This window comes from Mycolicibacterium arenosum, from assembly GCF_024320865.1.
GTDB classification, from domain to species: domain Bacteria; phylum Actinomycetota; class Actinomycetes; order Mycobacteriales; family Mycobacteriaceae; genus Mycobacterium; species Mycobacterium arenosum.
This window is the reverse complement of the sequence record NZ_JANDBD010000005.1, coordinates 226990-342332: the sequence shown is the minus strand read 5'-3', so window position 1 is coordinate 342332 and position 115343 is coordinate 226990. Positions and strand designations below refer to the sequence as shown.

The following is a 115343-nucleotide window of genomic DNA, read 5'->3' as shown; positions in this document are numbered from 1 at the left end:
CGGGTCCGTCGTCGCCCGCCACCTGAACGGCCCACTGCGCCGCCACTACGCCGGTTACACCGCCTGGCGCGGCGTCGCGGCACACGCGCTGGATCCCGACCTGTCCGGCGAAACCATGGGCAGCGGTACCGAGTTCGGCCACGTTCGGCTCGGACCGGACCACACCTACTGGTTCGCCACCGAACGCGGGCCGGAGGGCCGGACCTCACCCGAAGGTGAACTGGCCTACCTGCGGTCGAAGTACGGCGGCTGGGCCGACCCGGTGCCCGCCGTCCTCGCCTCGACCGATCCTGCCGACGTGCTTCGCAACGATCTCTACGACCGCGACGAGGCGCGCGTGTGGTCGCGCGGCCCCGTCGTGCTGACGGGCGACGCCGCCCACCCGATGCGGCCGCATCTCGGGCAGGGCGGCTGCCAGGGCATCGAGGACGCCGCAACGCTGGCGCACTGTCTCGACCGCATCGCCGACCCCGCAACCGCGTTCGCCCGGTTCGTCGCGGCGCGCAAACCGCGCACGCGCGCACTGGCGCGGGAGTCGAAGCTCATCGGTCAACTGGTCAACGTCCGCCCCGCGGTGCTGGGCGCGCTCGCGATACGGGCGTCGAGCCTCGTCCCCGAGGCCGTCCTCGTTCGACATCTGGCGTCCGTAGCCGCGGCGTCGGCCTTCGTCCTGCCCGACGTCACGTGACCCTCTCACTCGGTCCGCTGATCGTCGCCGCTGCAGATCCGGCTGCGGTGGAACGGTTCTGGCGTACGGCGCTGGGGCCGGATGCGTTTCGCGACCGCTTGCGAATCCGGCAGGACCGCGAGCCCAAGGTCGTCAAGAACCGCGTTCACCCGGACCTGTACGTCAACGAGATCGCACCCCTACTGGCTCTCGGGGCGACGGTACTCGCGGAGTATCCCGAGTGGACCACGCTCGCCGACGTCGAGGGCAACGAGTTCTGCGCGTTCCCGAGCGCCACCGACATCGACTCACCGGCACGGCTCTTCGCGGTGTGCACCGACAGCGATCGGCCCGAGGAACTGGCGTCGTGGTGGGCCGAGCGGGTGGGTGGGAATCTGCGGGCGGGACCGGATGGCACGCTGCGCTGGCTCTACGACACCGCGGGGTGGGATGGCGTGGTGTGGAAGTTCGTGAGGAACTCCGACGAGCGAGTGGCCCCGAACCGATGGCGATGGAGCGTGCTGGGTGCCGGGTTCGTCGACCCTCAGGGCAATGAGGTCAGCGCGGCGCGGTGAGGCTCGTCAGCGGGGATAGAAACGCCGAGCACATCTGCCGCGGGTTGATGAAGCCGAGCAGGCCGCGGGTCGGCATCGCGCCGCAGCCGGTGCCACCAGCGGAGGACGGGGCCGACGGGGTGGTCCACACGGCGGGCGAGCCCGCCATCGCGCCGCACTTCGGCCACGCCTTGATGCCCTGCGTCTGCAGCACGTTCTCCGCGACGCGAATCTGCTCTTCGCGGGATGCCGTCGACGGCGATCCGAAGCCGCCGTTCGAGGACCAGGTGGCCGGCTTGAACTGCAGGCCGCCGTAATGACCGTTGCCGGTGTTGGCGGCCCAGTTGCCACCCGATTCGCACTGTGCGACGGCGTCCCAGTTCAGTGAGTCGGCCTGCGCGGGCGCGGCGGCGAACAACGTGGACAGCCCGAGCGCGACGACGGCGAATGCGCCGGTCACCGCGATGATCTTGGCGGTCCTGCTGATGATGCGACGAACGGTCATCTCTACGGTCCTTCCCCGACCTTGACAAGAGGACCGCGACCCGGCGTGTCGTGCGCTGCCTGACGCGGTCGTGTGCTATGTCGTGTGATCGACCTCACCCGTTACAGGAGTGGTAAACGTTCTTTATCGGGGCGTGATGGAAAGCAGAGGTGCACGAGGTAGTTGGGGCGAGCGGAAACGCCGAAGGCGGCACCGGGCGCATTGCCCGGCACCGCCTTCGATGAGTCGTGTTACGCGTTACCCACGCTGACCGCACACCGGCCATGCGCCGATGCCCTGCGACTTCAGAACGTTGTTCGCAACGCGGATCTGCTCTTCCTTGCTCGCCGTGTGCGGCGAACCGGCACCGCCGTTGGACTTCCAGGTGCCCATGGCGAACTGCAGGCCGCCGTAGTAGCCGTTTCCGGTGTTGATGGACCAGTTGCCGCCCGACTCGCAGGCCGCGACCGCATCCCAGTTCACACCGTCCGCATTCGCAGTACCGGCACCAAGCGCCATCGGGGCAATCGCGAGGGCCCCGGCGATGGTGGCCAGACCGAACGTCTTGCGGATGTTCTTCAACTTCTATCCTTTCGCCAAGCGCGCGTGAACAACGCCCCGCGGGGGAACGCGGGACGGGCATGCCTGCCAGGCAGGCGGAGGAGTTCGAGTCGTGCCTTCTCGGTCGGGCACGACAGCGGGAGGCGGGGAATCGCCTCACCGGGCGAGACGCCCGGCAGCCTCGCGGACTCGGAGGCGATGCCTCAGGCCGACGGCGGCTCCACTCACACGCAGGTTCGTGGGTTTTGAATTATTTGCTCCATGTGGAGACCCTGAGGACCGTACAAATCTTTCTAAGCAAAGTCATATTCAGCGATCCGCGTGTCGCAGCCAGATAACGGTTGGATCACGATGGGTGGGTTCGGGCATTCCCGCTGGTCATCAAGATCTTTGACAGCGGCGCCGATTGCGCAGTTCGGCGCGTCGCCGTGACTCATGTCACGACGTTATTGTGAACTGGCGCACAATCGGAACGTCACATGCGCCCCACTGACCACTGAAATCAGCTGCAGCACAACTATTACTCCGACAACGAAGCCCTGGCGATCGCCAGGCGAGTTCGCTGTCCACTGTCCCGCAGTGCTTTTCGTGTGGGGCCACGACATCACTTGCAGTACAACTGTTTACGCAGCAGATCTACCCAACCATGTTGCAAGAAGCTCTTTTCCGCTGCCGCCACGGCTCTCGACGACGCTAGCCCACCATTCAGAACTTTCCACCGCAAACACCGACGCGTCAACGATTGCGGCAGAATCGATCCGCGGTCGCACGCAGACTGGAGGCGTTGCGTGACAACGTGTTCCGATTCGCAACGAACTGGGCACCGTAGTGGGCTGCACCGAATTATGACGGTAACATCACACCGCATTAGCGGTGCTAGCGCTTAATTAGCCCATCGAGATACAAATTCGGAGAAATCACCGACACAATTGACCATTTGCCACGGCAGGTCAGACGAAATCGGCCGCCGTGTTCACGTTGATCAGCGACCGCTGCTCGGGCAGCACCACCCGCTGGGTGTCGACCGCAGTGACGAGCGAGCGCATGCTGCGCTCCCCCGCGGCCACGAGTTCGTCGGCACGGGCCGCGAGCGAGGTTCGGTAGACGCCGGCAAGGTAGTGATCACGGCCGTCCCAAGGCAGCACCACGTCGGCACCGAGACGGACGGCCGGACCGACGAGCTCGTCGAGGAGATCCGCCTCGAGGTACGGCATGTCGACCGCGCAGAGGAACGCGAGTTCCCGGCCGGCATCGGCGGCGGCGCGCAGGCCGCGAGCCGTCGCGAGGAGCGGGCCGACTCCGCGCGCCTCATCGCGCAGCACGACGGCGTCGAGGTCGGGCAGCGGCTGGCCGGGCGCGGCGACCACGAACACCGGATCGCACCGCTGTCGAAGCGTGCTGACGGCCTGCTCGACCAGCGTCGTTTCACCGCCGGGCCCGGAGAACGGCATGGTCGCCTTGTCGCGGCCCATGCGCCGAGAGGCCCCACCCGCCAACACGATCGCGGCGAGCGGGGGCGTCAGGTCATCTCGAGAACTACTCGACGGTCCAGGTGTCTTTCCCACGCAGCAAGGATTGCAGAGCCGCGGTGTCGTGGGGCTTGGAATCCCGAGCCGAACTCACCTGATCTCGTGCCATCTCGTCGTACGTGGGCCGATTAACCTGACGGAAGATGCCCATCACGGTGTGCGCGAGGTTCTGCTCGCTCAGCCGCGACAGCGCGAACGCGTATGCGGGGTCGTCGACCTGTGCGTTGTGCACGACGATCTCGTCGGCGGCGACGTCGCCGGTCTTGGCGACCTCGAGCCCGTAGCCGGACTTCACCACGCAGTACTCGCCCTCGGCGCCGAACGTGATCGGCTGGCCGTGCGTCACGCCGATGAGGCGCTCCTCGGCCCCCTCCTTGCGGAGCGCATCGAAGGAGCCGTCGTTGAAGATCGGGCAGTCCTGCAGGATCTCGACGAGGGCTGCACCGCGGTGCTGGGCCGCGGCGCGGAGCACCTCGGTCAGGCCCTTGCGGTCGGAGTCCAGCGCGCGGCCGACGAACGTCGCTTCGGCGCCCAACGCCAGCGACACCGGGTTGAACGGGTAGTCCAGCGAGCCCATCGGCGTCGACTTGGTGACCTTGCCGGTCTCGGACGTCGGCGAGTACTGACCCTTGGTGAGGCCGTAGATCCGGTTGTTGAACAGCAGGATCGTCAGGTTGACGTTGCGTCGCAGCGCGTGGATCAGGTGGTTGCCGCCGATCGACAGTGCGTCGCCGTCACCGGTCACCACCCAGACCGAGAGGTCCTCGCGGGCCAGGGCGAGCCCGGTCGCGATCGTCGGCGCGCGGCCGTGGATCGAGTGCACACCGTAGGTCTCGAGGTAGTACGGAAAGCGGCTCGAGCAACCGATACCACTGACGAACACCATGTTCTCGCGCTTCAACCCCAGTTCGGGCAGGAAGTTGCGGATGGTGTTGAGGATGACGTAGTCACCGCAGCCGGGGCACCAGCGCACCTCCTGGTCCGAGGTGAAGTCTTTGGCCTTCTGCGGCTCGTCGGTGGTGGGCACCGAGCTCGTCTTCGTCAGGCCGGCGTCCGTCAGCCCGAGATCGGCTCCGATGAGGTCAGTCATGCTTTCACTCCCACGCCAGTGTCGATCGCGGCTGCGGCCAGCCGCGCGAATTTGGCCTTGTCAGTTTCCTTCTCGGCGAGCGTTCCGTCCAGCGCGGCGTCGATGATTCCCTCGACCTCGTCGGCGAGGAACGCCATGCCCTCGATCTTGGTCACCGACTGGACGTCGACCAGGTACTTGGCGCGCAGCAGCAGCGCCAGCTGGCCGAGGTTCATCTCCGGCAGCACGACCTTCGGGTAGCGCTTGAGCACCTCACCGAGGTTGGCGGGGAACGGGTTCAGGTAACGGATGTGCGCGTGGGCGACCTTGATGCCCTTGCGCCGCGCGCGCCTGCACGCCTCGCCGATGGGGCCGTAGGAGCTGCCCCAGCCCAGCAGCAGCAGTTCGGCTTCCCCGCTCGGATCGTCGACCTCGATGTCGGGCACCGTGATGCCGTCGACCTTCGCCTGCCGGAGACGCACCATCAGGTCGTGGTTCGCCGGCTCGTAGGAGATGTTGCCTGACCCGTTGGCCTTCTCCAAGCCACCGATGCGGTGCTCGAGACCCTTCGTGCCGGGGACCGCGAACTGGCGGGCCAGCGTCTCGGGATCGCGGGCGTAGGGCTCGAAGGGCTCGTCCGGCTTCGCGAAGGTGTGGTCGATCGGCTCGTACGAGGCGATGTCGGGGATGCGCCACGGCTCGGAACCGTTGGCGATCGCGCCGTCGGACAGCAGGATCACCGGCGTGCGGTAGGTCAGCGCGATGCGCGCGGCCTCGACGGCGATGTCGAAGCAGTCCGATGGCGTTGCGGGCGCGAGCACCGCGACCGGCGACTCGCCGTTGCGGCCGTAGAGGACCTGCAGGAGGTCCGACTGCTCGGTCTTGGTGGGCAGCCCGGTGGACGGTCCGCCGCGCTGCACGTCGACGACGACGAGCGGCAGTTCCATGATCACTCCGAGGCCGATCGCCTCCGACTTCAGCGCGATACCCGGCCCCGAGGTGCTGGTGATGCCCAGCGCGCCGCCGTAGGAGGCGCCGAGCGCCGCGCCGATGCCGGCGATCTCGTCCTCGGCCTGGAAGGTCAGCACGTTGAAGTGCTTGTACTTGGAGAGCTCGTGCAGGATGTCCGACGCGGGGGTGATCGGGTAGGTGCCGAGCACCACCTGGGTGTCGGCGAGTTGACCGGCGGCCACCAGGCCGTAGGCCAGCGCGGTGTTGCCCGAGATCTGCCGGTACTCGCCGGACTTCAGCTTGGCGGGTGCCACCTCGTAGGTGACGGCGAACGCCTCGGTGGTCTCGCCGTAGTTCCAGCCCGCCTTGAGCGCGAGCACGTTGGCCTCGGCCACCTCGGGCTTGCGCGCGAACTTCTCGCGGATGAAGACCTCGCTGGCCTCGAGTTCGCGGCCGTACATCCAGGACAGCAGCCCGAGGGCGAACATGTTCTTGGCGCGCTGGCCGTCCTTCTTGGTCGCGCCGATGGGCTCGACGGCGCCCAGCGTGAGGGTCGTCATCGCGACGGCCTGCACGACGTAGTCCGACAGCTCGTCGGTTTCGAGCGGATTGGCCTCGTACCCGACCTTGGCGAGGTTGCGCTTCGTGAACTCGTCGGAGTTGGCGATGATCAGCCCACCGTGGGGCAGGTCTGCCACGTTGGCCTTGAGCGCAGCGGGGTTCATCGCCACCAGCACGTCGGGCCGGTCGCCCGCGGTCAGGATGTCGTAGTCGGCGATCTGGATCTGGAACGACGAGACACCGGGCAGCGTGCCCTGTGGTGCACGGATCTCCGCGGGGTAATTCGGTTGCGTCGCAAGGTCGTTGCCGAACAGCGCGGCCTCGGAGGTGAACCGGTCACCCGTCAGCTGCATGCCGTCGCCGGAGTCTCCGGCGAACCGGATGACCACCTTCTCGAGCTTCTGCCGCGAGGCTGCGCCGTTCCCGGTCGCACTGCCGTTCGAAGCCACGCGCGCCCTGCCTTTCACGCTTGATTCGGATGGCCAACTCGCGTCGCGATCGCGGTAGCTGCCGCACGATGCGCCGCCGGGTTGACGTCACCCCGGTTTTTCTGTCACTGGCAGTACCGATTAAACCACTGGTCTTAGGCTGACCTTTGCGGGACTCGCCGGTTACCAGCAGGTAAAGATGCGCTGATCGTGCAGGTCAGGCACGTGAACTCGATGGACACCCGTTCGTTTTGTGGTTTTCGTCACGTTTTCGAGAACGTCGTTCTCTAAGATTCCGGTTACCGGTGAGTAGCGGCCAGCTAGCACTGTGTTGGCACCGAAAGCGCCCCACCGGGCTTCACACCCGGTCGGCGGTACCGATGTGCAGTCGCTTGTCGAGTTCGCGCGCGACGAGCTCGCTGGCGCGCACGACGGCGTCTCGCGTCGACCCACCCGCGGCGCGGTTGGCGGTGAAGCAGGCGGTGAACATGTCGCCGGCGCCCGTTGTCTGAACTCCCTCGACCCGCCATGCGGCCGGCACCCTGGTCACCGAGCCCGCGGCGTAGATGTCACAGCCCTCCGAGCCGAACGTCACCAGGATCTCGGGGACGCCGAGCCGCGCGGCCGTGGACTCGTCGAACTCCCCGTCCGCGACGATGACGGCCTCGTCTTCGGCGAGCTTGAGCACGGAGATGTGGGTGAGCAACTCTGGATTGAAGTGTCGATCGAGTACCAGCGGGCCGGTGCGGTCGGCGCGGACGAGCCCCTGACCGTCGTAGACGACGCGGTGGCCGCGCGCGTCGAGCGCGGCGAGGGCCGCCGCCGGAAAGTCGGTGCGCAGCAGCGGTGCGAGGTGGACCCACGTGGTGTCCGGGTCGGCGGCCGCGATCTCGGGCTCGCCCCACACCGGTCCGATCGCGTCGACGAACATCTGGCGGTGGTCGACGTCGACGTAGTCGAGGCGAAAGGAGCTCGTCCGGTCGGCAGGCAGGATCCGCAGTAGCGGACCGAGGCGCGCGCTGAGCGGATCGAACAGGGCGTGATCACGCTCCGCGGCCATCGCCACGATCCGGCCGGGGACCTCGGCGGCCTCGAGCGCGACGCCTGCGAACGACGCGCATCCGCCGGGGCTCTCCGGAGCGCCGTCGATGCGGTCGATCGCCAGGTTGCCGAGCACGGTCACCCCGCGCACGAGCTCTCGGTGCACCGATCGATCTCCTGAATTCCTCCGGTGACCGCTCGTCACCGTGCGGCGAAATGGTAGTCAACTCGGCTGGGAAATGACGACTCGGCGGTGTCGACGAGCACGTCAGGCGGGCAGGTTGTACGGCGTGACGACGTGAATCGGCGCCGCCCGCACCGGCTCGTGCGGCAGCGCGCCGTGCTCCTGCAGAATCGAGCGAATCGCCAGCCTGGCGTCGGCCCGCAGGTCGTTGTGCAGCACGACGGAGATGCGACCGTCGCGCAGGAGTCGGCGGTTGTCGGCGTCGAGATCGTGGGCGATGAACACCCGGCACACCCTTCCGATCTTCTCGAAGGCGGCGACGGTCGCCGTGTTGCCGCCCCCCACGGAGTACACCGCGGCGACGCCGGGATGCCGGTCGAGTGCGTCGAGCACCAGCCGCTCGTTGGTGGCGTCGATCCCGTCGCTGCCGCTGACCTCCACGATCGTGCGCCCGCTCCCCCGCAACCCCGCCCGGAACCCGACCTCGCGTTCCCCTTCGCCGCGGAAGACGTTGCGGCTCAGCGTGATCAGCACGTCCGACGGATCGTCCCCCAGCCACTGGTCGACGAGGTAGGCGGCCGTCACTCCGGCGCCGTGATTGTCGATCCCGACGTACGCACAGCGAGCGCTGACGGGGACGTCCGTCGCGTAGGTGACGACCGGAACGCCCGCGTCGACGAGACGATCGACGGCTTCCGCGACCTCCGGATCGTCCTGCGCTTTGAGCACCACGCCGTGACTCCCCCGGACACGCGCCAACTGGTCGACCATCTGAGCCGTCGAGCCGGACTCCCACACATGGAATCGGGCCCGCACCATCGCGGGCGCGAACGCGGGCAGTTCAGCCTCCACCGCGGCCCGGAAGGCGTCGGAGAAGCGCTGCGGGGTCTGCATCACCACGTCGATCAGGTAGCGGCGCCCATTGAGCCGGAGTTGGGCCCGCTGCTTGTCGAGGTCGGCGATCGCCTGCATCACCTCGGACCTGGTGTTCTCGCGGACTCCGGGCCGCTCGTTGAGCACCCGGTCGACGGTGGCCTCGCTGAGGCCGGACTGTTGGGCGATCTCGCGGACCTTGTACCGATGCGGCACTGCTCTCCCCTCCCGTCCCTCGCGGGAGAACTGTAGCCCGTGCTGAGGTGTTTTTGATGGGTTTCTGCTGTTGATTGCGGTGTGCGTCACAACCAGACTGGTGGACATGACCACCCCGCTTGGGACCGCGCACGGCGCCTGGATCGACGAGGCGGACTGCCGCCTCGACGACTTACACGCCGAGGTGTCGCGCCACACCGATCCGGCCGAGTATCCGCTGGCGAGCGACGTCCGGGCAGGCGTCCCGGTGTACACCCCCGCCGACCGTGCCCGCACCGATCGACAGGCGCTGCGCACCGAGCTGATCGCGGCACTGTCCGACGGTCCCGGTGTGGTGGTCTTCGAAGGCGCCCTCGCGGGCGACGTGGTCGACCGGGCCAGTGCGGCGTTCACCGCGCTCATCGACGACCAGCGGGCGGCGGGCGGGGCCGTCGGCGACCACTTCGGCGAGGCGGGAGCAAACGATCGCATCTGGAACGCGGCGCAGAAACTGGCACTGCACTCGCCCGACGTGTTCGCCGATTACTACGCGGCCGACGCGCTCGCTCTGATCTCCGAAGCGTGGCTGGGGCCGCGCTATCAGGTCACCTCGCAGGTGAACGTGGTGAATCCCGGAGGGAGGGCTCAGGTTCCGCACCGCGACTACCACCTCGGCTTCGTCGACGTGGACCAGCTGACCGCCTACCCCGCGCACATGCACGCGATGTCGGCGGCACTGACGCTGCAGGGTGCCGTCGCACACTGCGACATGCCGGTGGAGAGCGGGCCGACGATGCTGCTGCCGTACTCGCAGCGGTTCCGAGGCGGCTACGTCGCGTTCTACCAACCGGAGTTCATCGAGTACTTTGCGGCGCATCATGTTCAGCTTCCGCTGCGCAAGGGCGACGCGGTCTTCTTCAACCCCGCGCTCTACCACGGGGCCGGCACCAACCACTCGGCCGACATCCGCCGCATGGCGAACCTGCTGCAGATCTCGTCGCCGTTCGGCCGCGCCATGGAGTCCCTGGACCGCACGGCCATGGTCAACGCCGTGTATCCCGCGCTGCTGGCGATGAAGGCCGCGGGTCGCAGTGCGGCCGACCTCGCCAACGTCGTGAACGCCACGGCGGAGGGCTACCCCTTCCCCACCAATCTCGACAGTGACCAGCCGATCGGCACCCTGGCACCGCGCAGCCAGGTCGACACCGTGCTGGCGGGACTCCTCGCCGACCAATCCCCACAAGACCTCGCCAACGCGCTCGACGCGCAGAACGAACGGAGAATCCCATGACCACGCTCGGAGTGATCGGCCTCGGCCGCATCGGCGCGTTCCACACCGAAACCCTCAGCGGCATCGACGGTCTCGACGGCCTGATCATCACCGACGAGCGCACGGACGTCGCGGCGGCCGTCGCCGCCAAGCACGGCGCCAAGGCCGTCGACTCCGTCGCCGAGTTGCTGGCGTCCGGCGTGGACGGTGTGGTGGTCTCCGCCGCGACCCCGGCGCACGCGGAACTGACGCTCGCCGCTGTCGAACGCGGCATCCCCACGTTCTGCGAGAAGCCCATCGCCTCGACCGCCGCCGAAAGTGCGCGCGTCGCCGCGGCGATCGCGAAATCCGGTGTGCCCGTTCAGGTCGGCTACCAGCGTCGATTCGACGCCGCCTTCGCCGCGGCGAAGCGCGTCGTCGACGCGGGCGAGTTGGGGCTTCTGCACACCATCCGCAGCACCACGATGGATCCGGCGCCCCCGCCGATGGACTACATCAAGGGCTCCGGAGGCATCTTCCGCGACTGCGCCGTCCACGACTTCGACATCGTGCGGTGGGTCGTTGGGCGGGAGGCCGTCGAGGTCTATGCGACCGGCACCGTGCAGGGTGATCCGCTGTTCACCGAATACGGTGACGTCGACACCGCGGCGGTGGTGGTGACGTTCGACGGTGGCGCGCTGGGCGTGATCTCCAATGCCCGTTACAACGCGCGCGGTTACGACTGCCGCCTCGAGATCCACGGCTTCGACGACAGTGTCGTCGCCGGCTGGGATCAGGGCGCCCCGGTACGGAACACCGACCCGCGCAACGATTTCCCGGCCGGTCCGGCCCACCACTTCTTCATGGACCGCTTCACCGAGGCGTTCCGCACCGAGCTGGCGGCGTTCGTCGAGGTGACCAAGGGCGGGCCCATTCAGGGTGCGACCGTCGAGGACGCCGTCGAGGTCGCCTGGCTGGCCGAGGCCGCCACCGAGTCCCTGCGCCGGGGTGCCCCGGTGCGCATCGAGGAGGTACGCAACGCATGAGCGCGAACATCACAACCGCCGGGCAGGAGCGCAGCGACCGGGGGATCAAAGTCGCAGGGGCGCCGATCTCCTGGGGGGTGTGCGAGGTACCCGGCTGGGGCTACCAGCTGGACCGCGACCGCGTGTTGAGCGAGATGCGCGGCGTCGGCCTGACCGCCACCGAGCTGGGCCCCGACGGCTTCCTACCCACGGACAGCACCGAACTGCGGGCCACGTTGGCGGCGCAGGGCCTGGCCTGCGTCGGCGGCTTCGTCCCCGCCGTGATGTTCAGGGACGACCACGATCCCGCCGACGACCTGGCGGGCCCACTGGAGTCGCTGATCGCGGCGGGCGCGGGCGTCGTCGTGCTGGCGGCGGCCACGGGCTCCGACGGCTACGACTCGCGTCCCGTCCTCGACGACGCGCAGTGGGCGACGCTGCTGGCCAACCTCGACCGGTTGGCGGCCATCGTCGCCGAGCGCGGCCTGGTCGCGACGCTGCATCCGCACGTCGGCACGATGGTCGAAACGCGTGCCGACGTGGACCGCGTCCTCGCCGGGTCGACGATTCCGCTGTGTCTGGACACCGGGCACCTGCTCATCGGCGGGACCGACCCGTTGGAGCTGGCGAAGGCCGTGCCGCACCGCATCGCCCACACCCACCTCAAGGACGTCGACGCGGCGTTGGCCGGGCGGGTCCAGTCGGGTGAGCTCACCTACACCGAGGCCGTCAAGGCGGGCATGTACACACCGCTGGGCACCGGTGACGTCGACATCGCGGGCATCGTCTCGGTGTTGCGGGACAACGGTTTCGACGGTTGGTTCGTGCTCGAGCAGGACACCATCCTGAACGGCGAGCCCACCGGCGAGGGACCGGTCCGGGACGTCACGGCGAGCGTCGACTACCTGCGCGCCGTGACGTCGTGACCGCACTGCGCATCGGGGTTCTCGGGGCGTCGCGAATCGCCGAGTCGGCGATCGTCGGGCCCGCAGCCGAACTCGGGCACCGATTGGTGGCGGTCGCGGCGCGCGATCGCTCGCGAGCCGAAGTCTTCGCCGAGAGATACGGGGTCGAACGCGTGCTGACCTCGTATCAGGACGTCGTCGAAGATCCGGAGGTCGACGTCGTCTACAACCCGCTCGCGAACTCCCTGCACGCCCCGTGGAACCTCGCGGCGATCGCCGCGGGCAAGTCCGTGCTGAGCGAGAAGCCGTTCGCCGCCAACAGGATTCAGGCGGAGCAGGTCGCCGCGGCGGCGACCTCCGCCGGGGTCCGCGTCCTCGAGGGTTTCCACTACTTCTTCCATCCCGTGACGCAGCGGGCGTTCGAACTCGCCGGTGCCGGGACCGTCGGCGAGGTCACCCGTATCGAGGTGCGGATGGCCATGCCCGCGCCCGACGAGGGCGACCCGCGCTGGTCCTACGACCTCGCGGGCGGGGTGCTCATGGACCTGGGTTGCTACGGCCTACACATCCTGCGATCGCTCGGACGATTGGGCGTACCGGGCGTGGGTGGTCCGCCGTCGATCGTCGGCGCGCGTGCCGAGCAGCGCTCCCCCGACGTGGACGCCGTCTGCGATGTCGACGTGGCCTTCCCCGGCGGAGCGCTCGGCCTATCAGCCAATTCGATGCTGGCCGAGGACTTCTCGTTCACCATTCGCATCGCGGGCCGGGCTGGGGATCTGCTGGTGCACGACTTCATCCGGCCGAACCACGACGACGGGCTTACCGTTCGTACGGCTGCGGGCACCGTGGTCGAACGGCTCGGCACCCGGTCGTCGTACTCGTACCAACTCGCGGCGTTCGCCGCGCATGTACAGGACGGCTCGCCGCTTCCCTTCGGCCCGGAGGACGCTGTGGAGAACATGGCGCTTGTCGACGCCGCCTATCGCGCCGCCGGCCTCAGTCCGAGGTGACGCTCAGCGGTCGACGCGCCTGCGCTCGTGCCAGCGGAGCTTGAGCAGCAGCACCTGACGATGCGCGCGGAATCCGAGGGACAGCGGATCGCGCCACACCGGAGTGCCGGGCACTCCGTCACGGTCGATATCCATGCGTCAATTGTGCACGCAATCGCTGAACCGGCACGTCAACGCGCTGCGCTGTGACGATGTCGTGACGATGAACTGTTCGTGAGCAACGACTCACCGGCGGTGCTATCGCGCGTCGTACCGCTCGACGAGCCCGGTGAGAGTCGACTCGATGCCCTCGGCGTTCTTCTTGTGCATCCCGGTCAGTTCGATGACGAACGGCACCTTCGCCGTCGAGTAGTCGAAGGTCTCGGTCACCTTGGTGGTGCCGGGGCTGACCTCGGCGAGCTCCCAGCGCCAACGGTGTCCGAGCGGATGCTGCCATTCGACGACGCGGTTCTCCTCGACCTCGGTGGCCGTCGAGGTGATCTTGTACGGCAAGCCGTACTGCGTCATGCCGACGGTGAACTTGTCACCCTTCGCGAGCCGACGCGGCCCCTTCACGTCGATGTCGCGAACGGTTCCGGAGCCGTCGATCTCGGGATGCCGGTGCGGGTCGACGATCTGCTCGAAGATCGTCGCGACCGGCGCGGCGACCTGCACGCTGCGGCTCACGGTCTTGGGCCCGGCGTTCTCTGTCTTCAGCGTTGAGGTGGTCATGGTCTGCCGCATACCCCGAATTGCGATTCGTGCACGAGCAGGAGCGCTGACCGCTCCTTAACGTGCACGAATCGCGGGGTTACTTGCTGTTGCGGCTCAGCTCGTGCGAGAGGGCCTCGAGTTCGTCGCCGCCGGCCATCTGCTGCGTCAGGTGCTCCAGCGTGATGTCGTCGTACGCGCAGTCGAGCTTCTGACGGCCGCGGTTGAGCAGCACGAAGTGGTCACCGACCATGTGAGCGTGGTGCGGGTTGTGCGTGATGAACACGACGCCGAACCCGGCCTCCTTGGCGGCGGTGATGTATTTCAGCACGACACCCGACTGCTTGACGCCGAGCGCGGCCGTCGGCTCGTCGAGGATCAGCACCCGCGCACCGAAGAACACGGCTCGCGCGATCGCCACGCACTGGCGTTGCCCGCCGGACAGTGATCCGATCGGGGCGTCGACGTCGGGCAGTTCGATGCCCATCTTCGACAGCTCCGTCAGCGTGGTCGCCCGCATGGCGTTGGCGTCCAACGAGTACGGGAACGACTTCCTCCTGACCTCCTGACCGAGGAAGAAGTTGCGCCACACCGGCATCAGGGGCACGACGGCGAGGTTCTGGTAGACCGTCGCGATGCCCTTGTCCAATGCGTCTGCGGGCGAGGTGAATCGGGTGGACTCGCCGTCGACCAGGAGGTCACCTTCGGTCTGCTGGTGAAGTCCCGAGATGATCTTGATCAGCGTCGACTTGCCGGCACCGTTGTCACCGAGGATGCCGGTCACCTCACCGGCGTGCACCCGCAGGCTGATGTCCTTCAGGGCGGTGATGTTGCCGTACGACTTGCCGACGTTCTTCAGTTCCACCAGGGGCACCTTGCCGCCCGAAGGGGTTGTGCTGTCTGTCTTCTCGACTGAGATTGTCATCGGATCACTTCTTCGCTGCGTAGTTGCGGAAGGCGTTGTTGGCGATCACCGCGAACAGCAGCATCGCGCCCAGGAAGAACTTGAACCAGTCCGGATCCCAGCCGGCGTAGACGATGCCCTGGTTCGTCATGCCGAAGATGAAGGCACCGATCGCGGCGCCGATCGCGGTGCCGTAGCCACCGGTCAGCAGACATCCACCGATGACCGCGGCGATGATGTAGAAGAACTCGTTGCCGATGCCCTGGCCCGACTGGACGGTGTTGAACGCGAACAGCAGGTGCATGCCCACGAACCAGCCGCAGAACCCGACGAACATGAACAATCCGATCTTGACCTTCGTCACCGGAACACCAACGGCCCGTGCGCTGTCCGCGTCACCGCCGACGGCGAAGATCCAGTTGCCGATCTTGGTCTTGAACAGCACCCACGTCGCCACGATCGTGAACAGAATCCACCAGAGCACCGTGACGCGGATGCCGACACCGAGCACCGTGAAGCTCGACGAGAACACCTTCTGCGCCGAGTCCCAGCCCGCCATGTCGCTGACGCTCTGAGTGGCGACCTGTCCCGCAACGAGTTTCGTCACGGCGAGGTTGACGCCGGCGAGCATGAAGAACGTGCTGAGGGTGATCAGGAAGCTCGGGATCTTGGTCTTCATCACCAGGAAGCCGTTGAAGAAGCCGACGGCGAGCGCGAGCACCAGGGCGAGCGCCGCCCCGACCCAGAGGTTGAGGTGCAGGTTGTAGGCGAGCATCGACGCGGCGAGCGAACTGAACGTCACCGCCACGCCGGCGGAGAGGTCGAACTCTCCACCGATCATCAGCAGCGCCACACCGCACGCCATGATGCCGATGGTCGAACTCGCGTAGAGCACCGTCGCCAGCGAGGACGCCTCCCGGAACGGCGGAGCGACGACGAGGAAGAGGATAAAGATCCCGATCGCTCCGATGCCCGCGCCCATCTCGGGGCGGATCAGGATGCGCTGCATCCTGTTCCGTTCCTTCACGCGTTCGTCGCGAACCACCTTGTGTTCACCGACGTCGAGGTCTGCCTGAGTAACCATTTTTCGCTTCTTCCTGCAACGCTATCGAGTTCCGGCCTTGGCCAGTTCGGCCACGGCGTCGATGTTGGACTTGTCGATGAACGACGGACCCGTCAGCGTGGGCTGACCGCCACCGATCAGGTTCTTGTTGTTGAGGAACAGCCAGAGTGCGTCGATGGCGAGGTAGCCCTGCAGGTAGGGCTGCTGATCCACGGCCCACACCACGTCACCGTTCTGAATGGAGTCGACCAGTGCGGCGTTGGTGTCGAAGGTGACGATGTCGGCCTCGCTGCCCGCGTTCTTCTTGGACTGCACAGCCGTCAGCGCGATCGGCGCACCGAGCGCGACGAATGTGTCGACGGTCGGGTCCTGCTGCATCTTGGCGGTGATCGTCGCCTCGACCGACGGCATGTCCTTGCTGTTGACGTTGAGGATCTCGGTCGACCCCTTGAAGCCCTGTTTCACACCGGCGCAGCGCGATTCGAGCGCCACCTGGCCCTGCTCCTGGATGATGCAGACGACCTTCTGAGCGCCTTCCCCGTTGAGGCGCTCGCCGGCGGCGATACCGGCCAGCTTCTCGTCCTGGCCGAAGTACTCCTGAACTCCCATGCCCTTGTACTGATCGAAGCCGGAGTTGAACGCGACCACCGGGATGCCCGCGGCTTCGGCGGCCTTCACCGCGGGTGCCATGGCGTCCGGCTTCGCGAGCGTGACGGCGATCCCGTCCACGCCGCTGTCGATCGCGGCCTGAACCAGGTTGGCCTGGTTGGGCGCCTCCGGATCGTTGGAGTAGCGCAGCTCCACGTTGTCCTTCTTGGCCGCCGCCTCGGCGCCCTTGCGGATCAGATCCCAGAACGAGTCACCGGGCACCTCGTGGGTGATCATCGCGATGGTGATGCGCGGCGTGTCGACGGTCCCACCGCCCCCGCTGTCGCCGGACCCCTCGGGCGCGCCACCGGTGGACGAACACGCCACCAGCCCCAGTGCCATTACGCCCGCCCCGGCCAACGCCGCAAGCCGCTTCAACGCCATTGTCTCTCCTCGTCGTCAGTTCGCCGTGCCACTGCCCCCGGACCTCGGGCCGGTGCTCGTCGACACGCCTGCACCTAGATGTAATACGGCTCACACTCGAAAGTCAACACTTTGTCCTGACATTAGGACTGCAAGTCATTAGTCCGGCCCGGCGGACTCGTCGACCCGCGGACCACCAGCGCCGGTTCGCGCACCAGATCCAGTACGTCGGGGGTGGCAGGTGGTTCATCGAGGCGCCCCACCAGGCGGTGTATCGCGGCCCCGGCCAGGCCCGCGGAGTCCTGGCGAACAGTCGTCAGATCGACGTGGGCGAGGCCGGCCAGCGGGCTGTCGTCGAATCCGACAACCGAGACATGTTGCGGCACTTTCCTTCCCGACCGTATCAACACGTCGATGACGCCGAGCGCGCATCTGTCGTTGAACGCGAATACCGCTGTAGGCAAATCGGATTCAGCGAGCAGATCGGTCGCCGCGGCCGCCCCCTCGCGCTCGGTCAGACCGCCGGGACGGATCTGCTCGGGCAACCCGGCGGCGCGGACGGCCCGACGGTAACCGCGTAGCCGTTCGGCCGCACCGGGGGCTCGACCTCCGTCCAGATACACGATCCGGCGGTGCCCCAGTGCGATGAGATGGTCTGCTCCGAGTACCGCGCCCGCGGCATCGTCACTGCGCACGGCGTCGACCCCGCGCACCCGTCTGGCGAGCACGACGACGGGCACCCGCGCGGCCAACTCCAGGAGCCGGCGGGTCGGCGCCTCCGGCCCGACCAGCACGAGGCCCTCGCACCGGTCGTCGATGAGCGTGCGCAGGGCCCTGGGCTCGTCGCGGTGCGGCGTGATCCCGCTCAGCACCACGTCGTAGCCGAGGTCGTCGGCGGCCACGTAGAGGCCGTCGACCAGGTCCGCGTGAAACTCCTGACCCACGGTGAAGGTCACGCCGATGAGCTTCGTCCGGTGCTGTCGCAGTCGACGTGCGCGGGGGTCGGGACGGTAGCCGAGCTCGTCGGCGGCCCGACGCACCCGCTCGCGCGTCTGGACGCCGGCACCGGGCGCGTCGCGCATCACGATCGAGACGAGCGCTCGGGAGACGCCGGCACGCGCAGCCACATCCTCGAGCGTCGGCCTGCGTTGCACAGGACCGATCCTAGAACGTTCTAGCGACCCCGTTGACGAAACGCGCGATCTCGCCTTACCGTTACTAGAACCTTCTAGTCGATCGGAGACTTCCATGCCCACCTCGTTGGCCTTCGGCCTCATCGGAGCCGGATGGATCGGCAGCTTCCATGCCGAGACGCTGGCCTCGCGCCTGCCGAACACCCGGCTGGTCGCCGTCGCCGATCCCGTTCCCGATGCCGCCGAACGATTTCCGGGCCAGCGGGTGTATCGGGAACCACTGGAGTTGATCGCCGATCCCGACGTCGAAGCCGTGGCCATTTGCTCCCCAGCCACCAGCCACACCGACCTGGTGGTCGCCGCGGCGCAGGCGGGCAAGCACGTGTTCTGTGAGAAACCGATGGCCCTGACCCTGGCCGACGCCGATCGGGCAATCGCCGCGGCGCGGACCGCAGGGGTCGCGCTGCAGGTCGGCTTCAACCGACGGTTCGCCGAGGACTTCGCGGCCATGCGGGACGGTATCGACGCCGGAGCCGTCGGCACGCCGCAACTGCTGCGTTCGCTGACCCGCGACCCCGGCATCTCGGTCGACGTCGCGGCGCGCGTCAAGCCGTGGACGATCTTCAACGAGACGTTGATCCACGACTTCGACACGCTGTGCTGGCTGAACCCCGGCGCGCGAGTCACCGAGGTGTACGCGCAAGCCGACGCGCTCGTCCACCCGCAGTTCGCCGAACAGGGCTTCCTCGACACCTCGGTCGTCCAGATGCGCTTCGACAACGGCGCGTTCGCCGTTGCCGAAGCCAGCTTCCAGGCCGTCTACGGCTACGACATCCGCGGCGAGGTCTTCGGCTCCGGTGGCGTACTGCAGGCCGGTCTCGCCCCCGCGCAGGCCGGCCGCGTCAACACCGAACTGTTCGCCGACGCGTACACTGCGCAGTTCGCGGACTTCGCCGCTCGCGTGCTGGCGGGCTCCGAGCCCTCGGTCAGCGGATTCGACGCCCGCGTGGCCCTCGAGATCGCGCTGGCAGCAAGGGAATCCATCGAGACGAAGGCCCCCGTCATGTTGAATCGGGTGCCCGCGTGAGGCTCGCCGTGTGCTCGGAGATGGTGTTCACCGAGTTGCCGCTCCTCGACCGCGTCACGCGCATCGACGAACTCGGCTTCGACGTCGAGATCTGGAGTTGGCACGATAAGGATCTCAAGGCTCTCGCCGCTACAGGCGCACGGTTCTCATCCATGACCGGATACCTGAGCGGTGATCTCATCGACCGCGAGGGAGCCGACGAGGTGGTCCGCACCGCGGAGCTCAGCATCGAAGCCGCTGAGACACTGGGTGTTCCGCGCCTCAACCTGCACACTGCGGAGCTCGTCGACGGCCGGGCCGCGCGACCTCGGCAACGCGCCACCGGCGAGATGTGGCTGACCGCGGCGCGGGCCCTGCAACGCATCGGCGAGCGCGGCGCCGCTGCCGGCGTGACCTTCTGCGTCGAGAACCTCAACACGCTCGTCGACCATCCCGGCGTACCGCTGGCGCGCGCGAAGGACACGCTGGCACTCGTCGAAGGCGTCGGCCATCCGAACGTGAAGATGATGCTGGACCTCTATCACGCCCAGATCGGCGAGGGGAATCTCGTCGAGTTGGTCCGTCGGTGCGGCGACGCGATCGGCGAGATCCAGGTCGCCGACGTGCCCGGCCGCTGCGAGCCGGGTTCGGGCGAGATCCACTACCCGGCCATTGCGGCGGCGTTGCGCGACATCGGGTACGAGGGGACCGTCGGGCTGGAGGCGTACGCGTCCGGCGACAGCACCGCGGCCCTGGAGGCGTTCCGCTCGGCCTTCTCCTGAGTCCACCTGCTAGCGGTCGACGAGCGTCGTCTCGAAGTAGTACCGCGACGCGCGATAGCAGTGACTGCCGAACTCGACGGCCCGCCCGGAGTCGTCGAAGGCCGTCCGGCTCATGGTCAGCAGCGGAGCGCCCGCCTTCTCGTCGAGCAGTCGCGCCTCGTTGCGGTTCGCGGGCCGGGCACCGATGCGCTGCCGGGCCAGCCGGATGTGCACACCGCGTCCGCGCAGCGCCTGGTAGAGGCCACTGGCCTCGAGTTCCTCGGCGTCGGGCGCGATCTCGACGGGCAGGTAGTTGGTCATGACAGCGAGCGGCTCACCGTTCGCGCAGCGGAGCCGCTGGATGGTGACGATCTCGTGGTCCTTGGCGAGGTTGAGCTCAGCCGCGATCTCCTCGTCGGCGACGCCGGTGTGGTACTCGAGCAGCTGAGTCGTCGGCTCCTGACCGGACTTCGCCAGGTCGTCGAAGAGGCTGGTGAGCTCGACCCTGCGGTGCACGGGGTTCTGCACCACCTGGGTGCCGACGCCGCGCTTGCGCACCAGCATGCCCTTGTCGACGAGTTCCTGAATGGCCCTCCGCGTCGTCGGCCGCGACAGCGCGAGCCTGCTGGCGAGCGCGAGTTCGTTCTCGAATCGGTCACCGGGGGCGAGCTCACCGTTGCGGATCGCGGCCTCGATGGCCTGGGCGAGCTGATAGTAGAGAGGGACAGGGCTGGACCTGTCGAGCTCAACGGCTAGAGGCACGTCCACTCCGATCTCGGCCGGTTGCTCAGGAAGAGTAGCTGAAGCCTAGCACCGGCTTGACCGAAAGTTAGAATGTCAGGACAAACTATTGACAGCAGTGAGTGATGCGGGGCACAGTCTTAGGAGACAAGCCCGCCCACCTATTCGGGAGCCACTGTGTCCTTGGAAAGACCGACCAGCACGGAACCGTTCGACGTCATCGCCATCGGGCGCAGCGGCGTCGACGTCTACCCGCTGCAGACCGGCGTCGGGCTCGAAGACGTTGAGTCCTTTGGGAAGTTCCTCGGCGGCAGTGCGGCCAACGTCGCCGTCGCCGCAGCGCGGCTGGGGAACAGCACCGCGCTGATCACCGGCGTCGGCGCCGACCCGTTCGGCCGCTACGTCCGCGGCGAACTGGCCCGCCTCGGGGTGGACGACCGCTTCGTGGCGACACACGACGAGTACCCCACGCCCGTCACGTTCTGCGAGATCTTTCCGCCCGACCACTTCCCGCTGTACTTCTACCGCAAGCCGTCGGCGCCCGACCTGCAGATCGAGCCGAGCGAACTCGACACCGATGCGGTCCGCAACGCCCGTCTCTACTGGTCGACGGTTACCGGCCTGTCCGAGGAGCCGAGCCGCAGCGCGCATTTCGCGGCCTGGGAGGCACGCGCTCGGCAACCGCTGACGGTGCTCGACCTCGACTACCGGCCGATGTTCTGGGAGTCCCCCGCCGCGGCCACCGAGCAGGTACAGCGCGCGCTCGGCCACGTCACGGTCGCGGTCGGCAACCGCGAGGAGTGCGAGATCGCCGTCGGTGAGACGAGCCCGCACAGGGCGGCCGACGCGCTGCTCGACCTCGGTATCGAACTGGCGATCGTCAAGCAGGGTCCGCGCGGCGTGCTCGGGAAGACCAAGCACAGCTCGGTCACCGTCCCGCCGAACGAGATCGACGTGATCAACGGCCTCGGCGCGGGAGATGCGTTCGGCGGCAGCCTCATTCACGGACTGCTCCGCGGCTGGCCGCTGGAGAAGACGCTGCGCTACGCCAACGCCGCCGGCGCCATCGTCGCGTCGCGACTGGAGTGCTCGACGGCCATGCCCACCGCAGCCGAGGTCGCCGATCTCGCCGAGCAGACCGCCGTGGAGGCCGTCAATGTCTGAGCAGCACAAGGCCAACCAGCCCGCACTCTGCAAGACCTACGCCGACGTGACCGACCTGCGGGCGGGCGACCCCGCCGCGATCGCCCGCCGCTGGCACGTGCGCAAAACCCGTCCCACCGTGCGCGGCGACGGCCGGCTGATGATCGTCGCCGCCGACCACCCGGCACGTGGCGCCCTCGGCGTCGGCGACCGCCCCACCGCGATGAACAGCCGCAGTGACCTGCTCGACAGGTTGCGCGCCGCCCTCGCCGATCCCGGCGTCGACGGTGTGCTCGCCACCGCGGACATTCTGGACGATCTGCTACTGCTCGGGGCCCTTGAGGACAAGGTCGTGTTCTCGTCGTTCAACCGCGGCGGGCTGGCCGGAGCGGAGTTCGAGTTCGACGACCGCATGACGGGTGCCACCGCCGCGTCGACCGCCGCGATGAAGATGAACGGCGGAAAGATGCTGTGCCGCATCGCCCTCGACGACCCCGGCACCGTTGCCACGATGGCGGCGTGCGCCAAGGCCGTCGACGACCTCGCCTCGCGGGGCCTGATCGCGATGGTGGAGCCGTTCATGTCGTCGCGCGTCAACGGGAAGGTCCGCAACGACCTCTCCCCCGACGCCGTCATCAAGTCGATCCACATCGGCCAGGGCCTCGGCGCCTCGTCCGCCTACACGTGGATGAAGCTGCCCGTCGTCGACGAGATGGAGCGCGTGATGGAGGCGACGACGCTGCCGACGCTGCTCCTCGGCGGTGACCCCGCCGATCCCGACGAGGCGTTCGCCAGTTGGGAGAAGGCGCTCGCACTGCCCGCGGTGAAGGGCCTGATCGTCGGGCGCACGCTGCTCTATCCGCCCGACGACGACGTCGCCGGCGCGGTCGCCACCGCCGTTGCGATGGTGCGCTGATATGGGCGAGCGAAGCGACGGGGGGATCCTATGAAGTCGAAGCTCTACATCCCCGCCCGCAGCGCGACGCTGCCCCACACGGTGCACGTCACGCCCGAATCGGCGGGCTGGACCGAATCATCGCTGCAGGTAGTGGAATTGGATGACACTTCGCACCTGGAGCTGCACACCGGCGACACCGAGGTGATGATCCTGCCGCTGGCCGGTGGCGGCAGCGTCGAGTCCGGGGACGAGACGTTCGAACTCGCACCCCGCGCATCGGTCTTCGACGGCCCGTCGGACATGGTGTATCTGGGCATCGGCCAGGACTACGTGATCTCGGGTCGGGGCCGCTTCGCGATCTGCGGCGCCCGCGCGAAGAACTCCTTCCCGAACCGCCGCGTCGCCGCAGCCGACGTCTCCGTTGAGCTGCGCGGTACGGGCAACTGCAGCCGTCAGGTGCACAACTTCGGCACCGCAGGCGTTTTCGACGCCGACTCGTTGATCGCCTGCGAGGTCATCACCCCCGGCGGCAACTGGTCGAGCTACCCCGCTCACAAGCACGACGAGAACACGCCGACCGAAAGCGAACTCGAGGAGATCTACTACTTCGAGATCAAGGGCGGTCCTGACGGTTCGAGGGGCTTCGGTTACCACCGCGTCTACGGCACGCCGGACCGGCCGATCGAGGTGCTCGAGGAGGTGCGCACCGGCGACGTCGTCCTGGTGCCGCACGGCTACCACGGCCCGTCGGTCGCGGCTCCCGGCTACCACATGTACTACCTCAACGTCATGGCGGGACCGGGCGCCGAACGAGCCTGGAAGATCGTCGACGACCCGGAGCACGCGTGGCTGCGCGGCGCCTGGGACGACCAGGCGGTGGATCCCCGCCTCCCCCTTCACGAGACAGGAGCGTAAAAGTGGTCTCCACCGCACCGAAGCGGGCCGAGAAGCTGGCCGACACCGAGCCCACCGTCCGACTCACCGTGGCACAGGCCACCATTCGCTTCCTCGGCAACCAATACGTCGAGCGCGACGGGGAGCGCACCAAGTTCTTCGCAGGCTGCTTCGGCATCTTCGGCCACGGAAACGTCGCCGGCCTCGGCCAGGCGCTGCTTCAGGACGAGGTGACCGCGCACGAGGCGGGCACGGCACCCCTGCTCCCCTATGTGCTGGGCCGCAACGAGCAGGCCATGGTGCACAGCGCCGTCGCGTACGCGCGGCAGAAGGACCGACTGCAGGCCTGGGCCGTCACGGCGAGCGTCGGCCCCGGCGCCACCAACATGCTGACCGGCGCGGCGCTGGCGACCATCAACCGGCTGCCCGTCCTGCTGCTGCCCGCCGACACGTTCGCCACCCGCGCCAGTTCACCGGTGCTGCAGGAACTCGAGCTGCCGTCGTCCGGCGACGTCACCGTCAACGACGCGTTCAAGCCGCTGTCGCGGTACTTCGATCGAGTGTGGCGCCCCGAGCAGCTGCCCGCCGCGCTGCTCGGCGCGATGAGGGTGCTCACCGACCCGGTGGAAACGGGCGCGGCAACGGTGGCGATCCCGCAGGACGTCCAGGCGGAGGCCTTCGACTGGCCGGAATCGCTGTTCGCAGAGCGCACCTGGCACGTGGCCCGCCCGCTGCCGGAACGCTCGGTGATCGCCCGCGCCGCCGAGATCATCCGGACGGCACGCACGCCGCTGATCGTCGCAGGCGGCGGCGTCGTCTACTCGGGCGCCACACACGCGCTGGCCGAGTTCTGCGCGCAGACCGGCATTCCCGTCGGCATGAGCCAGGCGGGTAAGGGCGCGCTGCCCTACGACCACCCGCAGTGCATGGGTGCGATCGGCTCGACCGGAACCACCGCCGCCAACGCACTGGCGACCGAAGCCGACGTTGTCATCGGAATCGGCACCCGCTACAGCGATTTCACCAGCGCCTCGCGGACGGCCTTCAACAACCCCGACGTGAAGTTCGTCAACATCAACGTCGCGTCGCTCGACTCGGTCAAGCAGGGCGGGTTGTCCGTCGTGTCCGACGCGCGCGAGGCCATCGAAGCGCTGGGCACCGCACTCGACGGCCACACGGTCGACACCGACTACCTCGCCCGCACCGCCGCGCTGGCCACGGAGTGGGACGACACGGTGTCGGCGGCCTACGCGGTCGAGGACGGGGTCGCGCTCAATCAGAATCAGGTCATCGGCCTGGCCAACACGCTCAGCGACCCCCGCGACGTCGTCGTGTGCGCAGCGGGATCGATGCCCGGCGATCTGCACAAGCTCTGGCGGGTCAGGGATCCCAAGGGCTACCACGTCGAGTACGGCTACTCCTGCATGGGCTACGAGGTCGCGGGCGGCCTCGGGGTCCGGATGGCCGACGAGACCCGCGACGTCTTCGTCATGGTCGGCGACGGCTCCTACCTGATGATGGCCACCGAACTGGTGACCGCCGTCCAGGAGGGCGTGAAGGTCATCGTCGTACTGGTCCAGAACCACGGGTTCGCGTCGATCGGCGGCCTCTCGGAATCGCTTGGGTCACAACGGTTCGGCACCTCGTATCGTTACCGCAGCGCGGACGGCAGGCTCGACGGCGACACGCTGCCGGTGGACTTGGCGGCCAACGCGGCCAGCCTGGGAGCCGACGTCATCAGGGTCGCCACGGCGGCCGAGTTCGGCGATGCCGTCAAGGTGGCCAAGGCCAGCGACCGTACGACGGTCATCCACGTGGAGACCGACCCGATGATCTTCGCGCCGGACAGTGAGTCCTGGTGGGACGTTCCCGTCAGCCAGGAATCGACATTGGCCTCCACACAACAGGCCTACCGGCGCTACGCCGACTGGAAGTCCATCCAGCGGCCCCTCATCCGACCCACCGACAGCTGAAGGACACGAAGACCATGCCCGGCATTCTCGTTGGCAGTGCCCCCGATTCGTGGGGTGTGTGGTTCCCCGACGATCCGAATCAGACCCCGTACACCCGGTTCCTCGACGAGGTCGCCGCGTCGGGGTACGAGTGGATCGAGCTCGGACCGTTCGGCTACCTGCCGACCGACCCGGCCAAGCTGTCCGCCGAGTTGGCCGAGCGCAATCTGAAGCTGTCGGCGGGCACGGTCTTCGAGCACCTGCATCGGGACGGGGCTCCTGCGGCCGAGAATTGGAACTCAGTCTGGAGCCAGATCGAGGACGTCGCGAAGCTGACCGCGGCGGTCGGCGGCAAGCACGTCGTCGTCATCCCGGAGATGTGGCGCGACCCCGCGACCGGCGCGGTGCTCGAGGACCGCAACCTGACGCCCGAACAGTGGCGCAAGAAGACGCACGGGATGAACGAGCTGGGCAGGGCGATGTTCGAGAAGTACGGCGTGCGTGCGCAATACCACCCGCACGCCGACAGCCACGTCGACACCGAGGAGAACGTGTACCGCTTCCTCGACGGCACTGACGGCGAGTTCGTGAACCTGTGCCTGGACACCGGGCACATCAGCTACTGCGGTGGCGACAACATCGCGATCATCCGCCGCGCCCCCGAGCGCATCGGCTACCTGCACCTCAAGCAGGTCGATCCCGAGGTGCGCGCCAGGGTCGAGGCCGAGGACCTGCCGTTCGGTGAGGCCGTCAAGCTCGGTGCGATGATCGAACCACCGCTCGGCATTCCGGAGATGCCGCCGCTGCTGGCCGAGATCGAGAAGCTCGGTATCGACGTGTTCGCGATCGTCGAGCAGGACATGTACCCCTGCGAGGTCGACGCTCCCCTGCCCATCGCCCAGCGCACCCGGTCCTACCTGGGGTCGTGTGGCGTCCCGTCCGTCCGATTCACCTAGGGAGAACGAAAGCGATGTCTGATCTTCGGGTAGCCGTGCTGGGTGTCGGCGTCATGGGCGCCGACCACGTGGCCAGGCTGACCAGCCGGATCTCCGGTGCCCGCGTCACGGTCGTCAACGACTACGTCACCGAGAAGGCCGAGCAGATCGCGGCGGGCATCGACGGATGCCGCGCTATCGTCGATCCGCTCGATGCGATCGCCGACCCGGATGTCGACGCCGTCGTGCTGGCCACGCCGGGCCCCACGCACGAGAAGCAACTGCTGGCCTGCCTCGAGCACACCAAACCGGTGCTGTGCGAGAAGCCTTTGACCACAGATGTCGCCACGTCACTGGAGGTCGTCAAGCGCGAAGCCGAACTCGCGACCCGGTTGATCCAGGTCGGTTTCATGCGCCGCTTCGATCACGAATACGCCGCGCTGAAGACACTTCTCGACGGCGACGACCTCGGCCTTCCGCTCGTACTGCACTGCGTTCACCGCAATCCCGCCGTACCCGCATCGTTCGACAGCGCCATGATAGTGCGCGACTCGCTGGTCCACGAGGTCGACGTGACCAGGTTCCTCTTCGACGAGGAGATCGCCTCGATCCAGATCATCAAGCCGCAGCCGAATCCCGCTGCCCCGCATGGCCTGGCGGATCCGCAGATCGCGATCATGCGCACCACGTCGGGCAAGCACGTCGGCGTGGAACTGTTCGTCACCACCGGCGTCGCCTACGAGGTGCGCACCGAGGTCGTCGCCGAGAAGGGCAGCGCGATGATCGGTCTCGACGTCGGGCTGGTGCGCAAGCGCGGCGACGGCAGCTGGGGCGGGGACATCACGCCGGGCTTCCGCGAGCGGTTCGGGCAGGCCTACGACACCGAGTTCCAGCGCTGGGTCGACGCCGTGCACCGGGGCCGTTCGACGGGTGACTTCACCGACGGTCCGAGCGCGTGGGACGGCTACGCGGCGGCGGCGGTGTGCGAGGCCGGCGTCGAGTCGCTGCACAGCGGCCAGCCCGTGGACGTTCAGATGGTCGACCGCCGAACGATTCCGAGGGCTTGACGATGAAGATCGCGTTGGATCCCACCCCGTTCCACCACGACTACGAGCTGCTCGAGTTCCCGAAGCTGGTGGCCGAACTCGGCTACGAGCACCTGCAGTTGACTCCGCATCGGGACTTCATTCCGTTCTTCAACCACCCGCGCGCCGACGACGCTCTGGTGGCGAAGTTCCGCACGGCGTGCGCCGACGCGGGTGTCGGCATCGCGTCGGTGCTGCCGGTGCTGCGCTGGTCGGGTCCCGACGAGGACGCCCGCGAGGCCGCGGTCCGGAATTGGAAGCGCGTCGTGCAGATCACCGTCGACCTCGGGGTGAACGTCATCAACACCGAGTTCTCCGGTCGCCCGGAGAAGCCCGAGGAGTCCGAACGCGCGTTCTTCCGCTCCATGGAGGAACTCGTGCCGATCTTCGAGCGCGAGGGCATCGACGTCCGAATCGACCCGCACCCGGATGATTTCGTCGAAGACGGCATGGAGGCGCTGCGGATCATCCGCGGCGTCAACTCGCCCAACATCGGCATGGTGTACGTCGCCTGCCACAGCTTCCACATGGGCGGCAACATGTCCGAGATCATCGCCGCCGCGGGCGACACACTGCGCCTGGTGCACGTCGCCGACACCATGGACCACCACCGCAGCCACGGCCTGCGCTACATCACCAATCCGCCGGGCAACGCCGTACGGGTGCACCAGCACCTCAAGATCGGCGATGGCGACGTCAACTGGGACGAGTTCTTCTCCCGCCTGGCCGACATCGGCTTCTACGACCGCGACGACACCGTCATGGTGTCCTCGGTCTTCGCCGAAGACGAGACCGCGCACGACGTGTCCCGCTACCAACTGAAGACCATGACCGAGTACGTCTCGAAGTACGGAAAGTGATCGCACCATGAGCAATACGATTTCCCATTGGGTTGATAACGCCCCCTTCGACGGTTCGAGCAGCGCGACGGCGCCGGTGACCAACCCGGCCAGCGGCGAGGTGACCGGGCAGGTCGCCCTCGCCACCGTCGAGGACGCCCGCCACGTCATCGACGCCGCCGCCGCGGCGTTCCCCGCCTGGCGCGACACCTCGCTGGCCAAACGCACCCAGATCCTGTTCACCTTCCGCGAGTTGCTCAACACCCGCAAGGGCGAACTCGCCGAGATCATCACCAGCGAGCACGGCAAAGTCGTCTCCGACGCCCTCGGCGAAGTCGCCCGCGGCCAGGAAGTCGTCGAATTCGCCTGCGGTATCCCGCATCTGCTCAAAGGCGGCTACACCGAGAACGCCTCCACCAAAGTCGACGTCTACTCGATCCGCCAGCCGCTGGGACCGGTCGGCATCATCTCCCCGTTCAACTTCCCGGCCATGGTCCCCATGTGGTTCTTCCCCGTGGCGATCGCCTGCGGCAACACCGTGGTGCTCAAACCCTCGGAGAAGGACCCGACCGCGTCGTTGTGGATCGCGAACCTGTGGAAGGACGCCGGCCTGCCCGACGGGGTGTTCAACGTCCTGCAGGGCGACAAGACCGCCGTCGACGAACTGCTGACCAACCCCAAGATCAAGTCGATCAGCTTCGTGGGCTCGACCCCGATCGCGCAGTACGTCTACGCCACCGCCACCGCGGCGGGCAAACGCGTGCAAGCCCTCGGCGGGGCCAAGAACCACGCCGTGGTCCTGCCCGACGCCGACCTCGACCTGGCCGCCGACGCCATGGTCAACGCCGGCTTCGGCTCCGCCGGGGAACGCTGCATGGCCATCAGCGCCTGCGTGGCCGTCGGCCCCATCGCCGACGACCTCGTCGCCAAGATCGCCGAACGCACCACACCACTGAAAATCGGCGACGGCACCAAGGACTCCGACATGGGCCCCCTGGTCACCAAAGCCCACCGCGACAAGGTCGCCTCCTACATCGACGCCGGCGAAACCGACGGCGCCAAAGTCGTCGTCGACGGCCGCACCATCTCAGGAGACGGCGCCGACAGGGATTCCAGCGGCTTCTGGCTGGGCCCCACCCTGCTCGATCAGGTCACCCCCGACATGAGCGTCTACACCGACGAGATCTTCGGCCCCGTCCTCTCAGTGCTACGCGTCGAGACCTACGACCACGCCCTGGAACTGATCAACACCAACCCCTACGGCAACGGCACCGCCATCTTCACCAACGACGGCGGCGCCGCCCGACGCTTCCAGAACGAAGTCGAAGTCGGCATGGTCGGCATCAACGTCCCCATCCCCGTCCCCATGGCCTACTACAGCTTCGGCGGCTGGAAAGCCTCCCTGTTCGGCGACAGCCACGCCCACGGCATGGACGGCGTGCAGTTCTTCACCCGCCAGAAGGCCATCACACAGCGTTGGCTCGACCCCAGCCACGGCGGCATCAACCTCGGCTTCCCCGAAAGCCAGTGATCTGTGGAGTCTGATACGCGCACACCGCGACTCGGACTCCACAGATCGCCCGCTAGCGGAGAGGCCCGCAGGACGCAGGCGTAGATTCGGCGCCAGTGAGTGCCACCACGCCCGACACCGCAGTGGGATTTCGCTCCGAACGCGGGCCGGTCCTCATCTCGGTCATGCTGTGTACCGGCCTGGTCGCCGTCGACGCGACAGTGCTCGCGACGGCGGTGCCCTCCATAGTCGACGAGTTGGGTGGCTTCCAGCAGTTTCCCTGGCTGTTCTCGGCGTACCTGCTGGGTCAGGCCGTGACGACGCCGATCTACGCGAAACTGTCGGACGTCTTCGGCCGCAAGCCGATCCTGCTCCTCGGTATCGCCCTGTTCCTGCTGGGGTCCATCCTGTGCGCGGTGGCGTGGAACATGTTCGCCTTGATCGTCTTCCGGGCCGTCCAGGGGCTCGGCGCGGGCGCCGTCCAGCCGACGGCGATGACGATCGTCGGCGACATCTACACCTTGGCCGAACGGGCACGGGTGCAGGGCTACCTGGCGAGCGTGTGGGCGGTGTCGTCGGTGGTCGGACCGCTGCTCGGTGGGGTCTTCGCGCAACTCGGCATCTGGCGCGGCGTGTTCCTGATCAACATCCCGCTCTGCCTACTGGCCGCCTGGATGTTCAACAGGCACTTCGACGAGACGGTCACCCACGGTCACCGATCCGTCGACACGCTCGGAGCGGTGGTGCTGGGTGGCGCGCTGACCGCTCTCGTCCTCGGTGTGCTCGGCGGCGGCCAGAGCTGGGCGTGGGGTTCGGTTCCGAGCATCTCCTGTTTCGCCTCGGGCATCGTGCTGCTGGCGGTCTTCGTCGTCGTCGAGCGCAGAGCCGCCGAACCCGTCCTGCCGCTGTGGGTGTTCTCGCGCCGACTGTTGTGCGCAACGACTGTGGTCGGGTTCGGCGTCGGGGCGATTCTCATGGGGCTGACGTCCTACGTGCCCACGTATCTGGAAGGTGCGCTGCGCGTCAGCCCGATCACCGCGGGACTCGCACTGGCCGCGCTGACGCTCGGGTGGCCCGCGACCGCGGCGATCGCGGGGCGGCTGTACCTGCGCTGGGGATTCAGGAGCACCGCGCTTGCGGGGGCGGCGTTGGTGATCACGGGATCGTCGTTGCTGGTGGCCGTCGCGCACCGGCCCGACGTCGCCGTCGTGGCGTCGGCGTGCCTGGTGATCGGCGCCGGTATGGGATTGCTGGCCGTGCCGACGCTCATCGCCGCGCAATCGAGCGTCGAATGGGACGAACGCGGCGTCGTGACAGGCAACAACATGTTCGCCCGTTCGCTCGGCAGCGCGGTGGGGGTCGCGATCTTCGGCGCGATCGCCAACTCGATCTTCGGACCGGGCGACGTGCACTCCATCGGTCCAGCGGCCATCCAGGCCGGCAGCGCAGCCGTCTTCACCGGCGTGCTCGTCGTCGCGGTCGCCACCGCGATCGCGGTGGTCGCCATGCCGCGGACCCGCGTTCAGCCGGCGGACTGACCCCACGATCGCAGGCGAAACGGGGCCCAGGGCGAGCGAATGCCGGCCGAGAAAGCAGGTAATCCGCGTTATGCGCCTACACTGATCGCGCTGGCATCCGCCGATCCTCCGGACCTCTGGGATTTGCGCCTACCCCCGGAGGATCGTGTGAGCCGCTTTACCGACACCATGTATGCCAATGCTCGCCTGAGCCCGAACGGGCTGGTGACAGGCGAACCTCACCATCCGATCCGGCACACCTGGCGTGAAGTCCACGAACGAGCCAGGCGCATCGCTGGCGGTCTGGCGGCGGCGGGAATCGGCCCCGGAGACGCGATCGGCGTGCTCGCCGGCGCCCCGGTGGAGATCGCTCCGACTGCGCAGGGTTTGTGGATGCGTGGCGCGAGCATGACCATGCTCCATCAGCCGACACCGCGGACCGATTTGGTGTCCTGGGCGGTGGACACCATCGCGGTGATCGACATGATCGCCGCCAAGGCCGTCGTCGTGTCCGACCCGTTCCTCGCCGCCATTCCGGTGCTGAAGGAACACGGTGTCCTGGTGCTCACCGTGGTGGATCTGCTCGAGGCGACGCCGATCGATCCCGTCGACACGGCCGAGAGCGACGTCGCGCTGATGCAGTTGACCTCGGGATCGACGGGATCACCCAAGGCCGTCCAGATCACGTTCGACAACCTCGTCTCGAACGCCGAGGCGATGTTCACCGGCGCCGAAGTCAACACGGACACCGACGTGATCGTCAGCTGGCTTCCGCTCTTCCACGACATGGGAATGACCGGATTCCTCACGGTGCCCATGTATTTCGGCGCAGAGCTGGTGAAGATCACGCCGATGGACTTCCTCACCGACATCCTGCTGTGGCCGCGCCTCATCGACAAGTACGGGGGCACGATGACGGCTGCTCCGAACTTCGCCTACGTGCTGCTGGCCAAGCGGCTGCGAAGGAACGCCACTCCCGGCGAATTCGACCTCTCCTCGCTGAGGTGGGCGCTGTCGGGCGCCGAGCAGGTGGAACCCGCGGACGTGGAGGAGCTCATCGAGGCGGCCGCACCGTACGGCCTGCGCCCGAGCGCCATGCTGCCTGCCTACGGTATGGCCGAAACCACTGTGGCGGTGTCGTTCTCGAAGTGCGGCGGCGGACTGGTCGTGGACGAGGTCGACACCGATCTGCTGGCCGCACTGCGGCGGGCGATTCCTGCGAGCAAGGGCGGCGGCAAGACCACTCGGCTGGCGATCCTCGGCCCACTGCTGGCCGGACTCGAGGCACGGATCATCGACGAGGACGGCAACCTGCTCCCGGCCCGCGCGGTGGGCGTGATCGAACTGCGCGGTCAGCCCGTCACCGCGGGCTACATCACCAAGGGCGGGTTCATCGAGGCCCGGGACAACCAGGGCTGGTACGACACAGGCGATTTGGGCTACCTGACCGATGGCGGACAGATGGTGGTGTGCGGGCGGGTCAAGGACGTCATCATCATGGCCGGCCGCAACATCTATCCCACCGACATCGAACGGGCCGCAAGTCGGGTGCGCGGCGTTCGCCCCGGTTGCGCCGTCGCGGTGCGGCTCGATGCGGGCCACTCCCGCGAATCATTCGCCGTCGCCGTTGAATCCAACGCGTTCGAGGATGCCGGCGAGGTGCGCCGGATCAAGCACGACGTCGCCCACGAAGTGGTGACCGAGGTCGACATGCGGCCTCGCAACGTGGTGGTCCTCAGCCCGGGAACCATCCCCAAGACACCCTCGGGGAAGCTGCGCCGGTCCCACTCCGCGGCGCTGGTCGGCTGCTGAAGGCACGCGAGAGCGCCGGGGCGGGACGGCGGGGTTCCCGCACCCGGCGCTTGTCGACGGTGACTCAGAGGATGTAGAGCATCTCCTGGTAGGTGGGCAGCGGCCACAGGTCGTCGGCCACCACGCCCTCGAGCGTGTCGGCGGCGGAGCGAACCGCATCCATGAGCGGCAGCAGGCTCTGCGCGTGCGCGGCCTCCTCGGCGGCCGAATCGCCGCCGTGCTCATCCATCGCGGTCTTGAGCGCGGTCAGCGCACCCGTCAGCTCCTTGATCGGCGCCGACACCGTCTCCAGTAGCGTCATGTCCGGATCGATGCCGGCGGCCTTGAGCGTCGCCACGTTGGACGCGAGCTCGGTCTGGTAGCGGATCGCCGCAGGCAGGATCACCGTGGAGCCCACCTCCAACGTCAGCTTCGCTTCCACTGCGATGGTGAGCGCGTACATCTCGTACCGGACCTCGACGCGGCTCTCGAGCTCGCGGGCGTTGAACACGCCGTACTTCTCGAAGACCTCGACCGCCTCGGGCTTGACCAACTCCGGAATCGCATCGAGCGTCGTCTTGAGGTTCGGCAGTCCGCGCTCGGCGGCCTCGATCTGCCAGTTCTCCGAATACCCGTCACCGTTGAACACGACGGCGCCGTGCTCGGTGATGATCTCGGTGAGCAGTGTCTGCACGGCGACGTCGAAGTCCTCGCCCTCTCCGACGGCCTTCTCGAGCACGGTGGCCATGTAATCGAGCGAGTCGGCCATGATCGTGTTCAGGATGATCATCGGCACGTTGATCGTCTGCCCCGAGCCCGGTGCCCGGAACTCGAAGCGGTTGCCGGTGAACGCGAACGGGCTGGTGCGGTTGCGGTCGCCCGGATCGGTCGGCAGCACCGGCAGCGTGTCGACGCCGATGATCATGCTGCCCTTGCCCTTCGACGACGTCGCCGCGCCCTTGGCGATCTGTTCGAAGACGTCGGCCAGCTGATCGCCGAGGAAGATCGAGATGATCGCGGGCGGGGCCTCGTTGGCTCCGAGGCGGTGGTCGTTGGTGGCAGACGCGACGGATACCCGCAGCAGGCCGGAGAACTTGTGAACCGCACGGATGACCGCCGCACAGAACACCAGGAACTGAGCGTTCTCGTGCGGGGTGTCACCCGGCACTAGCAGACTCCCGAACTGCGCGTTGCCCATCGAGAAGTTGACGTGCTTGCCCGAACCGTTGACACCGGCGAACGGCTTCTCGTGGAACAGGCACTCCATGCCGTGCTTCTTGGCGATGGTCTTGAACGTCGTCATCAGCAACTGCTGGTGATCGGCGGCGATGTTGGCCCGCTCGAACATCGGCGCGATCTCGAACTGGCCCGGCGCGACCTCGTTGTGCCGGGTCTTGGCGGGGATGCCGAGCTTGAACAGTTCGCGCTCGGTGTCCATCATGAACGCGAGGACACGGTCCGGGATGGCGCCGAAGTAGTGGTCGTCGAATTCCTGGCCCTTCGGCGGCTTGGAGCCGAACAGGGTGCGGCCGGCGTTGATCAGGTCCGGCCGGGCCAGGAAGAAGTGACGGTCGACCAGGAAGTACTCCTGCTCGGGCCCGCAGAACGACACGATGTGGTCGAAGTTGCTGTGCCCGAACAGTTTCAGGATGCGCTCGGCCTGCGCGCCCATGGCCTGCTGGCTGCGCAGCAGCGGCGTCTTGTAGTCGAGCGCCTCACCGGTCATCGAGACGAACACGGTGGGGATGCACAGCGTGTTGCCGTTCGGGTTCTCCAGGATGTACGCCGGGCTGGTGACGTCCCACCCGGTGTAACCACGCGCCTCGAAGGTGCTGCGCAGACCGCCGGACGGGAAGCTGGACGCGTCCGGCTCACCCTGAATCAGCGTCTTGCCCGCGAACTCGGCCAGCGTCTGGCCATCCGAAACGGGCTCCAGGAAGCTGTCGTGCTTCTCGGCCGTCAGTCCGGTCATCGGGTAGAAGACGTGGGCGTAGTGGGTGGCGCCCTTGGACAGCGCCCAGTCCTTCATCACCGAGGCGACGGAGTCGGCGACGGCCGGGTCCAGCTTCGCGCCCTTCTCGATCGTCGCGACGACGGACTTGTAGACCGACTTCGGCAGCCGCAGCCGCATCTCGGCCAGGGTGAAGACGTTCGCGCCGAAGATCTCACCGGGCTCTTCGGCGGGGTCGAAGCTGATGGCCGGAGGCACATACGCCTCGACGCTGTTGATCGCCTGCAGACGGACTGCGTTTCCGCTCAATGGAGTTCCTATCACGACGTGAGCCCGCAACTGTTTCGCGGACTAGACCGGCCCACAGTAGGAACGCGGTGTTCCGGGACTGTTACGCACGCGTCAACGTGACAATTCGGGGTAATGGTGTAGGGGTGCGTTATTTCATAGCCCTTCTGGTGGCCGCTCTGATCGGCGGCTGTGGCGCTGCCGCCGAGGACCGGACCGCGCCACCGTCAACCCCGTCAACCCCGTCATCCCCTTCGGCCTCGCCGACCCCGACCACCACCGGACTGCTGCCGTCGGGCGTGCCGACCGAGGGCACGCGTCCGCCCGCCGACGGACTGCCACCACCGGCGGAACCGCAGCGCGCGCCCGCACCGGCGTCGCCGCCACCGGGGCGGCTGGTCGCGGTGGGTGACGCGCCCGAAGGCGTCGTCGTCGATGCAACGACTCGCACGGTGGCCGTCGCCAAGCGCAATCCCAATGAACTCGTCCTCATCAACGCCGACACGGGCGCCGTCACCAAGCGGGTGCCGCTCCCCGGCTTCGTCCGCCACCTCCAGCTCGCCCGACCCGGTGGGCCCGTTCTGGTCCCAGTCGAAAGCGCGAACGCCCTCGTTCGGGTCGACCTCCCCGGCGGCGCTGCCGAACCCCAGGTCATCACCGGCACCGTGCCGCACGACGCGTCCGAGACACCGAACGGCACGGTGTTCGTCGCGAACGAACTCGGCGGAACGACCACGGTGCTGCGCGGCGACGACATCGTCAAGGTGTTCACCGACAGTGTGCAGCCCGCGGGCATGGCGCCGGTGGGCGAACTGATGGGCATGCTCGACGTGCGCAAGAACGATCTGACCGTGTACGACGCCGATCGGCTGGTCATCAAGGGCTCGACCCCCGCCGGCGCCGGCCCGACGCACCTGGTCGCGGACAAACACGGACGCCTCATCGCCACGGACACGAGGGGGGACGCGATCCGGGTGTTCACCACGGACCCCCGCGAGATAGCCAGTGTCCCGCAGCCCGGCGGCCCGTACGGCATCACCTACGACCCGACGCGCGACGAGGTGTGGGTCGCGTCGTCGGGCACCAACGAGGTGGTCGGGTACTCGATGGCCTCTGAGACGCCCCGTGAGATCCGGCGGATCGCGACCGTGCAGAACCCGTACACGCTGGGGGTCGACGCGACGACCGGCAGGCTGTTCATCGCGGGCGTGACCGGCGGCGTGATCCAGATCGTCGAACCGGGGTGACGTGTCAGTGGTCGAATGTATGTTCGACTCATGTCCGGTACGGCCGTCTCAGATGCGGTGGAGCGCTTACTCGCCGCGTGCGACGAGGTAGCCGGCTGCGACATCAACCTGCTCGACAGGGCCGGCGTGCTGAAGTTCCTCGACGGGATCGAGATCGCCACCCGGCAACTGCCCGCGCAGTCCCAACGCGGTCTGGCCCGCCTGCAAGCCGAAACCAGTGCGCGTGAGTTGGGCGCCAAGACCTGGAACGAGGTGCTGCGCGTGCGGTGGCGGCTGTCGTCCTACGAGGCGGGCCGCCGGCTGGCCGAGGCAGCCGACCTGGCCCCGCAGCCCACCGTGACCGGCCCACCCCTGTCCCCGAAGCTGCCCGCGACCGCGGCCGCTCAAGGCGTCGGGCTGATCAGCTCCGAGCAGGTCAAGATCCTGCGCGAAACCATGAACGCCGTCCCGCAGTGGGTCGATGAGACAACCCGCTCCCAGATCGAAGTGGACCTGGTCCGCGTCGCGGTGGGCTACGGACCCAAGGAACTGCGCGACGCCGCAACCACCCGACTCTTCCTACTCGACCAGGACGGCCCCGAACCCGACGACCGCGAACGACGACGCCGACGCGCGGTGAGAACCGGAACCCAGGGCCGCGACGGGATGACCGCCCTGACGGCGACCCTGTCCCCGGAAGCCGCCGCGGTCTGGGAGGTCCTGTTCGCCAAGTTCGCCGCGCCCGGCATGTGCAACCCGGCCGACGACGAACCCTGCACGTCCGGGACCCCCTCACAGACCCAGATCGACGCCGATGACCGCAACCTCGCCCAGCGGCAGCACGACGCACTGGTCGTCGTCGGGCGCATCGCGTTGATGACCGACCTGGGGCAGCTCAACGGGCTGCCGGTGTCGATCATCATCCGCACCACCCTGCAGGACCTCGAAGGCCGCGGGATCGCCGTCACCGCCGGCGGCACCCGGCTAACCATCGACGACCTGGATCGCCTCGGCGGGCACGCCGCCTACCACCTCTGCGTGTTCGACGGTGTCACCGGTTCGGCGCTGAACCACTTCCGCTCCAAACGCGTGGCCACCGCCGCTCAGCGGATCATGCTCATCGGCCGCGACGGCGGGTGCACCAAACCCGGCTGCCCCGTCGGCCCGTACGGCTGTCAGGTCCACCACGCGGTCGCCGACTGGACCCGCGGCGGCCTCACCAACGTCGACACGATGGCACTCGCCTGCGGCGGTGACAACCGCTCGGTCGACGAGAACGGTGGGTGGACCACCCGCATCAACGACCATCACGACTGCGAATGGATCCCACCGCCGCACTTGGACACCGGACAAGCCCGCATCAACTGCTACCACCGCCCCGAAATCCTGCTCGCCCCACACGATGACGAACCCGACGACACCGAAATCCCGGCCGCACAGGCTGAATCGCTCACCCCCTGGGACAACCTCGACGCCCCGCCCCTACCGCCGCTGCCACCGGTGTCAATACCCGACCCCGACGACCTCGAGTACCTCGACCCCGACGACCCGACCTACCCCTTCGGCCCCGCCACACCGCCCGCCACGTGCGATATGCAGACAGCGGAGCTGACGACCCTGCTCGACCCGTGGTCAGCCTTCGACGACGAGCCTCCACCGAGCGAACCCGACCTCGACACGGGCGACGAACCCGGACCACCCCACCCGCCGCTGCTCGCAGACCACGACAAAGCCGACGGCGGCAAGGGAGTTCGCGGCCCCTGACGCGCCGGCGCACCTCGACGTGTAGGCAACCGCCTCACCCGATTGGCGGCCTAGGCTGAGAATATGGGTATTCGACGCCACATGACCGGTCGAGATGTCACCCGCGACATCGATGCGAGTTACGACGAGCACGCGGTCGTCACCACCGGCGCCGAGCACGAAGCCGCCGGAGTGAAGGCGGTGCTGGTCTCGATGCAGCGCGGCCTGAGCTCGATGGGTCCGCTTCGCACGGCCGCCGCCCTGGTTCGGCTCAATCAGCGGCACGGCTTCGACTGCCCCGGCTGCGCCTGGCCCGAAGAGCACGGCGGCCGCAAGTTCGCCGAGTTCTGCGAGAACGGGGCGAAGGCCGTCGCGGAGGAGGCCACCAAGCGGGTGGTCACGCCGGAGTTCTTCGCCCGGCATTCGATCTCGGATCTGGCCGCTAGGCCCGAGTACTGGCTCAGCCAGCAGGGCCGACTGACCCATCCGATGGTGCTGCGCGCCGGGGACGACCACTATCGACCCATCAGCTGGGACCACGCGTACCACGTCATCGCCCAGCACCTGAACGCGCTGGCCAGCCCGGACGAAGCGGTGTTCTACACGTCCGGCCGGACGAGCAACGAGGCCGCGTTCCTCTACCAACTCCTGGTCCGCAGCTTCGGCACCAACAACCTGCCGGACTGCTCGAACATGTGCCACGAGTCGTCGGGTGCGTCGCTGAGCGAGTCCATCGGCATCGGCAAGGGGTCCGTGACCGTCGAGGACCTGGCGTTGGCCGACCTCATCGTCATCGCCGGCCAGAACCCCGGCACCAACCATCCCCGGATGCTGTCGGTGTTGGAGAAGGCCAAGGAGAACGGCGCGAAGATCATCGCGATCAACCCGCTGCCCGAGGCCGGCCTGATGCGGTTCAAGGACCCTCAGAAGGTGCACGGCGTGATCGGCCACGGCATCGGCATCGCCGACGAGTTCGTTCAGATCCGGCTCGGTGGCGACATGGCGCTGTTCGCCGGGGTGGGACGGCTCATGCTGGAAGCCGACGATCGCGCGCCCGGCACCGTGATCGACCGAGACTTCGTCGCCGAGCACAGCGCGAACTTCGAGGCCTACGAGGCTCAGACGCGCGAGGTCGACATCGCAACGGTCCTTGAGGCCACCGGCATCGATCGCGAGCAACTCGAGCGCGTCGCACAGATGTTCATCTCGTCGCAGCGGACGGTCGCGTGCTGGGCGATGGGCCTCACGCAGCACCGTCACGCGGTCCCGATGATCTCGGAGCTCACCAACCTGCTGTTGATGCGCGGCATGATCGGTAAACCCGGAGCGGGGGTGTGCCCGGTGCGCGGCCATTCCAACGTGCAGGGTGACCGCACCATGGGCATCTGGGAGAAGATGCCCGAATCCTTCCTGTCCGCACTGGATTCCGAGTTCGGCATAGTCAGCCCGCGCAAGCACGGCATGGACACCGTCGACGCGATACGCGCCATGCGGGACGGGCGAGCGTCGGTCTTCATGGGCATGGGCGGAAACTTCGCCATGGCGACGCCCGACACCGACGTGACCGCGTTGGCGCTGCGCAGTTGTTCGCTGACGGTTCAGGTCTCGACGAAGCTGAACCGCAGCCACCTGGTGACCGGCACCACCGCGATCATCCTGCCGTCACTGGGTCGCACCGATAAGGATCTTCAGAACGGCACCAAACAGCAAGTCACCGTCGAGGATTCGATGTCGATGGTGCACCTGTCCCGGGGTAGCCTGCAGCCGCCGGGTCCCGAGGTGCGCAGCGAGGTGGCGATCGTCGCCCAGCTCGCCCGCGCCGTTCTCGGACCGGACCACCCGGTGCCCTGGGAACGGTTCCAGGCCGATTACGACCGCATCCGCGATGCGATCGCCGCGGTGGTCCCCGGGTGCGCCGATTACAACCGCAAGGTCCGCCAGCCCGACGGCTTCCAACTCCCCCACCCGCCGCGCGACTCCCGCGAATTCGACACCAGCACGGGCAGGGCCAACTTCGCGGTCAACCCGCTCGAATGGCTGCCCGTTCCCGAGGGCCGGCTCATCCTGCAGACCCTGCGCAGCCACGACCAGTACAACACCACCATCTACGGGCTCGACGACCGCTACCGCGGCGTCAAGGGCGGCCGGCGCGTCGTCTTCGTCAACCCCGCCGACATCGAGGCGTTCGGCCTCACCGACGGGGCGAGGGTCGACCTCGTCTCGGAGTACACCGGCGAATCCGGCGCACTCGAAGAACGGCGGGCCGAGGACTTCCTGGTGGTGCCCTACTCCACGCCGGTCGGCAACGCCGCCGCGTACTACCCGGAGACGAACTCCCTGGTGCCGCTCGACCACACCGCCGCCACATCCAACACCCCGGTGTCCAAGGCGATCGTCATTCGACTGGAGCCCGGCCGTGGGTAGGGTGACCGCACGGCGCAAGGCCAGCCACGTCACCGCCGACGGCGCGGTGTCCCGGCCCGAGACCCTCGCCGTCGAGGAACCGCTCGAAATCCGGCTGAACGGCACCCCCATCACCGTCACGATGCGCACGCCGGGCTCGGATGTCGAACTCGCACAGGGCTTTCTGCTCACCGAGGGTGTCATCGGCCGCCGCGACGACATCTCCCGCGTCGAGTACTGCCGCGGCAGACCCGATCCCCAGTCGCTGCGCTCCCGCCCTCCGGATGGTGATGACGGCATGAACACCTACAACGTCCTGGACGTCACCCTCGCCGACGATGTCCCGACGCCCAGCCTTGATGTCACGCGCAACTTCTACACCACCTCGTCGTGCGGCGTGTGCGGCAAGGGTTCGATCGACGCGGTGCGCACCGTCAGCCGTCACTCCCCCGGCGACGACCCCACCGTCGTCGCCGCCGAAACGCTCACCACGCTGCCGGACCAGTTGCGCAAAGCCCAGAAGGTGTTCGCCAGCACCGGAGGACTGCACGGCGCCGCCCTCTTCGACGCCGACGGTACGGTGCTCGTCGTCCGCGAGGACATCGGGCGCCACAACGCCGTCGACAAGACGATCGGTTGGGCGTTGGAGAACAGCCGGATCCCGTTGTCCGGCACAGTACTTCTCGTCAGCGGTCGAGCCTCGTTCGAGCTCACCCAGAAGGCCGTGATGGCCGGTATCCCGATGCTGGCCGCGGTGTCGGCACCGTCATCGCTGGCCGTCGACCTCGCAAGCCAGGCCGGCCTCACGCTCGTCGCGTTCCTCCGCGGCGAATCCATGAACGTCTACACCCGCCCCGACCGCGTCAAGTACTAGCCTGCGCCCGCAACAACTCCGCGGCCTCGGTCTGATACGCGTGCTCGGCCCAGCCCAGCGGCGTCGCCTGGAACCGGGCGTCGGTGATCGTCGGGTCGGCGCCCGCGTCGAGCAGCGTGCGGATCACCTCGAGGTCGCCGTCCCAGGCCGCGTGATGTAGCGGCGTGGCCCCCATGTCGTCGAGTGCGTTCGGGTCCTGCGCTATCACGGCCGACGCTGCTACGGCACCGACGCCGATCCCGTTGCGCGCCAACAGCTCCAGCCGATCAGTGAAGCCGTGTTCGACCGCCCAGTCGACCTGCCGCTGCCACATCTGCGCCCGTGACTCCATCGCTTCGCCGAGCCTGAGCTCCCACGGGCTGGGTCCGGCGTCGGCCAACCCGTGGCCGAACAGTTGCTCCAGGTGCGAGTCATCGCGACGGAACATCCGGTTGTAGAGCGTCTGCTGGTCGACCGGATGCGCGCCCCGCGCAAGCAGCAGTGCCGCCAGGTCGGGGGCGAACGGATGCCGGGGCTGGCGGCGCGGACCCTGCTCCCCCTCGCCGAACACTCCCGTCAGCGCGGTGAACGGCGTCGACAGCCCACACCACAGGTACCCGGCATTCGGATCGGCACCCGCGTCCAGCAGTAACCGCGCCGCCGACAACCAGTTGTCGCCCGTTCGGCCCAGCGGCACCCGCGAGTAGCAGAGGTACAGCAGCGGTTCCCAGCCGAACGGGCCGCCGCGAGCGCGAGCCCACCCAGCGTCCTCGGCGAGATGATGCTGCAGCGCAGGCACGTCACCGGCGGACGCTGCCGCCCAGACATGTTCGTACACAACGCTGTTCGTGTGCATCAGCTCGGCGGCCGCCTGCCACCGGGGCGGTGCGTCGGAGGCGTCGTAACGCAGCGAGGCCAGCGCACAGAACCGGTCGGCGCCCTCTAGCCCCGCCTCGTCCACGCCACCGGGATCCACCGTCAACGGCCCGGCGATCGTCAGGTAGTGCGCCAGCGCGGGCCAGCCGCTGAACCCGTACCGCCGCGCAACTCTCAGTTCGGCCTCCGGTGTGGAACAACGCTCGACGGCCTGGAGTTCGCGTGCCTCGGCTCGCAGCCGATCGAGGGACGGATTGTTGGGCAGACTGCTGGCCACGACGGCCTCCATCGGCTCTCGAGCGGACGGCGGGCGGTCCCGCGCACCCGTCGCCGACGTTACCCGCTAACGTCGGCTCGGTCGCGAGAAGGAGGGCTCTGCATGGCCGCCCTACTGGCGTTGCTCGCTGCCGTGACATACGGCGTCTGCGACTTCCTCGGTGGCCTCGGTGGCCGGCGCGTCGCAGCCGCGCTCGTGCCCATCCCGATGCAGGCCGTTGCCCTGGTCACCGTGGGCATCGCGATCCTCTGTGGTTTCGGAGGACAACCCACGCTCGCGGTTCTGACGTGGGGTGCCATCGGCGGCATCGGCAGCGGAGTCGGCAACGCCGCGCTGCTGCGCGGCTTGGCCGGCGGGCGCATGAGCGTCGTCGCACCCGTGTCGGCGGTGCTGGCCGCGGCGGTGCCCTCCGTCGTCGGGGTCGTCTCCGGTGACAGGCTGACGCTGTTCGCCTGGCTGGGGGTGGCATTGGCCTTCCCCGCGATCGCATTGACGTCGTGGACCCGAGGTCCCGCGGGCTCCCCGCTGCGCGACGTCGGCTACGGAGTGGTCGCCGGATGCGGGTTCGGCCTGCTCTTCGTGGCGGTGGACCGAGCCGGCCCGGACGCAGGCGCCTGGCCGCTGCTCCCCGGCCAGTTCGTCGCCCTGCTGGTGGTTCTCGTCGCCGCGACGCCGGAGATCGCCCGACTGCGGCGCCGCGGCGAGCGCCTCGACGTCGGCACCGCCGTGCGGTGGGGCGCAGCCGCGGGTGCCCTCGGCGCGGTGGCGAACCTGCTGTTCCTCGCCGCGACCGCCCACGGCCAGCTGACCGTCATCGCGGTCCTGACCGGGCTCTACCCCGCCGTAACCGTGCTGCTCGCCGCGCTCGTGCTCCGCGAGCGGATCCACCGCCAGCAGGCAGTCGGACTCGTCGCGGCCGCGGTCGCCGTCGCGCTCATCGTGACGTCCGGTTAGCCCCCTACCTGCAATCTCCACACGATCTCCACACAGCCTCCAAGTTCGGCGGGCGCTGATCGCGAAGCATCGACTCCCGTCGGAAGCATCCATTCAGAGGAGTTGTTGTGGCGGAGATTCTCATCGCGGCGTGTCCACCCATCGGACACGTCGGCCCCCTGCTGAGCGTGGCCCGCGGGCTCGTCGATCGGGGCGACCGGGTCACCTTCCTGACAGCCGAGCGGCATGCGGCGAAGATCCTCGCCACCGGCGCGCATCCCCATCCACTACCCGCAGCCGCCGATTACGACGACACCTCGTTCGACGCCGACCTGCCGGGCCGCGTCGAGACCTCGGGGATAGCGCGGATCAACTTCGACATCACCCACCTGTTCGTCAGACCGATGCGACACCAGGCGCAGGCGCTGTCGGACCTGCTGGCGGCCCGGCCCTACGACGCCGTGATCGTGGATTCGATCTTCCTCGGGGTGCTGCCGATGCTGATGGCCGACGACCCCCATCGCCCGCCGGTGCTGACCTACAGCACCACCCCGCTGTTCCTCACCAGTCGCGATACGGCTCCCGGTGGCACCGGCATCACGCCGGGCAACGGCCGGTTCGCGAGGCTGCGCAACAGGCTGCTGAACGTCGTCGGCCAGAACGTCCTGCTGCGACCATCGCACTCCGCCGCCAACGCCGAGCTGCAGGCCATCGGCGCACCGAAACTGCCGGTGTTCGTGCTGGATTCGGCGATTCTAGCCGACCGGATGATCGCGCCGACCGTCCCCGAGTTCGAGTACCGCCGCAGCGACCTGCCCGACCACGTCCGGTTCGTCGGAGCGGTCACCCCGACACCGGCCGAGCACTTCGAACCACCGGTCTGGTGGGACGAATTGCACTCCGGCAGGCCCGTCGTGCACGTGACACAGGGCACCATCGACAACGCGGACCTGACCCGACTCGTGGAACCCACCATCGCCGCGCTCGCCGACGAGGACGTCACCGTCGTCGTCACCACCGGCGGGCGCGATGTCGGTCAGATCGGAATCCCGTTGCCCGCCAACACCTTCGTCGCCGAGTTCATCCCGCACGACGTGTTGCTGCCCTTGGTCGACGTGATGGTCACCAACGGCGGATACGGCGCCGTGCAGCGCGCGCTCATCGACGGAGTGCCTCTGGTCGTCGCGGGCAACACCGAGGACAAACCCGAGGTCGCCGCCCGTGTCGAGTGGTTCGGCGTGGGCGTCAACCTGCGAACCGGTACTCCCACGTCGGACGCGGTGAAACGCGCCGTGCGCGAGGTGCTCGCCGACGACGCCTACCGGCAGGCCGCCCGCCGTCTGCAGTCGACCCACCGGCGCTGGGACTCGGTCGCGGAGATCGCCTCCCTCGTCGACGAGGCGATCGCCGAGCGACGCGTGCAGGTCGGCCATGCCTGAGGACATCCACCTGCCGCTGCTCGCCGCGGCCGTGCTCATCTGGTATCTGGTGTGCGCGCTGCGGCAGGCGCGCTCCGAGCGTTCCGACACGCCCGCGGTGGTGTGGCGCGAGGCCACCGAGCACGGCTGGACCGAGTGGTCGGCGCTGCCGGAGGTGGCGGCGTCGGTCGGCTACGACGCGATGCTCACCGCAGTCCGCGAGCACGCCGCGGCGACGTCGAGTGCCGTTCAGTTCGCCGTGGTCGCACATCCCGCGGGCGATCCCGAGTACACGCTGCGGGTGCTGTTCACGTCCGAGGTGCGGGAGCGGTTCGCCGGCCGCGAGCTGGCGCTGACGGGACGGAGTGCTGATCGTGGCTGACGTTCTCATCGCCTCGCTGTCGCCGATCGGGCACATCGGGCCGCTCCTCACCGTCGCGCAGGATCTCGTCACCCGAGGCGATCGCGTCACGGTGGTCACCGGCGCCGCACACGTCGACGCGATTCGCGCGGTCGGCGCCACCCCGCACCCCCTGCCCGCCGCCGCCGACTTCGACCAGTCGCCGTTCGACTCCGAGAGTCGTGGCAGCACACCGAAGATCAAGGCGCTCAACCTGGCGATCACGCGGCTCTTCCTGGCGCCGATGCCCGCTCAGCTCGCCGTGCTGCGCGAGGTGATGGCGGATACGTCGTTCGACGCGATCATCGCCGACTACGGGTTCTTCGGCGTGCTCCCCCTGCTGCTCCAGGATCGGAGCAGCAGGCCGCCGATCCTCTCGTACACGCCGACGCCGATGATGTTGTCGAGCCGTGATACCGCCCCCAACGGCCTCGGGATGGCGCCTGGTGCGGGATGGCGTGCGCGACTGCGCAATCGCGTGTTGAACGTGGTGTCGCAGCGCGTCCTGCTGCGACCGACGCAGCGGGCCGCGAACGCGCTGTTGACCGAATGCGGCGCAGGCAGGCTGCCGGTCTTCCTGTTCGACATCGGGGTGCTCGCCGACCGCTACATCGTGCCGACGGTGCCGGACTTCGAGTATCCCCGCGGTGATCTCCCGGCCAACGTGCGATTCGTCGGAGCGGTGCACCCGCAGCCCTCAAGGGGGTGGGTTCCGCCGCCGTGGTGGCCGGTACTCGACGCCGACCGACCCGTCGTGCACGTCACCCAGGGCACCGTCGACAACGAGGATCTGTCCCGGCTGATCGAGCCGACCATCGCCGCGCTGGCCGACGAGGACGTCACGGTCGTCGTCACGACCGGCGGGCGCGACGTCGGTGAGATCCGGGGCCCGATCCCCGCGAACACGATTGTGAGCGAATACCTTCCGCACGACGTGCTGCTGCCGAAGGTCGACGTGATGGTCACCAACGGCGGCTACGGCGCTGTGCAGCGCGCGGTGTCGGCGGGCGTCCCGCTGGTGGTCGCAGGCGAGACCGAGGACAAGCCCGAGGTGGCCAGCAGGGTGGCGTGGTCCGGCGCAGGCGTCGACCTGAAGACCGGTACGCCGAGCGCCGCCGTCGTCGGCGACGCGGTCCGGGAAGTACTGCGGAACCATCGCTACCGGAGCCGGGCACGCGAACTGGAGTCGGCGTTCGCACGGCGCGACGGCGTCGCCGAGATCGCGGCTCTGGTCGACGAGGTGATCGCCGAGCGCAGGCTCGTCGGAAGCTAGGCGCTCTTGTCGCGTCGCTCGCTGCGCGACGGCTTGCGCGGAACGATCGTCGGGAGCACGTTGTCCTCGACGACCTCCTTGGTGACGACCACCTTGGCGACGTCGTCGCGGCTGGGGATGTCGTACATCACCGGCAGCAGGACTTCCTCCATGATGGCGCGCAATCCACGGGCACCGGTGCCGCGGTGGATGGCCTGATCGGCGATGGCCTCCAGCGCGTCCTGGTCGAATTCCAGCTCCACGCCGTCCATCTCGAACAGCCGGGTGTACTGCTTCACCAACGCGTTCTTGGGCTCCGACAGGATCGTGACCAAGGACTCCTTGTCGAGGTTGGTCACCGAGGCCACCACGGGCAGGCGGCCGATGAACTCGGGGATCAGCCCGAACTTGATGAGGTCCTCGGGCATGACCTCGGCGAAGTGATCCTGGGTGTCGATCTCGGCCTTGCTGCGCACCTCGGCACCGAAGCCGAGTCCGCGCTTGCCGACGCGATCCGACACGATCTTCTCCAACCCGGCGAACGCGCCGGCCACGATGAAGAGGACGTTGGTCGTGTCGATCTGAATGAACTCCTGGTGCGGGTGCTTGCGACCGCCCTGCGGGGGCACCGACGCCTGCGTCCCCTCGAGGATCTTCAGCAGCGCCTGCTGCACGCCCTCACCGGACACGTCCCTGGTGATCGACGGGTTCTCGCTCTTGCGGGCGATCTTGTCGACCTCGTCGATGTAGATGATGCCGGTCTCGGCGCGCTTCACGTCGTAGTCGGCGGCCTGAATCAGCTTGAGGAGGATGTTCTCGACGTCCTCACCGACGTAGCCGGCTTCCGTCAGCGCGGTGGCGTCGGCGATCGCGAACGGGACGTTGAGCATCTTGGCCAGCGTCTGCGCCAGGTAGGTCTTGCCACAGCCCGTGGGCCCGAGCATCAGGATGTTCGACTTGGCCAGCTCGACGGGCTCGGCCCGCGAGTCGCGCATCTTCTCCTGCGCCTGAATGCGCTTGTAGTGGTTGTAGACCGCGACGGCGAGCGTGCGCTTGGCGGTGTCCTGGCCGATGACGTAGCCCTCGAGGAATTCGCGGATCTCCGCGGGCTTGGGCAGTTCGTCGAGTTTGACGTCGTCGGCGTCGGCGAGTTCCTCTTCGATGATCTCGTTGCAGAGATCGATGCACTCGTCGCAGATGTACACGCCGGGACCGGCGATGAGCTTCTTGACCTGCTTCTGGCTCTTCCCGCAGAACGAGCATTTCAGCAGGTCGCCGCCGTCTCCAATGCGTGCCATATCCCTGCGGGCCTACTTTCCTGCTCGACGTCGATGTCCGTCTGATCCGTGGATGTCGCCGGTTTGCGAAGCTCCTGGAAGCCGTAGAACCCGACGCTACCCGTATGTTCCGGCGCGGTGCGACCGATAAAGCCGAATCGCGTCGGTGATATTTCGCTGCGTTGACTCCAGAACTTATCCCGTGTTGTGCCGGACGGCCCGCCGGAACGCGCGACTGATTCATCGTGTCGTGGCAACGTGGCTTCGCCGTTACCACTCCGGGAGCCGTCCGACACCAACGTAGCGCGCTGTGGCGCCACCCGTCGGCGGCGAGTTACACCTTCTGGGCGGACAGCTTCCGGTATTCGAGCACGGTGTCGATGATCCCGTAGTCCTTGGCCTGCTCGGCGGTCAGGATCTTGTCGCGATCGGTGTCCTTGCGAACCTGCGCGCTGTCCTTGCCGGTGTGCCGCGCGAGGGTGTCCTCCATCAGCGTGCGCATGCGCTCGATCTCGGCGGCCTGGATCTCCAGATCCGAGAACTGACCCTGGATGACGCCGCCGAGCGACGGCTGGTGGATCAGGATCCGGGCGTTCGGCAGCGCGAGCCGCTTGCCGGGCGTACCGGCCGCCAGCAGCACCGCGGCGGCCGACGCGGCCTGACCGAGGCACACCGTCTGGATGTCGGCGCGGACGTACTGCATGGTGTCGTAGATCGCCATCAGCGAGGTGAACGAGCCACCGGGCGAGTTGATGTACATGGTGATGTCGCGGTCGGGATCAAGCGATTCCAGCACCAGCAGCTGCGCCATGATGTCGTTCGCCGAGGCGTCGTCCACCTGCACGCCGAGGAAGATGATGCGCTCCTCGAACAGCTTGTTGTACGGGTTGCTCTCCTTGACCCCGAAGCTCGAGTGCTCGATGAACGACGGGAGGATGTAGCGCGCCTGCGGCATGAGCCGGGGGTCCGTGTGATCGGTCATTTGTCCAGTCCTGCCGTCGGTCCCGAACCGTTGAGGTTCGCACTGGTGATGATGTGGTCCACGAAGCCGTATTCGAGAGCCTCCGGCGCCGTGAACCAACGGTCGCGGTCGGAGTCGGCCTCGATGCGCTCGATCGTCTGACCGGTGAACTCGGCGTTGAGCCGGAACATCTCCTTCTTGATGACCGCGAACTGCTCGGCCTGGATGGCGATGTCGGCCGCGCTGCCGGTGACGCCACCGAGCGGCTGGTGCATCAGGATCCGGGCGTGCGGCAGGGCGTAACGCTTGCCCTTGGTGCCCGCGGCCAGCAGGAACTCACCCATCGACGCGGCCATGCCCATGGCGTAGGTCGCGACGTCGCACGGGGCGAGGACCATCGTGTCGTAGATCGCCATGCCCGCGCTGATCGAGCCGCCGGGCGAGTTGATGTAGAGGTGGATGTCCTTGGTCGGGTCCTCCGCCGACAGCAGCAGGATCTGCGCGCACAGCCGGTTGGCGATGTCGTCGTCGACCTGCGAGCCGAGGAAGATGATGCGCTCGGACAGCAACCGCTCGTAGACCGAGTCGACGAGGTTGAGCCCAGACGATGCGCCGCGCATGTCAGTCACGAGGGGATACCTGCTTTCTCGAGTTTGTGTACTCGACGTTCATGTCCACCGACACTAACCAACGCGCCGCGCCGAGGAGTCCCCGGCGCGTGCGCGTTCGCTCACAGCGTCACTTGTCGTCGTCGTCCTCGGCGTCCGCGAGAGCCTCCGCGACGGCGGCCTCGGCATCGGTCTCGGGCGACGCCGGACCGAAGAACTCCTCGGTGTCGACCTCGTTGCCGTCGGAATCGGTGACCGTCGCGCCGTGCACGACGGCGGCGATGGTCAGGCCCCGCCGGACGTCGGCGAACATCGCGGGCAGCTGGTTGTTCTGCTGCAGCACCTGAAGCAGCTGCTGAGGCTCCAGCCCGTACTGCCGCGACATCAGCACCAGCCGCTCGGTGAGATCGTTCTGGCCGACCTGGATGTCGAGTTCGTCGGCGATCTTGTCCATCAGCAACTGGGTCTTGACGGCACGCTCCGCGTTGGTGCGGTTGTCGTTGTCGAACTCCTCGCGGCTGCTGCCCTGCTCCTTGAGCGACTCCTCGAACTTGGCCTCGTCGTGGTCGAGTCCGTGGATGGCGTTGTGCAGGGTCTCGTCGACCTGAGCCTGGATGATGTTCTCCGGCATCGGCACGTCGGTCTGCTCGAGCAGCACCTCGAGCGCCTTGTCGCGGATCTGCTCGGCCTGACCGATGCGCTTGACGCGCTTGACCTGGTCGACGAGGTTCGCCTTGAGCTCCTCGATCGTGTCGAATTCGCTTGCCAGTTGGGCGAACTCGTCATCGGGCTCGGGCAGTTCGCGCTCCTTGACCGAGTTCACCTTGACGGTGACCTCGGCCTCTTCGCCGGCGTGCTCACCGGCGACGAGCTTGGTGGTGAACGTCTTGCTCTCGTCGGCCTTGAGGCCCTTGATGGCGTCGTCGAGGCCCTCGATGAGCTGACCCGAACCGATCTCGTGCGACAGCCCCTCGGTCTTCGCCTCGGCGACGTCCTCGCCGTCGACCGTCGCGGACAGGTCGATCGAGACGAAGTCGCCGTCCTCGGCGCCGCGCTCGACGCCCTTGAGCGTGCCGAAGCGGGCGCGCAGGTTCTGCAGTTCCGCGTCGACCTCGTCATCGGAAACCTCGATGGGGTCGACGACGATCTTCAGCGCCGACAGGTCGGGCAGCGTGATCTCGGGGCGGATGTCGACCTCGGCGGTGAACGTCAGGTCCTCGCCGTACTCCTTGTTGGTGACCTCGATGTCCGGCTGACCGATGGGCTGCACCTCCGACGACGTCAGCGCCTCGGTGTAGCGACCGGGCACCACCTCGCCGACGACCTGGTCGAACATCGCCTGCTTGTCGACGCGCTGCTCGAGCAGCTTCACCGGCACCTTGCCGGGGCGGAAGCCGGGCATCCGGATCTGCTTGGCCATCGTCTTGAACGCCGTGTCGATGTCCGGCTGCAGTTCGGTGAACGGCACCTCCACACTGATGCGAACCCTGGTCGGGCTCAACTTCTCGACGGTGCTCTTCACTGCATCTGCTCCTTGCATGTCTGTAACTGATCACGTCCGGTCGGGGTGACAGGATTTGAACCTGCGGCCTTCCGCTCCCAAAGCGGATGCGCTACCAAGCTGCGCTACACCCCGTGTCGTGTGCGCGTGGGAATGATACGGCCTGGACACGCGACGCAATCAATTGGATTTGCCTACGTCGTCGCCGGTACAGTCTGCGGAGCAGTGCACGCGGGCGTAGCTCAATGGTAGAGCCCTAGTCTTCCAAACTAGCTACGCGGGTTCGATTCCCGTCGCCCGCTCTCGTGAAGCCCCTGTTGGGGGCGTTATCCCAGGTGGCCGCCCCGTTCGGGGCGGCCATTTCGGTCTCCAGCCACACGTCGATCGGCGGCGCCGTCCGCTTGACTACGGCGTGCAGAACCCGGCTTCTCGACACTGCTGCAGCTCGGGGTCCGGAGCCGCGGTCGGCGTGGGCAGCGGGGTCGGCACCTGGGTGGCCCTCGGCGTCGACGGGCAGACCCCGCCGAGCGGTAGCGGACTGCCGTCTGCGCATCGCAGCGACGGCAGCGGACAGAGCTGACCGAACTCGACCGTGCTGCCGTCGAGACACTGGACGGGGAACTGCGGGAAGCCGGCGGCCGCCGGGCCCGCCGACGCGGAGCCGGATCCGAGGGCGAGCATTCCGACCGCGAACAACCCCGCGACTAACGCGCTGAAAACACCGAGAACCTTGCTCACAATCGCCCCCCATGACGTGCTGTTTCACCGAATGCTATCCCCGGATACAGCGTCGACGCCGCGGTTCACCCGAAATTCATCGACTCGGCCACCAGCCAAGTCACCGATCGTTGACTTTGCCCTCGACGGCCCTTAGTGTCTCAAGTCACCACTTGTTGACATCGCTGTGCCGAAGGAGCCGATCATGAGCCGTTCCCCGCGTCGCTGGGTCGCCGTCATCACCGCGTCGGCCGCCGTCGCGGCGGTACCCGCCATCGCTTCACCAATGTCCTCGAAGGACATTCGCGTGGTCGACGACGTGCACGTCGCACTGGCCGCCAGTTGGTCACCGGAACAGCAGGCGGTGATCGAGGACTTCACTCGGGGCGGAGTCGCCGAGGTGCTGCGAGTGCAGGCCACCGCGCGCCTGACCCAACCCGACCAGGCCCAGATCATCGACGACTTCTTCGAGGGCGGCGTCATCCAGACCGAGGGACGGCGATGGCTGGGCCTGTTCAACGATCCGCAGCAGCAGGCGTTCCTGCGGGACCTCCTCACCGGCGGCGTTGTCCAGATCGTCAGGAACCGACTGTTGGACGCAACCGGCGATCCGGGCGCGCGCGCCGCGATCGTCGCGTTCTTCCCCGACGAGATCACCGACTACCGCGGTGGTCCCATCACCATGCTTCAGCGGCGGCTGATCGCGGCGGCCAAGGGCAATCCGTTCGTCATCGGTCTGGTGAACGCGGTGTTCGACAACCCCGTCGTGCTCACCGTTCGCCGACTCATCGGCGGCGGCCCGATCATCGGGACGCCACTGCCCGACCTGCCACCGCTGGAGGTGGCCGATCCGCCGAAGGTCGCACCCGTCGCACCCGTCGTGACGAAGGAGGCGAAGCAGCCTGCGGCCCTTGCGGATTCGCGGATGCCGTCGGCGACACCGGCCGAGCCGGCGGTCGAGAACCCCGCGCCCGACCCCGAACCCGCCGACGTCGACGCCGTCAAGACCGGCAACAAGGTGGAGCCGACCACGCTCGCCGGCGCCGACCGGCCGAAGGCGGGTGCACCCGGCTGGGGTGTCTTCGGTCAGGTCGCCGAGGCGGTCGCCGCGGGACCGGCCGGACTAGCAGGCGCGCCCGCACCCGCCCCCGCGCCGACCGCCGATGACGCGTCGGACGCCGGAACGTCGCCCGGTGAGAGCGGCGAGAACTGACACCGACCCGACCGCGTTCACAGATTCGACGGCCGTTCCGGGAATTCACGCACCGATGAGGCGTTCAATGGAGGGAGCGACGAACTCGAATAGTGAACCCTGTCAGGAGGCGGTCCCATGCGACGTCGAACACTCACCCGGTTGGGTGCGGCGACGGTGATGGCGGCCGGAGCACTGACCACCGCTGCGCTCGTGTCCCCCGGACCGGCCAACGCCTGTAGCCAGTACATCCAGCCGTACAACCCGTACATCCAGACGTGCGGGATTCCGAACAACCCGCCCGTCGTCCGCGGCGCCTCTCCGGGAGCGGGCGCGATCATCGCCTGCCGCGACATCCCCGGCTGCCTGTCCGCCGTGGTCAACGGCGGCCCCGGCGGCATTCAACCGGGGTACGGCTGGCCGTAACGCTTTTCGCGATAGCCGCGTCCCGCGGCCGTCCGCCCCGCACACTCTGCACATGACGGACGCGACCATTCGCACCGCGATCGTATTCGTGCACGGGCTGCCGCAGGAGCGACGACCGCTGGACACGCTCGACGCCTTCACCAAGGCGGCGCTCGGGCCGGACGCCGTCGTTCATCCGCGGCCGGTGGAGGCCACCGATTCCTACGAGGCCCGCCGATACGTCACCGCCGATCCCCACTGCGTCGAGATCTTCGAATACGACTGGCAGTTCCACCAGAGCGCCCGCCGGTACGCCGGACTCCTTCCGATGATCCTGCGGGTGCTGCTGCGTCGGCCTCGCAACGTGCCCGACCCGCTGTTCGGCATCTGGCGGGCGGTCTGGCTGGCGCTGCTGACGCCGGTCGTGCTCGCGCTGTGCCTGCTCACCCTCGGCGGCTACTTCCTCAGCACCGGCGTGCCCGCGTGGATCGTGGGGCTGATCAGCAGCGCGCTCGTACTCGCGATCGGCTTGGGCGCCTTCCGGACGGTGTCCGTGGCGTTGACGCGCAGCTTCGTGACGGCGGGTTTCGTCGACGTGGCGCGCTACCTGGACCCACTGCCTCAGTCGTACGCGGCGCGGCGGGCGATCCGGGGCGGCCTGGTCGACCTGCTGTACGTGCTGCAACAGGGCAGGTTCGCGCGTGTGATCGTCGTGGCTCACGGCCTCGGGGCGTACATCGCCTACGACGCGCTGCTGTCGCTGTGGGCCGAAACGCACGAACTCCACGCCACCCCGCAGACCGGACTCGCGCACCTCGCCGCGCTCGAGGACGGTGCCCGCGAGCTTCGGCCGGACGGCGGGGTCACCGCGTTCCAGACGCTGCAGCACGCGTTGTGGCAGGACCTCAGAATGCAGGGGAATCCCTGGCGCATCACCGATTTCGTCACTATCGGCACCCCCATGGCGTTGGCGGATCTGTTCGTGGCACGACCGAGCGTGGTAAGCGGCCTGTCGACGTCCGACCCGGAGAACCGCGCCGCACTGTTCGACCGCCTGGTACGACGCGGTGTCGTCATGCGCTGCCCGCCGCGCTCGGAAGCCCAACCCGTGGAAGGGCCCGACACGACCGACGTCAGCTTCGCTCACCGCGGCAGCGACGTGCTGAGCTCGCAGGCCCCGTTCGCGGTCACCCGCTGGACCAACCTCTGGTACCCCACGGAGCGCGGCAGCCTGCGAGGCGACTGGTTCGGCGGAGCGCTGCGTCCGCTCTACGGGCTCGGTGTCCGCGACATCCCCGTCCCCGACGACCGCCCGGACGGTCTGCGCCGAGGGGCTGCGCATCTGCGTTACTTCACCCGCCCCGACAGTGCGCTCACCCGCGGCCTCCGCGCAGTGCTGTCGCTCGACGCCGTCTCCGGTGTCGAGGCGGTGCGCAGCGCGCCGCGCCCGGACCCCGACACCGTCGAGCGCCAGGTGCATCGATCGTGGCAGCGCAGCGCGTGAGGTTGTCCACAACACGACGCGGCAGAACCCCGCGTTTGCAAACCGATGGCGCAATGTGACAGAAACTGTTCGCCAACAGCGCAATCAAGATCATATCTGCCCTTATGAAAGTTTGCTGTAGTTCATCCGTGACACTGCCGCCGGTCGATTCCCACGTTTTCTGCAGCAGCGATGCGCACAGCCACGCGCGGCTCGGTTTCCCAATGTGCGTTGCCGGACCCCCACTGTCAGTACATAATCAGCGCGTGATTCGACCCAGGGGGGTTGTGACAACCCTGACCTTCGCCGTTGTCCTCGTCTTCTCGTTCCTGACCGCGCCTGCTGCGCACGCGGAACCGCCGCAAGGCGCATACATCACCGGAATCGAGCCCGTCAACGACCGTTGGGACAAGGTCTCGGTGTTCTCGCCGTCGATGAACAAGGTCATCGTGAACGACGTGTTCAAAGCGCCGCGTTCGGGTGCACCGACGTTCTACCTGTTGCCCGGCATCGACGGCGGCGACGACATCGCGGGCGGCGGGATCGCCCCCGGTGGCAAAGCCTGGTTCGGGATGACGGACATCCAGGGCTTCTTCGCGAACAAGAACGTCAACGTGGTTTCGCCGCTGGGCGGCCAGTTCAGCTGGTGGACCGACTGGATCGCGGATCCGAGCAAGCAGTACCAGACCTACATGACGCGGGAACTGCCACCGCTCATCAACGCCGAGTACAACACCAACGGCGAGAACGCCGTTGGCGGTCTGTCGAGCACCGGCGGCACCGCGGTCGACTACGCCGTGCAAGCGCCGGGGCTGTTCCAGGCCGTCGCCTCCTACAGCGGCTTCCTGACCCCGTCGGACAACGCGCAGCAGGTCGGCCTGACCCTGCTGGGCGGCGGCGCTAGTGCCGACGCCATGTGGGGCCCCGGCGGCGGCCCGCTGTGGGTCGCCCACGATCCGTCGAAGAACGTCGCGAAGCTGAAGGGCACCGCCGTGTACGTCGCGGCATCGGGCTCCGGTAACGCCGGCGCGGTCGATCGCCTGCCACCCGGCTTCGGAGACAACTTCACCGGTGGCTTCATCGAACGCATCGTGGCCGACAGCACGCGGGTCTTCGCCGACAACGCGGCGGCCGCAGGCGTCCCGGTCACCTACATCGTCCGGCCCGACGGCTCCCACACCTGGGGCCTGTTCGAGTCGGAGATGCAGGAGTCGTGGAACCTCACCGTCGGTCCCGCCCTGGGGGTGTGAGGGTTCGCCTCACCCGATCGTGATGGCGTCCAGGCGCTGCTTGATGAACGCCGACGACGTGACTGGTTCGAGTCCCTCGACCCGCCCGATCGGCGGGTCGAGGGGGACGACGCGCGCATCGTGATCGGCTTCGTAGAAGTAGATCAGCGAGACCAGGTCCTCCTCGGGCGCGTGGGGCTGCGGCGGTAGCACCCGGTGCCGGCCCGACGGCCAACGGCGCCCACTCCAGTACTCGAGCAGGTCGCCGATGTTCACCGTCAGCGCCTCGGGGTCGTACGGTGCGTCGGCCCACCCCTCGGCCTCCGAGAAGACCTGCAGCCCAACGGCACCCGGCTCGCGATCGAGCACGGTGACCGTACCGAAGTCGGTATGCGGGCCGATGCGGAACTGGCCCGGCTCGGGCTCCCCCACCACGCTCACCGGCGGATAGTGGTTGATGTTCATCGTCCACGTCGGGGAACCCGCCAAGGACGCCCACGGGTTGACCGGCAAGCGCAACGCGTGCGCGAACAGGGCGAGCATCTCGTCGGACACCCGGCGCATCTCGGCGGCGTACGTCTCCACCAACGCCTGCAGCGTCGGCACCTCCCTCGGCCAGACGTTGGGCGCGAACCAGATTCGGTCGACGTCCGCGTCACCGGTCGCGGTCTCGGCACCCAGGCTGTAGCTCTCCTTCAGATCCGGCGGGGTCTCGGTGCCCTCGGCGTATCCGTTCGCCTCCGCGCCGGGCCCGATCCAGCCGTGTCCGCCGACGGGCACGCTGTAGTTCTGCTTGACGTCGTCGGGCAGCGCGAAGAACACGCGACTGGCCGCGCGCACCGCCGCCGCGAGACCGGGGTCGACGCCGTGTCCGGTCACCAGGATGAAGCCGGCACCCTGCAGGCCCTCGTCGACCTCCGCCGCGACGGCGTCGGCCTCGGCCCCGCCGGCACGCCACCGCGAAAGATCAACCGTCGTAATCATTCTCCGATGTCCTCCGCCCACAGTTCCGGGTGTGCCGCGATGAAGTCCGTCATCAGCCCGACGCAGCGCGCGTCGTCGAGCACGGTCACCGCGACACCGTGCTCGGCGAGCCAGTCGTGCCCACCGTGGAACGTCGTCGCCTCGCCGATCACCACCGCGCCGATGTTGAACTGCCGCACCAGCCCGCTGCAGTACCAGCACGGTGAGAGCGTGGTGACCATCACGGTCGACCGGTAGTCGCGCTGCCTGCCCGCAGCGCGGAACGCGTCGGTCTCGGCGTGCACCGACGGGTCGTCCTGCTGGACGCGACGATTGCGTCCGCTGCCGAGCAGCACCCCATCGGAGGTGAAAAGTGCTGCCCCGATGGGTATTCCGCCCTCGGCGAGGCCCTTTCGGGCTTCCGCGACGGCAACGTCGAGCATGGCCTGCGGTGTCACGACGTCACCGTACGCTCCGCGGCGATCTTGGAGCGGCACAGCAGTAGGTACGCACCGCCCGCGAGCACGAATCCGATGAAGAACGTGATGTCGCCGAGTTGTGGAACGGCCTTGGCGATCACGCCGACGAACAGCTCCTGATTGGCGAACAGGACCACGGAGCCGATCAGCCCAATGGCGAACGACAGCAACCCGTTCCAGTTCGTGTACGACCTGTCGTACAGGAAGCCGGCGACGGCCTGCCCGCGCCGCAGGTACTGGTCGGCGAAGACCACGCCCAGCCACGGCCCAACCCAGTACGCGATGATCAGCAGGAACGCCTCGTAGCTGTGGGCGGCGTCGGGCAGCGCCAGGTACGCCACGATGAAGCCCGCGACGCCGAAGAAGACCGTGACGAGCGCACGCGCCACGTGCGGTGGCAGCCTGATGCCGATCGTCACGAACGCCATGGCACCGGAGTAGACGTTGATGGCGTTGGCGGCGATGGCTCCGACCGCGATCGCCAGCAGCGTCGCCTTGGCCAACGGCGACGCCAGTTCCGCCGTGAACGACCCGGTCGGGTCGGCCAGTGAGGCCTCACCGGTCGTCACGGCCGCCGCGCCGACCACCTCGAGCAGCACGCACGCGGTGAACAACCCTGCTGCGGCGTAGAACCCGGTGCGCGCGGGCGACGCCGACGACGGCAGGTACCGGGTGAAGTCGGCGGCATACGGCGTCCACCCCGCCGCGTACCCGAACGACGTACCGACGGTGAGCAGGAAGCCGCCGAGCCCACCGACACCCTCGGCGGCCACGGAGGCGTTCCCGATGTCGGCGTGCACGAAGATCATCACCGACGCGGCGAGGAAGATCACGGCGAGCACGGGGAACGAGAAGCGCTCGAAGGCCTGCACCAGGTTGTGGCCGAAGAACGCGAGTGCCGTCTGCAGCAGCACGATGATGACGAGCCCGATCAGCGGACCGAACCCGAACAGCGTCGACAGTGCGAAGGCTCCGCTGACGCTGTTGGTGGCGAACCAGCCGACGCCCGCGGTGATCGACATGAGGACGGCGGGCACCGCATTGCCCTTGAAGCCGAACGGCAAGCGGCCCAACACCATCTGCGGCACGCCGTGCAGCGGGCCGCGCGCCGACAGGAAGTAGTGCGCGATTGCCCCGAGGCCGGTGCCGACCACGATGCCCGCGACCGCCTGCCAGAACGTCATGCCGAACGCCAGCACCGAGAGCATGCCGACGAAGATCGTCGCGAACTCCAGATTCGGCGACGTCCACGTCCAGAACAGCTGGTGCGGCTTGCCGTGGCGATCAGCCTCGGCGATGTGCTCGTTGCCACCCGGTTCGACGGCGACGATCCGGTCCCGGTACGTCCCGTCGGTGGTGGGCTCGGCGACTGTCATTCCGATACCGTCGCCCGGCACGCGTGTGCTCGCAACCTGAGACGACTCTCAGCGTCCGATCTTGAGCACGCCCCGTCGGTACGCTGGTAACCATGTCGAGCACCCTGCTGATCCTGATCATCGTGGTGGTCGCCGCCATCGCGTTCCTCGTCTACGCCACGCAGAAGGCGTCGGGCCGCAAGAGCGCCGAGTCGCTCGCCGACGCGAAGGCCGACGCGCGCCGGGTCATCGAACGACTGGGCGGCCAGGTGCTCAACCTCACCGGTACCGACGAGGCCTCCAAGCAGGCGCTCGCCGACGCATCCGAGCGCTACACCGCCGCGGCGTCTCAGATCGATCAGGCCACCACCGCCAAACAGGCCCTCCTCGCGAGGGAGAGCGCGGTCGAGGGGCTGTACTACGTGCGCGCCGCACGCGTGGCGATGGGCATCGATCCCGGACCGGAACTCGACGAGCTCACCGGTCAGCGCTCGGCGGGTGTCGTCACCGAGGACCGACGAGTCGAGTTCGAGGGCAGGGAGATCGAGGCCTCACCCGGCCCGTCGCAGCGGACGCCCAACTACTACCCCGGCGGTCGCGTCGCGGGTCGGCCGGTGCCCGCCGGCTGGTACTCCGAGCCGTGGTGGAAACCGGCACTCGTCGCCGGCGCCTGGGGACTCGGGTCGGTGCTGCTGTTCGACGCCATGTTCTCCGGCATGAACGGCGTGGACTACGGCGCGCAGGGCTTCGAGAGCGGCTACGGCGACGGGTTCCAGCAGGGCTACGACCAGGGCCAGCTGGACTCCGGCGGCGGTGAACAGGGCGGCGACTGGGGTGGCGATCAGGGCGGCGGCGACTGGGGCGGCGGAGACTTCGGGGGCGGCGACTTCGGCGGTTTCTGACGCCGGCGAGAGCTGACCGACCCCCTCAGCGTTGACAGGTGGGACACCAGAACAGGTTTCGCCCCTCCATCACCTCGGTGCGGATCGTGTCGCCGCAGATTCGGCACGCCTCACCCGCACGCCGGTAGACGTAGCTTCGCGGCCTGCCCCGAATGCCCTCGGGGCCCTTGTCGTCCTCGCGTCGGATGGTGATGATCCTGCCGCGGCGCACGCCGACCTTCATGAGGGCGACGAGGTCGGTCCACGCCTCGTCGAACTCCTCGGCGCCGACGTGCGTGCCGGGCCGATGCGGGTCGATGAGGTGACGGTAGAGCAACTCGTTGCGGTACACGTTGCCGACTCCCGCGATCACCTTCTGGTCCATCAGCAGGGCACCAATGGGTCTGCGAGACTTGCTGATCCGCGTCCACGCCTTCTCCGTGTCGGGATTGCGCCGCAACGGGTCCGGCCCGAGCCTGGCGATGATGTCGTCGACCTCGTCCTGGTGGATGACCTCACAGGCCGTCGGCCCTCGCAAGTCGGTGCCGTACTCCTCACCCACCATTCGCATTCGCACCTGCCCGACGGGCGCGCGCATGGGGACCTGCTGCTCGGTGAACTTGCCGTACAACCCGAGGTGGACGTGTACGACCGCCCCGCCCTGGTAGTGGTGGAAGAGGTGCTTGCCGTAGGCGTCGGCCTTGCGCAGCACCCGGCCGCTCACCGCTTCGGCGGAGTCGGCGAAACGCTCCTGCGGGCTAGTCACGATCACCGGCGCCCCGCCGAACCGCTTCTGGTGCAGTCGGGCGAGCCGGTGGATCGTGTGACCTTCTGGCACAGGCTATTCCGGTGCGCCGGGAACCGGCGGCGCGACGTGGTCCTTCTCGTACTCGGCGAGGATGTCGATGCGCCGCTGGTGTCGAGGCTCCTCCGACCACGGCGTGGTGACGAAGGCGTCGACGATCGCCAGCGCGTCCTCGAGGCTGTGCATCCGGCCGCCGATACCGATCAGCTGGGCGTTGTTGTGCTGGCGCGCGAGCTGAGCGGTTTCCACGCTCCACCCCAGTGCGCACCGAGCGCCCGGCACCTTGTTGGCCGCGATCTGCTCGCCGTTACCCGAGCCGCCGAGCACGATGCCCAGGCTGCCGGGGTCGGCGACGGTGCGGGCCGCCGCGGCGATGCAGAACGCCGGGTAGTCGTCCTGAGCGTCGTAGGAGTAGGCACCGCAGTCGACGGGCTCGTGGCCACCCGACTTCAGGTGCTCGATGATGGCCTGCTTCAGTTCGTATCCGGCGTGATCGGCACCGAGGTAGACGCGCATGGCGTCATTCTGACAGAGCCACTCGGGTTCCCCGTGCTCAGTCGAATTCGGGCGCCTCGGTACGCGTCCGCTTCAGCTCGTAGAAGTGCGGGTAGGACGCGAAGATCACCGACGCGTCCCAGAGCTTGCCCGCCTCTTCACCGCGCGGGATCTTCGACAGCACCGGGCCGAAGAACGCGACACCGTTGACGTGGATGGTCGGAGTGCCGACGTCGTCGCCGACGGCGTCCATGCCCTCGTGATGGCTCTTGCGCAGCGCCTCGTCGTAGGCGTTGGTGGTGGCGGCCTCGGCGAGCTCAGCGGGGAGGCCCGCCTGCGCGAGGGCCTTGGCGATCACGTCGTCGAAGTCCTTGTTGCCCTCGTTGTGGATGAGCGTGCCCATCGCGGTGTACAGCGCGGGAAGCACCTCGGTGCCGTGCTGCTGTTCGGCGGCGATGGCGACGCGCACCGGACCCCACGCCTTCTTCATCATCGCCTGGTACTCCTCGGGCAGGTCGCGGCCCTCGTTGAGCACGGCGAGGCTCATCACGTGCCACTGCACCTCGATGTCGCGCACCTGCTCGACCTCCAGAATCCAGCGGGAGGTGATCCAGCACCACGGGCACAGCGGGTCGAACCAGAAACCGGCGACGTCTCTATCGGCCATTGTGAAGCGACCATCCTCTCGGTGGTGGGCAGCAGTCCGTTCAGAACAACTACGCGTGCCCGGTCGATGTTCCCGGCCGCGCGGATGACCAATCGCCGGCGTCGTGGCCACTCACGACACGCATAGGTGGCGAACCTTTACCGGACCGTGTTGTTCCTGTGACCACAGTGAACCAGTGTTACCCAAGTGAACACAGTGCTGACCAAAGCGTCCATGGCGACCGTAGTGCTCGCCACCATGCTGGGGGCACCGGTTCTCGCCGCCCCCGCACACGCCGACCCCGTCGACCCCTCGTTCCTCTCCGCGCTGAGCAGCTCGGGGATCGGCTACAACGACCCCGCGCTGACCACCGAGCTCGGCAAGTCCGTCTGCCCCATGCTGGTCGAGCCCGGCAAGAACTTCGCCAGCGTCGCCCAGACCATCCGCGGAGGAAACAACGGCGGCATCTCCCCGGAGATGGCGTCCTTCTTCACCGGAATCGCCATCTCGATGTACTGCCCGTCGATGATCTCCTCCATCGGCGACGGGACGGTGCTCAATCAGCTGAACGGTCTGCAGGGGCTCGCCGGTGTTCCGGGGCTCAACGGATTCGCCGGGCTGAGCGGGCTGAGCGGGCTGGTCTCCCTCGCGGGCTAACGCCCCGACCTCCCCTGCCACGCGCCAGCCGATAGGTTGGTCGGGTGGCACTTCCCAACCTGACTCGCGACGAGGCCGCCGAACGCGCCGCACTCGTCACCGTCGACACCTACCGCATCGAGCTCGACCTCACCGGCGGACAGGGGCGCACCTTCCGCTCCACTACGACCGTCGAGTTCAGCGCGCTCGCAGGTGCGGAGACCGTCATCGACATCGCCGCCGACACGATCCACTCCGCGACGCTCAACGGCGTCGCCATCGACGTCTCCGGGTACGACGAGTCGACGGGAATCCCGCTGACCGGGCTCGCCGAGCGCAACGTCGTCGTGGTCGACGCCGACTGCCGCTACTCGAATACCGGTGAGGGCCTGCACCGCTTCGTCGATCCGGTCGACGACGAGGTGTACCTGTACTCGCAGTTCGAGACAGCCGACGCCAAGCGGATGTTCGCGTGCTTCGACCAGCCCGACCTGAAGGCGACCTTCGACGTCACCGTCACCGCGCCCGAGCACTGGCAGGTGATCTCCAACGGGGCGACCGTGTCGAACGAGGGTGGCGTGCACGTGTTCGCCACGACGCCGCGGATGAGCACCTACCTGGTGGCGCTCATCGCCGGCCCCTACGCCCGATGGGACGACGTCTACTCCGACGCGCACGGTGAGATCCCGCTCGGAATCTTCTGCCGCGCATCGCTTTCCGAGTTCATGGATGCCGAGCGACTGTTCACCGAGACCAAGCAGGGCTTCGGCTTCTATCACGAGAACTTCGGTGTGCCCTACGCGTTCGGCAAGTACGACCAGCTGTTCGTGCCCGAGTTCAACGCGGGCGCCATGGAGAACGCGGGCGCCGTCACGTTCCTCGAGGACTACGTGTTCCGGTCCAAGGTCACGCGCTACTCCTACGAGCGCCGCGCCGAGACCGTGCTGCACGAGATGGCGCACATGTGGTTCGGCGATCTCGTCACCATGACGTGGTGGGACGACCTGTGGCTCAACGAGTCGTTCGCGACGTTCGCCTCGGTGCTGTGCCAGGCCGAGGCGACCGAGTACACGCAGGCGTGGACCACGTTCGCCAACGTCGAGAAGTCGTGGGCGTACCGGCAGGACCAGTTGCCGTCGACGCACCCCGTCGCGGCGGACATCCCGGACCTGCACGCCGTCGAGGTGAACTTCGACGGCATCACCTACGCCAAGGGCGCCAGCGTGCTCAAGCAGCTGGTGGCGTACGTCGGCCTCGAGGCGTTCCTCGCCGGGCTGCGCGATTACTTCCGCGACCACGCCTTCGCCAACGCCACGTTCGGCGATCTGCTTGGCGCACTGGAGAAGTCGTCGGGTCGCGACCTGTCCCACTGGGGCCGCCAGTGGCTCAAGACGACCGGCCTGAACACGCTGCGCGCCGACTTCGACGTCGCGGCCGACGGCACGTTCACCCGGTTCGCCATCGCGCAGGGTGGGGCGGCGCCGGGCGCGGGTGAGACACGAGTGCACCGGCTGGCCGTCGGCGTCTACGACGACGACGGTTCGGGCAAGCTGGTGCGGACGCACCGCGAGGAGCTCGACGTCGACGGCGACGTCACCGAGGTGCCCGCGCTGCACGGGGTGTCGCGCGGCAAGCTCGTCCTGGTCAACGACGACGACCTCACCTACTGCTCGCTGCGGCTCGACCCGGAGTCGCTGAAGACCGCGCTCGCCAGGATCGCCGACATCGCCGAGCCGCTCCCCCGCACCCTGGTGTGGTCGGCCGCGTGGGAGATGACGCGCGACGCCGAACTGCCCGCCCGCGACTTCGTCGCCCTCGTCATGAGCGGCCTGCACGCCGAGTCCGAAGTCGGTGTGGCGCAACGTCTCCTGCTGCAGGCGCAGACGGCGCTCGGCTCCTACGCCGACCCCGCGTGGGCGGCGGAGAGCGGGTGGCCCGCGTTCGGCGACGCACTGCTGGACCTGGCTCGCGAGTCGGCGCCGGGTTCGGATCACCAGCTGGCGTTCGTCAACGCCCTGTGCACGTCGGTGCTGTCGCCGAACCACATCGCCGTGCTGTCGACGCTGCTGGACAACGAGCCGGCGGCGGTGAACCTCGCCGGGTTGGTGCTCGACACCGATCTGCGCTGGCGCGTCGTCACCGCACTGGCCCGTGCCGGTGTGCTCGACGCCGACGGCCCGGCCACGCCGTTCATCGACGCCGAGGCGCAGGCGGATCCGACGGCGGCGGGCAAGCGCAACGCCGCGGCCGCGTCGGCGGCCCGTCCGCAGTCCGCGGTGAAGGACGCCGCGTGGCTGCAGGTCGTCGAGGACGACACGATCGCCAACATCACCACCCGCGCGATCGTCACGGGTTTCGTCCAGCCCGGTCAGGCCGACGTGCTGGAGCCGTTCGCGGAGAAGTACTTCGCCGCGATCCGGGGGGTTTGGGAGCGCCGGTCCAGTGAGGTCGCGCAGACCGTCGTGATCGGGCTGTACCCGTCGTGGCTCATCACGCAGGCCGGCCTCGACGCCGCCGATCGCTTCCTCGCCGATCCCGAATTGCCACCCGCGCTGCGCAGGTTGGTGCTCGAGGGCCGCGCGGGCGTCGAGCGAGCCCTGCGCGCCCGCGCCGTCGACAGCGCCTGACGCCCCCCACCGCGAGCGTGCGGGTCTGTACCGCGACACGCCGCTCCGGCTCGGGACTCCGCGCACGCTCGCGCTGCATGCTGGTCCGGTGGCGGCACCGAACAGTCGTAGGGCGCGGGCGGCGCGGCGGCGCAAGCGGCGCGTCGCGGCCGTCGTCAACGACCTGACGCCCCTGCAGTGGGCCGCCATCCAGGCGGCGTGGGCGGGGTGCGCGTACTGCGGCGCCACCGACGGACCGCTGCAGCGCGACTGCGTCATGGCGATCTCCCGCGGCGGGAGGTACACCGTCGACAACGTCGTCCCCGCGTGCGCGGCGTGCAATGCGAGCAAGTGCAACGACGAGGTGACCGGCTGGCTGCGGCGCAAACGGCTCGACGAGCGGGCCTTCCTGGAGCGCTACGTCCGCATCAGGGCCGAACTGCTCGAGCGACCTGACGCGAGCTAGCAAATCTTCAAACAGGCGCTGACATGGCCGGATCCGGGGCCCAGTCGTCATGATCAGACACGCCGCACCCCGGCTGGTGAGCGGGAAATCACACGTAAACGGTTTGATTTACACGGCGTTAACACGGACTATAGAAAGGTCTGCTTAATGAGCGATCCTCATGTCAGCGGGCGCACAGCAACCAACGCTCTGTGATCCGGAGCACACAAGAGGAGAAAGAACGATGCTCACGCAGTTCCGCGAAGACCTGACCCGCAAGATCAACCGGCGTCGGCTCTACGCGAAGATCTACGCCCTTCCCCAGTCGACCGTCCGTGAGGAACTTCTGGCGATCGCCCAGCGCCACGACGCCGAGTGACCGGCGATAACAGAAGCCGGTGATCCCCCGCGGGGATCACCGGCTTCTTTCGTTACGGGGCTCTCTAGTGAGCCGGTGAGACGCCCGCCGACAGCACGCGCACGGCGCTGATCAGACCGTCGATGAGGTTGCCCTCCTTGAACGACGCGGCGGCCGCGGACACCCCGAGCGGCGCCGCCTCCTCGATGCCGCGCCCGTTGACCTCGTGGCCGTACACGACCTCGATGGCCTTCTGATTCGGAGACACCGCCAACAGGACGGCGTTATCCGGTGTGGGCACCTTGGCCAGGATCTCTCGCGCCGTGGCGGCCGTGTCCTCACCGAGGTCGCCGAGGTACACCGCGAAGCGGGCCTGCGCCGCGCGCGAGCCGTACTTCAGCGCGTCGTCGAGGACGACGAGGTCCATGGTCGGGAACGGGTAGTGCACCGACAGCTCACCGGGTTCGGTGACCGCCGAGATGCGGCCGCTGTACGTCAGCGCCGAGCCGTACGGCAGCTCGACGTCCGTACTCGTCTTGGCGATCTCGCTACCACTTGCCACTTGCGCCACCTCCAACCGTCAGATGGGAACCGTGTCCACCGTGGCCGTGATCGGCCGGCTCGTCGGCGGCCCACAGGATCGGCTCGTGCGTCCACTCGTCGGACAGCTTGTAGGTCTCCGGGTGCGGGCCCTTGCGCAGCAGGAAGACTGCAGCCAGAACCACGAACACCAGCAGCGGGATGCCCCCCATGAGGGAGTGGGCAATGGCGACTTCGCTCACGGTGCAAACCGTATCAGCTGAGGTGCCTCCGGCTCACGTGACGCACACCGCACCGGTCAGGCCGCGCCCTCGCCGAGGTAGCGCGCCCACGCCGGGTCGAGCTCCTTAACCGTCGAGAGCAGCCGCCAGTGCTGTCCCTTGGGCGGCAGCGGCGTCGTGCGCAGCGTCCAACCGAGCTCGGAGAGCATCCGGTCCGCCTTGCGGTGATTGCAGGTAGCGCACGCCGCGACGCAGTTCTCCCAGGAGTGCTCGCCGCCGCGACTGCGCGGGACCACGTGGTCGACGGTGTCGGCCTTGGCCCCGCAGTACGCGCAGCGGAACCTGTCGCGGTGCATCAGCGCGGCGCGCGTCATCGGCACCATCGCGCGGTACGGCACCCGCACGTAGGAGCGCAGCCGAATGACCGTCGGCACGACGATGGCGCGCGTCGCCGAGCAGAGTTCGGGTCCGGTGGGGTCTTCGTGCACGATGTCGGCCTTACCGCACAGCACCATCACGATGGCGCGCCGCACCGTCAGCGCCGTGAGCGGTTCGTAGGTGGAGTTCAGCAGCAGCACCCGGCGCCGCGTCCACACGCTCAGCTCGTTGCTGGCAGACCGCACGTCGACGCTGTGCAGCGGCACCGCGGCAGTGGGCGCAGCAGTAGGACCAGAGACTGCCGTGGCGGTTCCGGCAGTGCCGAAATTTCCGCGGACGCGGTTTCTCTTTCGCTGCGACATAGGCCCTCCGAGAACACAGTCCACCACGGATCGGCGTCGATCGCACGACAATTTCAGCCGTGTTCGCAGGTCAGTCCGGTGAACTTCCGATGACACCCGCATCCGCGCCGCCGCCCGACGGGGTCGGCGGGCGGCGGTGGACAATGGAGCCGTGACGGAAGCTACGCGGTCGTTCTACGACGAAGTCGGTGGTCACGAGACGTTTCGAATCATCGTGTCCAGGTTCTACGAACAGGTTCGCGAGGACGAGATTCTGCGTCCGCTCTACCCCGACGACGATCTCGACGGCGCCGAGCAGCGTCTGCGGATGTTCCTCGAGCAGTACTGGGGCGGCCCGCGGACGTACTCCGATCAGCGAGGCCATCCCCGGTTGCGGATGCGCCACGCGCCGTTCCGCATCGGATTCCTCGAGCGCGACGCGTGGCTGCGGTGCATGCACACCGCGGTGGCCGAGGTGGATTCGGCGACTCTCGACGACCCGCATCGCCAGGCCCTCCTCGACTACCTGCAGATGGCCGCGAACTCGATGGTGAACTCGGCGTTCTGAACCCGCGTGCGGCACAATGGGCAGGCGTGACCGAGATCCAGCCATGGTGGTCGAATTCCGTTTTCTATCAGGTGTATCCACGCTCCTTCCAAGACAGCAACGGTGACGGCGTCGGCGACCTCGACGGCGTGACGAGCCGGCTCGACTACCTCGCGGACCTCGGCGTCGACGCGCTGTGGCTCAACCCGGTGATGGTGTCGCCGATGGTCGATCACGGGTACGACGTGGCCGACCCCCGCGACGTCGACCCGCTGTTCGGCGGGCTGGGCGCGCTGGAACGCCTGATCGACGCGGCGCACGCGCGAAACATCCGGGTCACGATGGACCTGGTACCGAACCACTCCAGTTCGCAGCACCCGTGGTTTCAGGCGGCGCTCGCGGCGGGCCCCGGCACCGAGCAGCGAGAACGGTACATCTTCCGCGACGGCACCGGCCCCGGCGGCCTCCACCCGCCCAACAACTGGGTGTCGGTGTTCGGCGGACACGCGTGGACGCGCGTCGTCGAACCCGACGGCAATCCCGGTCAGTGGTACCTGCACCTGTTCGACGCCGAGCAGCCGGATCTGAACTGGGAGAACCCCGAGATCGCCGAGGACCTCGAGAAGACACTCCGGTTCTGGCTCGACCGCGGCGTGGACGGATTCCGCATCGACGTCGCGCACGGGATGGCGAAACCGCCGGGGCTGCCCGACATGCGAAATCCCGACCTGCCGATGCTGACCCTCGACGACGACGATCCGCGGTTCAACCACGACGACGTCCACGATCACCACCGGGGCATCCGGCGCGTGCTCAACGACTATCCGGAGGCCGTCACGATCGGCGAGATCTGGGTGTTCGACAACGAGGACTTCGCCAAGTACCTGCGGCCCGACGAACTGCACCTCGGCTTCAACTTCCGGCTGGTGCGGGCCGGCTTCGACGCCGCCGAGATCCGCGAGGCGATCGAGAACTCGCTGGCCGCCGCGGCGCTGGCCGACTCCACACCGACCTGGTGCCTGTCGAACCACGATGTCGAGCGCGAGGTCAGCCGCTACGGCGACGGCGACGTCGGCCGGCGCCGGGCCGAGGCCATGGCGCTCGTCATGTTGGCCCTGCCCGGCACGGTGTTCGTCTACACCGGTGAGGAACTCGGCCTGCCGAACGTCGACCTACCCGACGAGGTGCTGCAGGACCCGACCTGGGAGCGGTCCGGCCGCGAGGAGCGCGGCCGCGACGGCTGCCGGGTGCCGATGCCGTGGAGCGGCGATCGACCGCCCTACGGCTTCTCCGACACCGCCGACACGTGGCTGCCGATGCCACCCGACTGGGCGGCGCTCACCGTCGCCGCACAGGACGCGGACGCCGACTCGACGCTGGCGCTGTACCGCCGTGCCATCGCGCTGCGCCATCAGCGCGGCGACGTCGTCGGCCGGCCGGTCGAGTTCGTCGATCTGGCACCGGACGTGGTGGCGTTCCGAACCGCCGGGATGCTGTGCGTGCTCAACGCGGGAGCGTCGCCGGTGCCACTGCCCGCGGGTGAACTGCTGCTCGCCAGCGCCCCCGCGGTGGACGCCGTCCCGGCGGACGCCGCGGTCTGGCTACGACTCGACGATCACTAGCGCCGCGTGCCCGCGGCGCCGGTAGACGCTGCCGAACCGCGCGTCCACCCGAAGCCAGTTCGGTGCCGCCCTGACCCGCACCACCTCGTCGGCAGCCACCGACTCTGGCGCGAAGGCGTCGGATCTGTTCGCCGACTGCGGCAGGAAACCCATTGCCGTCAAGGCGAATACGCACCTCATCGGGACACCGATGGACTCGTCGCCCGCCGACACCGCGACGACCTCCTGATCGAGCAGTGACGCGGGCGGGCCGTGCGCACTGCTGTGCGCCCTGGCGAGTTCCGTGCCGCGCTGGGCGAGTTCGAGCACCACCCGCGCGGGCACGTCGTCGAGGTGAACGAAGCCGGTGTCGGGTGGCAGCATCCCGCGCCACGCCGAGTCCATCGCGAAGCCGGGTTCGACGAATCCGGCCCGATCCATCGCGGGCAGCGCGCTCGCCAGCGCGTCGGAGGCGACGAAGAGATCGGCGGGCCGCACCCGACCCGCCACCACCCGGCTGGCCAACACGTCGAAACCGGTTGCGGCCCAGGCCACGACGAGTCCGCCGGGCCGCTCCCGCAGCCGGATGACCGCGGCTTCGTCGAGGCGCAGCGTGCGGTCGACGAACGTGATCAGGTCCTCGCGGTGCGCGGCGTCGGCGAGCCACAATCCGCGCTCCGGTGAGCTCATCGGTGCCGTCTGCTCTTCGCGCGAGCGCTCATCGCCGGTAACGCTGGAGGTACTCCCGATGATGCGGGAGTAGCCGAACGAGCTTCTGCTCGTCGATGTTGAAGGCGGCCAACTGCGACTCGGCGATCACTGCGGGCTTGGAGTCCGGATCCGCGAGCGCCGAGCGCACCTCGTACCCCAGAGTGAAGTCGACCGCCCGCAGCCGGTTGCACCAGATCGTCACCTGCAGAGGCGAATCCGCGAGCCGAAGCTGACCCTTGTAGGAGACCTTGACCTCGGCGATCAGCAGGCCGATGGTGTCGAAGTCGTTCTTGAACGGCTCCATCAGGAACGGAACGCGCGCCTCTTCGAGGATCGTCACCATGGTCGCGTGGTTGACGTGCTGGTACATGTCGATATCCGACCAGCGCACCGGCACCGGCGTGGTGAAGCGCTCGATCAACTGGTGACTCCCGTTCCGCTGGTTCGCGTCATGCTCCGGATCTGGCGGGCGGCCACCGAGAGCGTCGCCAGATCCTGCTCACCGCTGTCGTAGATCTCCGTGAGGGTGCGCCGCGCGCGCGCCACCCGCGAACTGTTGGTCAGCTCCCACTCCTCGATCTTCTCGTCACCGGTCTCCTCGGGCTCGCCGACCGCCATCACGTCGAAGCACAGCGACCGCAGCGATCCGTAGATGTCGTCGCGAATCGCCAACCGCGCCAACGCATGCCAGCGGTCGTCGCGCGGCAGCTGACTGACGGCGGTGAGCAGACCGTCTGTGCTCAGGTGATCCATCAGCGCGAAGTAGACGTCGGCGACCTCCGCCGCGTCGCGCTCGATGATGTCGGCGATGTCGATGACATCGAGGAGGCTGAACTGGTACAGCCCCGTCGACACGTCGTACGCCAGTTTCTTCGGCACGCCCTGGGCTTCGAGCTCCGCACACTGCTTGGCGACGATGTCGCGGTCGTCCCCGCGCAGCCACTCCGACATCCGGGGAGTCAGCTCGGCGAGCTTCGCTGCGAAGCGGTTGATCTCGGCGCCGACGGCCAGTGGCTGCGGCCGGTAGTTCAGCAGCCAGCGCCCCGCCCTGTCGACGAGCCTGCGCAGGTCCAGCGTCATGCGGTCGGTGACGACCACCGGAACGCCGGCGACTCCGGCCTCGCGGATGTCGCGCCAGACCTCGCCGATCCGGAAGATCCTGTCGGTGGCGACGAAGCAGCGCACGGCGTCGACGGGGCCGACGCCGGCGTCCTCGACGATCCGGAAGGCGTAGGTGATGCCCGCGGTGTCGACCAGGTCGTTGATCAGCATCGTGGTGATGATCTCGCGGCGCAGTTGATGGCTGCGGATGTCGTCGGTGAAGCGCGTGCGCAACGGCTCCGGGAAGTACTGCGGCAGACGCGCCGCGAACACCTCCTGGTCGGGCAGGTCCGTTGCGAGCAACTCGTCCTTGAGCGCGAGCTTCACGTGTGCCATCAGGGTGGCGAGTTCGGGGGACGTGAGGCCGAGACCCAGTTCCGTGCGCCGCAGGATCTCCTTCTCCGACGGCAGCGCCTCCAGCTCCCGGTTGAGCTCGCGCTCGGCGATGAGATCGCGAATCTGGCTGGCGTGCACGGGAAGCAGGCTCGCGGCGTTGACGCGGCTGGTGCCCATCAGATCGTTCTGACTCGCGTTGTCGCCGAGCACCAGCAGCCCGACCTCGTCGGTCATCGACATCAGCAAACTGACGCGCTCACTCGGATCTATGCGCCCGGCCGTCACGAGCGAGTCGACGAGGATCTTGATGTTGACCTCGTGGTCGGAGCAGTCCACTCCCGCCGAGTTGTCCATCGCGTCGGTGTTGATGTGGCCGCCCGCGAGGTCGAACTCGATGCGGCCGCGCTGCGTGACGCCGAGGTTGCCGCCTTCGCCGATCACCTTGACCCGCAACTCGTTTCCGTTGACGCGCAGCGCGTCGTTGGCACGGTCGCCGACGTCGGCGTCCGACTCGGTCTCGGCCTTGATGTACGTGCCGATGCCGCCGTTCCAGAACAGGTCCGCCGGTGCGAGCAGGATCGCCTTCATGAGGGCGGGCGGCGTCATCTCCCGGACCGAACTCGGCAGACCCAGTGCCGTGCGCACCTGCGGGCTGATGGGGATCGACTTCTGGTCGCGGGCGTAGACGCCGCCGCCCTCGCTGATGAGAGTGCGGTCGTAGTCGTCCCAGCTGGATCGCGGCAGGGCGAACATCCGCTCGCGCTCGGCCCACGAACTCGCCGCGTCGGGATTGGGGTCGAGGAAGATGTGCCGGTGGTCGAATGCGGCCACCAGCCGGATGTGCTTCGACAGCAGCATCCCGTTGCCGAACACGTCGCCGCTCATGTCGCCGACACCGACGACGGTGAAGTCCTGCGACTGGGTGTCGATTCCCATCTCGCGGAAGTGCCGCTTGACCGACTCCCAAGCGCCCTTCGCGGTGATCCCCATCGCCTTGTGGTCGTAGCCGACGGAGCCGCCGGATGCGAATGCGTCGCCGAGCCAGAAGCCGTACGACTTCGCGACCTCGTTGGCGATGTCGGAGAACGTCGCGGTGCCCTTGTCCGCGGCGACCACCAGGTAGGCGTCGTCGCCGTCGCGGCGCACCACGCCCTCGGGTGCGATCACCGCTCCCGATGCGGTGTCCACGTTGTCGGTGACGTCGAGCAGACCCGCGATGAAGAGCCGGTAGCAGGCGACGCCCTCGGTGCGCAGCGCCTCGCGGTCGGCCGCAGCGTCACCGGACGGCGCCGGCGAGTTCTTCAGGACGAAGCCGCCTTTGGCGCCGACGGGAACGATCACCGCGTTCTTCACGGCCTGCGCCTTGACCAGGCCCAGGATCTCGGTGCGGAAGTCCTCCCGGCGATCCGACCACCGCAGGCCGCCGCGGGCCACGTTGCCGAAACGCAGGTGCACCCCCTCGACGCGCGGCGAGTAGACGAAGATCTCGTATCGCGGTCGCGGCAGCGGCAGTTCGTCGATGAGGCCGGGGTTGAGCTTGAACGACAGAACGTTCTGCTCGCGCGCCGAACCGGGCCGGGTGACGAAGTAGTTGGTGCGCAGCGTCGCCTGGATCATCGATGCGAACGCGCGCAGCACGCGATCGGTGTCCAGACTGGTCAGGGCGTCGATGTCGGTGGCGACGGCGACCGCCGCGGCCTGGGCGGCGGTGCGCGTGTCGGAATCGGTCGGTTGGACTTCAGGATCAAGAACAGCCTCGAACAGCTGCACCAGCGACCGGGCGGTGTGGGGGTTGTCGTTGACGACGGTCTCGATGTGCGACTGGCTGTACGGAAAGCCGGCCTGCCGAAGGTATTTGGCGTAGCTGCGCAGGACGGCCACCTGCTGCCACGTGAGGCCGGCGCGCAGAACCAGTTCGTTGAACCGGTCGATCTCGACGCGGTCCTGCCAGATCGCGGTGACGGCATCGGCGAACCGGGTGGCGTTGGCGTCGAACTCCGCGGCGTCCGCCGCGGTGGGAATCGACGGGTGCAGCGCGATCCGGAACTGGTAGATCCACACCGGCATGCCGTCGGCACGGGTGACGGTGAACGGCCGCTCCTCCAGCACGTCGACGCCCATCGACTGCAACATCGGCAGCAGTCGGCTGAGCGACGCCGAGCGCCCACCCAGGTACCAGGTCAGTTGCGGGGAGCCCTGCGCGCCTTCGGCGAACACCAGCTTGACGGAGTCGTGCTGCAACTCCTGGATGATCGCGATGTCGGCGATCGCCTCGTGCGGGCTGAACGCCTGCTTGTACGCCTCCGGGAACGCGACGGCGTAGTACTCCGCCACCGCCTGGCCGATCACACCGGACTTCACCGAGCCGATCAGCCGGTCACCCCACGTGCGGGCGGCCTCGGTGAGGAGATTCTGAATCCTGTCCTCGTTGCCGAGCGACGTGTCGACATCGCCCGGCCGCGTGCCCTCCCGGAGACGGACCGTGAAATGCACGACGGCCCAAGGCGACTCACTGACCCGCGCGGTGTACTCGATGCTGACACCGCCGAGCTCGCGCACCAGGATGTCCTGCATCGCGAGCCGAACCACGGTCGTGTACCGGTCTCGGGGCAGGTACACCAGGCAGGAGACGAAGTGGGCGAGCTTGTCGGCCCGCATGAACAGCAGGGTGCGGCGCCGCGCCCCCAGATCGACGACGGCCTTGGCTCGGTCGAGCAGTTCGCGCGCACTGAGTGCGAACAGTTCCGAGCGCGGAATGGTCTGGATGATGTCGAGCATCAACTGGCCGGGATGGGTGGGATCGCCGTGCGACAGCGCGAGCGCCTCGTTGACCCGGCGGGAGATGAGCGGGATCTCCACCACGTTGGCATTGGTTGCGGCGACCGTGAACAGGCCGACGAAGCGGTGCTCGATCACGTGCCCGATGCCGTCGAGACGCGCGACGGTACCGGGGTTCTCCCGAACCACGACGACGTACGGGTAGGCCCCGTAGCGCAGGAAGCTGGGCATGGTCGCCTGTGCGAGCACCAGCAGGTCGTCGGGGCCGGTGAGCTGTGGCAGCACGTCGGTGCGCAGCCGCAGCACGCCCAGCCGGCTGGCCGGGTCCACCGACGCCTGGCCGTCGTTGACCGCGCAGCGCTGATAGCCCAGCAGGACGAAGTGACCGTCGGCCAGCCAGCGCAGCAACGCCGCGACGTCGCGCCTGTCGTAGCCGGGGAAGCGACCCTCGTGGTCGGCGTCGAGCGCGTTGGCCAGCCCGACGAGCGTCGCGCTCAGGGCGCCGGCGTCGATGGCGACCTGGCGAGCGTCGGCGAGCACGCTGGGCAGCAGATGCGCGGCCTCGGCCACGGCCTTCGGATCGGACGAGCCGGACAGCGCGACGTGTATCCAGCTCTCCTCGGCGGCGTCGCGGGGGGCGGCGGGATCGGCGGCCGGCGCGAGGTCGAGCAGCACGCCGGACGGGTCGCGGCGCACCCGGAACACGGGGTTCATGATCGCGGTGTAGGCGACGCCGAGCCGGTGCAGCAGCACCGTGACCGAGTCCATCAGCATCGCGCTCTGGTCGGTCACCAGTTGCAGGGCGGGGCCGACGCCCTTCGGGTCGTCGATCGGGTAGATCGCGACCTTGGTCTCGCCGACCTTCCTGCGCTGCGCGAGCGCGCTGTGAGCGGCGAGCATCGCGGGCGACACCAGGCGTCCCGCGCCCGCGGCGTCGATCGGCGCGGTGACCGACGCGTCGGCGGCCGGCGCGTCGCCGTGCGGGCCCTGATACGTGGCCAGGTAGGCCCTGGCCACTCCCGTGGTCACACCCGTTGGGCGTTTCATGACCGTCGTCTCGGCGGTCTGATCGCCCATCGGGTACGCGGCGGTTTCGTCGAACCTCTGACCACCACCGGGAGTCACCGTCATGCCGTTCGCTCCTGCCTCACACTCGCGTGCCGACGCTGGTACGCAGGAGCGACACTAGCGCTCCGACGAGTCGCTCCGCTCCGGCCTCACCGGATCGTTACCCCGACGCTCGGCGGCGTCCGGACCGAAGCTCAGTCGCGTGTGAGCCTGCGATGGGTGACGCGGTGCGGACGCGCCGCCTCGGCACCGAGGCGTTCCAGTTTGTTCTCCTCGTAGCCACCGAAGTTGCCCTCGAACCAGAACCACTTGGCCTCGTTGTCGTCGTCGCCCTCCCACGCCAGGATGTGGGTGCAGGTGCGGTCCAGGAACCACCGGTCGTGGCTGATGACAACCGCGCAACCGGGGAACTTCTCCAGCGCGTTCTCCAGCGAGCTCAGGGTTTCCACGTCGAGGTCGTTGGTCGGCTCGTCGAGCAGGATCAGGTTGCCGCCCTCCTTGAGGGTCAGCGCGAGGTTCAACCGGTTGCGCTCACCACCCGACAGCACGCCTGCGGGCTTCTGCTGGTCCGGGCCCTTGAAGCCGAACGCCGACACGTAGGCCCGCGACGGCACCTCGTTCTGACCGACCTCGATGAAGTCCAGCCCGTCGGAGACCACCTGCCAGACGTTCTTCTTCGGGTCGATCCCGCCGCGGTTCTGGTCGACGTAGCTCAGCTTGACCGTCTCGCCGATTTTGACCTCGCCGCTGTCCGGCGACTCGAGCCCGACGATCGTCTTGAACAGCGTGGTCTTACCGACGCCGTTGGGGCCGATGACGCCGACGATGCCGTTGCGCGGCAGCGTGAACGAGAGATCCTTGATCAGCGTGCGGCCCTCGAAGCCCTTGTCGAGGTGCGACACCTCGACGACCACGTTGCCGAGCCGGGGCCCGGTCGGGATCTGGATCTCCTCGAAGTCGAGCTTGCGGGTCTTCTCCGCTTCCGCCGCCATCTCCTCGTAGCGTCCGAGCCGGGCCTTGTTCTTCGCCTGCCGGGCCTTGGCGCCCGAGCGCACCCAGGCGAGTTCCTCGGTCAGCCGCTTGTGCAGCTTGGCGTCCTTGCGACCCTGGATGGCGACGCGCTCGGCCTTCTTCTCCAGATAGGTCGAGTAGTTGCCCTCGTACGGGTAGGCGCGGCCGCGGTCGAGTTCGAGGATCCACTCGGCGACGTTGTCGAGGAAGTACCGGTCGTGCGTGACCGCCAGGATCGCGCCCTTGTACTCGGCGAGGTGCTGCTCGAGCCAGAGCACGCTCTCGGCGTCGAGGTGGTTGGTCGGCTCGTCGAGGAGCAACAGGTCGGGCTTGGACAGCAGCAGCTTGCACAGCGCGACGCGGCGCTTCTCACCACCGGACAGGTGGGTCACCGGTTCGTCGGGCGGCGGGCAGCGCAGCGCGTCCATGGCCTGCTCGAGCTGACTGTCGATGTCCCACGCGTCGGCGGCGTCGAGCTCCTCCTGGAGCTTGCCCATCTCCTCCATGAGCTCGTCGGTGTAGTCGGTGGCCATCAGCTCGGCGACCTCGTTGTACCGGTTGAGCTTGCCCTTGATCGCGACGCCCTCCTCGACGTTCTCGCGAACCGTCTTGGTCTCGTCGAGCACCGGCTCCTGCATGAGGATGCCGACCGTCGCCCCCGGCTGCAGGAACGCGTCACCGTTGTTGGCCTGGTCCAAGCCGGCCATGATCCGCAAGACGCTCGACTTGCCGGCGCCGTTGGGGCCGACGACGCCGATCTTCGCGCCCGGAAGGAAGTTCAGCGTGACGTCGTCAAGGATGACCTTGTCGCCGTGCGCCTTGCGGACCTTCCGCATCGTGTAGATGAATTCGGCCATGCCGTTGGGTGCCTTTCGTGGTTTCGGGTGGGGCCCGCGCAGGGACGGGTGGTCCGACTGCGGCCCCGAACCATCCTAGGCGTGGCCGTCGGCGGCTAAGCCGTCAGTGGCAGTCCGTGGTCCGGTTCGGCCTCGTCCTGAGCGGTGCCGGTCGCGGTGTCTGCGTCGGCGGCCGGCTCGGACGCCGGGTCGGGCTGGTCCTCGGTGCGGCGCTGGATCCTCTCGATGCGCGCGATGCTGCGCGCCAGGTCGGGACCCACGGCGCTGGCGCGGACCTCGACGGAGTTACGCGGGTTGCCGTCCCGGTCGTCGTACTCGGTGGTGTAGACCTGCCCCACCACGATGACCGGATCGCCCTTCCGCAGCGACGCCGCGGTCCCGTGCACCAACCTGCCCCAGCAGCTGACCGAGGCGTACAACGTGTCGCCCTGCTCCCAGATTCCGTCGCCGGTTCTGCGCCGCGAGTTGCTGGCGACCCTGAACCGGTACACCGACTGCTCCCCGACGCTGCGCAGGACTGGATCGGTGACGACGTTCCCGACGATGACGATGGGCGTTTCGAACATTTCCACTACCTCCGGATGTGCGGCGGAGCCCTGTGCCCGCCGGCTGCATCCAGTTACCGCTTCGGCACCGACGGGAACGGCGGGGCGTGGCCGCCCGGCGGCGGGGCTGTGGATGAACGCTGCACTGTGGATAGCCGGCACGTAGGTTGATCGCCATGTCGGATTGCGACGACCGTGTCGAGCTCGTCGTGTTCGGCGCCCACTTGAAGGGCGGGCCGCTGGTCCACCAGCTCACCGATCTCGGAGCCCGGTGGGCGGGCGAGATCGACACCGCGCCGCGCTACCGGATGACGCTGCTGGCGGGCGAACCGCCGAAGCCCGCCGTCACGCGCGTGCCGGACGGCCGGCCCGGTGTCGCGTTGAAGGCGCATGTCTGGCTGCTGTCCCCGGATGCGCTGGGCCGATTCCTCACCGCACTGCCCGCGCCGATGATGCTCGGCAAGGTCGAGTTCGCCGACGGGTCGTGGCGCACGGCGTTCGGCTGCGACGGCGCGGCGGCCAGCGCGGGTGTCGACATCAGCTCGTACGGCGGCTGGGCGGAGGCCGTCGCGGCGGGTGCCGTCAGCCAGGGCTAGGGCTAGGAGCGTTCCGACTCGCGGCGCGCCAGTTCGGCGAGCATCCGGTTGTAGGCCGCCAGGTCGGCGTCGTCGTCGCGGTCGGCTGCCCTGTCGAGCCGCTTCGCGGTACGCCGGTCCGCCCGGTTCCACTGCACCAGCAGAGCGATCAGCACGAGCACCAGCGGCACCTCCCCCGCCGACCACGCGATCCCGCCGCCGAGCCGCTGATCGCCCGCGAGGTCGGTGTGCCAGTACAGCTTGAGCGATTCGTAGAAGCCGCCGGCGAGGACCTCCTTGCTGCCCATCAGCACCACCCCGAAGAACGCGTGCAACGGCAGCGATGCGAAGACGATCGCCAGCTTCGCCAGCGGTGGTATCGGCCGCGGCGTGGGGTCCACACCGATCACCACCCAGTAGAAGAGGTAGCCGCTGAGCAGGAAGTGCAGGTTCATCGCGACGTGCGCGGCGTGACTGCCCGCGCCCGCTTCGAAGATCCCACCGAAGTACAGCCCGTAGAAGCCGCCGACGAACAGCGCCAGTGCGACCAGCGGGTTGGTCAGGAGGTGCGAGACCCGGCTGTGCAGCGCGGCCAGCAGCCATTCGCGCGGGCCGGGAGGATCGTCGCGGCCCGCCGCGGGCAGCGCTCGCAGTGCCAGGGTGACCGGCGCGCCGAGGACGAGCAGGATCGGCGCCAGCATCGACAGCAGCATGTGAGCGGCCATGTGCACGCTGAACATCGCGGGCATGTAGCGCCCGATTCCCGACGACGTGGCGATGAGCAGCACCGCACAGCCGAGCAGCCACGCGACCGTGCGGCCGGTCGCCCACCCGTCGCCGCGCCGCCGCAGCCGGATGACGCCCGCCAGGTACACCGCCGCCAGCACCAGGGCCGCGGTGCCGTAGATGAGGTCGAAGCGCCAGTCGAAGAGGATGCGCGAGACCGTCGGCGGGCCCGCGAGGTCGTAGCCGATCTCGATCGCGGTGATCGACGGGTTGTAGATCGGCGGCGGTGGTGGCGGCGTGCGACCCAGCGCGACGGCGACACCGAACGTCAGCCCGAACACCGCGGCCTCGATGAGCGCCAGCCTGATCAGCGGTCGCCGCGCGGTCGGATCCGATTGCAGCGCAGCCACTCCGCGTCGTCGCTGGAGGACGCCGATGACTCCGAGGACGCCGAGGGCGACCACCTTCGCGACGATCAGCCATCCGTATCCGCCGCTGAAGAGGTCGCCGGGCTGAACGCGGACGAGTGCGTTGACCACGCCCGACACGGCCATCGCCACGAAGCACCAGAGGGCGACCGTGGAGAATCGCCGCGCCGCGAGATCGGCATGGGCGTTGCCGCGCAGCGCGTGGGCCAGCAGCGCGAGCAGACCGCCCGCCCACACCGCGCCGAACAGCAGGTGGATCAACAGGCTGTTGGTGGCCATATCGTGCGATCCACCGGTCGACGAGTGGCCGCTCAGCGCGATCGGCACCAGGGTGAGCAGGGCGCCCCCGAACAGCAGCGGCGTCCACGACCAGCGCAGCACCGGGATGCTGACGACGGTCACCAGCGCGGCGATCAGCGCCGTCCACCGCCAGGTGCCCGCCACCTCGACCAGGCTCGCCACCGACCACACCGACGCCACGTCCAGCCGGCTCACCAGCGGCTGACCCGTGACGTCCGAAACGGTCAGCGGCACCAGCAGAATCGCGCACACCGTCCACACCCCGGACGCGACCGTGCCCGTCCGCAGGGCGCGATAGCCGGAGACATCGAGTACGCCGTTGGCCTGAGGCGGCACCATGAACGCGGCGAACATGAACGACCCGACCGCGACGACGGCGGCGATCTCGCCCGCCGCGCGCACGAAGGGCAGCCCGTAATTGGTCACGGGGCCGGGGTTCGGCAGGCCGGTCGCGGTCAAAGCGTCGGCGATCGACAATGCGGCGAGCGCGGCTGCGGTGACGCCGGCCAGCACGGCGACGCCGACGAGCACCGGCCACACCGTCTCGGTGCGGGCGCTGCGCTCGGTGGTCGCGGCTGCGGTGGTCATGACACCAGGGTATTGCCCGCGCTCCGGCTCACTCGGGGGCGACGCCTACGCGGGCTCGGGGGCGGGTCGGCGCTGCAGTTCCCTTGCGAAGAACTGCTCGCGGGATATCCGTTCGACCTTGGTCATGTCGCCGAGAATGTCGCGCAGTTCCTGCAGGAACCGCTGGCGGCGCTCCGCCAGGTCGGCGGCCCGCATCAGCAGCTTCTGATCGGCCATCACCTGGCGCGCCGTGGCGAACAGCAGTGCCGACACCGACTCGTTGCTGTGCACCCTGGTCTGCGCGATGTACTGGCGGCCGACGCCGAGTGCCAGCTCGGTGAGCTCCTTCTCGCCGATGTCCGGCGACGCGTCGCGCAGCACGTCCGCGACGATCTCGTAGGCCTCGAAGAACGGTCGCAGCATGGCGCCTGCGATCAGCGGGCGCTTAGCGCGCAGCAGCGAGTAGATCTGCTCGCCGCCCGCCTCGACACTCGCCTCCCAGTCGTCGTGCCACGACAACTCCTCGGCCAGATGCTCGCGGAACGCCGCCGAGTCGGCGAAGTAGAAGTCGAACTTCAGCAGATCGCGCAGCCGCAGCGCCTGGGTCCAGAACGCCTCGAGGCGGTTGCCGTCGGCGCGCGCTGCGTGCGCGAGCGCGAGGTCGACGATGGACGTCTCGAGGAACGCGTCGATGAGCGTGTTGCGGTAGAACGCGGCTTCGTGTTCGTCCCTCGGCTCGATGAGCCAGACCGGTTCTCGCCCGCCGTCCACCCTGGTGACGGGATGCCCGCCCGACAACGCGTCGACCGCCGCGCGCACACCGTCCGGGGTGCGTAACCGCAACGCGCTGTTGGTCATCGGAGTCTGCTTGCGCTGCAGGTAATCCAGCGAGTCCTGCAGCGTGTGGTGCAGCTGGTCGAGGGTGAGCGCCACCCCGCGGGTGGTCAGCAGCAGGGCGGACACCAGTGCGCTCGCATTGACCGGCGTGGCCCGCAGGATCCGCCACGCGACCTCGAACGCCATCTTCTGCATCGCCAGGCGCTTGGCGGCCTCGTCCGTGGTCATCGGACCGCCCGGCTCGCCGAGGTATTCGCGCATCGACACGGCCGCCGGGAAGCGCACGTAGATCTTGCCGTAGCTGCGTTCGCCCTGCGCCTTGATGTACTTGTACATCCAGGACAGTCCCTCGGGCGTCTTCTCTCCGCCGCGCGCGTACGCCGCGTATTCGGCCGTCTCGTGCAACTGGTCGAAGCTGATGGACACCGGCTGCAGCAGGATGTCGTCGCTGCGGCCGTCGAGGTAGGCGTCGGCGACGTAGGCGAGCAATCCGAGCTTGGGCGGCAACATCTTTCCGGTGCGCGACCGGGTGCCCTCGATCGCCCAGCTCAGGTTGAAGCGCTTCTCGACGATGTAGCCGACGAACTGGCGCAGCACGTACTTGTAGAGCGGATCGTCCAGCTTGCGGCGCAGGAAGATGACACCGGAGTGCCGCATGAGCGGGCCCATGAACCCGAACGACAGGTTGATGCCGGCGAAGGTGTGCACCGGCGGTAATCGGTTCTCCTGCATGGCGACCGGCACGATGACGCCGTCCAGATACGACCGGTGCGAGAAGAGCAGCACGGCGGGGTGGTTCTCCAGCGAGCGCCGCATCGCCTCGACCTCGTCGCGGTCGTAGTCGACGTTCGGGTCGAAGCCGCGGCTGAAGATGGCCCGGCCCAGCGACGGGATGAGATCGACAGAGAACCTGCTCCACCCGGTGGACAACTCGTCGAGCATCGCGCCGGCCTTGTCGACCGTCGCGCCGGGAATCTCCTCGAGCCCTTCCCGAAACCGGTTGGACGCCAGGATCTCCGGCTTCATCAGCCGCGGCGACTTGTACTCGGGTCCGAGCAGTCGAAGCTCCACTCGCTCGATCGCGAGGGTGGCCCGGCGAATGACGAAACGCGCGAACTCCCTCGGGTTCTCGGCGATCGTGGCGTCACTCCAGGCCTGCCTCAGGTCGGCCACCTTGGCGGGCTCGCCCGCGACCACCCTGGCACGGGTGGAATCGCGCTTGAGAATGCGATGCTGCAGGATCTGCGGCGGCCGATAGGTGTCGCGGCCGGAGAGCAGCGATACGACCTTGGATCGCGTCGGAAGGCCACCGGGAATCCAGAAGACCCTGGCCGGCACCACGGAGCGGTCCTCGTCGGCTTCGAGGAGTTCCACCAGGCGGGCCAGCACCCCCGGCGGCGGATCCGCGTCGGCGGGGAGTTCCAGCACCTCGATGCGGGCCTCCGGGTGCTTGCCGCGCTGCTGGGTGAGCCAGTCGCCCAGCATCTCCCGTTCCGCAGGCGAGCTGACCGCCGCGAGCACCAGGGCGTCGCCGGTCGGGCTGAAGCTGGCGAACTCGTCGGCGGTGACCTTCACGGGCGGCCCTTCGGCGCGGCCTTCTTCGCGGCGGTCTTCTTCGCGGGCGCCTTCTTGACCGGTGCGGCCTTCTTGGCGGCGGCCTTCTTGACCGGCGCGGCCTTCTTGACCGGCGCGGCCTTCTTCGCGGGCGCCTTCTTCGCGGGCGCCTTCTTCGCCGGGGTCGTTTTCACCGCCGCCTTGCGCGGCGGCGTGCGGGCGTAGAGCGGCACCTCGGGCAGGACGTCATGCGGCCAGTCCTTGAGCGTGTCGAGGTACAGCTGACGGACCTCGGCGATGCGGTCCTCGAGGTTGTCGGTGGTCCAGTCGTCGGTGGAGATCGGCGGGAAGACGGCGACGTCGACCTTGCCGGGGTTGAACGTGCTGGAGTTGCGGTCGGCGATGACCTCCGCGTTGCGGATGACGATCGGGACCAGGGGGACGCCCGCAGCCATCGCGATCCGGAACGGGCCCTTCTTGAACGGACCGACCTCGGTGGTGTCGAGCCGCGTGCCCTCCGGCGCGATGAGGACCGAAAGGCCCTTGCGCGCAAGCTCTTCGATCTTGTGCAGGCTCTCCACCGCGGCCTTGGGATCGTCGCGGTCGATGAACGCCGCGTCCAGCGCCCTGCCGATGGGGCCCATCAGGGGGTCCTTCTCGAGTTCCTTCTTGCCCACCGAGGTGAAGTTGTCGCTGATGAGCCTGCCCGCGATGAACGGGTCGGCCTGGTTGCGGTGATTGAACAGGAACACCGCCGGTCGCTGCGCGGTGAGGTTCTCCTCGCCGATGACGTTCAGGTCGATGCCGATAGACCCCATCAACAACCTGGTCCACGTCGCGGTGAAGAAGTTGACCCCGACCCGGCGGTTGCGGGTGAGCAGTCCCAACCCGACGGCACCGGCAGCGGCGGGCACCAGCGACGCGATGCCGGCGGCCGTCCGGATCTGCGACACCGGACTACTGCCGCTGCGGCTGCTGAACCGAAGCACCGGCCAACCCCGTTTCACCGCAACGGCTTCCATCTTGCCGCCGGGATTGGTCGGCCGCGGGTTGCCGACGAGATACATGAGCGCGACGTCCTCGTCGCCGTCGGCGTAGAAGTAGCTCCTCGCGAGATCGACACCGTTCTTCGCGGCGAAGCCCTGTACCGCGCGCGCCTTGCCCGGCCCCCAGATGATCGGGGTCTTGACCTCTCCGGTGATGAGGCCGTCGTCGTCGGTTTCGAACCTGTTGCTCAGGATGTTCGTCATCCCGAGGAACTTCGCGACGGGTTCGACCTGCACGGTCAACGCCGACGAGCTGAGCACGACGGTGTGCCCACGCGCCATGTGCGCGCGGACGAGGTCGCGCATCTCGGGGTAGATGCGCTTCTGCACCTGCTGCAGGAAGAGTCGTTCGCCGAGTTCGTCGAGGTCGCTCATCGAGATGCCGCGCATCATTCGGGCCCCCTTGCCGATGAGGTCCTCGAATTCCGATCGGCCGAGCTGGTGGTTGAGCCCCGCCTGCACCATCCCGATGAACTCGCCGACGCTCATCTGACCTCGGCGCAACCGGTCCTGCGTCATCAGCACGCCGGTGAAGCCGGCGACGAGCGTGCCGTCGAGGTCGAAGAACGCGCCGACCTCCGGACCCTCCGGAGAGGCCAGAATCTCGGCAACCGAACCCGGCAGGCGCAGCGTTCGGCTGGACTGACCGTTCTGTGAACTCATTGCGGCGCACTCCCATTGGATGTGTTGACGACCGATTGCTCGGGATCGAGTGTGAACGAAGCGGGGGTGGCGCGACCGTCTCCGCCGAGGGCTAGCACCTCGTCGAAACCGGCGACCAGGCAGCGCGCCCACAGCTCGGCGTCGGTGATCGACGCCCGGTCATAGCGCGTGGTGATGGTGCAGTAGCCGGCGCGGGAGACGAGCACCACCATCATCGCGACGCCGGGCAGCGGCCCGAGGCCGTAGTGCCGCAGGATCTTCGCACCGGAGATGAACGTGTCACCGGGGAACACGGGCACGTTGCTCGCCTGCACGTCGGAGGCGACGACGTTGCCCGCGACCGATTCGAGGATGGAGTCCGGCAGCAGGCTGAGCACCGGCGCGACGGCGCCGACCATGTCGATCGCGCGCTCCTCGCGCTTCTGCGTCATCTGCTTGCGCACCTTGAGGATTCGAGCGGCGGGGTCGACGACTCCCACCGGTGCGGCGAGGTTCACACCTGCGAAGCGGTTGCCACCCGCGGGGTCGTCGTCGGAGCGCAGGTTCACCGGTACCGCCATCGGGATGGTGGCGATCGGGATGCCCTTGGCTTCGTGGTACCGCCGAAGCGCGCCACACAGACCGGCCAGATACGCGTCGTTGATGGAGCCGCCAACGGATTTGGCGGCCGTGCGCAGGTCACTGAAGCGGATGTCGATGGCCTCGCTGCGTGAGGCCAGACTGCGCCGCCGCAGCAGCGGTGAATGCTCGGAGACCGGGCCCATGACCCGTGCACTGGAGCGCGCGTAGTCGACGACGCCGCTGACGGCCGACACCGGATCGCGGACCGCACGGCCCAACGCCGAGGCCGCTCCCCAGCCCGCACCGAACAGGCCGGTGACGATCGACCTCGGGAGGTTGCCGAACCCCTCGCGCATCAGGTCGGTCGGCGACAGATCCTGCGGAATGGGCAGCGGCGCGACCCCTTCCGGCGGCGGATCGCGTTCCAGATCGTAGATGTGGGCGAACATCTCGACGCCGCCGACACCGTCGGTGACGGCGTGGCTGAGGTGCAGGATGGTCGCCGCGCGGCCGTCGGCGAGTCCCTCGACGAGGGTCGCCGTCCACAGCGGTCGGGTGATGTCCATCGGCGCCTGAAGCGCCAGCTCGGCGAGATCAATGACCTCGCGCAGCGTGCCGGGCTCGGGTACCCGCGCGCGGCGGACGTGGAAGTCGAGGTTGAAGTCCGGGTCCACCACCCAGCGCGGGGCCACGGTCGGCAGGGTGGGCATCACAACCTTCTGCCGCAGCCGCAGCACCTTGCGCGACGCGTGCTCGAAGTTCGTCCGGAACCGGTCCCAGTCGGGGGTGGTGTCGAGCAACTCGACGCCCATGATGCCCGAGCGGGTGCGGGGGTTCGCCTCGCCGCGGTGCAGTAGCTGATCGACTGCGCTCAGTTCCTCAGGTAGTCCGGCCGCATTCAGCTCCGGCACGTCGCTCATGGTGGTTCCGTCTCCTCCCGCGGTGTCGCCGGTGCCCCGGTCCACGCTAGTCCGCCGCCCCTGACCGCGGGGCGGCATTCCCTCCGATGAGCGCCGCTGCCGGGTCGTTCCCGGCGAGGCCGGGCGATACACTCTTGCCGCATTGCCTCCGTAGCTCAGTGGATAGAGCAACCGCCTTCTAAGCGGTCGGTCGCAGGTTCGATCCCTGCCGGGGGCGCTCCAGAACAATTGCTGAGGATTCGCGTAGAACTCATCGAATCGCCAGGCTAAGGTCAGTCTGTTCACAGACTGGCTGGCGACCAGCAGCCGGTGACATCGGATTTGGGGGTTCAATGCGCATACTGACCAAACTGGGCGTGATCGGCGCTGCTGTCGCCGCCGTCGCCGCGATCTTCGTGCCGACGGCGTCGGCGTTCTACGTCCAGTACCACGAGTCGATCACCCGTGCGGCGCTGCCCGCCGATCAGGTGAGCCCGGCCGCGCTCCAGCAGATTCTGGTCGGACCGCCGCCCGGTGGCGGCGCCGTCGGCAGCGACGCGTTCGTCGGTGACGAGTTCCGGCACTTGGACAACTCGCTCAACCCCGGCGACATCTGCGCACGCGCAGGGCAGGCGTGGGGGCTGTTCTCGCCGATCATCCAGAACGGCTCGGTTCTGGTGAACGGCGCGCTGGCCGACGGTCCCGGTGCGCGTTCGGCGTTCGGTGCGCTGCTGCACACCCAGCAGGACTTCTACGCGCACTCGAACTGGGTCGAGATCGACCTCGCGATCGGGCAGCCGGACCGGCTGGCCCCGCCGATCTTCCCCACGTGCGATCCGGCGGCCTTCCCGCCCGAGCTGCACACCGGGTACTTCAACCTCGACTTCGGCGATCACGAGTCGCCGCTGTCGGGTTGCCCGCCGGCCGGACCGCCGCCGCCGTTCGTCGACTGCCACTCGACACTGAACAAGGACGGCACCAGCTCGCCGAACTACGGGGTGGCCGCGGCGCTCGCGACGCGCGCCAGCACGGACCTGTACTTCATGGTGCGCAACTGGGTGGCCAGCATGAACGGCGAGGAGGCCGCGGTGCAGCTGTTCCAGGCGCCCGGTGACACGGCGTTGGCGCTGCCGGTGAGCCTGCCGGATTACGCGACCGTCGGTAAGTAGTCGAACCGGTTCGAGTACGAGATCACGGGGCGTCGGGCGGCATCGCCCGACGCCCCGTGACTCTGTCGCCACCTGCGCGCGCGACCGGTGGCGGCGTCGGGTACACAGGACGCGATGACCACGCCCGATGCCGAGCGTCCGCTCAGCCCCCTGCCCGAGGCCGGGTACGTGTACCGCACGTCATGGCCGGTGATGACCGGTGACATCGACGACCAGCTGCACCTGCGGCTCGACGGCGTCGGCCGCTACATCCAGGAGGTCGGCGCCGAGAACCTCGTCGACGCCGGCGAGGCCGAGAACCACCCGCACTGGATCGTCAACCGCACCGTCATCGACGTCATCGAACCGATCGAGTGGCCCAACGACATCTCGTTCAGCCGGTGGTGTTCGGCCCTGTCGTCGCGCTGGTGCACCATGCGCGTCCAACTCGTCGGCAGCGACGGCGGCCGTATCGAGACCGAGGGTTTCTGGATCGCGATCAACAAGGACACGCTGACACCGTCGCGGGTGTCGGACACCCTCACCGAGAAGTTCGCGTCCACGACCACCGAGCACCGGCTGAAATGGCGGCCGTGGCTACGGGACTTGACCGATGCGACCGCCGAATCGCCATTCGCGTTGCGACGCACCGATATCGACATCTTCCAGCACGTCACCAACGCCGTGTACTGGCACGCCGTCCACGAGGTCATGGCCGATCACCCGGATATCGCCACCGCGCCGTACCGGGCCGTCGTCGAGTACCGCAAGCCGATCAGGTACGGCGAGCAGGTGGTCATCCGGTCAGCGCGCGACGGTGACTCGGTGCACATCGCGCTGACGGTCGACGACGCGGTCCGGGCTGCGGCGCTGCTGCGCAAGCTCTGACCGCCGCGGGCGGCGCTACCGCGCGAGCTGCGGGTAGACCCCGGCCACGCCGTTCGCCAAGCCGGCCTGAACCGCGCGGCTGTGGTCGTCGGCCAGCACCTCGAAGGCCCCCTCCGCGACGCCGTCGAGCGCCATCGCCGCCACCGCGGCCGGATCCGACTTGGGCACGTCACTGCCCGCCATCATGTCGGTGTCCATCGGGCCGACGTGCAACGCGACGACCGCGATCCCCTTGTCCGCGAGGTCCAGGCGCAGTTCGTTGGTCATCGACCACGACGCCGCCTTCGCCGCGCAGTACGCCCCCGCCATCGGCATGCTGAGCCAGGAGAGCACCGACAGCACGTTCAGCACCGCGCCGCCGCCGTTGCGTTCGATGACGGGCGCGAACGCCCGCACCATCGCCAGGGTCCCGAAGAAGTTCGTGTCGAGTTCGCGGTGCACGTCGGAGAGGTCACCGGTGAGCAGGTTGGCTCCCGTTGAGATGCCGGCGTTGTTGACCAGCAGCGTGACATCGCCTGCCGCCTCCACCGCCGCGGCGACCGACGCGGGGTCGGTGATGTCGACGCCGACCGGGATCGCGCCGTCGACGTCGATCGATCCGGGGTCGCGGGCGCCGGCGTAGACGCGCGCACCGCGCGCGACGAGTTCGAGGGCGAACTGGCGGCCCAGGCCGCGGTTCGCTCCGGTGACCAGTGCTGTGCTCGAGGTGATATCCACCCCAACATCCTGCTCCGCCGAGTGGCGCTGGTGCAGCGCAGTGGACAATCGTGTCATGGCCGCGCGCACGAGAAGCACCTGTCTCGTCGCGGTGGCCGCCGTCCTCGCCGCCTGCGGACACCCTCCGGCGACCCCCGCAGCGGCTCGAGACACCGCACCGCGCGGCGGCGTGACAGCCGTGCCGTCGGCACCCGAGGCCGAGCCGTTCGCCGTCGGCGGCTCGGCCACCCCCGCGCAGTTCGCCGGGCCGCCGGCTGATGCTCCCGCGATCGGTGACGGCGCCATCGACACCTGGAGCGGCTGGCTACCAGACGGCCGGACGTTCAGCCCGTTCGACACCTCGCCGCAACCGATCGCCAGGCTGAATCCATTGCTGCTCAAAGCGATTCAGGATGCCGCCCGTGCAGCTGCGGCGCAGGGCGTGACCATCGTCATCACCTCGGGGTGGCGGTCGAGGGGTTTTCAGCAGCGCTTGTTCGTCGACGGCATCCGACAGTACGGCAGCCAGGAGGCGGCCAGCCAGTTCGTCGCGTCCGCCGACGTGTCCAAGCACGTCGTCGGCGAAGCGGTGGACATCGGCGGCGACGGCGCGTCGGAGTGGATGATCCGCAACGGCCCGCAGTTCGGGTTGTGCCAGATCTACGCCAACGAGAACTGGCACTTCGAGTTGGCGACCGACGCGGCGGGGAACTGCCCGCCGCTGCGCCCCAACGCCGCGGGCTGATCACTACGCTGAGTCCGTGACCGAACTCGTCCTCACGAGCGTCCACGACCACGTCGCGCTCATCACCGTCAACGATCCCGACCGCCGCAACGCCGTCACCGCGGAGATGTCGGCGGGATTGCGCGCCGCCGTCTCAGCCGCCGAGGCGGACGCGGGAGTCCACGCCGTCATCGTGACCGGCGCGGGTAAGGCGTTCTGCGCGGGCGCCGACCTCACCGCGCTCGGCGCCGCCACCGAAGACGGCCTGCGGGTCATCTACGACGGGTTCCTCGCCGTCGCGCAGTGCACGCTGCCGACCATCGCGGCGGTCAACGGCGCCGCCGTCGGTGCGGGACTGAACCTGGCGCTGGCCGCCGACGTCCGCATCGCGGGTCCGCACGCGTTGTTCGACCCTCGCTTCCAGAAACTCGGCATCCACCCCGGCGGCGGCGCCACCTGGATGCTGCAACGCGCCGTCGGCCCTCAGGTGGCGCGCGCGGCGCTGCTCTTCGGCATGCGCTTCGACGCCGAGACCGCCGTCCGGCACGGCCTTGCGCTGGAGGTCGCCGACGACCCGGTCGCGGCCGCCCGAGCCCTTGCCGCCGGCCCCGCCTCGGCGCCCCGCGACGTCGTCGTCGCCACCAAGGCCTCGATGCGCGCCACCGCCAACCCCGGCACCGTCGACCTCGAGCAGCACGGCCTCGCCGTAGACGTCGAGATCGTCCCGCAGGCTCGCTCCATCGAATCCCCCGAGTTCGCCGCGAGATTGGCCGCCGCTCAACGGCGCTGACATCACGCGGCGCCGCTACCGCCCGTGCAGCGTGCGGTTCACCTTCGCGGGGGTCAATTCGCCGCTATGGTGATCTCCTGCGGAGGACAACCGCAGGGGGTGTGGATGGATCAGCGGCAATTCGGTCCCTATCAGCTGAAGGACCTGCTTGGACGCGGCGGCATGGGCGAGGTGTACCGCGCCTACGACACGTCCACGGATCGCGTTGTCGCCATCAAGGTCCTGACGAAGAACTACGCCGAGGACGCCCACTTCCAGCAACGCTTCCTCAGGGAGGCCCGCGCCGCCGCCAGCCTCAACGAACCCCACGTCATCCCCATTCACCGGTTCGGCGAAATCGACGGCCGCCTCTACGTCGACATGCGCTTCATCGAGGGACGAGACCTGCAGGCCGTGCTCTCCAACCGTCCGATCGATCCGACTCGCGCCGTCAGCATCGTCGAACAGATCGCCGCCGCACTGAGTGCCGCGCACGAGATCGGTCTGGTGCACCGGGACGTGAAGCCGTCGAACATCCTCGTGACGGCCCGCGACTTCGCCTATCTGATCGATTTCGGCATCGCGCGGGCGTCCAACCAGACCAGTATGACGAGCGCGGGCCAGGCCGTCGGCACCCTCGCCTACATGGCACCCGAACGCTTTTCGACCAGCCAGGGCGACGCGCGTTCCGACGTGTACGCACTCGCCTGCGTGTTGTGCGAAAGCCTCACCGGCCGAACGCCATTCGCAGGGACGAGCATGCAGGAGGTGATCACCAACCACCTGGTGAACCCGCCCCCGAAACCCTCGGAAGCCGGCCTCCCCCACGCGTTCGACGACGTCATCGCAACCGGATTGGCCAAGGATCCGGCCCACCGATACCAAACGACCGACGATCTGGCGCGGGCTGCGCGACGAGCGTTGACCGCCGGGGCACCCCGAGTCGGCTCCTCGACGACCGATGTCATCAGGCAGCGACCACCGGTACCCACGGCCGCGATGCCATCGCGCCCGGCGCCGACCTCGTTTCCACCCGTGCGACCCGTACAGGCGGCCACGTTCCACTCCGGACCCGCCGACGTCCATCCGCCGTCAGGACCGGTCGCAGCGCGTCCCCGTCCGCCACGCACACCGTGGTGGAAACAGCGCATCGTCGCCGTCGCCGCCGTGATCGCGACGGCGGTCACCGCGGCGAGCATCACCGGGCTGATCGTGGCCAATCAGCCCGATCCCGTTGAGCCCATTGTAAATTCGGGTGTCAAGCCGCCCGCTCCACCCACCCCGGAGCGGACGATCGACGAAAGCCTGCTTTCGGCGCGCGATATCGGCACGGCAATGGGCTTGAAAGACGTCGCGAAGTCCAGCCGGCTGGACCGGCTGATCAACACCGTGGCGGTCACCCCGCCGCAGTGCGAGGTCGTCGTCGCACCGGATCCCACCGCCTACGGATCGACGGGATTCGCCGAGACCCGGCTGACCCAGATGGTGGCCCCCGGAGACGGCGTCGCGCCCGGAGCGACCCAGGCCCTGTACCGCTACGCCTCCGAGGAACGCGCCGGCGCGGTGTTCGCCGACGCCGTCCCGAAGTGGAAGGCCTGCCTCGATCAGGACATCACCGTCACCTCGCCGACCTCGGCCCCGACGATCACGACGGCCACGGACTTCAGCACGGGCGCGAACTCGGTCTCGGTCGTCCTGCGAACGCAGGGCAATCCGGCCGGGTACACCTGTCAACACGTCGCGTCCGCGGTAGCGGACTACGTCATCGAGGTGGTGGCGTGCAACTTCGACGTTCGGGACCAGGGCGGCGACATCGTCAAGCGGATCGGGCAGCGAATCGAATGAGCGTCTCCCAGCGGGATCCGAGGCGTGCCACGCTCGATCGCCGCAGCATCATCGCGATCAGTGTGATCATCGCGACGGCCGTCATCGCCATCGGGGTCACCGCGGTCCTCACCCTCCGGGGCGGGGACTCGTCGTCGGCGGCCGCGCCCGACACGAAGACCGCGGCCGCGTCGACCGAAGCCCCGCCGCCCATCCCGGAGCTCGGCGGAATCCTTCTCGACGCGAACGCGCTGACGACGGTCTTCGGGCCGTCGTTCGTCTTGACGTACTCTCAGCCCTCCCTGTGGAATTCCATGGCGACGCAACACGTGTACTCGCCACCGCCGTGCGGTGCGATGATGGCGACGGGGGAAGCCCTCCACTTCGCCTCGCTCGACTGGCTGGGATCCTGGGTCAAGGCCGGAAACGACACCGCGGATCCTCAGCAACTGTGGGTCATCCAAGCCGTCGTTCTCGCCCCCGACGACAGCGCCGCCGCACGCTATCTCAGCGATGCCGCGGCGATCTGGAAGCAGTGCACGGTCAAGACCTTCACGACGAACGATCCCGCCGATGCCGTTTGGGGTGACGTGGTAATCACCACACCGTCGCCGGATCGGCTGGAATCGACTGTGATTCAACAGGGTACGACGCCGTGGTCCTGCAGGCACGTACTGACCGCCAAGGGCGCCTACGTCGTCGACGCTCAGGCGTGTGGTGTCGACACCACAAGAATCGGCGCTCTCGTCGATCGGATTCTCGGCAACATCCCCGGGTAGCGCCTACAGGGCGAGCGCGGGATCCTGCACGAGTTCCCGTAACTCGCACAGGAACGCCGCCACCTGGGCGCCGTCGGCGACTCGGTGGTCGAACGCGCACGTGAGCGTCATCGTCGGCCGCGCGACCACCTGACCGTCGACGACGACGGCCCTGGGCTTCAGCGCGCCCATCCCGAGGATCGCCGCTTCCGGGTAGTTGATGACCGGCACCCCCTCGTCGAGTCCGAGCGCGCCGAAGTTCGACACCGTGAACGTCGAGCCCTGCAACTCACCGGGTTTCAGCGTGCCCGCGCGCGCCGCGGCGATCAGGCGGGCGATCTCGGCGGAGAGGTCGCGAGTCGACAGCGCCTGCGCGTCGCGAACCACGGGAACCAGCAGGCCGCGCGGCGCTGCGACGCCGACGCCGAGGTGCACCGCGGGGTGCATGTGAACGCGCGCTCCGTCTACGGTGTCGACCCAGGTGGCGTTGAGTGCGCGGTGCCTGCCCAGTGCCACGGCGAGCAGGCGCAGCGTCAGCGAGAACGGGGTGACGTGCTCGGCGCCCCTGTCGCGCAGTCGGTCCCGGAGCGCCAACAGTCGCGTACCGTCCACCTGCACCGAGGCGTGAGCGTCGGGGATCTCGCGCCGCGACTGCGCCATCCGCCTGGCCATCTCCAGCCGGACGCCGCCGACCGGAGCGTCACCGGCATCCGCACCGCTCGCAGCGGCGACGACGTCCGCCCGAGTGACGATGCCGCCGGGCCCGGATCCCGGCGCCACGGCGTCCACGTCGACGTCGAGGTCGGCGGCCAGCTTGCGCACCGGCGGCTTGGCCCGGCCGCGGCGCCGCGACGCGTCGATGGTGTCATCGGCGCCGTATCCGACGAGCACCGGCTTTCGCGCGGGCGCCGCGTCCGTCTCGATCCGCACCAGCACGGAACCGACGCGCAGGGTCTCCCCCGCCGCGCCACCGAGTTCGGTGACGCGCCCCTCGTAGGGACTCGGGATCTCGACCTCCGCCTTGTTGGTCTCCACGGTGCACAGAGGCTGGTTCAGTGCGACCTCGTCGCCCACCGCGACCTGCCACTCGGTGACGGTCGCCTCCTCCAACCCCTCGCCGAGGTCGGGTACCAGGAAATCCTCGACCCTAGTCACGGCTGGCTCATCGCCTTGTCGACGCAGTCGAGCAGTCGGTCGACGCCCGGCAGCCATAACCTCTCCAGCCGGGCGGGCGGGTACGGCGTGTCGAAACCCGTGGCGCGCAACACCGGGGCCTCCAGGTCGTAGAAGCACTCCTCCTGAATGCGCGCCGCGAGTTCGGCGCCGAACCCGAGCGTGCGCGAGCCCTCGTGCATCACCACCGCCCGTCCGGTTCTGCGCACCGAGGCCGCGATGGTGTCGAAGTCCAGCGGATTCAGTGACCGCAGATCGACCACTTCCAGTGCCGCGGAGCATATCTCGGCGGCGCTCAGCGCGGTGCCGACCAGCGAGCCGTACGTGAGCACGGTGACGTCGGAGCCGGGCCGACGGATCACGGCGCGGCCGATGGGCTCAGCGGGATTGGTCGTGTCCACGGGGCCTCGGCTCCAGTAGCGGCGCTTGGGCTCGAGGAAGATCACCGGGTCGCGCTCGGCGATCGCGTAGCGCAGCAGCCAGTACGCATCGGACGGCGTCGACGGCACCACCACCTTCAGCCCGGCGGTGTGCAGCCAGTAGGACTCGGTGGACTCCGAATGGTGTTCCACTGCACCGATTCCCCCGAACGACGGAATGCGGATCGTCACCGGCATGTCGACGTCCCCACGGGTGCGCATCCGATACTTCGCCAGGTGGCTGACGATCTGGTCGAATGCCGGTGCCGCGAAACCGTCGAACTGGATCTCCGGCACCGGTATGAAGCCGCGGATCGCCATGCCGATGGCGATGCCGATGATCGCGGACTCCGCCAACGGGGTGTCGAAGCACCTGGCCTCACCGAACGCGTCGGCCAGGCCCTCGGTCACCCGGAACACGCCGCCGAGACGCGCGACGTCCTCGCCGAACACCAGCACCCGGTCGTCGGCCCGCATCGCGTCGCGCAGCGCACGGTTGACGGCCGTGGCGATCGACAGCTCGGCGACCTCGACCACGGGTTCGACCGGCGGCTCGGGGAAGTCGTCGACGCCGAAGGGACGTTCGATGATCTGCGTCATCTCTCATGCCTCCCTTGCCAATTCGGCCGTCAAATCGTCGCGTTGCCGCGCGAGGTCCGGGGTGATGCGCTGGTAGACGGTGTCGAACACCTCGGCCACGTCGATGTCGGGTTCGTTGATCACCGAGTCGCGCAACTCGGCCCGCATTCGCTGCGCACGGTGCGCGATCCTCTCCTCGACGCGTTCGCTCCACACCTCGGCGCGCTGCAGGTAGGTGCGGAACCGGTCGATGGGATCCCGTGTCCGCCAGTACTCGACCTCGGCGTCGTCGCGGTAGCGCGTCGGATCGTCGGATGTGGTGTGCGGCCCCATCCGGTAGGTCACGGCCTCGATGAACGTCGGCCCGCCGCCCGCCCTGGCCCGAGCGGCGGCGTCCTCCATCACGGCGTAGCACGCGAGCACGTCGTTGCCGTCGACCCGCACCCCCGGCATGCCGTAGCCGACGGCACGATGTGCGAGTGTCGGCCCGGCCTGCTGCTTCGCGACCGGAACCGAGATCGCCCACTGGTTGTTCTGCACGAGGAACACGCACGGCGCGTTGAACACGCTCGCCAGGTTCAGCGCTTCGTGCGCGTCGCCCTCCGAGGTGGCGCCGTCGCCCATGAAGACGACGGTGACGGAGTCCTCGCCGAGACGCTGCGCGGCCATCGCGGCACCGACGCCGTGCAGGCCGTGGGTGCCTATAGGGATCGCGATGGGCGCGACGCACTTCTCGGTGAACCCGAGGCCGCCGTGCCAGCGACCGCGCCACACCGCACCCAACTGCGCCGGGGCGATACCGCGGATCAGGAACGCCCCGAGTTCGCGGTACTGCGGGAACAGCCAGTCGGTCTTGCGCAGGCACCCGGCGGCGCCGATCTGAGCGGCCTCCTGCCCGCGGCACGACGCGAACAGCGCGAGCTCACCCTGACGCTGCAGGTTGATGAACTCGGTGTCGAGCTCGCGGGTCACCACCATCGACTCGTAGAGCCAGGTCAGAGTCTCCGGAGGGAGGTGTCTTCGGAGGCGGCGTTCGGCGGTCGGTGCGCCGTCGGGCGCCACCAGTTGAATAGGCTCGTCGTCGACGCAGAACGGCGTCGAGGTGCGCTGAACCAACCCGGCCATACCGCCTCCTGGGGTCACGGACGACGGGTCGCGCCGTCCGGCGACTGAGGTGCTCAGTACGACGGCGATGGAGCAGGACCTCTGGTGGGAGGTCTGTCCGTCAGCGGCCGGGGTGTGGCGCCAACGCGACGGTGCGCTCTGCCCGCCGGGGTACTGGGGCAACCCCCATTATGCGCTCGAACCGGGCGACGTCTCGGTTCGCCGCGCGGCGGCCATGACGCGTCGGGCCGGTCAGCCGTCCGACGCGGGCGCGAGCGCCACGATGCGCTGGGCGCGCCGCAGCACCGGCATGTCCACCATCTGGCCGTCGAACTGGAACACCCCGCGCTCCGCACGCGCGGCGTCGAGGACCCTGGCGGCCCAGTCGACCTGCTCGGCCGTGGGGGTGTAACCGGCGCGGATGACCGCCACCTGAGTGGGGTGGATCGCGACCTTCGCATCGAAGCCGACCGCGACGGCGTCGTCGGTCTCGGCGCGCAACCCGTCGAGATCCTTGATGTCCAGGTACACCGAGTCGAGCGCCAGGCGTCCGAACGCCTTCGCCGCCAGCAGGCTCTGCGAGCGCACGTGCTTGGCGACGTCGCGGTACCCGCCGTCGGGCCACCGGTTCGCGGTGCCCCCGGTCGCGGCGAACAGGTCCTCGGCACCCCACATGACGGCGTAGGCGTTGTCGACGCGGGCGGTGTCGGCCACCGCGAGCGCACCCAGTGGCGTCTCGACGAGCACGATCACGTCCAGCGGCGCGAGCGACGCGACCTGGTCGACCGTTTCCGTCTTGGCGAGCATGACGGTGGAGTAGGCGGTCGCCTTCAGCGCTTCGAGGTCCAGCGGGTGATCCGGGGTGCCAACGGGATTGACCCGAACGACGGTCTTCGAGGGATCCAGCGGGGTGGTGACGAGCGCCTCGCGCGCCGCCTCGCGGTCCTTCGCCGCGACACCGTCTTCGAGATCGAGGATCACGACGTCGGCCGCCGCGGCGGCCTTGCCGAACCGCTCGGGCCGGTCGGCCGGGCAGAACAGCCAGCCGGGGCCGTTGTTTCCCAACGCCATTACGCTGATTCCCCCTCGGGGCGCTTGCGCACCATGGTCTTTCGCGATGCGGTCGCGACGACGTCCCCGTGCTGATTGCGGCCGACGTGCGAGAAGGTGACGATGCCCTCGCCCGGCCTGCTCTTGGATTCGCGCTTCTCGAAAATCTCGGTCTCGGCGTACAGGGTGTCGCCGTGGAACAGCGGCTTGGGGAACGCGACCTCGCCGAATCCGAGGTTGCCGACGATGGTCCCCTGCGTCAACTGCGCGACGGAGAGTCCGACGAGCGTCGACAGCGTGAACATCGAGTTCACCAGCCGCTGATGGAACGGCGGCAGCGCGTCGGAGAACGCCGCGTCGAGGTGCAGCGCCTGGGTGTTCATCGTCAGCGTGGTGAACAGCACGTTGTCGGCCTCGGTGATGGTGCGGCCCGGCCGGTGCTGGTACAGCACACCCGTTTCGAACTCCTCGAACCAGAGCCCGCGCTGTACGACGATCTTCTTCTCGGTCATCAGAGACCGGCCTCCCGCGCGATCAGCATCAGCTGGACTTCCGTTGTGCCCTCGCCGATCTCGAGGATCTTGCTGTCGCGGTAGTGTCGCGCGACGGGGTACTCGTTCATGAACCCGTAGCCACCGAACACCTGGGTGGCGTCGCGGGCGTTGTCCATCGCGGCCTCGCTGGAGACCAGCTTGGCGACGGCCGCCGCCTTCTTGAACGGCTTACCCGCCAACATGAGTGCGGCCGCGTCGTAGTACGCGGCGCGGGCGGCGTACGCGCGGGCCTCCATTCGGGCGATCTTGAAGGCGATGGCCTGGTACGTGCCGATCGCGGCACCGAACGCCTCGCGCTCCTTGGCGTACTTCACGCACTCGTCGACGCAGCCCTGTGCGGCGCCGACCGACAGCGCGGAGATGGCGATGCGGCCCTCGTCGAGGATGCGCAGGAAGTTCGCGTAGCCGCGCCCCTGCTCGCCCAGCAGGTTCTCCTTCGGCACCCGCACGTCGTCGAAGCTCAGCGGATGGGTGTCGGACGCGTTCCAGCCGACCTTGTCGTACGCCGGCTCGGCGGTGAAACCCTCGGTGGGCACCGGCACCAGAATCGACGAGATCTGCTTGCGGCCGTCGACTTCGCCGGTGACCGCGGTGACGGTGACGAGCTTCGTGATGTCGGTGCCGGAGTTGGTGATGAACTGCTTGGTGCCGTTGATGACCCAGTGGTCGTCGTCGAGTTTGGCGGTGGTCTTCGTGGCGCCCGCGTCGCTACCGCCGCCGGCCTCGGTGAGCCCGAACGCGCCGAGCGCCTTGCCGGACGTCAGCAGCGGCAACCACTCCTGCTTCTGCTCCTCTGTGCCGAAGCGGTACACCGGCATGGCGCCCAGCGATACGCCGGCCTCCAGGGTGATCGCCACGCTCTGGTCGATCTTGCCGAGTTCCTCGAGCGCCAGGCACAGCGCGAAGTAGTCGCCGCCCATGCCGCCGTACTCCTCGGGGAACGGCAGCCCGAACAGACCCATGTCCGCCATCCCCGCGACCACCTCGTAGGGGAACGAGTGCTCGGCGTCGTGTTTGGCGGCTACGGGCGCGACCACGCTCGTCGCGAAATCTCGGACCGTCTTGGCCAGCTGCTCGTAGTGGTCGGGCAGCGTGCCGGTCGACAGAAAATCAGTCATGTCTGGGACTCCTTGCTAGCGGCGATGATTCGGGCCAGCGGTTGACCCACTTTGACCTGGTCGCCTACGGCGACGAGTAGTTCGACGATGCCGTCGACCGGTGCCGACAGCGCGTGCTCCATCTTCATGGCCTCGACGGTGACGACGACGGTGCCCGCGGTCACGGACGCGCCGTCTTCGACGCCGACCGCGACCACCGCGCCCGGCATCGGGCTGACGAGCTCCGCGTCGCCGCTGTGCTCGTCGTCTGGTCGCACCGGCGCTTCGCGAACCTCCTCGACCGCGACGGTCCGGCCCTCGCGTGACAGCCAGACCGGGCCGTCGGCCGCGACGACGTACGCGGTGCGCACGCCGTCCAGCGTCACGACGAGTTCACGACCGTCGAGAGCCGCTGACAGTGATCGGGTTTCACCGTCCTCGACGCGTGCGACGGCGTCGCCGGGCGTGCCCGTGAGGTACACGTGGTCCGTCCGATCGCCCAGGCGCAGCCGGTGCACGGTCGGTGCGTGTTCCCCCATCCGCCAGCCCGACGGCACGGCCCAGGTGTCGTCACCACGCCTCGCCCACCGCGTCAGCCAGAGGTACGCGGCGGCGGCGATGAGCTCGTCGTCTCCCGCGTCGACGCCCGGATAGTCCGGCACCCGCCGGTCCAGCAGCCCGGTGTCGAGGCGGCCCGCGGCGACGTCGGGGTCGGCGAGCAGGAACCGCAGGAAGTCCACGTTGATGGTCACACCCAACACCGCGGTGCCGGCCAGGGCGCGGTCCAGGGCGCGGAGCGCCGCGGGGCGATCGTCGGCGTGGGCGATCACCTTGGCCAGCATCGGGTCGTAGTCGCTGCCGACCACGGTTCCGGCGTAGATGCCCGAATCGACTCTCGCGGTGCTGAATCCCCGGTCGCTGCGCTCCTGCCCGCCGACCCGCGCTTCCAACACATCCAGCACCGTCCCCCCGGTCGGCAGGAAGCCGTTGGCCGGGTCCTCGGCGTAGACGCGCGCCTCGATGGCGTGCCCGGTCAGTGTCACGTCGTCCTGCCGGATGGGCAACGCCTCGCCCGCGGCGATCCGCACCTGCAGTTCGACGAGGTCGACGCCGGTCACCATCTCCGTGACGGGGTGCTCGACCTGCAGTCGCGTGTTCATCTCCATGAAGAAGAACTCGTCGGGGCGGTCGGCGGACACGATGAACTCGACCGTGCCGGCACCCGAGTAGCCGACGCTGCGGGCGGTGTCGCACGCCGCGGCGCCGATGCGCGCTCTGGTCGCGGCGTCGAGCAGCGGTGACGGCGCCTCCTCGATGACCTTCTGATGGCGGCGCTGCAGGCTGCACTCGCGTTCGCCGAAGTGCACGACGTTGCCGTGGCCGTCGGCTACGATCTGGACCTCGATGTGCCTGGGGTTCAACACGAACCGCTCCAGGAACAGGGTGTCGTCGCCGAACGACGCGGCCGCCTCGCGGCGCGCGGACACCAGCGCGGCGGCCAGTTCGCCGGCCTCCCCCACGACGCGCATCCCCTTACCGCCGCCACCCGCCGACGGTTTCACCAGGACGGGGAAGCCCACGTCCGCGACGCCGCCGATCAGGTCGTCGTCGGTGAGTCCCGGTCGCGAGATGCCGGGCACCACGGGCACGCCGAACTCCGAGACCGCGGCCTTGGCTGCGATCTTGTCGCCCATCGTCTGGATGGCGCCAACGGGCGGGCCGATGAAGACCAGCCCCGCCTTATCCAGCGCAGCGGCGAAATCGGAGTTCTCCGAGAGGAAACCGTAGCCGGGGTGGACGGCCTGAGCACCGGTGCGGGCCGCCGCGTCGAGGATCGCGTCGATGGACAGGTAACTCCGTCGCGCGGGCGCCGGGCCGATCCGCACCGCGACGTCGGCCTCGGCGACGTGCCGGGCACCCGCATCCGCGTCGCTGAACACGGCGACCGAGCGGATTCCCATGGCGCGCAACGTCCGGATGACGCGGACGGCGATCTCGCCCCGGTTGGCGATCAGTACGGTATCGAACATGCTCACATCCTGAAGACGCCGTAGGAGACCGGCTCGAGCGGCGCATGAGCCGCCGCCGAGAGCGCCAGTCCCACAACGTTTCTGGTGTCGGTGGGGTCGATCACCCCGTCGTCCCACAGCCGGGCCGTCGAGTAGTAGGGATTGCCCTGATCCTCGTACTGCGCACGGATCGGAGCCTTGAAGGCCTCTTCCTCCTCGGGCGTCATGTCACCGCGCACGGTGGCGAGCACCGACGCGGCCTGTTCCCCGCCCATCACGGAGATGCGCGCGTTCGGCCACATCCACAGGAACCGCGGTGAATACGCGCGCCCGCACATCGAGTAGTTGCCCGCACCGTAGGAGCCGCCGATCACGACGGTGAACTTGGGCACCCGTGCGCACGCCACGGCCGTCACCATCTTGGCGCCGTGCTTGGCGATGCCGCCCGCTTCGTAGTCGCGGCCGACCATGAAGCCGGAGATGTTCTGCAGGAACAGCAGCGGGGTGGAGCGCTTGTCGCACAATTCGATGAAATGCGCGCCCTTCTGGGCGGATTCGCCGAACAGCACGCCGTTGTTGGCGACGATGCCGACGGGATGTCCGTGGATGCGGGCGAACCCGGTGATGAGCGTGTTGCCGTACTCGGCCTTGAACTCGGTGAAGTCGCCACCGTCGACGACGCGTGTGATGACCTCGTGCACGTCGTAGGGCACCCGCGAGTCGACGGGCACCACGTCGTACAACTCGCTCTGGTCGGCGATCGGATCTTTCGTGGGCGCCACCTCCCAGGGCGTTGGCGTGCGGGGCCCGAGCGTGGCGACGATGCGCCGCACGATGCGCAGTGCGTCGCGATCGTCGTGCGCGAGGTGATCGGTGACCCCTGAGACCTTGGAGTGCAGGTCGCCGCCGCCCAGGTCCTCGGCGGTGACGATCTCGCCGGTCGCCGCCTTCACCAGCGGCGGACCGCCGAGGAAGATCGTGCCCTGGTTGCGCACGATGACCGCCTCGTCGCTCATCGCGGGGACGTAGGCGCCGCCGGCGGTGCACGACCCGAGCACGGCGGCGATCTGCGGGATGCCGCGCGCACTGAGGGTGGCCTGGTTGTAGAAGATTCGGCCGAAGTGCTCCCGGTCGGGGAACACCTCGTCCTGGCGAGGCAGGAAGGCGCCGCCCGAGTCCACCAGGTAGATGCAGGGTAGGTGGTTCTGGCTCGCGATCTCCTGTGCCCGAAGGTGTTTCTTCACGGTGATCGGGTAGTAGGTGCCGCCCTTGACGGTCGCGTCGTTGGCGACGATCACGCATTCGCGGCCCGACACCCGGCCGATTCCGGCGATCATGCCCGCGCCGGGGCACTCGTCGTCGTACATCCCGTCGGCGGCCAGCGGCGCGATCTCCAGCAGCGGGCTGCCGGGGTCGAGGAGACCGTCGACGCGGTCGCGGGGCAACAGCTTGCCCCGGCTGACGTGGCGTTCGCGCGCCCGTTCCGAACCGCCGAGAGCGGCGGCCGCCAACTTCGCACGCAGTTGCGCCACCAGTTCGAGGTGCTGTTCGCGATGTGACACCCGCGTAGACAACGTTGACCCGCTTCGGTTGAGTTAATGACGACTAACTGATGGTATGTTAATCACAATTAACCGAGATTGTCACGAACGGGCGGAGGTGTGATGGCGGTCACGCAGTCCGACGCCACCGCGACGCGCCGCAGTCGGGCCAAGTCGGACCGGCGCTCCCAGTTGATCGCCGCGGCCGAGCGACTGGTCGCCGAACGCGGCTACCTCGCGGTCCGGCTCGAGGACATCGGTGCGGCGGTCGGTGTCAGCGGACCGGCTATCTACCGGCACTTCCCCAACAAGGAGGCGCTGCTGGCCGAACTGCTGGTTGGCATCAGCACCCGATTGCTGGCGGGGGCGACGGCCGTGGTGGCGGACGCGGACTCCGCCGCGGCGGCGCTCAACGGCCTCATCGACTTCCATCTGGACTTCGCGTTCGACGAATCCGACCTCATCCGCATCCAGGATCGAGATCTGAGCCATCTGCCCGCCGCAGCGAAGCGTCAGGTGCGCAAAGCGCAACGCCAGTACGTCGAGGTGTGGGTGGACGTGCTGCGGCAGCTGGACGACAGCCGGAGCGAGGCGGACGCCCGGCTGATGGCACACGCCGCCTTCGGACTGCTCAACTCCACGCCGCACGGGCTCAAGCCCGGCACGCCGCCCGAGACGGCTCGGGCGGTGTTGCGGGCGATGACGGTTGCGGCGCTGAGTTCAGCGCGAACCGGCTAATACCAGGCGCGGCGTCCGCCAACCGCGTGGCCGGCACGCCCGAGCAACCAGAACACCGCGCCGATGACGGCCAGGGCCACGCCGACGTACGTCAGCACCGGCACGGCGAACACCACGCCGATGACGATCAGGATGATTCCGATGACGATCATGTTGTCGCTACTCCTTCACTCGTTCACTGATTCGGCGGCGGGATGGCGACATCCGGCCGGCAGTCACTGACCTTCGGATTGATGTCGCCCACCCAGTTGAGGGGCCCGGCGATCACGTTGAGCGCGATGGTCGCCGCAGTGCCGCAGTTGTTCTCACCCGTCGCGAAGTACCCGCGGTCGTACGCCGCGTACGCGCCGATCAGCAACCAGATGAGAACGATGATCCCGAGGATTCCGCCACCACGCACGATCGACCTTCTTTCGTGTTTCGCCAGCAAGGCGTGGGTCGTATTTACCCAGCGGACAATTCAGGTAAACGCGCATCGGCGATCGGGTCCCGGCGAGGCGAATCTCGAGCCGCTGCCACCGGCGGACGCGCAGGTACCCTGCAACCATGAGGTGGGAATGACCGATCCATACCGAGGTGGACCCGGACAGGGTGAGCCGTATCCGTACGGCGCCTCCGGCTACCAGGACCCCGCCTACGGCAACCAGCTGCCCTCCGGTCAGCAGCCGTACCAGCCCGCACAGGTGCCGAACCCCACCCGGCAACTCCCGCCGTACGAGTACGGCTACGACCCCTACGCCACGAACGCGTACGGCACCGGCGCCTACGGTCAGCCGGCCCCGCCGGATGCGCCGCCACCGCCCGACCCCCCGTCGCGCAAGTGGCTGTGGGTGCTCGCGGGGCTGTCGATGGTGACGGTGCTCGGGCTGATCGTCGCCGTCGTGATCATCGACAGTTCGTCACAGCAGACCGTCGTCGCGCCCCCGCCGTCGTTGCAGCCGTCGGAGCCGACGACGACCACCACCACGCGGACGCCCACCACGACGCCGTCCCGGCCGAGGACCACCACGCCGCGACCGACGGAGACGACGCCGAGCGTGCCCGTCGTCCCGCCGACGCCCTCGGGACCCGCGCAGACCGTCGTCTACGACGTCAGCGGCACCGGGCGGGCGATCAGCATCACCTACGTCGACGCCGACGGGATCCTGCAGACCGAGTTCAACGTCATGCTGCCGTGGAGCAAGCAGGTCGAACTGTCCGATCCCGACTCCATGGCGAGCGTCAACATCATCAACTTCGGTCGCGAGATCACCTGCTCGATCACCGTCGGTGACGCGCAGGTGGAGTCAAACACCGGCGCGGGGCTTACCATCTGCGGCGCGCTCCGTTAGCACGGCATTCGGCGGCGTCCGAACCAGCAGCATCGCGATGAGGCCGAGCGCCAGCACGGTGGCGACGCCGCCCATGCCCGCACGGTCGGTGCCGAAGATGCCGATGAACATCGCGAAGAACCACGGAGCCAGCGGCGACGCGGCCCGACCCGTCGTCGTGTAGAGGCCGAAGGCCACGCCCTCCTTGCCCTCGCTGGTCAACCGCAGCATCTGGGTGCGTGCCGAGGACTGGGTGGGACCGACGAACAGACACAGCAGCAGCCCGCAGACCCAGAAGGCGAGCGGCCCGTCGAGCGCGATCATCACGCAGCCGATGACGATGAGTGACGTGAGCGAGCCGACGATGACGGGTTTGGAGCCGATCCGGTCGTCGACCATCCCGCCGATTACGGCGCCGATCGCGGCGACCGTGCACGCGCACGCGCCGAACAGCAGCACGTCCGCCTGCGACACCCCGTACACGGCGACCCCGACGACGGCGCCGAAGGTGAAGATGCCGGTCAGCCCGTCGCGGAAGATCGCACTGGCCACCAGGTAGTAGACGAGGTTGTGGTCGCGCGACCACTGGTCGCGCAACTCCGCCCACAGGTTGCGGTAGGCCCCCACCAGGCCGACCCTGGCGGTGACCTCGACGGGCGACTCGGTGCGGCGGATCACCAGCAGCGGCAGCGCGAAGAGGATGAACCAGGCCGCCGTGAGCAGCATCGCCGCGCGGGCGGGCCAGCCGTTGGCCGACGTGATGCCGAACAGCCCCCGGGTGTCGCCGTCGCCCTGCACCAGGCCGAGGTACACGATCAGCAGCAGTAGCACCGTGCCGGCATAGCCTGCGGCGGAACCGATTCCGGAAATCCGGCCCGACGTCGACGGTGTCGACAACTCCCGCAGCATCGCGTTGTACGGCACGGTGGCGAGGTCGCTGCACGCCGCGGTGCAGGCCAGCAGCACCAGGCCCGGCCACAGATAGGCCGGATCGTTCTGGATCAGGCTCATGGCCGCCGTCAGAACGACCGCAGTGCCGGTGAGCGCCGCCAGCACCGCGCGCCTGCGGTGCGCGACGTCCACCCAGACGCCGGTCGCCGGGGCCAGCAGTGCGACGACGAGACCCGATGCCGTCAGCGCACGGCCGAGCCATTCCGCCGGCGTGGTGCCGCCGGGAGCGCCCTCCCCCACGGATCCGGTCAGGTACACGGAGAAGACGAAGGTGACGACGATGGCGTTCATCCCCGTCGCGCCGGTGTCCCACATCGCCCATGCGACGACGCCGGATCGCCTGGGGCTGGTCATGTCGCCACTGTATTGGTCCCTACCATCGACTCCATGCCCGTACCCGCACCAAGCCCGGATGCCCGCGCCGTCGTCACCGGAGCCTCGCAGAACATCGGCGAAGCGCTGGCCACCGAACTCGCCGCGCGCGGCCACCACCTGATCATCACCGCCCGCCGCGAAGAGGTGCTCACCGGCCTGGCTCAGCGCTTGACCGACCGCTACGGAGTCACCGTCGAGGTGCGCGCCGCCGACCTCGCCGATCCCGAGTCGCGCGGCAGGCTCTGTGACGAGTTGGCGAGCCGCGAGGTGTCGATTCTCTGCGCTAACGCCGGTACCGCGACGTTCGGACCGATCGCCGCGCTGGACCCGCAGGGCGAGAAGGATCAGGTGCAACTCAACGTCCTCGGCGTGCACGACCCGGTGCTCGCGGTGCTGCCCGGCATGGTCGCGCGCAAGTCCGGCGGCATCCTGATCTCCGGCTCGGCGGCGGGCAACTCCCCCATCCCGAACAACGCCACCTACGCCGCGACCAAGGCGTTCGCCAACACGTTCAGCGAGTCGCTGCGCGGCGAGCTCAAGAAGGACGGCATCCACGTCACGCTGCTCGCGCCGGGACCCGTCCGCGAGACGCTGCCCGTCGAGCACGAGCAGTCACTGGTGGAGAAGCTCATCCCGGACTTCCTCTGGATCTCCACGGAGTACACCGCCAAGATCTCGTTGGACGGCCTCGAGAAGAACAAGATGCGCGTGGTTCCCGGCGTCACGTCGAAGGCGATGTCGGTTGCCAGTGGGTACACCCCCCGCGCGATCGTCACCCCCATCGTCGGGGCGGTCTACAAGAAGCTCGGCGGCGACTAGCGCTCGGGCCAGCCCGCCAGCGCGAGGTCGGCCACCGCGTGCAGCTCCTCCCTGGTGGCTCCGCTGCGGGCCTGGATCGAAAGTCCTTGGCAGACAGCGCAGACCCAGCGAGCCAGCAGCACGGTGTCCACACCTGACAGTTCGCCGTCCGCGACCGCGGCGTCGAAGCGTTCGGCCAATCGGTGCGCCGTGGCGTCGCGCAGTTCCGTGAGGCCAGGGGCGTTCCCGACGGTGAGGCAACCGCGGGTGTCCCCGCTGACGGCGTCCGCCGCGCCGTGCATCATCGCGCTGGCGACCTCGCGCGCCGTCGGCTGCTGGAGCGCTCCGACGAGGTATCCGCCGGGGCCTGCGAGATAGCGCTGCGTGGCACGCTCGAACAGGTTCTCCTTGCAACCGAACTCCGCGTAGATGCTGCGGCGGTTCACCCCGGTCGCGGCGCTGACATCCGATATCGACACCCCGTCGAAGCCGCGGTCCCAGAACAGCGTCATCGCCTGTTCCTCGACCTCTCCCGCGTCGAACTCCCGTGGCCGTCCGACTGCCATCGCCCACCTCCTCGACGTCCCGTCGGCCTCCGGGAATTTTCCCGTCGTCGTTCCTCTTGACCTCAACGTACTTAGTAACAACTCGGTTCGTTATTACATTTCGGAGGATGACATGGGCCTTTTGACGGGCAAGCGGGCACTCGTGACGGGCGGCTCGCGTGGAATCGGGGCGGAGATCGTGCGGCGCCTGAGCGCGGACGGCGCGGCGGTGGCGTTCACCTACTCGGCATCGGCCGTCGACGCCGAGAAACTCGTTGCGGCGGTGGCGGAGAGCGGCGGCACGGCGGTCGCGATCCAGGCCGACAACGCCGACCCGGCCCAGATCACCGCCGCCGTCGAACGGACGGTCGCCGAACTCGGCGGGCTGGACGTCCTGGTCAACAACGCGGCGGTCGCCTACCTGACGCCGATCGACGAGTTCACGCCGGAGGACTTCGACCGCTCGGTCGCCGTCAACATCGGCGGCGTCTACTGGGCGGTCCGCAGCGCGATCGGACACCTCGGCGAGGGCGCTCGCATCATCAACATCGGCAGCGTGAACGCCGATCGGGTATCGGCGGGAGGCCAGGCGGTCTACGCGCTGACGAAGGGCGCGGTGTCCTCGTTCACCCGTGGACTGGCACGCGAACTCGGCCCGCGCGGCATCAACGTCAACAACGTGCAGCCGGGCCCGATCAACACCGACATGAACCCCGACGAGGGCGAGTTCGCCGAGGGCATCAAAGCCCATGTGGCGCTTGGCCGGTACGGCCGGACGAGCGACGTCGCCGCCGTGGTCAGCTTCCTGTCGGGGCCTGAGTCGCAGTACATCACCGGCGCCAACCTCAACGTCGACGGCGGCTTCACGGTCTGAGCGCCGGCTTTGGTTAGCGCCTGCGGCGACCGGTGCCGAGGATGCTGCGGGTGATCTCGCGGCCGGCAACGGTCGCCGCAGAGCGCAGGAAGCTCTTGAACGCCGAGGACTTCAGCACCTCCTCGACCACGCCCGGCTCGACCGGCGCGGTCTTGACGGTCGCCGTCGTCGACGCGCCGCCGAACCCCGTGTTCGCGGGGACGGGCGTGGCCGCCGGGTCCGGCTCGGCGATCCGGGCGTTGAGCCGCTCGTAGGCCGATTCGCGGTCGATGGTCTGGCCGTACTCCGCCTGCAACGGGCTGGCCTTCGCCGCGGCCGAGATCGCCTCGGGCCCAATGGTGTCCATCAACGAGCGCGGCGCCCGCATCCGGGTCCACGCCACCGGCGTCGGCGCGCCCTTCTCCGACAGCACCGTCACGATGGCCTCACCGATCCCCAGCGACGTCAACGCCGACTCCAGGTCGTAGACCTCGGTCTTGGGATACGTGCGGACGGTCTTGGTGAGCGCCTTCTGGTCGTCAGGCGTGAAGGCGCGCAACGCGTGCTGGATGCGGGCGCCCAACTGCGAGAGCACGTTGTTGGGCACGTCGGTGGGCAACTGCGTGCAGAAGAAGACGCCGACACCCTTGGAACGGATCAGCTTAACGGTCTGCTCGACCTGCTCGAGGAACGCCTTGGACGCGTCGTTGAACAGCAGATGCGCCTCGTCGAAGAAGAACACCAGCTTGGGCTTGTCGACGTCGCCGACCTCGGGCAGCGTCGTGAACAGGTCGGCGAGCACCCACATCAGGAAGGTCGAGAACATCACCGGGCGGGCCGCCTGCGCCCCGAGTTCCAGCAGCGTGATGACGCCGCGGCCCTGCGCGTCGAGGCGCATCAGATCCTTCGGCTCCAACTCGGGCTCGCCGAAGAACGTGTCGGCGCCCTCGGCTTCCAGGTTGACCAGCGCGCGCAGGATCACCCCCGCCGTGGTCGGCGACACCGCGCCGAGCGCCTTCAGTTCGGGCTTGCCCTCGTCGCTGGTGAGGTACTGGATGACCGCGCGCAGATCCTTCAGATCCAGCAGCGACAGGCCCTTCTGATCGGCCCAGTGGAAGATCAGGCCGAGCGTCGACTCCTGAGTGGCATTGAGCCCCAACACCTTCGACAGCAGAATGGGTCCGAAGCTGGTGATCGTCGCGCGCACCGGTACGCCGATGCCCTCGGTGCCGAGCGACAGGAACTCGACGGGGAACGCGGTGGGAGTCCACTGGTCGCCGGTGTCGCTGGCCCGCTGGGTGGTCTTGTCGTTGGCGGCGCCGGGGCGCGACAACCCCGACAGGTCGCCCTTGACGTCGGCCATCAGCACCGGAACGCCGGCCGCCGACAACTGCTCGGCGATGACCTGAAGCGACTTCGTTTTGCCGGTGCCGGTGGCGCCCGCGACGAGGCCGTGCCGGTTGACGGTGGCGAGCGGTATCCGGACCTGCGCGGTCGGGTCGACGACACCGTCGACCACGACGGCGCCGAGCTCCAGGGCCTGGCCTTCAACGGCGTAACCAGCGGCGATCTGTTGCGCGGGGGTGCCTGACACGTCAGCTGTCATGGGCCAGAGACTACTGGTTGTCGCCGGTGGGAATACTGTTGAACGCTGTGCGTGACGAACTGGTGTGGATCGACTGCGAGATGACCGGACTCAACCTGGGTTCGGACAAGCTCATTGAAATCGCGGCTCTGGTGACCGACGCGGAGCTGAACGTCCTGGGCGAAGGGGTCGACGTGGTCATTCACGCCGACGACGCGGCGCTCGACGGAATGGTCGACGTGGTGGCCACCATGCACAGGAAGTCGGGGCTCACCGAGGAAGTGCGCAGGTCGACCGTCGACCTCGGCACCGCCGAGGCACTGGTGCTCGACTACATCCGCAGCCACGTCAAGCAGCCCAACACCGCTCCGCTGTGCGGTAACTCGATCGCCACGGACCGCGGTTTCATCGCGCGCGACATGCCGACGCTCGATGCCTTCCTGCACTACCGGATGATCGACGTCAGCTCCATCAAGGAGTTGTGCAGGCGCTGGTATCCGCGGATCTACTTCGGCCAGCCGGAGAAGGGGCTGGCCCATCGGGCGCTGGCCGACATCCACGAGTCCATCCGCGAGCTCATGTACTACCGGCGCACCGCGTTCGTCGCGCCGCCGGGCCCGGCGACCAGCGACATCGCCGCCGTCGCGGCCGAACTCGGACCGCCGGGAGCGAACGGCGAGACAAAGGATTCGGCCGCGGAGCGCTCGAGCGGTTAGTATCTACTCCGCTGCCCGCGTCCAGCGTGGCTCGGCGGCAATGGTGGCTGTAGTTCAGTTGGTAGAGCACCAGGTTGTGATCCTGGCTGTCGCGGGTTCGAGTCCCGTCAGCCACCCGATTAGGTGGGAGGGCGTTTACGCCCTCCCACCTTTGGTGTCAGTGGGCGGCGTTGAACGCTTCCACGATGTCGGCTTTGATCCGCCCGCGGTCCGACACCTCATAGCCCTTCTTCCGCGCCCACGCCCGGATGGCGGCGAGTTGCTCGGACGAACCCGAGGAACCGCGGGCGGACTTCCTCGCTCGACGCGGCGCCCCGGTGCGCGGGCTGTCCGCGCCGCTCACCTTCTCCGCCGCATCGATGTAGGGCTTGAGTACCTTGTCGAACTTGGCCGCGTTCGCCGACGACAGATCGAGGCGGTAAGTCACCCCACGCACGGAGAATTCGAGCTGTTCTCCCCCTTCGGTGATGTCGGAGCCATCGATGTCATCGATGAGCTGCCGGACGATTCTCTCGGCCACGGTGTCTCCTCTTTCGATCCCCGGTCGACCACCGTAGCCGGATTCGATCATGAATACACCGTCGAGGGACGAGCGTTATCCGCGTGCGACAAGTGAACCTCCCGCGACGCACGTGGATACTCTGCGCCTCAGTCGAACTCACGACTGTCCGTCAATCGGGATCAATATCACCGTCACGTTGTCGTGACCGCCGGCCTGAAGCGCGTGGTCGACGAGCACGGTGGCCGCGTCGATTCCCTCGGCATCTGCGCGGACCGACGCGATATCGGCTGCTTCCGGAAGGTAGTTCCACAGTCCATCGGTGCACAACAGCAGCAACCCCGCGTCATCGACGTCGATCGTCTGGACGCTCGACTCCGACCAGGGTTTCGACTCGGTGTGCCCGCCGAGCCACCGGGAGAGGACGTGAGCCATTCGCGCAACGGCCGGTGAATCGGGAGGCAGCCCGGCGGTCACCAGTTGCTGGGCCACCGAATCGTCGACGGTGAGTTGTCGTGGAACGCCCGGCGGAATCGGCAACCAGTACGCCCTGCTGTCGCCGACGTTGCCCACCGTGATCTGAACGGTGCCGGCGGCATTCTCGGCCACCACTGCTGCGGTGTAAGTACAGGACGGGGCGGTTCCCGGACTCGCTTCGGCGCCCGCCGACTCCGCCGCGGACGCGGCTTCGGCGAGCCCGGCGAACACCGCCGCCAGTGGCGATTCCGCGGCGGCCAAGGCGGCGAGCATCGCGTCGACCCCCGCTCTCGACGCCGCCGACGACGCGAGTCGCGCGGCGGTGGAACTCGAGACGCCGTCGCACACGACCGCCACCCGCGGATGCGGTCGGTCGGATCCGTCGCCTGCGATGATCCCCGCGGCCGCCGCGTCCTCGTTGATCGAATGACGAAGGCCGCGATCGGACATCAGGACGATCTCGCCGAGTTGCACCGAGTCGCGGTCGGGTACCGCGTGGTCACCACCGTCCGCGGTCGCCTGCGGAAGGGCGACGCGGTGCAGTTCGGGCACACCGGTCACCAGGGCCGGATCCGGTTAGCGTTCGCCGGTAGTCGGTACCAGGTCGTCATACCCCTCCTGACGCCGAGTTCCTCAACCCCCGACCTACAGCGCGATCGTAATCTCCGAGGGCCGGGTACCGGCGTCAATCGGCAGTGCGAACAACGCCCATCACCGCGCTTGAGGACGTGCGGACACCGCCGGGCCGGCCGAACCCGCGGCCGCCGGAGCCGTCAGACGTTGGCGTTGCCGGCTTTCCACTGATCCCATGGGACGTTCCAGTCGCCGAGACCGTCGGTGCCGGACAGTAGCGAGCCGACCGTGTTGGATACGACGACGATGTCGCCGCGCTTGGTGTTCTCGTAGAACCACTGCGCGTTCGACGTGCTGACGTTGAGGCAGCCGTGGCTCACATTGCTGTAGCCCTGGCTGCCGACCGACCACGGAGCGCCGTGTACGTAGATGCCGCTGTAGGACATCTGGGTGGCCCAGTCGACCTCGGTGCGGTACCCGTTGGGCGAGTTCGACGGCACGCCGTAGGTCGACGAGTCCATCACCATGTGGCTGAGCCGGTCGCCGATGATGTAGACGCCGTTGTTGGTGGGCGTGCTGTTCTTGCCCATCGACGTCGGCATGGTCTTGATGACCTCGCCGTTGCGCCGGATGGTGATGACCTTGGTGTTGTCGTCGACCTCAGCGATGACCTCGTCGCCGATGGTGAAGTGGGAGATGACGTTCTCCTGGCCCATCAGGCGGTCGCCGAGGTCCACGCCGTAGGTGTTCACCGCGACGTCGACCCTGGTTCCGGGCTTCCAGTAATTCTGTGGGCGCCAACGGACTTCGCGATTGTTGAGCCAGTAGAACGCACCCTCGACCTTCGGGGTGGTGGTGATTTTGATCGACTTCTCGGCGGCCACCCGGTTCGGGATGTCCTCGTCGAACCGGATCGCGACGGGCTGGCCGACGCCGACGACCTCGCCGTCACCCGGCATCAGGTACGGCATCGTCAGATTGTCCGGCGAGTGCGTCTGGAACGTCATGACACGGTTCGTGACACCGCCGAGGCCCAACGACTGGGCGTTCAGCGTGTAGCGCTCGTTGTAGCCGAGCTGCTCGGTGGTGTTCCAGCGCAGGCCATCCGGGCTGAGCTGGCCGGCGATGGCCGTGCCGTCCTCATCGGTCATGCTCACCGCGCCGAGAACGCCGTCCTCCGCGCTGACGGTGACCGGCGAATCGACCGCGACGCCCACGGCACCGTCGGTGACCGACGACGTCAGCTTCGGTACCAACAGGTCGCCGTAGGGCGTCCCCTTGTCCGTGATGGTCTGCGGCTTCGGTGGCGGCGCGGGAGCCGTGCTGCAGGCTCCCGCTCCGAGAACGATCGCGGGCAGCAGTGCCGCGACGAGCACGAGAGTTCGCAGCCGGCGCGGCCGAGCCACGCGCTTGACCTGCCACATGCTTGTTCCACCTCGCGATATAGAGAGCCCCATCGAAGTACTCGCGTACTTGGCGATAAGTCTAAGGGACATCTGAGACAGAAGCAGAACCGTCGCGGGCCCCGGACGCTCCGCCGAAAGAATTTCACCCCGCGGCCCCCCTACTGTTATCGTCTCTCACGCGCGCCGTTAGCTCAGTTGGTAGAGCAGCTGACTCTTAATCAGCGGGTCCGGGGTTCGAAACCCTGACGGCGCACCACAAGACCCCGCTCAGGCGGGGTTTTTGTCATTTCCAGGGCGGCACGGTCGGGCCGTCAGCCCCAGGCGAGACGGCGAACCCGGCCAGCCCCCGCGCACGGCAACCACAGCCGGCGACGATCCCCGGCCGCCGGGGTTCGCCCGGCGCGAGCAAACCGGGCATCCCCCCAGTTCGAGGGCTTAATTGACGCATGTGATATTTGCTGCACAGTGACGTGGGACACACTGGCACCTGCACGCCGGCCGCAGTAGCGACTGACGTTGCTGTCAATAATTTGTCCGAAGCGGCGACACATTTGCCAAATCTGTGCACTAATCACCGTAAGTGTAGATATCCAACCGCCGACCAGCGACTACTCGAATCGATCCATCGTGACGGTACCTAGCCAAGGATGGGGTTTCGCGCAGCAGGGCCAGGGGTACCAGTGCTACGATCGTGTTAGCTGCGGGTTCGACCGACGGACCACGCCGTGGATTTCAGAGAGGAAACGAGGTCTTAGCTGATGCCGATAGCCAGTGCATCGCGCGACGCGGACGAGTCACCCATCGAGGTTGACGTCGACGTTGCTGCGCAGTGCCCGGTCATCGTCTACAACTGCAGCAGGCTGGGTCGCACCGCGAATCCGCCGCGACGCTCGCTCAGCGACCTCTTCCGTTTCGGCCGCTGGCGCTGATCGACTGAGCTACCCGTCAGCCCCGCCGGCGGCGAATGAACACCACCAGGACCAGGGCTCCGACGCCGGCGATGGACACGGCCACCACGGGCTTCTTGACGAACTGCACCAGACCGGCCTTGGCGTCGTCGGCGAGCCTGCGCGGATTAGCCCGCACGGCGAGCGCGTCGACGGTGGAGGCGAGCTGGTTGCGCGCCTCGTCGATCTCACGCTTGATGTCGTCGGGATCCCGATCCGCCACGTCAGCCCTCCACCTCGCTTGCCGTCCTTGCCGCACTACCCTAGAACAGCCGAGTGCAGAGGCCGACAGAAGGGACACCGCATGGCTCCGACCCCGCGTCTCGAAGTGGGTGACAAAGCACCCGCCTTCAGCCTTCCGGACGCCGACGGCAACACCGTCAAACTGTCCGACTTCAAGGGTCGGAAGGTCATCGTCTACTTCTATCCGGCGGCGTCGACGCCGGGCTGCACCAAACAGGCCTGCGACTTCCGCGACAGCCTGGCGTCGCTGAACGACGCCGGACTCGACGTCGTCGGCATCTCCCCCGACAAGCCGGAGAAGCTCGCGAAGTTCCGTGACAACGAGGGCCTGACGTTCCCGCTGCTCTCGGACCCCGACAAGTCGGTGCTGGCGGCCTGGGGCGCGTTCGGCGAGAAGAGCATGTACGGCAAGACCGTGCAGGGCGTCATCCGCTCCACCTTCGTCGTCGACGAGAAGGGGAGGGTCGAGGTCGCCCAGTACAACGTGAAGGCGACCGGCCACGTCGCGAAGCTGCGGCGCGACCTCAGCCACTGAGGCGGGTGTGACGTAGTCGCCGGTCGACACTCGTTTGCCCAATTGACCGTTCTGGGTATTCGAGTTGCCAGCTGCCGCGGTCGAGGCTGAACTACCTAGTCCACGTCACGCCCTGTGGACGGTGGCCGTTGCGGATGCCCAATTGGGGAGGCATGGAGTTCGCCGACGGCGAAGCATCGGCCGCGGCAGTTTCAACTCCGTCCCAGCGCCTCCAGCAGCAGTGTCTCCGCCGTCGCCGCGCGTTCGAGCACGCCCAGATGCAGGCTTTCGTTGATGCTGTGCGCCTGTGTGTTGGGGTCCTCGACGCCGGTCACCAGGATCTTCGCGTCGGGGAACGCGGCGGCGAACTCCGCGATGAACGGGATCGAGCCGCCGACGCCGGTGTCC

General features: G+C 68.2%; 108 protein-coding genes, 5 tRNA genes and 2 pseudogenes (2 of these 115 only partly in view). 55 read left to right on the top strand and 60 right to left on the bottom strand.

What is annotated here, in order from left to right:
* On the top strand, window positions 1-688 hold the 3' portion of the coding sequence (locus NM203_RS14940) for an FAD-dependent oxidoreductase (protein ID WP_255060768.1). Its footprint begins 467 nt before the window's first position; 688 of the gene's 1155 nt are visible here — the last part of the coding sequence; its start codon lies off the left edge, out of view; its stop codon occupies window positions 686-688.
* A complete protein-coding gene (locus NM203_RS14935; protein WP_255060767.1) occupies window positions 685-1242 on the top strand; it encodes a VOC family protein in 558 nt (185 codons plus the stop codon). Before NM203_RS14940 ends, NM203_RS14935 begins: the two co-directional genes overlap by 4 nt.
* Here the strand turns inward: NM203_RS14935 and NM203_RS14930 are convergent.
* The 8 genes from NM203_RS14930 to NM203_RS14895 form a co-directional block, all read right to left on the bottom strand.
* On the bottom strand, window positions 1226-1726 hold the full coding sequence (locus tag NM203_RS14930) for a transglycosylase family protein (RefSeq protein WP_255060766.1): 501 nt from the start codon (window positions 1724-1726) through the stop codon (window positions 1226-1228). The two genes, NM203_RS14935 and NM203_RS14930, sit on opposite strands and share 17 nt — an antisense overlap.
* A gap of 237 nt (window positions 1727-1963) precedes the next feature.
* Entirely contained in the window at window positions 1964-2287 is a 324-nt protein-coding gene (locus tag NM203_RS14925) for a transglycosylase family protein (RefSeq protein WP_303624613.1), read from the bottom strand.
* A 272-nt stretch (window positions 2288-2559) separates the two neighbouring features.
* On the bottom strand, window positions 2560-2703 hold the full coding sequence (locus NM203_RS14920) for a hypothetical protein (protein WP_255060765.1): 144 nt from the start codon (window positions 2701-2703) through the stop codon (window positions 2560-2562).
* Window positions 2704-3216: 513 nt separating this feature from the next.
* On the bottom strand, window positions 3217-3831 hold the full coding sequence (mobA, locus tag NM203_RS14915; protein ID WP_255060764.1) for a molybdenum cofactor guanylyltransferase: 615 nt from the start codon (window positions 3829-3831) through the stop codon (window positions 3217-3219).
* The gene (locus NM203_RS14910; protein WP_255060763.1) at window positions 3803-4885 is read right to left on the bottom strand and encodes a 2-oxoacid:ferredoxin oxidoreductase subunit beta; all 1083 of its coding nucleotides are present in this window, start codon (window positions 4883-4885) and stop codon (window positions 3803-3805) included. The genes mobA and NM203_RS14910 overlap by 29 nt, the downstream gene beginning before the upstream one ends.
* Window positions 4882-6825 (bottom strand): 2-oxoacid:acceptor oxidoreductase subunit alpha, encoded by a 1944-nt coding sequence (locus NM203_RS14905; RefSeq protein ID WP_255060762.1) that lies wholly within the window; start codon window positions 6823-6825, stop codon window positions 4882-4884. Before NM203_RS14905 ends, NM203_RS14910 begins: the two co-directional genes overlap by 4 nt.
* 337 nt (window positions 6826-7162) lie before the next feature.
* Complete coding sequence (locus tag NM203_RS14900) at window positions 7163-7987, bottom strand: PfkB family carbohydrate kinase (protein WP_255060861.1); 825 nt, start codon at window positions 7985-7987, stop codon at window positions 7163-7165.
* 126 nt (window positions 7988-8113) lie between these two features.
* Entirely contained in the window at window positions 8114-9118 is a 1005-nt protein-coding gene (locus NM203_RS14895) for a LacI family DNA-binding transcriptional regulator (RefSeq protein WP_255060760.1), read from the bottom strand.
* Between the two features lie 106 nt (window positions 9119-9224).
* Between NM203_RS14895 and NM203_RS14890 the strand changes: the two genes are divergently transcribed.
* The 4 genes from NM203_RS14890 to NM203_RS14875 are packed head-to-tail and all read left to right on the top strand — an operon-like array spanning window position 9225 to window position 13286.
* Window positions 9225-10388 carry a phytanoyl-CoA dioxygenase family protein gene (locus NM203_RS14890; protein ID WP_255060759.1) on the top strand — a complete coding sequence of 388 codons (1164 nt, stop codon included), beginning with the start codon at window positions 9225-9227 and terminating at the stop codon, window positions 10386-10388.
* Window positions 10385-11392 carry a Gfo/Idh/MocA family protein gene (locus NM203_RS14885; protein ID WP_255060758.1) on the top strand — a complete coding sequence of 336 codons (1008 nt, stop codon included), beginning with the start codon at window positions 10385-10387 and terminating at the stop codon, window positions 11390-11392. The genes NM203_RS14890 and NM203_RS14885 overlap by 4 nt, the downstream gene beginning before the upstream one ends.
* Entirely contained in the window at window positions 11389-12297 is a 909-nt protein-coding gene (locus NM203_RS14880; protein ID WP_255060757.1) for a sugar phosphate isomerase/epimerase family protein, read from the top strand. The genes NM203_RS14885 and NM203_RS14880 overlap by 4 nt, the downstream gene beginning before the upstream one ends.
* A complete protein-coding gene (locus tag NM203_RS14875; RefSeq protein ID WP_255060756.1) occupies window positions 12294-13286 on the top strand; it encodes a Gfo/Idh/MocA family protein in 993 nt (330 codons plus the stop codon). Before NM203_RS14880 ends, NM203_RS14875 begins: the two co-directional genes overlap by 4 nt.
* A 3-nt stretch (window positions 13287-13289) precedes the next feature.
* Here NM203_RS14875 and NM203_RS14870 read toward each other — a convergent pair whose 3' ends face one another.
* From NM203_RS14870 to NM203_RS14845, 6 genes are all read right to left on the bottom strand, one after another.
* On the bottom strand, window positions 13290-13421 hold the full coding sequence (locus tag NM203_RS14870) for a hypothetical protein (protein WP_255060755.1): 132 nt from the start codon (window positions 13419-13421) through the stop codon (window positions 13290-13292).
* 102 nt (window positions 13422-13523) lie between these two features.
* Window positions 13524-13997 (bottom strand): SRPBCC family protein, encoded by a 474-nt coding sequence (locus tag NM203_RS14865; RefSeq protein ID WP_255060753.1) that lies wholly within the window; start codon window positions 13995-13997, stop codon window positions 13524-13526.
* A gap of 79 nt (window positions 13998-14076) precedes the next feature.
* Entirely contained in the window at window positions 14077-14901 is an 825-nt protein-coding gene (locus NM203_RS14860) for an ATP-binding cassette domain-containing protein (protein WP_255060752.1), read from the bottom strand.
* Between the two features lie 4 nt (window positions 14902-14905).
* Window positions 14906-15964, bottom strand: coding sequence for an ABC transporter permease (locus NM203_RS14855; RefSeq protein WP_255060751.1), 1059 nt, complete (start codon window positions 15962-15964; stop codon window positions 14906-14908).
* A gap of 21 nt (window positions 15965-15985) precedes the next feature.
* Entirely contained in the window at window positions 15986-16975 is a 990-nt protein-coding gene (locus NM203_RS14850) for a substrate-binding domain-containing protein (RefSeq protein ID WP_255060750.1), read from the bottom strand.
* Between the two features lie 122 nt (window positions 16976-17097).
* Complete coding sequence (locus NM203_RS14845; RefSeq protein ID WP_255060749.1) at window positions 17098-18108, bottom strand: LacI family DNA-binding transcriptional regulator; 1011 nt, start codon at window positions 18106-18108, stop codon at window positions 17098-17100.
* Between the two features lie 94 nt (window positions 18109-18202).
* Here NM203_RS14845 and NM203_RS14840 point away from each other — a divergent pair, with 94 nt between their 5' ends.
* Both NM203_RS14840 and NM203_RS14835 read left to right on the top strand, forming a co-directional pair.
* Window positions 18203-19174 carry a Gfo/Idh/MocA family oxidoreductase gene (locus NM203_RS14840; RefSeq protein WP_255060748.1) on the top strand — a complete coding sequence of 324 codons (972 nt, stop codon included), beginning with the start codon at window positions 18203-18205 and terminating at the stop codon, window positions 19172-19174.
* 20 nt (window positions 19175-19194) lie between these two features.
* Window positions 19195-19935: a TIM barrel protein gene (locus NM203_RS14835; protein WP_255060860.1), complete on the top strand. Its 741-nt coding sequence runs from the start codon at window positions 19195-19197 to the stop codon at window positions 19933-19935.
* A gap of 9 nt (window positions 19936-19944) precedes the next feature.
* Here the strand turns inward: NM203_RS14835 and NM203_RS14830 are convergent, their stop codons facing one another.
* Window positions 19945-20682, bottom strand: a complete 738-nt coding sequence (locus tag NM203_RS14830; RefSeq protein WP_308212831.1) for a GntR family transcriptional regulator — start codon at window positions 20680-20682, stop codon at window positions 19945-19947.
* A gap of 150 nt (window positions 20683-20832) precedes the next feature.
* On the opposite strand from NM203_RS14830, the gene iolC reads away from it, so the two are divergent.
* The 10 genes from iolC (at window position 20833) to NM203_RS14780 (ending at window position 33240) form a co-directional block, all read left to right on the top strand.
* Window positions 20833-21819, top strand: a complete 987-nt coding sequence (gene iolC / locus NM203_RS14825) for a 5-dehydro-2-deoxygluconokinase (protein ID WP_255060746.1) — start codon at window positions 20833-20835, stop codon at window positions 21817-21819.
* Window positions 21812-22714: a Cgl0159 family (beta/alpha)8-fold protein gene (locus tag NM203_RS14820; protein WP_255060745.1), complete on the top strand. Its 903-nt coding sequence runs from the start codon at window positions 21812-21814 to the stop codon at window positions 22712-22714. The genes iolC and NM203_RS14820 overlap by 8 nt, the downstream gene beginning before the upstream one ends.
* Window positions 22715-22744: 30 nt before the next feature.
* Window positions 22745-23611 carry a 5-deoxy-glucuronate isomerase gene (iolB, locus tag NM203_RS14815; protein ID WP_255060744.1) on the top strand — a complete coding sequence of 289 codons (867 nt, stop codon included), beginning with the start codon at window positions 22745-22747 and terminating at the stop codon, window positions 23609-23611.
* A gap of 2 nt (window positions 23612-23613) precedes the next feature.
* Window positions 23614-25563, top strand: a complete 1950-nt coding sequence (gene iolD, locus NM203_RS14810; RefSeq protein ID WP_255060742.1) for a 3D-(3,5/4)-trihydroxycyclohexane-1,2-dione acylhydrolase (decyclizing) — start codon at window positions 23614-23616, stop codon at window positions 25561-25563.
* A 14-nt stretch (window positions 25564-25577) separates the two neighbouring features.
* Window positions 25578-26498 (top strand): sugar phosphate isomerase/epimerase family protein, encoded by a 921-nt coding sequence (locus NM203_RS14805; RefSeq protein WP_255060741.1) that lies wholly within the window; start codon window positions 25578-25580, stop codon window positions 26496-26498.
* A 14-nt stretch (window positions 26499-26512) separates the two neighbouring features.
* Window positions 26513-27544, top strand: coding sequence for a Gfo/Idh/MocA family protein (locus tag NM203_RS14800; RefSeq protein WP_255060740.1), 1032 nt, complete (start codon window positions 26513-26515; stop codon window positions 27542-27544).
* Window positions 27545-27546: 2 nt separating this feature from the next.
* Window positions 27547-28422, top strand: a complete 876-nt coding sequence (locus tag NM203_RS14795) for a sugar phosphate isomerase/epimerase family protein (protein ID WP_255060739.1) — start codon at window positions 27547-27549, stop codon at window positions 28420-28422.
* 7 nt (window positions 28423-28429) lie between these two features.
* Window positions 28430-29932: a CoA-acylating methylmalonate-semialdehyde dehydrogenase gene (locus tag NM203_RS14790; RefSeq protein WP_255060738.1), complete on the top strand. Its 1503-nt coding sequence runs from the start codon at window positions 28430-28432 to the stop codon at window positions 29930-29932.
* A gap of 95 nt (window positions 29933-30027) precedes the next feature.
* The gene (locus NM203_RS14785) at window positions 30028-31449 is read left to right on the top strand and encodes an MFS transporter (RefSeq protein ID WP_255060737.1); all 1422 of its coding nucleotides are present in this window, start codon (window positions 30028-30030) and stop codon (window positions 31447-31449) included.
* A gap of 147 nt (window positions 31450-31596) precedes the next feature.
* A complete protein-coding gene (locus NM203_RS14780) occupies window positions 31597-33240 on the top strand; it encodes a fatty acyl-AMP ligase (RefSeq protein WP_255060736.1) in 1644 nt (547 codons plus the stop codon).
* Window positions 33241-33304: 64 nt separating this feature from the next.
* Here the strand turns inward: NM203_RS14780 and NM203_RS14775 are convergent, their stop codons facing one another.
* Window positions 33305-35479: a glutamine synthetase III family protein gene (locus NM203_RS14775; protein ID WP_255060735.1), complete on the bottom strand. Its 2175-nt coding sequence runs from the start codon at window positions 35477-35479 to the stop codon at window positions 33305-33307.
* A 125-nt stretch (window positions 35480-35604) separates the two neighbouring features.
* Between NM203_RS14775 and NM203_RS14770 the strand changes: the two genes are divergently transcribed.
* The 4 genes from NM203_RS14770 to fdhD all read left to right on the top strand — a co-directional run bounded on the left by NM203_RS14770 (window position 35605) and on the right by fdhD (window position 41704).
* Window positions 35605-36705, top strand: coding sequence for an NHL repeat-containing protein (locus NM203_RS14770; protein WP_255060734.1), 1101 nt, complete (start codon window positions 35605-35607; stop codon window positions 36703-36705).
* 15 nt (window positions 36706-36720) lie between these two features.
* Window positions 36721-38448, top strand: a complete 1728-nt coding sequence (locus NM203_RS14765; RefSeq protein ID WP_255060733.1) for an HNH endonuclease signature motif containing protein — start codon at window positions 36721-36723, stop codon at window positions 38446-38448.
* An 81-nt stretch (window positions 38449-38529) separates the two neighbouring features.
* Entirely contained in the window at window positions 38530-40851 is a 2322-nt protein-coding gene (locus NM203_RS14760) for an FdhF/YdeP family oxidoreductase (protein ID WP_255060732.1), read from the top strand.
* A complete protein-coding gene (gene fdhD, locus NM203_RS14755; protein WP_255060731.1) occupies window positions 40844-41704 on the top strand; it encodes a formate dehydrogenase accessory sulfurtransferase FdhD in 861 nt (286 codons plus the stop codon). Before NM203_RS14760 ends, fdhD begins: the two co-directional genes overlap by 8 nt.
* Here the strand turns inward: fdhD and NM203_RS14750 are convergent.
* The gene (locus NM203_RS14750) at window positions 41694-42836 is read right to left on the bottom strand and encodes an ankyrin repeat domain-containing protein (RefSeq protein WP_255060730.1); all 1143 of its coding nucleotides are present in this window, start codon (window positions 42834-42836) and stop codon (window positions 41694-41696) included. The two genes, fdhD and NM203_RS14750, sit on opposite strands and share 11 nt — an antisense overlap.
* A gap of 102 nt (window positions 42837-42938) precedes the next feature.
* Here NM203_RS14750 and NM203_RS14745 point away from each other — a divergent pair, with 102 nt between their 5' ends.
* The 4 genes from NM203_RS14745 to NM203_RS14730 all read left to right on the top strand — a co-directional run bounded on the left by NM203_RS14745 (window position 42939) and on the right by NM203_RS14730 (window position 46860).
* Entirely contained in the window at window positions 42939-43790 is an 852-nt protein-coding gene (locus tag NM203_RS14745) for an EamA family transporter (protein WP_255060729.1), read from the top strand.
* A 107-nt stretch (window positions 43791-43897) separates the two neighbouring features.
* A complete protein-coding gene (locus NM203_RS14740) occupies window positions 43898-45208 on the top strand; it encodes a glycosyltransferase (protein ID WP_255060728.1) in 1311 nt (436 codons plus the stop codon).
* Window positions 45201-45569: a hypothetical protein gene (locus NM203_RS14735; RefSeq protein ID WP_255060727.1), complete on the top strand. Its 369-nt coding sequence runs from the start codon at window positions 45201-45203 to the stop codon at window positions 45567-45569. Before NM203_RS14740 ends, NM203_RS14735 begins: the two co-directional genes overlap by 8 nt.
* Window positions 45562-46860 carry a nucleotide disphospho-sugar-binding domain-containing protein gene (locus NM203_RS14730; RefSeq protein ID WP_255060726.1) on the top strand — a complete coding sequence of 433 codons (1299 nt, stop codon included), beginning with the start codon at window positions 45562-45564 and terminating at the stop codon, window positions 46858-46860. Before NM203_RS14735 ends, NM203_RS14730 begins: the two co-directional genes overlap by 8 nt.
* Here the strand turns inward: NM203_RS14730 and clpX are convergent.
* The 5 genes and pseudogenes from clpX to NM203_RS14705 all read right to left on the bottom strand — a co-directional run bounded on the left by clpX (window position 46857) and on the right by NM203_RS14705 (window position 51321).
* A complete protein-coding gene (gene clpX, locus NM203_RS14725) occupies window positions 46857-48137 on the bottom strand; it encodes an ATP-dependent Clp protease ATP-binding subunit ClpX (protein ID WP_255060725.1) in 1281 nt (426 codons plus the stop codon). The two genes, NM203_RS14730 and clpX, sit on opposite strands and share 4 nt — an antisense overlap.
* 313 nt (window positions 48138-48450) lie before the next feature.
* Window positions 48451-49098, bottom strand: a complete 648-nt coding sequence (locus NM203_RS14720; protein ID WP_255060724.1) for an ATP-dependent Clp protease proteolytic subunit — start codon at window positions 49096-49098, stop codon at window positions 48451-48453.
* A pseudogene (locus NM203_RS14715) lies at window positions 49095-49718 on the bottom strand (ATP-dependent Clp protease proteolytic subunit); the annotation flags it as partial. The gene NM203_RS14720 and the pseudogene NM203_RS14715, both read right to left, overlap by 4 nt.
* A 97-nt stretch (window positions 49719-49815) precedes the next feature.
* The gene (tig, locus tag NM203_RS14710; protein ID WP_255060723.1) at window positions 49816-51207 is read right to left on the bottom strand and encodes a trigger factor; all 1392 of its coding nucleotides are present in this window, start codon (window positions 51205-51207) and stop codon (window positions 49816-49818) included.
* Between the two features lie 40 nt (window positions 51208-51247).
* A tRNA-Pro gene (locus tag NM203_RS14705) sits at window positions 51248-51321 on the bottom strand.
* 96 nt (window positions 51322-51417) lie between these two features.
* Here NM203_RS14705 and NM203_RS14700 point away from each other — a divergent pair.
* Window positions 51418-51488 (top strand) — tRNA-Gly (locus NM203_RS14700).
* A 103-nt stretch (window positions 51489-51591) separates the two neighbouring features.
* On the opposite strand, the gene NM203_RS14695 is transcribed toward NM203_RS14700, so the two are convergent.
* Window positions 51592-51924: a hypothetical protein gene (locus NM203_RS14695; RefSeq protein WP_255060722.1), complete on the bottom strand. Its 333-nt coding sequence runs from the start codon at window positions 51922-51924 to the stop codon at window positions 51592-51594.
* Between the two features lie 184 nt (window positions 51925-52108).
* Between NM203_RS14695 and NM203_RS14690 the strand changes: the two genes are divergently transcribed.
* From NM203_RS14690 to NM203_RS14675, 4 genes are all read left to right on the top strand, one after another.
* Window positions 52109-53116, top strand: a complete 1008-nt coding sequence (locus NM203_RS14690) for a hypothetical protein (protein ID WP_255060721.1) — start codon at window positions 52109-52111, stop codon at window positions 53114-53116.
* Window positions 53117-53233: 117 nt separating this feature from the next.
* Window positions 53234-53521 carry a hypothetical protein gene (locus tag NM203_RS14685; RefSeq protein WP_255060719.1) on the top strand — a complete coding sequence of 96 codons (288 nt, stop codon included), beginning with the start codon at window positions 53234-53236 and terminating at the stop codon, window positions 53519-53521.
* A gap of 52 nt (window positions 53522-53573) precedes the next feature.
* A complete protein-coding gene (locus NM203_RS14680; protein ID WP_255060718.1) occupies window positions 53574-55004 on the top strand; it encodes a hypothetical protein in 1431 nt (476 codons plus the stop codon).
* A gap of 245 nt (window positions 55005-55249) precedes the next feature.
* Window positions 55250-56233: an alpha/beta hydrolase gene (locus NM203_RS14675; protein ID WP_255060717.1), complete on the top strand. Its 984-nt coding sequence runs from the start codon at window positions 55250-55252 to the stop codon at window positions 56231-56233.
* Window positions 56234-56242: 9 nt separating this feature from the next.
* On the opposite strand, the gene NM203_RS14670 is transcribed toward NM203_RS14675, so the two are convergent.
* Genes NM203_RS14670 through NM203_RS14660 form a run of 3 tightly spaced genes read right to left on the bottom strand, consistent with a single transcriptional unit; the run spans window position 56243 to window position 59030 of the window.
* A complete protein-coding gene (locus NM203_RS14670) occupies window positions 56243-57196 on the bottom strand; it encodes an isopenicillin N synthase family dioxygenase (protein WP_255060716.1) in 954 nt (317 codons plus the stop codon).
* Window positions 57193-57633: a nucleoside deaminase gene (locus NM203_RS14665; RefSeq protein ID WP_255060715.1), complete on the bottom strand. Its 441-nt coding sequence runs from the start codon at window positions 57631-57633 to the stop codon at window positions 57193-57195. The genes NM203_RS14670 and NM203_RS14665 overlap by 4 nt, the downstream gene beginning before the upstream one ends.
* Complete coding sequence (locus NM203_RS14660; RefSeq protein ID WP_255060714.1) at window positions 57630-59030, bottom strand: purine-cytosine permease family protein; 1401 nt, start codon at window positions 59028-59030, stop codon at window positions 57630-57632. The genes NM203_RS14665 and NM203_RS14660 overlap by 4 nt, the downstream gene beginning before the upstream one ends.
* 92 nt (window positions 59031-59122) lie before the next feature.
* Here NM203_RS14660 and NM203_RS14655 point away from each other — a divergent pair, with 92 nt between their 5' ends.
* Complete coding sequence (locus NM203_RS14655) at window positions 59123-59911, top strand: DUF1542 domain-containing protein (RefSeq protein WP_255060713.1); 789 nt, start codon at window positions 59123-59125, stop codon at window positions 59909-59911.
* A gap of 25 nt (window positions 59912-59936) precedes the next feature.
* Here NM203_RS14655 and NM203_RS14650 read toward each other — a convergent pair whose 3' ends face one another.
* The 3 genes from NM203_RS14650 to NM203_RS14640 are packed head-to-tail and all read right to left on the bottom strand — an operon-like array spanning window position 59937 to window position 61857.
* Window positions 59937-60728 carry an Fpg/Nei family DNA glycosylase gene (locus NM203_RS14650; RefSeq protein ID WP_255060712.1) on the bottom strand — a complete coding sequence of 264 codons (792 nt, stop codon included), beginning with the start codon at window positions 60726-60728 and terminating at the stop codon, window positions 59937-59939.
* Between the two features lie 3 nt (window positions 60729-60731).
* The gene (locus NM203_RS14645; RefSeq protein WP_255060711.1) at window positions 60732-61211 is read right to left on the bottom strand and encodes a ribose-5-phosphate isomerase; all 480 of its coding nucleotides are present in this window, start codon (window positions 61209-61211) and stop codon (window positions 60732-60734) included.
* Window positions 61212-61248: 37 nt separating this feature from the next.
* Window positions 61249-61857, bottom strand: coding sequence for a mycothiol-dependent nitroreductase Rv2466c family protein (locus tag NM203_RS14640; protein WP_255060710.1), 609 nt, complete (start codon window positions 61855-61857; stop codon window positions 61249-61251).
* A 213-nt stretch (window positions 61858-62070) separates the two neighbouring features.
* On the opposite strand from NM203_RS14640, the gene NM203_RS14635 reads away from it, so the two are divergent.
* The 4 genes from NM203_RS14635 to NM203_RS14620 all read left to right on the top strand — a co-directional run bounded on the left by NM203_RS14635 (window position 62071) and on the right by NM203_RS14620 (window position 65902).
* Window positions 62071-62493 (top strand): DUF732 domain-containing protein, encoded by a 423-nt coding sequence (locus NM203_RS14635; RefSeq protein ID WP_255060859.1) that lies wholly within the window; start codon window positions 62071-62073, stop codon window positions 62491-62493.
* A 44-nt stretch (window positions 62494-62537) separates the two neighbouring features.
* On the top strand, window positions 62538-65099 hold the full coding sequence (gene pepN / locus NM203_RS14630) for an aminopeptidase N (protein WP_255060709.1): 2562 nt from the start codon (window positions 62538-62540) through the stop codon (window positions 65097-65099).
* A gap of 88 nt (window positions 65100-65187) precedes the next feature.
* Window positions 65188-65544, top strand: coding sequence for an HNH endonuclease (locus NM203_RS14625; RefSeq protein WP_255060708.1), 357 nt, complete (start codon window positions 65188-65190; stop codon window positions 65542-65544).
* A gap of 223 nt (window positions 65545-65767) precedes the next feature.
* Window positions 65768-65902, top strand: coding sequence for a hypothetical protein (locus tag NM203_RS14620; RefSeq protein WP_255060707.1), 135 nt, complete (start codon window positions 65768-65770; stop codon window positions 65900-65902).
* Between the two features lie 64 nt (window positions 65903-65966).
* Here NM203_RS14620 and NM203_RS14615 read toward each other — a convergent pair whose 3' ends face one another.
* From NM203_RS14615 to NM203_RS14605, 3 genes are all read right to left on the bottom strand, one after another.
* Complete coding sequence (locus NM203_RS14615) at window positions 65967-66443, bottom strand: DUF5130 domain-containing protein (protein ID WP_255060706.1); 477 nt, start codon at window positions 66441-66443, stop codon at window positions 65967-65969.
* Entirely contained in the window at window positions 66430-66633 is a 204-nt protein-coding gene (ctaJ, locus tag NM203_RS14610) for an aa3-type cytochrome oxidase subunit CtaJ (RefSeq protein ID WP_255060858.1), read from the bottom strand. Before ctaJ ends, NM203_RS14615 begins: the two co-directional genes overlap by 14 nt.
* A gap of 86 nt (window positions 66634-66719) precedes the next feature.
* On the bottom strand, window positions 66720-67382 hold the full coding sequence (locus tag NM203_RS14605; protein WP_255060705.1) for an HNH endonuclease: 663 nt from the start codon (window positions 67380-67382) through the stop codon (window positions 66720-66722).
* A 151-nt stretch (window positions 67383-67533) separates the two neighbouring features.
* Here NM203_RS14605 and NM203_RS14600 point away from each other — a divergent pair, with 151 nt between their 5' ends.
* Window positions 67534-67929, top strand: a complete 396-nt coding sequence (locus tag NM203_RS14600) for a globin (RefSeq protein ID WP_255060704.1) — start codon at window positions 67534-67536, stop codon at window positions 67927-67929.
* On the top strand, window positions 67812-69530 hold the full coding sequence (locus tag NM203_RS14595) for a glycoside hydrolase family 13 protein (protein WP_408633360.1): 1719 nt from the start codon (window positions 67812-67814) through the stop codon (window positions 69528-69530). The genes NM203_RS14600 and NM203_RS14595 overlap by 118 nt, the downstream gene beginning before the upstream one ends.
* Here the strand turns inward: NM203_RS14595 and NM203_RS14590 are convergent.
* From NM203_RS14590 to ssb, 5 genes are all read right to left on the bottom strand, one after another.
* Entirely contained in the window at window positions 69510-70199 is a 690-nt protein-coding gene (locus tag NM203_RS14590; RefSeq protein WP_255060702.1) for a DUF8010 domain-containing protein, read from the bottom strand. The two genes, NM203_RS14595 and NM203_RS14590, sit on opposite strands and share 21 nt — an antisense overlap.
* Window positions 70200-70227: 28 nt before the next feature.
* Window positions 70228-70641 carry an acyl-CoA thioesterase gene (locus NM203_RS14585; RefSeq protein WP_255060700.1) on the bottom strand — a complete coding sequence of 138 codons (414 nt, stop codon included), beginning with the start codon at window positions 70639-70641 and terminating at the stop codon, window positions 70228-70230.
* The gene (locus NM203_RS14580) at window positions 70638-75566 is read right to left on the bottom strand and encodes an NAD-glutamate dehydrogenase (protein WP_408633352.1); all 4929 of its coding nucleotides are present in this window, start codon (window positions 75564-75566) and stop codon (window positions 70638-70640) included. Before NM203_RS14580 ends, NM203_RS14585 begins: the two co-directional genes overlap by 4 nt.
* A gap of 131 nt (window positions 75567-75697) precedes the next feature.
* On the bottom strand, window positions 75698-77371 hold the full coding sequence (ettA, locus tag NM203_RS14575; RefSeq protein ID WP_255060699.1) for an energy-dependent translational throttle protein EttA: 1674 nt from the start codon (window positions 77369-77371) through the stop codon (window positions 75698-75700).
* A gap of 95 nt (window positions 77372-77466) precedes the next feature.
* Window positions 77467-77937 (bottom strand): single-stranded DNA-binding protein, encoded by a 471-nt coding sequence (ssb, locus tag NM203_RS14570; RefSeq protein WP_255060697.1) that lies wholly within the window; start codon window positions 77935-77937, stop codon window positions 77467-77469.
* A gap of 179 nt (window positions 77938-78116) precedes the next feature.
* Between ssb and NM203_RS14565 the strand changes: the two are divergent.
* Window positions 78117-78512 (top strand): annotated as a pseudogene (locus NM203_RS14565) (allophanate hydrolase-related protein); the annotation flags it as partial.
* A gap of 2 nt (window positions 78513-78514) precedes the next feature.
* Here NM203_RS14565 and NM203_RS14560 read toward each other — a convergent pair.
* From NM203_RS14560 to NM203_RS14545, 4 genes are read right to left on the bottom strand one after another with little or no spacing between them, the layout of a single operon-like run.
* Window positions 78515-80533: a bifunctional copper resistance protein CopD/cytochrome c oxidase assembly protein gene (locus tag NM203_RS14560; protein WP_255060696.1), complete on the bottom strand. Its 2019-nt coding sequence runs from the start codon at window positions 80531-80533 to the stop codon at window positions 78515-78517.
* Between the two features lie 45 nt (window positions 80534-80578).
* Entirely contained in the window at window positions 80579-82924 is a 2346-nt protein-coding gene (locus tag NM203_RS14555) for a glycerol-3-phosphate 1-O-acyltransferase (RefSeq protein WP_255060695.1), read from the bottom strand.
* Window positions 82921-84612 carry an HAD-IB family hydrolase/lysophospholipid acyltransferase family protein gene (locus tag NM203_RS14550; protein WP_255060694.1) on the bottom strand — a complete coding sequence of 564 codons (1692 nt, stop codon included), beginning with the start codon at window positions 84610-84612 and terminating at the stop codon, window positions 82921-82923. Before NM203_RS14550 ends, NM203_RS14555 begins: the two co-directional genes overlap by 4 nt.
* Window positions 84609-86093: a wax ester/triacylglycerol synthase family O-acyltransferase gene (locus tag NM203_RS14545; protein ID WP_255060693.1), complete on the bottom strand. Its 1485-nt coding sequence runs from the start codon at window positions 86091-86093 to the stop codon at window positions 84609-84611. Before NM203_RS14545 ends, NM203_RS14550 begins: the two co-directional genes overlap by 4 nt.
* Before the next feature lie 144 nt (window positions 86094-86237).
* Here NM203_RS14545 and NM203_RS14540 point away from each other — a divergent pair.
* The 3 genes from NM203_RS14540 (at window position 86238) to NM203_RS14530 (ending at window position 88108) form a co-directional block, all read left to right on the top strand.
* Window positions 86238-86310: transfer RNA gene (locus tag NM203_RS14540), tRNA-Arg, on the top strand.
* A gap of 115 nt (window positions 86311-86425) precedes the next feature.
* Window positions 86426-87241 (top strand): hypothetical protein, encoded by an 816-nt coding sequence (locus NM203_RS14535; RefSeq protein ID WP_255060692.1) that lies wholly within the window; start codon window positions 86426-86428, stop codon window positions 87239-87241.
* A 114-nt stretch (window positions 87242-87355) separates the two neighbouring features.
* The gene (locus NM203_RS14530; RefSeq protein WP_255060691.1) at window positions 87356-88108 is read left to right on the top strand and encodes an acyl-[acyl-carrier-protein] thioesterase; all 753 of its coding nucleotides are present in this window, start codon (window positions 87356-87358) and stop codon (window positions 88106-88108) included.
* A gap of 15 nt (window positions 88109-88123) precedes the next feature.
* Here the strand turns inward: NM203_RS14530 and NM203_RS14525 are convergent, their stop codons facing one another.
* The gene (locus tag NM203_RS14525; protein WP_408633351.1) at window positions 88124-88825 is read right to left on the bottom strand and encodes an SDR family oxidoreductase; all 702 of its coding nucleotides are present in this window, start codon (window positions 88823-88825) and stop codon (window positions 88124-88126) included.
* Window positions 88826-88880: 55 nt separating this feature from the next.
* Here NM203_RS14525 and NM203_RS14520 point away from each other — a divergent pair, with 55 nt between their 5' ends.
* From NM203_RS14520 to NM203_RS14505, 4 genes are all read left to right on the top strand, one after another.
* Complete coding sequence (locus tag NM203_RS14520) at window positions 88881-89549, top strand: M15 family metallopeptidase (protein WP_255060690.1); 669 nt, start codon at window positions 88881-88883, stop codon at window positions 89547-89549.
* A gap of 16 nt (window positions 89550-89565) precedes the next feature.
* Complete coding sequence (locus NM203_RS14515; protein WP_255060689.1) at window positions 89566-90318, top strand: enoyl-CoA hydratase; 753 nt, start codon at window positions 89566-89568, stop codon at window positions 90316-90318.
* A 105-nt stretch (window positions 90319-90423) separates the two neighbouring features.
* Entirely contained in the window at window positions 90424-92142 is a 1719-nt protein-coding gene (locus NM203_RS14510) for a serine/threonine-protein kinase PknH/PknJ (RefSeq protein WP_255060688.1), read from the top strand.
* Window positions 92139-92900 carry a sensor domain-containing protein gene (locus NM203_RS14505; protein ID WP_255060686.1) on the top strand — a complete coding sequence of 254 codons (762 nt, stop codon included), beginning with the start codon at window positions 92139-92141 and terminating at the stop codon, window positions 92898-92900. The genes NM203_RS14510 and NM203_RS14505 overlap by 4 nt, the downstream gene beginning before the upstream one ends.
* A 3-nt stretch (window positions 92901-92903) precedes the next feature.
* Here NM203_RS14505 and NM203_RS14500 read toward each other — a convergent pair whose 3' ends face one another.
* The 8 genes from NM203_RS14500 to NM203_RS14465 all read right to left on the bottom strand — a co-directional run bounded on the left by NM203_RS14500 (window position 92904) and on the right by NM203_RS14465 (window position 102438).
* Window positions 92904-94034 (bottom strand): dihydrolipoamide acetyltransferase family protein, encoded by a 1131-nt coding sequence (locus NM203_RS14500; protein ID WP_255060685.1) that lies wholly within the window; start codon window positions 94032-94034, stop codon window positions 92904-92906.
* Window positions 94031-95071 carry an alpha-ketoacid dehydrogenase subunit beta gene (locus NM203_RS14495; protein ID WP_255060684.1) on the bottom strand — a complete coding sequence of 347 codons (1041 nt, stop codon included), beginning with the start codon at window positions 95069-95071 and terminating at the stop codon, window positions 94031-94033. Before NM203_RS14495 ends, NM203_RS14500 begins: the two co-directional genes overlap by 4 nt.
* Before the next feature lie 3 nt (window positions 95072-95074).
* Window positions 95075-96175 (bottom strand): pyruvate dehydrogenase (acetyl-transferring) E1 component subunit alpha, encoded by a 1101-nt coding sequence (pdhA, locus tag NM203_RS14490; protein WP_255060683.1) that lies wholly within the window; start codon window positions 96173-96175, stop codon window positions 95075-95077.
* A 231-nt stretch (window positions 96176-96406) separates the two neighbouring features.
* Window positions 96407-97225 carry an HpcH/HpaI aldolase/citrate lyase family protein gene (locus NM203_RS14485; RefSeq protein ID WP_255060682.1) on the bottom strand — a complete coding sequence of 273 codons (819 nt, stop codon included), beginning with the start codon at window positions 97223-97225 and terminating at the stop codon, window positions 96407-96409.
* On the bottom strand, window positions 97225-97716 hold the full coding sequence (locus tag NM203_RS14480; RefSeq protein ID WP_255060681.1) for a MaoC family dehydratase: 492 nt from the start codon (window positions 97714-97716) through the stop codon (window positions 97225-97227). The genes NM203_RS14485 and NM203_RS14480 overlap by 1 nt, the downstream gene beginning before the upstream one ends.
* Window positions 97716-98876, bottom strand: coding sequence for an acyl-CoA dehydrogenase family protein (locus tag NM203_RS14475; RefSeq protein WP_255060680.1), 1161 nt, complete (start codon window positions 98874-98876; stop codon window positions 97716-97718). Before NM203_RS14475 ends, NM203_RS14480 begins: the two co-directional genes overlap by 1 nt.
* Window positions 98873-100885, bottom strand: a complete 2013-nt coding sequence (locus tag NM203_RS14470) for an ATP-binding protein (RefSeq protein ID WP_255060679.1) — start codon at window positions 100883-100885, stop codon at window positions 98873-98875. The genes NM203_RS14475 and NM203_RS14470 overlap by 4 nt, the downstream gene beginning before the upstream one ends.
* Window positions 100886-100887: 2 nt before the next feature.
* The gene (locus tag NM203_RS14465) at window positions 100888-102438 is read right to left on the bottom strand and encodes a carboxyl transferase domain-containing protein (protein ID WP_303624611.1); all 1551 of its coding nucleotides are present in this window, start codon (window positions 102436-102438) and stop codon (window positions 100888-100890) included.
* A 90-nt stretch (window positions 102439-102528) separates the two neighbouring features.
* Here NM203_RS14465 and NM203_RS14460 point away from each other — a divergent pair, with 90 nt between their 5' ends.
* Complete coding sequence (locus NM203_RS14460; RefSeq protein WP_255060678.1) at window positions 102529-103143, top strand: SACE_7040 family transcriptional regulator; 615 nt, start codon at window positions 102529-102531, stop codon at window positions 103141-103143.
* Here the strand turns inward: NM203_RS14460 and NM203_RS14455 are convergent.
* Both NM203_RS14455 and NM203_RS14450 read right to left on the bottom strand, forming a co-directional pair.
* Window positions 103140-103295, bottom strand: a complete 156-nt coding sequence (locus NM203_RS14455; protein ID WP_255060677.1) for a DUF6131 family protein — start codon at window positions 103293-103295, stop codon at window positions 103140-103142. The genes NM203_RS14460 and NM203_RS14455 overlap by 4 nt on opposite strands.
* A gap of 23 nt (window positions 103296-103318) precedes the next feature.
* The gene (locus NM203_RS14450; protein ID WP_255060676.1) at window positions 103319-103543 is read right to left on the bottom strand and encodes a hypothetical protein; all 225 of its coding nucleotides are present in this window, start codon (window positions 103541-103543) and stop codon (window positions 103319-103321) included.
* Between the two features lie 157 nt (window positions 103544-103700).
* On the opposite strand from NM203_RS14450, the gene NM203_RS14445 reads away from it, so the two are divergent.
* Window positions 103701-104474, top strand: coding sequence for an MmpS family transport accessory protein (locus NM203_RS14445; RefSeq protein ID WP_255060675.1), 774 nt, complete (start codon window positions 103701-103703; stop codon window positions 104472-104474).
* On the opposite strand, the gene NM203_RS14440 is transcribed toward NM203_RS14445, so the two are convergent.
* Window positions 104430-105758 carry an MFS transporter gene (locus NM203_RS14440; RefSeq protein ID WP_255060674.1) on the bottom strand — a complete coding sequence of 443 codons (1329 nt, stop codon included), beginning with the start codon at window positions 105756-105758 and terminating at the stop codon, window positions 104430-104432. The two genes, NM203_RS14445 and NM203_RS14440, sit on opposite strands and share 45 nt — an antisense overlap.
* A gap of 33 nt (window positions 105759-105791) precedes the next feature.
* On the opposite strand from NM203_RS14440, the gene cmrA reads away from it, so the two are divergent.
* The gene (gene cmrA, locus NM203_RS14435) at window positions 105792-106598 is read left to right on the top strand and encodes a mycolate reductase (RefSeq protein WP_255060673.1); all 807 of its coding nucleotides are present in this window, start codon (window positions 105792-105794) and stop codon (window positions 106596-106598) included.
* Here cmrA and NM203_RS14430 read toward each other — a convergent pair.
* A complete protein-coding gene (locus tag NM203_RS14430) occupies window positions 106595-107143 on the bottom strand; it encodes a TetR/AcrR family transcriptional regulator (RefSeq protein WP_255060672.1) in 549 nt (182 codons plus the stop codon). The two genes, cmrA and NM203_RS14430, sit on opposite strands and share 4 nt — an antisense overlap.
* A 112-nt stretch (window positions 107144-107255) precedes the next feature.
* Between NM203_RS14430 and NM203_RS14425 the strand changes: the two genes are divergently transcribed.
* Window positions 107256-107996, top strand: coding sequence for a 3-oxoacyl-ACP reductase family protein (locus NM203_RS14425; RefSeq protein ID WP_255060671.1), 741 nt, complete (start codon window positions 107256-107258; stop codon window positions 107994-107996).
* A gap of 13 nt (window positions 107997-108009) precedes the next feature.
* On the opposite strand, the gene NM203_RS14420 is transcribed toward NM203_RS14425, so the two are convergent.
* Window positions 108010-109581 (bottom strand): helicase HerA-like domain-containing protein, encoded by a 1572-nt coding sequence (locus tag NM203_RS14420; protein WP_255060670.1) that lies wholly within the window; start codon window positions 109579-109581, stop codon window positions 108010-108012.
* 47 nt (window positions 109582-109628) lie between these two features.
* On the opposite strand from NM203_RS14420, the gene orn reads away from it, so the two are divergent.
* Window positions 109629-110276, top strand: coding sequence for an oligoribonuclease (orn, locus tag NM203_RS14415; RefSeq protein ID WP_255060668.1), 648 nt, complete (start codon window positions 109629-109631; stop codon window positions 110274-110276).
* A gap of 43 nt (window positions 110277-110319) precedes the next feature.
* Window positions 110320-110392 (top strand) — tRNA-His (locus NM203_RS14410).
* Window positions 110393-110433: 41 nt separating this feature from the next.
* Here the strand turns inward: NM203_RS14410 and NM203_RS14405 are convergent.
* The 3 genes from NM203_RS14405 to NM203_RS14395 all read right to left on the bottom strand — a co-directional run bounded on the left by NM203_RS14405 (window position 110434) and on the right by NM203_RS14395 (window position 113249).
* The gene (locus tag NM203_RS14405; protein ID WP_255060666.1) at window positions 110434-110796 is read right to left on the bottom strand and encodes a histone-like nucleoid-structuring protein Lsr2; all 363 of its coding nucleotides are present in this window, start codon (window positions 110794-110796) and stop codon (window positions 110434-110436) included.
* Between the two features lie 138 nt (window positions 110797-110934).
* A complete protein-coding gene (locus tag NM203_RS14400; RefSeq protein ID WP_255060665.1) occupies window positions 110935-111813 on the bottom strand; it encodes a PP2C family protein-serine/threonine phosphatase in 879 nt (292 codons plus the stop codon).
* A gap of 212 nt (window positions 111814-112025) precedes the next feature.
* Entirely contained in the window at window positions 112026-113249 is a 1224-nt protein-coding gene (locus tag NM203_RS14395; protein WP_255060664.1) for a L,D-transpeptidase, read from the bottom strand.
* A gap of 162 nt (window positions 113250-113411) precedes the next feature.
* Between NM203_RS14395 and NM203_RS14390 the strand changes: the two genes are divergently transcribed.
* Both NM203_RS14390 and NM203_RS14385 read left to right on the top strand, forming a co-directional pair.
* Window positions 113412-113487: transfer RNA gene (locus NM203_RS14390), tRNA-Lys, on the top strand.
* A gap of 502 nt (window positions 113488-113989) precedes the next feature.
* A complete protein-coding gene (locus NM203_RS14385) occupies window positions 113990-114160 on the top strand; it encodes a hypothetical protein (protein ID WP_255060663.1) in 171 nt (56 codons plus the stop codon).
* Window positions 114161-114176: 16 nt separating this feature from the next.
* On the opposite strand, the gene NM203_RS14380 is transcribed toward NM203_RS14385, so the two are convergent.
* On the bottom strand, window positions 114177-114401 hold the full coding sequence (locus NM203_RS14380) for a DUF3618 domain-containing protein (RefSeq protein WP_255060662.1): 225 nt from the start codon (window positions 114399-114401) through the stop codon (window positions 114177-114179).
* Window positions 114402-114482: 81 nt separating this feature from the next.
* Between NM203_RS14380 and bcp the strand changes: the two genes are divergently transcribed.
* Window positions 114483-114956 (top strand): thioredoxin-dependent thiol peroxidase, encoded by a 474-nt coding sequence (bcp, locus tag NM203_RS14375; RefSeq protein WP_255060661.1) that lies wholly within the window; start codon window positions 114483-114485, stop codon window positions 114954-114956.
* Window positions 114957-115147: 191 nt separating this feature from the next.
* On the opposite strand, the gene NM203_RS14370 is transcribed toward bcp, so the two are convergent.
* Window positions 115148-115343: the 3' portion of a dipeptidase gene (locus NM203_RS14370; protein ID WP_255060660.1), read on the bottom strand. It continues 1136 nt past the right edge of the window; 196 of the gene's 1332 nt are visible here — the last part of the coding sequence; the start codon falls outside the window, past its right edge; the stop codon is at window positions 115148-115150.

Coding starts and splice junctions, on each gene's coding strand:
- NM203_RS14930 (WP_255060766.1), bottom strand. CDS start 1,726: ATGACCGTTCGTCGCATCATCAGCAGGACCGCCAAGATCATCGCGGTG.
- NM203_RS14920 (WP_255060765.1), bottom strand. CDS start 2,703: ATGAGTCACGGCGACGCGCCGAACTGCGCAATCGGCGCCGCTGTCAAA.
- NM203_RS14910 (WP_255060763.1), bottom strand. CDS start 4,885: ATGACTGACCTCATCGGAGCCGATCTCGGGCTGACGGACGCCGGCCTG.
- NM203_RS14890 (WP_255060759.1), top strand. CDS start 9,225: ATGACCACCCCGCTTGGGACCGCGCACGGCGCCTGGATCGACGAGGCG.
- NM203_RS14885 (WP_255060758.1), top strand. CDS start 10,385: ATGACCACGCTCGGAGTGATCGGCCTCGGCCGCATCGGCGCGTTCCAC.
- NM203_RS14880 (WP_255060757.1), top strand. CDS start 11,389: ATGAGCGCGAACATCACAACCGCCGGGCAGGAGCGCAGCGACCGGGGG.
- NM203_RS14870 (WP_255060755.1), bottom strand. CDS start 13,421: ATGGATATCGACCGTGACGGAGTGCCCGGCACTCCGGTGTGGCGCGAT.
- NM203_RS14865 (WP_255060753.1), bottom strand. CDS start 13,997: ATGACCACCTCAACGCTGAAGACAGAGAACGCCGGGCCCAAGACCGTG.
- NM203_RS14860 (WP_255060752.1), bottom strand. CDS start 14,901: ATGACAATCTCAGTCGAGAAGACAGACAGCACAACCCCTTCGGGCGGC.
- NM203_RS14855 (WP_255060751.1), bottom strand. CDS start 15,964: ATGGTTACTCAGGCAGACCTCGACGTCGGTGAACACAAGGTGGTTCGC.
- NM203_RS14850 (WP_255060750.1), bottom strand. CDS start 16,975: ATGGCGTTGAAGCGGCTTGCGGCGTTGGCCGGGGCGGGCGTAATGGCA.
- NM203_RS14840 (WP_255060748.1), top strand. CDS start 18,203: ATGCCCACCTCGTTGGCCTTCGGCCTCATCGGAGCCGGATGGATCGGC.
- NM203_RS14835 (WP_255060860.1), top strand. CDS start 19,195: ATGGTGTTCACCGAGTTGCCGCTCCTCGACCGCGTCACGCGCATCGAC.
- NM203_RS14820 (WP_255060745.1), top strand. CDS start 21,812: ATGTCTGAGCAGCACAAGGCCAACCAGCCCGCACTCTGCAAGACCTAC.
- iolB (WP_255060744.1), top strand. CDS start 22,745: ATGAAGTCGAAGCTCTACATCCCCGCCCGCAGCGCGACGCTGCCCCAC.
- NM203_RS14805 (WP_255060741.1), top strand. CDS start 25,578: ATGCCCGGCATTCTCGTTGGCAGTGCCCCCGATTCGTGGGGTGTGTGG.
- NM203_RS14800 (WP_255060740.1), top strand. CDS start 26,513: ATGTCTGATCTTCGGGTAGCCGTGCTGGGTGTCGGCGTCATGGGCGCC.
- NM203_RS14795 (WP_255060739.1), top strand. CDS start 27,547: ATGAAGATCGCGTTGGATCCCACCCCGTTCCACCACGACTACGAGCTG.
- NM203_RS14790 (WP_255060738.1), top strand. CDS start 28,430: ATGAGCAATACGATTTCCCATTGGGTTGATAACGCCCCCTTCGACGGT.
- NM203_RS14765 (WP_255060733.1), top strand. CDS start 36,721: ATGTATGTTCGACTCATGTCCGGTACGGCCGTCTCAGATGCGGTGGAG.
- NM203_RS14760 (WP_255060732.1), top strand. CDS start 38,530: ATGACCGGTCGAGATGTCACCCGCGACATCGATGCGAGTTACGACGAG.
- NM203_RS14745 (WP_255060729.1), top strand. CDS start 42,939: ATGGCCGCCCTACTGGCGTTGCTCGCTGCCGTGACATACGGCGTCTGC.
- NM203_RS14735 (WP_255060727.1), top strand. CDS start 45,201: ATGCCTGAGGACATCCACCTGCCGCTGCTCGCCGCGGCCGTGCTCATC.
- clpX (WP_255060725.1), bottom strand. CDS start 48,137: ATGGCACGCATTGGAGACGGCGGCGACCTGCTGAAATGCTCGTTCTGC.
- NM203_RS14720 (WP_255060724.1), bottom strand. CDS start 49,098: ATGACCGATCACACGGACCCCCGGCTCATGCCGCAGGCGCGCTACATC.
- NM203_RS14690 (WP_255060721.1), top strand. CDS start 52,109: ATGAGCCGTTCCCCGCGTCGCTGGGTCGCCGTCATCACCGCGTCGGCC.
- NM203_RS14685 (WP_255060719.1), top strand. CDS start 53,234: ATGCGACGTCGAACACTCACCCGGTTGGGTGCGGCGACGGTGATGGCG.
- NM203_RS14680 (WP_255060718.1), top strand. CDS start 53,574: ATGACGGACGCGACCATTCGCACCGCGATCGTATTCGTGCACGGGCTG.
- NM203_RS14670 (WP_255060716.1), bottom strand. CDS start 57,196: ATGATTACGACGGTTGATCTTTCGCGGTGGCGTGCCGGCGGGGCCGAG.
- NM203_RS14660 (WP_255060714.1), bottom strand. CDS start 59,030: ATGACAGTCGCCGAGCCCACCACCGACGGGACGTACCGGGACCGGATC.
- NM203_RS14655 (WP_255060713.1), top strand. CDS start 59,123: ATGTCGAGCACCCTGCTGATCCTGATCATCGTGGTGGTCGCCGCCATC.
- NM203_RS14645 (WP_255060711.1), bottom strand. CDS start 61,211: ATGCGCGTCTACCTCGGTGCCGATCACGCCGGATACGAACTGAAGCAG.
- NM203_RS14640 (WP_255060710.1), bottom strand. CDS start 61,857: ATGGCCGATAGAGACGTCGCCGGTTTCTGGTTCGACCCGCTGTGCCCG.
- NM203_RS14635 (WP_255060859.1), top strand. CDS start 62,071: ATGGCGACCGTAGTGCTCGCCACCATGCTGGGGGCACCGGTTCTCGCC.
- NM203_RS14620 (WP_255060707.1), top strand. CDS start 65,768: ATGCTCACGCAGTTCCGCGAAGACCTGACCCGCAAGATCAACCGGCGT.
- ctaJ (WP_255060858.1), bottom strand. CDS start 66,633: ATGGGGGGCATCCCGCTGCTGGTGTTCGTGGTTCTGGCTGCAGTCTTC.
- NM203_RS14605 (WP_255060705.1), bottom strand. CDS start 67,382: ATGTCGCAGCGAAAGAGAAACCGCGTCCGCGGAAATTTCGGCACTGCC.
- NM203_RS14590 (WP_255060702.1), bottom strand. CDS start 70,199: ATGAGCTCACCGGAGCGCGGATTGTGGCTCGCCGACGCCGCGCACCGC.
- NM203_RS14580 (WP_408633352.1), bottom strand. CDS start 75,566: ATGACGGTGACTCCCGGTGGTGGTCAGAGGTTCGACGAAACCGCCGCG.
- ettA (WP_255060699.1), bottom strand. CDS start 77,371: ATGGCCGAATTCATCTACACGATGCGGAAGGTCCGCAAGGCGCACGGC.
- ssb (WP_255060697.1), bottom strand. CDS start 77,937: ATGTTCGAAACGCCCATCGTCATCGTCGGGAACGTCGTCACCGATCCA.
- NM203_RS14560 (WP_255060696.1), bottom strand. CDS start 80,533: ATGACCACCGCAGCCGCGACCACCGAGCGCAGCGCCCGCACCGAGACG.
- NM203_RS14550 (WP_255060694.1), bottom strand. CDS start 84,612: ATGAGTTCACAGAACGGTCAGTCCAGCCGAACGCTGCGCCTGCCGGGT.
- NM203_RS14545 (WP_255060693.1), bottom strand. CDS start 86,093: ATGAGCGACGTGCCGGAGCTGAATGCGGCCGGACTACCTGAGGAACTG.
- NM203_RS14535 (WP_255060692.1), top strand. CDS start 86,426: ATGCGCATACTGACCAAACTGGGCGTGATCGGCGCTGCTGTCGCCGCC.
- NM203_RS14530 (WP_255060691.1), top strand. CDS start 87,356: ATGACCACGCCCGATGCCGAGCGTCCGCTCAGCCCCCTGCCCGAGGCC.
- NM203_RS14520 (WP_255060690.1), top strand. CDS start 88,881: ATGGCCGCGCGCACGAGAAGCACCTGTCTCGTCGCGGTGGCCGCCGTC.
- NM203_RS14510 (WP_255060688.1), top strand. CDS start 90,424: ATGGATCAGCGGCAATTCGGTCCCTATCAGCTGAAGGACCTGCTTGGA.
- NM203_RS14505 (WP_255060686.1), top strand. CDS start 92,139: ATGAGCGTCTCCCAGCGGGATCCGAGGCGTGCCACGCTCGATCGCCGC.
- NM203_RS14495 (WP_255060684.1), bottom strand. CDS start 95,071: ATGACGCAGATCATCGAACGTCCCTTCGGCGTCGACGACTTCCCCGAG.
- pdhA (WP_255060683.1), bottom strand. CDS start 96,175: ATGGCCGGGTTGGTTCAGCGCACCTCGACGCCGTTCTGCGTCGACGAC.
- NM203_RS14485 (WP_255060682.1), bottom strand. CDS start 97,225: ATGGCGTTGGGAAACAACGGCCCCGGCTGGCTGTTCTGCCCGGCCGAC.
- NM203_RS14480 (WP_255060681.1), bottom strand. CDS start 97,716: ATGACCGAGAAGAAGATCGTCGTACAGCGCGGGCTCTGGTTCGAGGAG.
- NM203_RS14475 (WP_255060680.1), bottom strand. CDS start 98,876: ATGACTGATTTTCTGTCGACCGGCACGCTGCCCGACCACTACGAGCAG.
- NM203_RS14470 (WP_255060679.1), bottom strand. CDS start 100,885: ATGTTCGATACCGTACTGATCGCCAACCGGGGCGAGATCGCCGTCCGC.
- NM203_RS14460 (WP_255060678.1), top strand. CDS start 102,529: ATGGCGGTCACGCAGTCCGACGCCACCGCGACGCGCCGCAGTCGGGCC.
- NM203_RS14455 (WP_255060677.1), bottom strand. CDS start 103,295: ATGATCGTCATCGGAATCATCCTGATCGTCATCGGCGTGGTGTTCGCC.
- NM203_RS14445 (WP_255060675.1), top strand. CDS start 103,701: ATGACCGATCCATACCGAGGTGGACCCGGACAGGGTGAGCCGTATCCG.
- NM203_RS14440 (WP_255060674.1), bottom strand. CDS start 105,758: ATGACCAGCCCCAGGCGATCCGGCGTCGTCGCATGGGCGATGTGGGAC.
- cmrA (WP_255060673.1), top strand. CDS start 105,792: ATGCCCGTACCCGCACCAAGCCCGGATGCCCGCGCCGTCGTCACCGGA.
- NM203_RS14430 (WP_255060672.1), bottom strand. CDS start 107,143: ATGGCAGTCGGACGGCCACGGGAGTTCGACGCGGGAGAGGTCGAGGAA.
- NM203_RS14425 (WP_255060671.1), top strand. CDS start 107,256: ATGGGCCTTTTGACGGGCAAGCGGGCACTCGTGACGGGCGGCTCGCGT.
- NM203_RS14420 (WP_255060670.1), bottom strand. CDS start 109,581: ATGACAGCTGACGTGTCAGGCACCCCCGCGCAACAGATCGCCGCTGGT.
- NM203_RS14395 (WP_255060664.1), bottom strand. CDS start 113,249: ATGTGGCAGGTCAAGCGCGTGGCTCGGCCGCGCCGGCTGCGAACTCTC.
- NM203_RS14385 (WP_255060663.1), top strand. CDS start 113,990: ATGCCGATAGCCAGTGCATCGCGCGACGCGGACGAGTCACCCATCGAG.
- bcp (WP_255060661.1), top strand. CDS start 114,483: ATGGCTCCGACCCCGCGTCTCGAAGTGGGTGACAAAGCACCCGCCTTC.